Origin of the sequence: Streptomyces sp. A1136 (genome assembly GCF_004795055.1) — a bacterium.
Lineage (GTDB): Bacteria > Actinomycetota > Actinomycetes > Streptomycetales > Streptomycetaceae > Streptomyces.
Genome location: NZ_SSBJ01000029.1, coordinates 1 through 96,886, shown reverse-complemented (window position 1 = coordinate 96,886; position 96,886 = coordinate 1). Strand labels below are relative to the sequence as shown.

Annotated in this window: 82 protein-coding genes and 14 pseudogenes; 46 read left to right on the top strand and 50 right to left on the bottom strand. The window is 69.8% G+C overall.

All coding sequences use genetic code 11. The features are described 5' to 3' along the window. The first annotated feature begins 453 nt into the window (after nucleotides 1-453). Both E6R62_RS26185 and E6R62_RS26175 read left to right on the top strand, forming a co-directional pair. Nucleotides 454-1,266, top strand: a pseudogene (locus tag E6R62_RS26185) (IS5 family transposase). Nucleotides 1,267-1,858: 592 nt separating this feature from the next. After that, entirely contained in the window at nucleotides 1,859-2,956 is a 1,098-nt protein-coding gene (locus E6R62_RS26175; RefSeq protein WP_136215970.1) for a serine hydrolase, read from the top strand. Between the two features lie 74 nt (nucleotides 2,957-3,030). Here the strand turns inward: E6R62_RS26175 and E6R62_RS42230 are convergent. The 3 genes and pseudogenes from E6R62_RS42230 to E6R62_RS41835 all read right to left on the bottom strand — a co-directional run. Next, a pseudogene (locus E6R62_RS42230) lies at nucleotides 3,031-3,171 on the bottom strand (pyruvate kinase alpha/beta domain-containing protein); the annotation flags it as partial. Between the two features lie 443 nt (nucleotides 3,172-3,614). Beyond that, nucleotides 3,615-3,836 carry a hypothetical protein gene (locus tag E6R62_RS26165; RefSeq protein WP_136215969.1) on the bottom strand — a complete coding sequence of 74 codons (222 nt, stop codon included), beginning with the start codon at nucleotides 3,834-3,836 and terminating at the stop codon, nucleotides 3,615-3,617. A gap of 217 nt (nucleotides 3,837-4,053) precedes the next feature. After that, the gene (locus tag E6R62_RS41835; RefSeq protein ID WP_276615656.1) at nucleotides 4,054-4,185 is read right to left on the bottom strand and encodes a hypothetical protein; all 132 of its coding nucleotides are present in this window, start codon (nucleotides 4,183-4,185) and stop codon (nucleotides 4,054-4,056) included. Nucleotides 4,186-5,684: 1,499 nt separating this feature from the next. Between E6R62_RS41835 and E6R62_RS41830 the strand changes: the two genes are divergently transcribed. Continuing rightward, a complete protein-coding gene (locus E6R62_RS41830; RefSeq protein ID WP_276615657.1) occupies nucleotides 5,685-5,816 on the top strand; it encodes a hypothetical protein in 132 nt (43 codons plus the stop codon). On the opposite strand, the pseudogene E6R62_RS41155 reads toward E6R62_RS41830, so the two are convergent. Next, a pseudogene (locus tag E6R62_RS41155) lies at nucleotides 5,816-5,890 on the bottom strand (hypothetical protein); the annotation flags it as partial. The gene E6R62_RS41830 and the pseudogene E6R62_RS41155 sit on opposite strands and share 1 nt — an antisense overlap. A 56-nt stretch (nucleotides 5,891-5,946) precedes the next feature. Here E6R62_RS41155 and E6R62_RS26150 point away from each other — a divergent pair. After that, nucleotides 5,947-6,395: pseudogene (locus E6R62_RS26150) on the top strand (transposase); the annotation flags it as partial. Between the two features lie 84 nt (nucleotides 6,396-6,479). Here the strand turns inward: E6R62_RS26150 and E6R62_RS39785 are convergent. Next, entirely contained in the window at nucleotides 6,480-6,692 is a 213-nt protein-coding gene (locus E6R62_RS39785; RefSeq protein WP_168714180.1) for a hypothetical protein, read from the bottom strand. A gap of 516 nt (nucleotides 6,693-7,208) precedes the next feature. Between E6R62_RS39785 and E6R62_RS26145 the strand changes: the two genes are divergently transcribed. The 5 genes and pseudogenes from E6R62_RS26145 to E6R62_RS42060 all read left to right on the top strand — a co-directional run. After that, on the top strand, nucleotides 7,209-7,619 hold the full coding sequence (locus tag E6R62_RS26145; protein ID WP_136215968.1) for a hypothetical protein: 411 nt from the start codon (nucleotides 7,209-7,211) through the stop codon (nucleotides 7,617-7,619). A 350-nt stretch (nucleotides 7,620-7,969) separates the two neighbouring features. Beyond that, nucleotides 7,970-8,161, top strand: a complete 192-nt coding sequence (locus E6R62_RS26140; RefSeq protein WP_136215967.1) for a hypothetical protein — start codon at nucleotides 7,970-7,972, stop codon at nucleotides 8,159-8,161. A gap of 814 nt (nucleotides 8,162-8,975) precedes the next feature. After that, the gene (locus E6R62_RS26135; protein ID WP_136215966.1) at nucleotides 8,976-10,070 is read left to right on the top strand and encodes a hypothetical protein; all 1,095 of its coding nucleotides are present in this window, start codon (nucleotides 8,976-8,978) and stop codon (nucleotides 10,068-10,070) included. A gap of 165 nt (nucleotides 10,071-10,235) precedes the next feature. After that, nucleotides 10,236-10,433: a hypothetical protein gene (locus tag E6R62_RS26130; protein ID WP_136215965.1), complete on the top strand. Its 198-nt coding sequence runs from the start codon at nucleotides 10,236-10,238 to the stop codon at nucleotides 10,431-10,433. Between the two features lie 429 nt (nucleotides 10,434-10,862). Further along, nucleotides 10,863-11,633 (top strand): annotated as a pseudogene (locus tag E6R62_RS42060) (IS5 family transposase); the annotation flags it as partial. 522 nt (nucleotides 11,634-12,155) lie between these two features. On the opposite strand, the gene E6R62_RS26120 reads toward E6R62_RS42060, so the two are convergent. From E6R62_RS26120 to E6R62_RS26090, 6 genes are all read right to left on the bottom strand, one after another. Continuing rightward, a complete protein-coding gene (locus E6R62_RS26120; protein WP_168714185.1) occupies nucleotides 12,156-14,234 on the bottom strand; it encodes a SpoIIE family protein phosphatase in 2,079 nt (692 codons plus the stop codon). A 604-nt stretch (nucleotides 14,235-14,838) separates the two neighbouring features. Continuing rightward, nucleotides 14,839-16,038 (bottom strand): PP2C family protein-serine/threonine phosphatase, encoded by a 1,200-nt coding sequence (locus tag E6R62_RS26115; RefSeq protein WP_136215963.1) that lies wholly within the window; start codon nucleotides 16,036-16,038, stop codon nucleotides 14,839-14,841. A 352-nt stretch (nucleotides 16,039-16,390) separates the two neighbouring features. Next, nucleotides 16,391-16,675, bottom strand: a complete 285-nt coding sequence (locus tag E6R62_RS26105; protein ID WP_136215962.1) for a hypothetical protein — start codon at nucleotides 16,673-16,675, stop codon at nucleotides 16,391-16,393. A 49-nt stretch (nucleotides 16,676-16,724) separates the two neighbouring features. Next, on the bottom strand, nucleotides 16,725-16,985 hold the full coding sequence (locus E6R62_RS26100; RefSeq protein WP_206308850.1) for a hypothetical protein: 261 nt from the start codon (nucleotides 16,983-16,985) through the stop codon (nucleotides 16,725-16,727). A 96-nt stretch (nucleotides 16,986-17,081) separates the two neighbouring features. Then, nucleotides 17,082-17,270 (bottom strand): hypothetical protein, encoded by a 189-nt coding sequence (locus tag E6R62_RS26095; RefSeq protein ID WP_136215961.1) that lies wholly within the window; start codon nucleotides 17,268-17,270, stop codon nucleotides 17,082-17,084. A gap of 5 nt (nucleotides 17,271-17,275) precedes the next feature. Then, nucleotides 17,276-17,851, bottom strand: coding sequence for a DUF5994 family protein (locus E6R62_RS26090; protein ID WP_136215960.1), 576 nt, complete (start codon nucleotides 17,849-17,851; stop codon nucleotides 17,276-17,278). 157 nt (nucleotides 17,852-18,008) lie between these two features. Between E6R62_RS26090 and E6R62_RS42225 the strand changes: the two are divergent. Continuing rightward, nucleotides 18,009-18,286 (top strand): annotated as a pseudogene (locus tag E6R62_RS42225) (DUF5994 family protein); the annotation flags it as partial. 246 nt (nucleotides 18,287-18,532) lie between these two features. Here E6R62_RS42225 and E6R62_RS26080 read toward each other — a convergent pair. Next, nucleotides 18,533-18,733 (bottom strand): hypothetical protein, encoded by a 201-nt coding sequence (locus E6R62_RS26080; protein ID WP_240801897.1) that lies wholly within the window; start codon nucleotides 18,731-18,733, stop codon nucleotides 18,533-18,535. Next, nucleotides 18,723-18,983 carry a transposase gene (locus E6R62_RS42220; RefSeq protein ID WP_368773874.1) on the bottom strand — a complete coding sequence of 87 codons (261 nt, stop codon included), beginning with the start codon at nucleotides 18,981-18,983 and terminating at the stop codon, nucleotides 18,723-18,725. Before E6R62_RS42220 ends, E6R62_RS26080 begins: the two co-directional genes overlap by 11 nt. 342 nt (nucleotides 18,984-19,325) lie before the next feature. Here E6R62_RS42220 and E6R62_RS26070 point away from each other — a divergent pair, with 342 nt between their 5' ends. Then, the gene (locus E6R62_RS26070; protein WP_136215958.1) at nucleotides 19,326-19,907 is read left to right on the top strand and encodes a hypothetical protein; all 582 of its coding nucleotides are present in this window, start codon (nucleotides 19,326-19,328) and stop codon (nucleotides 19,905-19,907) included. A 662-nt stretch (nucleotides 19,908-20,569) separates the two neighbouring features. Here the strand turns inward: E6R62_RS26070 and uppS are convergent. The 4 genes from uppS to E6R62_RS26050 all read right to left on the bottom strand — a co-directional run bounded on the left by uppS (nucleotide 20,570) and on the right by E6R62_RS26050 (nucleotide 24,495). After that, entirely contained in the window at nucleotides 20,570-22,381 is a 1,812-nt protein-coding gene (uppS, locus tag E6R62_RS26065) for a polyprenyl diphosphate synthase (protein WP_136215957.1), read from the bottom strand. Between the two features lie 16 nt (nucleotides 22,382-22,397). Further along, nucleotides 22,398-23,264: an ABC transporter permease gene (locus tag E6R62_RS26060; protein ID WP_206308848.1), complete on the bottom strand. Its 867-nt coding sequence runs from the start codon at nucleotides 23,262-23,264 to the stop codon at nucleotides 22,398-22,400. Then, nucleotides 23,261-23,869: an ATP-binding cassette domain-containing protein gene (locus E6R62_RS26055; protein WP_206308847.1), complete on the bottom strand. Its 609-nt coding sequence runs from the start codon at nucleotides 23,867-23,869 to the stop codon at nucleotides 23,261-23,263. The genes E6R62_RS26060 and E6R62_RS26055 overlap by 4 nt, the downstream gene beginning before the upstream one ends. Before the next feature lie 206 nt (nucleotides 23,870-24,075). Further along, entirely contained in the window at nucleotides 24,076-24,495 is a 420-nt protein-coding gene (locus E6R62_RS26050; protein ID WP_136215956.1) for a hypothetical protein, read from the bottom strand. Nucleotides 24,496-24,669: 174 nt separating this feature from the next. Here E6R62_RS26050 and E6R62_RS26045 point away from each other — a divergent pair, with 174 nt between their 5' ends. The 3 genes from E6R62_RS26045 (at nucleotide 24,670) to E6R62_RS26035 (ending at nucleotide 29,049) form a co-directional block, all read left to right on the top strand. Beyond that, nucleotides 24,670-26,085, top strand: a complete 1,416-nt coding sequence (locus tag E6R62_RS26045) for an amidase (protein ID WP_136215955.1) — start codon at nucleotides 24,670-24,672, stop codon at nucleotides 26,083-26,085. A 969-nt stretch (nucleotides 26,086-27,054) separates the two neighbouring features. Further along, nucleotides 27,055-28,299 carry a tetratricopeptide repeat protein gene (locus E6R62_RS26040; RefSeq protein WP_136215954.1) on the top strand — a complete coding sequence of 415 codons (1,245 nt, stop codon included), beginning with the start codon at nucleotides 27,055-27,057 and terminating at the stop codon, nucleotides 28,297-28,299. Nucleotides 28,300-28,518: 219 nt separating this feature from the next. Further along, nucleotides 28,519-29,049, top strand: a complete 531-nt coding sequence (locus E6R62_RS26035) for a GNAT family N-acetyltransferase (protein WP_136215953.1) — start codon at nucleotides 28,519-28,521, stop codon at nucleotides 29,047-29,049. A 752-nt stretch (nucleotides 29,050-29,801) separates the two neighbouring features. Here E6R62_RS26035 and E6R62_RS26025 read toward each other — a convergent pair. Beyond that, nucleotides 29,802-31,859 carry a pectinesterase family protein gene (locus E6R62_RS26025; RefSeq protein ID WP_136215952.1) on the bottom strand — a complete coding sequence of 686 codons (2,058 nt, stop codon included), beginning with the start codon at nucleotides 31,857-31,859 and terminating at the stop codon, nucleotides 29,802-29,804. 308 nt (nucleotides 31,860-32,167) lie between these two features. Beyond that, nucleotides 32,168-33,340 carry a PP2C family protein-serine/threonine phosphatase gene (locus tag E6R62_RS26020; RefSeq protein WP_136215951.1) on the bottom strand — a complete coding sequence of 391 codons (1,173 nt, stop codon included), beginning with the start codon at nucleotides 33,338-33,340 and terminating at the stop codon, nucleotides 32,168-32,170. Nucleotides 33,341-33,962: 622 nt separating this feature from the next. On the opposite strand from E6R62_RS26020, the gene E6R62_RS26015 reads away from it, so the two are divergent. The 4 genes from E6R62_RS26015 to E6R62_RS26000 all read left to right on the top strand — a co-directional run bounded on the left by E6R62_RS26015 (nucleotide 33,963) and on the right by E6R62_RS26000 (nucleotide 37,398). Beyond that, entirely contained in the window at nucleotides 33,963-35,078 is a 1,116-nt protein-coding gene (locus tag E6R62_RS26015) for a DUF1360 domain-containing protein (RefSeq protein WP_136215950.1), read from the top strand. A gap of 212 nt (nucleotides 35,079-35,290) precedes the next feature. Further along, a complete protein-coding gene (locus tag E6R62_RS26010) occupies nucleotides 35,291-35,872 on the top strand; it encodes a DUF4142 domain-containing protein (protein WP_240801896.1) in 582 nt (193 codons plus the stop codon). Nucleotides 35,873-36,196: 324 nt separating this feature from the next. Next, on the top strand, nucleotides 36,197-36,922 hold the full coding sequence (locus E6R62_RS26005; protein WP_136215949.1) for a YqjF family protein: 726 nt from the start codon (nucleotides 36,197-36,199) through the stop codon (nucleotides 36,920-36,922). A 269-nt stretch (nucleotides 36,923-37,191) separates the two neighbouring features. Further along, nucleotides 37,192-37,398, top strand: coding sequence for a hypothetical protein (locus E6R62_RS26000; protein WP_136215948.1), 207 nt, complete (start codon nucleotides 37,192-37,194; stop codon nucleotides 37,396-37,398). Nucleotides 37,399-38,062: 664 nt separating this feature from the next. On the opposite strand, the pseudogene E6R62_RS25990 reads toward E6R62_RS26000, so the two are convergent. Both E6R62_RS25990 and E6R62_RS41135 read right to left on the bottom strand, forming a co-directional pair. Further along, nucleotides 38,063-38,462: pseudogene (locus E6R62_RS25990) on the bottom strand (MerR family transcriptional regulator). A 1,020-nt stretch (nucleotides 38,463-39,482) separates the two neighbouring features. Then, nucleotides 39,483-39,641: a hypothetical protein gene (locus E6R62_RS41135; protein ID WP_240801895.1), complete on the bottom strand. Its 159-nt coding sequence runs from the start codon at nucleotides 39,639-39,641 to the stop codon at nucleotides 39,483-39,485. 422 nt (nucleotides 39,642-40,063) lie between these two features. Between E6R62_RS41135 and E6R62_RS25980 the strand changes: the two genes are divergently transcribed. Beyond that, nucleotides 40,064-40,264 carry a hypothetical protein gene (locus E6R62_RS25980; protein WP_206308846.1) on the top strand — a complete coding sequence of 67 codons (201 nt, stop codon included), beginning with the start codon at nucleotides 40,064-40,066 and terminating at the stop codon, nucleotides 40,262-40,264. A gap of 247 nt (nucleotides 40,265-40,511) precedes the next feature. Here the strand turns inward: E6R62_RS25980 and E6R62_RS25975 are convergent, their stop codons facing one another. Then, nucleotides 40,512-41,552, bottom strand: a complete 1,041-nt coding sequence (locus E6R62_RS25975; RefSeq protein WP_136215947.1) for a vWA domain-containing protein — start codon at nucleotides 41,550-41,552, stop codon at nucleotides 40,512-40,514. A gap of 998 nt (nucleotides 41,553-42,550) precedes the next feature. Here E6R62_RS25975 and E6R62_RS25965 point away from each other — a divergent pair. Both E6R62_RS25965 and E6R62_RS25960 read left to right on the top strand, forming a co-directional pair. Continuing rightward, nucleotides 42,551-44,845 carry a cation-translocating P-type ATPase gene (locus tag E6R62_RS25965; protein ID WP_136215945.1) on the top strand — a complete coding sequence of 765 codons (2,295 nt, stop codon included), beginning with the start codon at nucleotides 42,551-42,553 and terminating at the stop codon, nucleotides 44,843-44,845. Beyond that, nucleotides 44,842-45,369 (top strand): copper chaperone PCu(A)C, encoded by a 528-nt coding sequence (locus E6R62_RS25960; RefSeq protein WP_240801894.1) that lies wholly within the window; start codon nucleotides 44,842-44,844, stop codon nucleotides 45,367-45,369. Before E6R62_RS25965 ends, E6R62_RS25960 begins: the two co-directional genes overlap by 4 nt. Before the next feature lie 30 nt (nucleotides 45,370-45,399). Here the strand turns inward: E6R62_RS25960 and E6R62_RS25955 are convergent, their stop codons facing one another. Next, the gene (locus E6R62_RS25955) at nucleotides 45,400-45,615 is read right to left on the bottom strand and encodes a hypothetical protein (RefSeq protein WP_136215944.1); all 216 of its coding nucleotides are present in this window, start codon (nucleotides 45,613-45,615) and stop codon (nucleotides 45,400-45,402) included. A 381-nt stretch (nucleotides 45,616-45,996) separates the two neighbouring features. Here E6R62_RS25955 and E6R62_RS41825 point away from each other — a divergent pair, with 381 nt between their 5' ends. The 5 genes and pseudogenes from E6R62_RS41825 to E6R62_RS41130 all read left to right on the top strand — a co-directional run. Further along, a complete protein-coding gene (locus E6R62_RS41825; protein ID WP_276615655.1) occupies nucleotides 45,997-46,128 on the top strand; it encodes a hypothetical protein in 132 nt (43 codons plus the stop codon). 173 nt (nucleotides 46,129-46,301) lie between these two features. Then, entirely contained in the window at nucleotides 46,302-46,937 is a 636-nt protein-coding gene (locus E6R62_RS25950) for a metal ABC transporter ATP-binding protein (RefSeq protein WP_136215943.1), read from the top strand. A 5-nt stretch (nucleotides 46,938-46,942) separates the two neighbouring features. Next, nucleotides 46,943-47,809: a metal ABC transporter permease gene (locus E6R62_RS25945; protein WP_136215974.1), complete on the top strand. Its 867-nt coding sequence runs from the start codon at nucleotides 46,943-46,945 to the stop codon at nucleotides 47,807-47,809. Then, entirely contained in the window at nucleotides 47,767-48,591 is an 825-nt protein-coding gene (locus E6R62_RS25940) for a metal ABC transporter solute-binding protein, Zn/Mn family (RefSeq protein WP_136215942.1), read from the top strand. The genes E6R62_RS25945 and E6R62_RS25940 overlap by 43 nt, the downstream gene beginning before the upstream one ends. Before the next feature lie 400 nt (nucleotides 48,592-48,991). Then, nucleotides 48,992-49,761 (top strand): annotated as a pseudogene (locus tag E6R62_RS41130) (PepSY domain-containing protein); the annotation flags it as partial. Nucleotides 49,762-49,836: 75 nt separating this feature from the next. On the opposite strand, the gene E6R62_RS25935 reads toward E6R62_RS41130, so the two are convergent. Further along, the gene (locus E6R62_RS25935; protein ID WP_136215941.1) at nucleotides 49,837-51,525 is read right to left on the bottom strand and encodes a class I adenylate-forming enzyme family protein; all 1,689 of its coding nucleotides are present in this window, start codon (nucleotides 51,523-51,525) and stop codon (nucleotides 49,837-49,839) included. Beyond that, nucleotides 51,522-53,306 (bottom strand): CoA transferase, encoded by a 1,785-nt coding sequence (locus E6R62_RS25930; protein WP_136215940.1) that lies wholly within the window; start codon nucleotides 53,304-53,306, stop codon nucleotides 51,522-51,524. The genes E6R62_RS25935 and E6R62_RS25930 overlap by 4 nt, the downstream gene beginning before the upstream one ends. A gap of 212 nt (nucleotides 53,307-53,518) precedes the next feature. On the opposite strand from E6R62_RS25930, the gene E6R62_RS25925 reads away from it, so the two are divergent. Beyond that, the gene (locus E6R62_RS25925) at nucleotides 53,519-54,673 is read left to right on the top strand and encodes an acyl-CoA dehydrogenase family protein (protein WP_306432471.1); all 1,155 of its coding nucleotides are present in this window, start codon (nucleotides 53,519-53,521) and stop codon (nucleotides 54,671-54,673) included. Here E6R62_RS25925 and E6R62_RS25920 read toward each other — a convergent pair. Both E6R62_RS25920 and E6R62_RS25915 read right to left on the bottom strand, forming a co-directional pair. Next, nucleotides 54,660-55,754: a sugar ABC transporter permease gene (locus E6R62_RS25920; protein WP_136215938.1), complete on the bottom strand. Its 1,095-nt coding sequence runs from the start codon at nucleotides 55,752-55,754 to the stop codon at nucleotides 54,660-54,662. The two genes, E6R62_RS25925 and E6R62_RS25920, sit on opposite strands and share 14 nt — an antisense overlap. Next, nucleotides 55,751-56,869 (bottom strand): nitrate/nitrite transporter, encoded by a 1,119-nt coding sequence (locus E6R62_RS25915; RefSeq protein WP_240801893.1) that lies wholly within the window; start codon nucleotides 56,867-56,869, stop codon nucleotides 55,751-55,753. Before E6R62_RS25915 ends, E6R62_RS25920 begins: the two co-directional genes overlap by 4 nt. Nucleotides 56,870-57,182: 313 nt before the next feature. Between E6R62_RS25915 and E6R62_RS25910 the strand changes: the two genes are divergently transcribed. Both E6R62_RS25910 and E6R62_RS25905 read left to right on the top strand, forming a co-directional pair. Further along, nucleotides 57,183-58,010 (top strand): hypothetical protein, encoded by an 828-nt coding sequence (locus E6R62_RS25910; protein WP_136215936.1) that lies wholly within the window; start codon nucleotides 57,183-57,185, stop codon nucleotides 58,008-58,010. 149 nt (nucleotides 58,011-58,159) lie between these two features. After that, the gene (locus tag E6R62_RS25905) at nucleotides 58,160-58,858 is read left to right on the top strand and encodes a sigma-70 family RNA polymerase sigma factor (protein ID WP_136215935.1); all 699 of its coding nucleotides are present in this window, start codon (nucleotides 58,160-58,162) and stop codon (nucleotides 58,856-58,858) included. A gap of 225 nt (nucleotides 58,859-59,083) precedes the next feature. Here E6R62_RS25905 and E6R62_RS40315 read toward each other — a convergent pair whose 3' ends face one another. Continuing rightward, nucleotides 59,084-59,326 carry a hypothetical protein gene (locus tag E6R62_RS40315; protein ID WP_206308845.1) on the bottom strand — a complete coding sequence of 81 codons (243 nt, stop codon included), beginning with the start codon at nucleotides 59,324-59,326 and terminating at the stop codon, nucleotides 59,084-59,086. Nucleotides 59,327-59,924: 598 nt separating this feature from the next. Here E6R62_RS40315 and E6R62_RS25895 point away from each other — a divergent pair. Further along, on the top strand, nucleotides 59,925-60,611 hold the full coding sequence (locus E6R62_RS25895; protein ID WP_136215934.1) for a hypothetical protein: 687 nt from the start codon (nucleotides 59,925-59,927) through the stop codon (nucleotides 60,609-60,611). Between the two features lie 731 nt (nucleotides 60,612-61,342). Here the strand turns inward: E6R62_RS25895 and E6R62_RS25885 are convergent. Both E6R62_RS25885 and E6R62_RS25880 read right to left on the bottom strand, forming a co-directional pair. Then, nucleotides 61,343-61,573 (bottom strand): hypothetical protein, encoded by a 231-nt coding sequence (locus E6R62_RS25885; protein WP_136215932.1) that lies wholly within the window; start codon nucleotides 61,571-61,573, stop codon nucleotides 61,343-61,345. A gap of 559 nt (nucleotides 61,574-62,132) precedes the next feature. Continuing rightward, nucleotides 62,133-62,624, bottom strand: coding sequence for a YbaK/EbsC family protein (locus tag E6R62_RS25880; protein WP_136215931.1), 492 nt, complete (start codon nucleotides 62,622-62,624; stop codon nucleotides 62,133-62,135). 115 nt (nucleotides 62,625-62,739) lie between these two features. Between E6R62_RS25880 and E6R62_RS25875 the strand changes: the two genes are divergently transcribed. After that, on the top strand, nucleotides 62,740-63,258 hold the full coding sequence (locus tag E6R62_RS25875; protein ID WP_136215930.1) for a helix-turn-helix domain-containing protein: 519 nt from the start codon (nucleotides 62,740-62,742) through the stop codon (nucleotides 63,256-63,258). Between the two features lie 235 nt (nucleotides 63,259-63,493). Here E6R62_RS25875 and E6R62_RS25870 read toward each other — a convergent pair whose 3' ends face one another. Both E6R62_RS25870 and E6R62_RS25865 read right to left on the bottom strand, forming a co-directional pair. Next, complete coding sequence (locus tag E6R62_RS25870; protein ID WP_136215929.1) at nucleotides 63,494-64,282, bottom strand: SDR family NAD(P)-dependent oxidoreductase; 789 nt, start codon at nucleotides 64,280-64,282, stop codon at nucleotides 63,494-63,496. Between the two features lie 352 nt (nucleotides 64,283-64,634). Then, nucleotides 64,635-66,155: a serine hydrolase gene (locus tag E6R62_RS25865; protein WP_136215928.1), complete on the bottom strand. Its 1,521-nt coding sequence runs from the start codon at nucleotides 66,153-66,155 to the stop codon at nucleotides 64,635-64,637. Between the two features lie 330 nt (nucleotides 66,156-66,485). Between E6R62_RS25865 and E6R62_RS25860 the strand changes: the two genes are divergently transcribed. The 6 genes and pseudogenes from E6R62_RS25860 to E6R62_RS25830 all read left to right on the top strand — a co-directional run bounded on the left by E6R62_RS25860 (nucleotide 66,486) and on the right by E6R62_RS25830 (nucleotide 71,702). Next, entirely contained in the window at nucleotides 66,486-66,761 is a 276-nt protein-coding gene (locus E6R62_RS25860; RefSeq protein ID WP_136215927.1) for a hypothetical protein, read from the top strand. A 204-nt stretch (nucleotides 66,762-66,965) separates the two neighbouring features. Then, a complete protein-coding gene (locus E6R62_RS25855; protein ID WP_206308834.1) occupies nucleotides 66,966-67,382 on the top strand; it encodes a CBS domain-containing protein in 417 nt (138 codons plus the stop codon). A 1,189-nt stretch (nucleotides 67,383-68,571) separates the two neighbouring features. After that, complete coding sequence (locus tag E6R62_RS25850) at nucleotides 68,572-69,255, top strand: GNAT family N-acetyltransferase (protein WP_136215926.1); 684 nt, start codon at nucleotides 68,572-68,574, stop codon at nucleotides 69,253-69,255. A gap of 468 nt (nucleotides 69,256-69,723) precedes the next feature. Continuing rightward, nucleotides 69,724-70,086: a DUF1330 domain-containing protein gene (locus E6R62_RS25845; RefSeq protein WP_136215973.1), complete on the top strand. Its 363-nt coding sequence runs from the start codon at nucleotides 69,724-69,726 to the stop codon at nucleotides 70,084-70,086. 350 nt (nucleotides 70,087-70,436) lie between these two features. Further along, nucleotides 70,437-70,957, top strand: a pseudogene (locus tag E6R62_RS25835) (SMI1/KNR4 family protein). Between the two features lie 136 nt (nucleotides 70,958-71,093). Next, nucleotides 71,094-71,702, top strand: a complete 609-nt coding sequence (locus E6R62_RS25830) for a cadmium resistance transporter (protein WP_136215925.1) — start codon at nucleotides 71,094-71,096, stop codon at nucleotides 71,700-71,702. Nucleotides 71,703-71,866: 164 nt separating this feature from the next. Here the strand turns inward: E6R62_RS25830 and E6R62_RS25825 are convergent, their stop codons facing one another. Continuing rightward, on the bottom strand, nucleotides 71,867-72,460 hold the full coding sequence (locus tag E6R62_RS25825; RefSeq protein WP_136215924.1) for an MBL fold metallo-hydrolase: 594 nt from the start codon (nucleotides 72,458-72,460) through the stop codon (nucleotides 71,867-71,869). Nucleotides 72,461-72,561: 101 nt separating this feature from the next. Here E6R62_RS25825 and E6R62_RS25820 point away from each other — a divergent pair, with 101 nt between their 5' ends. Continuing rightward, a complete protein-coding gene (locus E6R62_RS25820; RefSeq protein WP_136215923.1) occupies nucleotides 72,562-73,569 on the top strand; it encodes a GlxA family transcriptional regulator in 1,008 nt (335 codons plus the stop codon). On the opposite strand, the gene E6R62_RS25815 is transcribed toward E6R62_RS25820, so the two are convergent. The 4 genes and pseudogenes from E6R62_RS25815 to E6R62_RS25800 all read right to left on the bottom strand — a co-directional run bounded on the left by E6R62_RS25815 (nucleotide 73,488) and on the right by E6R62_RS25800 (nucleotide 76,107). Beyond that, a complete protein-coding gene (locus tag E6R62_RS25815) occupies nucleotides 73,488-73,955 on the bottom strand; it encodes a DUF4267 domain-containing protein (protein WP_136215922.1) in 468 nt (155 codons plus the stop codon). The genes E6R62_RS25820 and E6R62_RS25815 overlap by 82 nt on opposite strands. A gap of 64 nt (nucleotides 73,956-74,019) precedes the next feature. After that, nucleotides 74,020-74,549, bottom strand: a pseudogene (locus E6R62_RS25810) (cupin domain-containing protein). A 27-nt stretch (nucleotides 74,550-74,576) separates the two neighbouring features. Continuing rightward, nucleotides 74,577-75,131, bottom strand: coding sequence for a GNAT family N-acetyltransferase (locus E6R62_RS25805; protein WP_136215921.1), 555 nt, complete (start codon nucleotides 75,129-75,131; stop codon nucleotides 74,577-74,579). 544 nt (nucleotides 75,132-75,675) lie between these two features. Beyond that, nucleotides 75,676-76,107, bottom strand: coding sequence for a CAP domain-containing protein (locus tag E6R62_RS25800; RefSeq protein WP_240801892.1), 432 nt, complete (start codon nucleotides 76,105-76,107; stop codon nucleotides 75,676-75,678). A gap of 710 nt (nucleotides 76,108-76,817) precedes the next feature. Here E6R62_RS25800 and E6R62_RS42215 point away from each other — a divergent pair. Further along, complete coding sequence (locus tag E6R62_RS42215; protein WP_136215920.1) at nucleotides 76,818-77,171, top strand: SpoIIE family protein phosphatase; 354 nt, start codon at nucleotides 76,818-76,820, stop codon at nucleotides 77,169-77,171. A 697-nt stretch (nucleotides 77,172-77,868) separates the two neighbouring features. On the opposite strand, the gene E6R62_RS25790 is transcribed toward E6R62_RS42215, so the two are convergent. From E6R62_RS25790 to E6R62_RS25780, 3 genes are all read right to left on the bottom strand, one after another. After that, entirely contained in the window at nucleotides 77,869-78,870 is a 1,002-nt protein-coding gene (locus E6R62_RS25790) for an NAD-dependent epimerase/dehydratase family protein (protein ID WP_136215919.1), read from the bottom strand. Between the two features lie 271 nt (nucleotides 78,871-79,141). After that, nucleotides 79,142-79,384, bottom strand: coding sequence for an SIS domain-containing protein (locus E6R62_RS41120; RefSeq protein WP_240801891.1), 243 nt, complete (start codon nucleotides 79,382-79,384; stop codon nucleotides 79,142-79,144). 415 nt (nucleotides 79,385-79,799) lie between these two features. Further along, nucleotides 79,800-80,531, bottom strand: coding sequence for an SDR family NAD(P)-dependent oxidoreductase (locus E6R62_RS25780; RefSeq protein ID WP_136215917.1), 732 nt, complete (start codon nucleotides 80,529-80,531; stop codon nucleotides 79,800-79,802). Between the two features lie 95 nt (nucleotides 80,532-80,626). On the opposite strand from E6R62_RS25780, the gene E6R62_RS25775 reads away from it, so the two are divergent. Beyond that, nucleotides 80,627-81,478 (top strand): LysR family transcriptional regulator, encoded by an 852-nt coding sequence (locus E6R62_RS25775; protein ID WP_136215916.1) that lies wholly within the window; start codon nucleotides 80,627-80,629, stop codon nucleotides 81,476-81,478. Nucleotides 81,479-81,768: 290 nt separating this feature from the next. Continuing rightward, nucleotides 81,769-82,629 (top strand): hypothetical protein, encoded by an 861-nt coding sequence (locus E6R62_RS25770; RefSeq protein ID WP_136215915.1) that lies wholly within the window; start codon nucleotides 81,769-81,771, stop codon nucleotides 82,627-82,629. Nucleotides 82,630-83,036: 407 nt separating this feature from the next. Here E6R62_RS25770 and E6R62_RS25765 read toward each other — a convergent pair whose 3' ends face one another. From E6R62_RS25765 to E6R62_RS25755, 3 genes and pseudogenes are all read right to left on the bottom strand, one after another. After that, nucleotides 83,037-83,438, bottom strand: a complete 402-nt coding sequence (locus E6R62_RS25765; RefSeq protein WP_136215914.1) for a hypothetical protein — start codon at nucleotides 83,436-83,438, stop codon at nucleotides 83,037-83,039. A gap of 237 nt (nucleotides 83,439-83,675) precedes the next feature. After that, nucleotides 83,676-84,293 (bottom strand): hypothetical protein, encoded by a 618-nt coding sequence (locus tag E6R62_RS25760; RefSeq protein ID WP_136215913.1) that lies wholly within the window; start codon nucleotides 84,291-84,293, stop codon nucleotides 83,676-83,678. Between the two features lie 502 nt (nucleotides 84,294-84,795). Continuing rightward, nucleotides 84,796-84,981 (bottom strand): annotated as a pseudogene (locus E6R62_RS25755) (nucleoside deaminase); the annotation flags it as partial. Between the two features lie 564 nt (nucleotides 84,982-85,545). Here E6R62_RS25755 and E6R62_RS25750 point away from each other — a divergent pair. Further along, nucleotides 85,546-86,260: pseudogene (locus E6R62_RS25750) on the top strand (alpha/beta fold hydrolase). A gap of 554 nt (nucleotides 86,261-86,814) precedes the next feature. On the opposite strand, the gene E6R62_RS41115 reads toward E6R62_RS25750, so the two are convergent. Then, nucleotides 86,815-86,991, bottom strand: coding sequence for a transposase (locus E6R62_RS41115; protein WP_240801890.1), 177 nt, complete (start codon nucleotides 86,989-86,991; stop codon nucleotides 86,815-86,817). A gap of 90 nt (nucleotides 86,992-87,081) precedes the next feature. On the opposite strand from E6R62_RS41115, the gene E6R62_RS25740 reads away from it, so the two are divergent. Next, a complete protein-coding gene (locus E6R62_RS25740) occupies nucleotides 87,082-87,822 on the top strand; it encodes a class I SAM-dependent methyltransferase (RefSeq protein ID WP_136215912.1) in 741 nt (246 codons plus the stop codon). A gap of 126 nt (nucleotides 87,823-87,948) precedes the next feature. Here E6R62_RS25740 and E6R62_RS25735 read toward each other — a convergent pair whose 3' ends face one another. Continuing rightward, the gene (locus E6R62_RS25735) at nucleotides 87,949-88,653 is read right to left on the bottom strand and encodes a TetR/AcrR family transcriptional regulator (protein WP_136215911.1); all 705 of its coding nucleotides are present in this window, start codon (nucleotides 88,651-88,653) and stop codon (nucleotides 87,949-87,951) included. Nucleotides 88,654-88,793: 140 nt separating this feature from the next. On the opposite strand from E6R62_RS25735, the gene E6R62_RS25730 reads away from it, so the two are divergent. Further along, a complete protein-coding gene (locus E6R62_RS25730) occupies nucleotides 88,794-89,672 on the top strand; it encodes an NAD(P)H-binding protein (protein WP_136215910.1) in 879 nt (292 codons plus the stop codon). A 469-nt stretch (nucleotides 89,673-90,141) separates the two neighbouring features. Continuing rightward, nucleotides 90,142-92,943 (top strand): D-alanyl-D-alanine carboxypeptidase, encoded by a 2,802-nt coding sequence (locus E6R62_RS41110; RefSeq protein WP_240801889.1) that lies wholly within the window; start codon nucleotides 90,142-90,144, stop codon nucleotides 92,941-92,943. 271 nt (nucleotides 92,944-93,214) lie between these two features. Here the strand turns inward: E6R62_RS41110 and E6R62_RS25720 are convergent, their stop codons facing one another. Genes E6R62_RS25720 through E6R62_RS25715 form a run of 3 tightly spaced genes read right to left on the bottom strand, consistent with a single transcriptional unit; the run spans nucleotide 93,215 to nucleotide 94,886 of the window. After that, the gene (locus E6R62_RS25720; protein ID WP_168714183.1) at nucleotides 93,215-93,997 is read right to left on the bottom strand and encodes a DNA alkylation repair protein; all 783 of its coding nucleotides are present in this window, start codon (nucleotides 93,995-93,997) and stop codon (nucleotides 93,215-93,217) included. Next, nucleotides 93,994-94,413, bottom strand: a complete 420-nt coding sequence (locus tag E6R62_RS39775; protein ID WP_168714182.1) for an SRPBCC family protein — start codon at nucleotides 94,411-94,413, stop codon at nucleotides 93,994-93,996. The genes E6R62_RS25720 and E6R62_RS39775 overlap by 4 nt, the downstream gene beginning before the upstream one ends. Before the next feature lie 11 nt (nucleotides 94,414-94,424). Continuing rightward, complete coding sequence (locus E6R62_RS25715; RefSeq protein WP_168714181.1) at nucleotides 94,425-94,886, bottom strand: MarR family winged helix-turn-helix transcriptional regulator; 462 nt, start codon at nucleotides 94,884-94,886, stop codon at nucleotides 94,425-94,427. 321 nt (nucleotides 94,887-95,207) lie between these two features. Here E6R62_RS25715 and E6R62_RS40310 point away from each other — a divergent pair. Next, nucleotides 95,208-95,999, top strand: a pseudogene (locus tag E6R62_RS40310) (serine/threonine-protein kinase); the annotation flags it as partial. A 439-nt stretch (nucleotides 96,000-96,438) separates the two neighbouring features. Here the strand turns inward: E6R62_RS40310 and E6R62_RS25705 are convergent. After that, a pseudogene (locus E6R62_RS25705) lies at nucleotides 96,439-96,552 on the bottom strand (NAD(P)-binding domain-containing protein); the annotation flags it as partial. Between the two features lie 41 nt (nucleotides 96,553-96,593). Continuing rightward, a partial coding sequence (locus E6R62_RS25700; protein ID WP_276615653.1) for an inositol monophosphatase family protein occupies nucleotides 96,594-96,886 on the bottom strand: 293 nt, incomplete at its 5' end.

Below are 96,886 nucleotides of genomic sequence, written 5' to 3'. Positions count from 1 at the left end.
TCAACCAGCTCAAAGGCTTCCGCGGCATCGCCACCCGCTACGAGAAGACCGCCACTTCATACGAAGCGGCGGTCACACTCGCATCACTTCTGCTCTGGGCAAGATCGATTTGAAGACGGACCCTAGTGTCACCCGCCGGTGGCTGGAGTGCGCGACGGCGTAGGCGGATTAGAGCATGCAGCGTTGAACGCAGAACATATGAGGTGCTTCCCCGGCCCCCTCGCAACAGTCGCGCTTGCCTCGGTCGCCGGGAGGCCGTACGCGCGGACCTGTTCGTGGGTGAGCAGCACCCGGGTGACCGAGCTCCAGCAGCCTGTCCGCTCCACCCAGTCCCGCTCGATGTCCTCGCCCGAGCAGTCGAAGTCACCGACCACCACAAGGTGGGCTCCGCGTTGCTCGTGGGCGACGCGGTCGCGGACGACGTCGGCGTAGGACTGGGAGCTGAAGCCGCTGATGCCGGCCGATCCGGCCCGTGGACGACGGTGGGCTGACCACCGCCGCACTCTTGAGGCCGTCGCGTGGAATTACCGCACCTGCTTGCCGTGGCGCGACTTGCCTGACGAGCTCGGACCCTTTCAGACCACTCACAGACGTCTGATCAGGTGGGCCGTGGATGGCACATGGGCACGGATCATCGCAGCTGTCCTTGCAGTAGCCGATGCTGACGATGATGTGGGCTGGACAGTCTCCGTGGACTCCACCAGCTGCCGGGCTCACCAGCACTCTGCCGGAGCGAGGAAAAGGGGGCTCCCGGCCGCTCCGAGCCGGAGGATCACGCGCTCGGACGCTCCCGCGGCGGCTTGAGCACGAAAGTCCACCTGGCCAGTGACAGCCAGGCGCGGCCTCTCTCCATCCATGTCCCGGCGGGCCAGGCCGGTGATGCGCCGGCCTTCGAGGCGGTCGTGGCCGGAATCCGGGTCCCGCGAACGCCGAACGCGACTCGGCAGGCCAAGAACCCGTCCAACGATCGTCCTTGCGGATCACGCCTACTCCTCCCGCGCAATCCGTAGCCATCTCCGTCGACGCGGCGTCCGTGCCGTCATCCCGCAGCCTACGGACCGGATCGGCCACCGACTGCGCCGAGGCCGCGTCGGAGGTCGTCCACCCGGCTTCGACGCTGAGACATACGAGGAGCGCATTGCTGTTGAGCGGTGCATCGCTCGACTCAAGCAGTGGCGCGGCCTGGCAATGCGGACGGACAAACTCGCAGTCGCTTATCAGGCTGCCCTGCACCTTGCGGCCATTCTGATCTGGTCCCGCAGGTGATCGGGTGCCGATGAGCCGACTATTCGAGGTCGGTGCTCGGTTGGCGCCGCCAGTCCCAGTCGGGGTGGCGGTCGACGAGCGTAAGGAACTCGCTCGCCTGCAGGATTTCGTAGTGGTCGATGTAGACGAGCCCGTCGAGTCCAGGGAGGACGTGACGGAGGAAGACCAGGCCGCGTGATCAAGCTCGTCGCTCTCGTAGTCGCTCAGGATCCCGCTTGAGAGGTCGATGGAGTACGAGTACCCGTGCCAGTGCAGCCTGTCGTCACCCGTCACCGGATCCGGCACGAGCTCAAAAGCACGGATTCGCCCTTCGACCAACGGACGTCGATCCACGGGGACAAGGATGATCACGGATGGCCAGGACACTGGCTACCTCCCCGGCGACCGTAGCCGAGCAGCCCCCGCGATGCGCCGGACTTTCCGGCCGGCTGGGCGGCTTCTCCAGCAAAGAGACAGGCTCTAGGGGGGTTTGCCCCACCTGGGGTGGGTGGGTAGCGGGATGCCGTGGGTGGGCGTGGGCGGGGGATGGTGCGTGGAGCACGGTGTTCCTGCGATTGCTGGGGGTTGGCCCATGGGTGTTATGGCGAGGCGGATGGTGGCCGCGGTGGCGGTCGGGGTGGTGGCGTTGGGGGTGGTCGGGCAGCCGGTGGCGTTTGCTGCTGTTCGGCCGGACGGGGTGCAGCGGGGGCTGGACGGGCTGGTGCGGGAGGGTGGGGTGCCGGGGGCGTTGGCGTCCGTGTCGGATGGGGAGGGGCGTACGCGGACGTATACCGCCGGGGTCGGTGATCTGGCTTCGGGGGCGGCGGTGCCTCGGGATGGGCAGGTGCGGATAGGGAGCAATACGAAGGTGTTCACCGCTGTGGTGGTGTTGCAGTTGGTGGGTGAGGGGCGGCTGGGGCTGGACGACACGGTGGAGGAGTATCTGCCGGGTGTGGTGCGAGGCGACGGGTTCGACGGGCGGACCGTCACGGTGCGGCAGCTGCTCCAGCACACGAGTGGGATTCCGGACTATGAGGCGGAGGTGGAGGAGGCGATCACGCAGGGGCGGTACATGGAGCCGCGGGAGTTGCTGGAGATCGCGTTCAAGCATGGGGCGACGTCCCGGGACGGGAAGACGTTCCACTACAGCAATACGAATTACGTGCTGGCCGGGCTGATCGTGGAGAAGGTGGCGCGGCGGCCGTTGGCGGAGGAGATCGGCCGGCGGGTGGTGCAGCGGCTCGGGTTGCGGCACACGTATTTTCCGGCGCCGCGTGATCGCACCATCCGTGAGGCGCATCCGCGCGCCTATCACCAGGAGGGGGCCGGTGGCCGGCTGCGGGATGTGACGGAGATCGATCCGTCGGCGGCGTGGGCGGCGGGTCAGATGGTATCGACGAACTCGGATGTGAACCGGTTCTTCACCGCCTTGCTGGAGGGGCGGCTGCTGCGGGCGGCGCAGCAGGAGGCAATGTTGACGACCGTGCCGATCGGTGATTCGGGGGCGGGGTACGGGTTGGGGCTGATGAGGCGGCCGTTGTCGTGCGGTGGGGTGTATTGGGGGCACGGCGGTGACATCACGGGGTTCGAGACGCGGGGTGGGGTGACGTCGGAGGGTCGTGCGGTGAGTATCGCGGTGACGACCGATCCGGCGGATTACGAGGTGACGCAGCGGTTGGACGGGTTGGTGGATCAGGTGTTGTGCCGGTGAGTTGTTGAGGGGTGGATGTTCGTACGCCGCCGGGGCTTGGCTCCGGCGGCGTACTCGTGTGGGGGGTGTGGGTGTCAGTGGACGGCGTCGCCGATGTGGTGGATGCGGACGAGGTTGGTCTCGCCGGTGACGCCGGGGGGTGAGCCGGCGGTGATGACGACGATGTCGCCGGGGTGGCAGCGTCCCATGCGCAGGAGTTGTTCTTCGACCTGGGCGAAGTTCCGTCGTACACGCGCACCGCGCGTTCCGCGACGGCAACACGGCCGTTGTCCAGGATCATCGTGCGGGTGGCGTCGTCGCGGTAGCGCGGATCGGTGATCGCGACCAGGCGACCACCGGCCAGGACCTGGTCCCCTACCCGTAGTCGGTGGGCGGCACGTCCACCGGAACGCGTCCCGCCGGGACCCCGGTCGGTCTGCTGCACGTCGAGCTGCCCACACATGACGGTGGGGCGATCCGCTGGAACCCCGAGGCGTCCACCAGTCGTACCACCAGCGGGGAGGCGTACCCGCAGAAACCCCTCCCGGAGAGGGTGTTCGCGAGAGCGATGGCCGCCTCGCGCTTGTGGGGGTCAGTCCGCGGAGCGAGCCGTCTTCGTCGGACCCTGTCCGGCGAGGGCGGCGCGAATCGAACAACGGTTTACGGGAGCGAGCGTGCGTCAGCCCTTGGCGATGGCCATGCCGAGAAAGGAACCGACGATCAACGCGGCACTGCCGGCGCCCATCACCGCCCAGGTTCCGCCGTGGGCGGCGGCGAACGTGGAGGTCATCCCCGCCTGCGTGGCAGCCTGTGTCGCCTGCGCACCGGCCATGCAAGCCTCCTGGACGACCAACGCCGTCTCCACCTTCTGCACCTTGCCCTCCAGCTCAGACGTCTCCACCCTCAACTTCCTCTCTCGCCTGCGCCGGCCGATTCCGGCATCAACCCCCATCCCTTCCCCACCCCCGCCAAGGCTGTCGCGGGCACAGAACGCGAGCACCCGATTGCCGAACCGAGCAGACCGGTCCATCCCCTGGGGGCACTTAAAGCCGCCTCGACATCCACTGGGCCCGATACGGGTGTGCGTGGTCGGGGTCAGGAAATCCCGGCGACAACGATCATGGTCCGGTCGGCGCGAGGGTGCTGACGCGGTTCTCGTACACGCGGCGGGCCTTGCGCTGGGCGGGGATCACCGGAGTGCCCGGGCCGCCGTCGAGCGCTTGGCAGCGGGCGAGGAGTTTGTGGTGCACGGCCGGGACGGCGGTGACGCGCAGGGTGTGGCCCTGACCGCGCCGTACGGTTGCCCCTTTGTCGAGCGCGGCCGCTCAGCGGGCTCCAGCTCGGTGGTGCGCAGGAAGTCGGCGGCCTTGCCCGGCATGTCGAGGGTGACCGGCAGCTCCGGCACCGGCCCTCAGCGCGCTTGTGGACTCCGGGACCAGCAGTTCGGGAGACTCAGGGACCTCGGGGGCTGACGGGGCGATGCCGGGCTGGGAGGCGGTGCTGCTCCAGTGCAGCTTCGTCGGAACCGGGATCGCGCTGTCCATCGCGCTTCCCGCCTACCTGTGGCGGCGTTGGCCCCACGCGCTGCGCCGGCCGGAGCGGCCCCGCACACCCTCAGGAGCGGTGTGGCCCGCTGTGACCGGGGCTGTGACCGGCCTGGCCTGGCTCTACTGGGCAGCCGGTGGCCCCTGGGCATCGCGCACCGCGATGAGCGGCCGGCCGGTTGGCATGTGCTGGTCGGGGTCAGCGCATGCTGGGCTCTCCTCGCGTCCGCCGCCGTCCTGGCTCTCTTCCGGCGTCGACCGACCCGGCTGCCGTATCCGCTCCTGCTCGCGTTGGCTTGGTTGGGATCGGGCTCGATGTGTGCGTGGAGCGGCTGGAGGCTGCCGGCCACGGTTTACGCGGCGCTGTCGCACCCGAGCGACTCAGCTACCCGGAGAACCTCGCGGTCGCCGTGGCACTGCACGTCACGGCCGTGCTGACAGGAGCGGGGATCATGCGGACGCTGGTACGCGGCGAACGTAGGCGGGCGAGTGTGGCCGACAGCACCCAGCAGTCTGCCGAGCGGGTGGGCCGTCGCCCGTGAACCCGCCTGCTCAGGAAGGCCTTTACCAAGGAGCACCTCGATGCTCCCGTGGCAAGGCCCGCAGTGACTTCAACACTCATCGTGAACATCACTCGACCGTCGTTCTGGGTGCCTCCCAAAGCCGTGAACAACTGACGGCACCCCTCGGGTTCTGGTTCAACTCTCAACGCAGGTGAGTTCATGTCTGACCAGCGCAAACCCACCGACCACGTCCGGAAAAACAACAGCCGCTGAAGCCGCACCGACTCGCAAGCCCTGTTCGGCCAGTCCTCCCCTTCGTCAGCTCCGCCACGACGTCCTCGCCGAACACGCCGCGCACTTGGTCCGCCGACCCACCCGGTGCCATCTTCCCGACGTCCTTACGAGTTCGCCCTCGCCCGTCAGACGCTTTTGCATGGCCCTGTGGATCGCGTCGGGAACAGAGAGGCCAGGCGGAGTGTCACCGCCGCGCTCTGCGCCGCAACGAGGAGCAGCGGGACGCGCCGAACATCACCAGGGCGGAACCTCGGAACGTCGCTGCGCCGGCTGACCGCCCCTGGACATGCTCGACGAACGGCGGCCGACGGGCCAAGGATCGAGGAAGGCGAAGGAGATCACGGCGGAGCTGGGCGTTGGGACGACATCGGCGAAGGTCGAGGGGGTGCGCTCAAGGCCAGGACGCGGGTGGCTCGTGCAGGAGACATCGGGGATGTTCAGCGCGGGCCGGCGGCCCGGGGCCGTGCCACCCGCCGCCCCATCCGCGTGACCATCGACCACTGGATCATCGCCTCACTGCTGGTCGGCGACCTCTCGTAGTCCCGGGCCAGTCGGCGTGGATGCATCAGCCACGCGAACCTGCGCTCTACCACCCAACGTCTGGGCAGAACCATGAACCCCTCCATATCGTCGGTGCGCTTGACGACCTGAAGGGTGAGCGCGAGTTTACGCCGGCAAGAAGATCGTGAGCCGGAAGCGGAGCATTGTCACCGACACGCTCGGTCTTCTGCTGGCCGTGCTGGTCACCGCGGCCAGCGTGCAGGACTCCGTCACCGGCACCCGACTCCTGGACCAGGTGGCTGCCGAGTGCCCTGGCATCCGCAAGGTGTGGGTCGACGGCGGCTACCGCCAACGCCTCGTCGAACACGCCACAACCCTCGGCATGACATGGAGATCACCACCCGCGAGCCCGGGACCAGGGGTTTCACCCCGATCCCGAAACGGTGGGCAGTCGAGCGGACCTACGGTTGGCTCATGCTCCACCGGCGCCTGACCCGCGACCACGAGACCCGGCCCACCCGCTCCGCCCTGGTCAACCTCGCGATGACCGACCTCATGGCCCGCCGTCTCACCGGTGAGAACACCGTCTCCTGCGGCGACCCAACGAAGACCACCAAACGCCCATCGTGGGGTGAAACATTGGACGAAAACGACCTCTCACACCGAACCGGCGCTGAGGATCTTCAACGAACTGTCAGCGGTTCACCAGTGCGTCTCTCCCGCGAAATACCGGGCCGCCTTGCGCAGGATGTCGCGCTCTTCCTCCAGCTCACGGATCCTCTTCCGTGCTGCGGCAAGCTCCACCTGAACGTCGGCACCACCGGCTTGCGCGGCGGCCGGCTGTGTCGAATGGGCGCCGGGGCGGCGCCCGTCATTGTCCGCCGACCAGGGCGGGGAGCAAGGGGGCGGGGTCATGGACCTCCTTTGGGGAGTAGCCGGCAGGGCAATGCCACGCCAAGATCGTCAACGCTGTAGCTCGCCGACTACACAGGGAGACGCGCCGTGGTCGATGAGCAGGAACGGGCGACCATCGAAATCAACGGGCAGCGAACGGGCAGCGATTTGCGCTCACCCCCATTTACCCGCCCGCGGACACCAGGAGCCTTGGTGCCGGACTGGAGACGCTGGAGTCCATCCTGTGAAGATCTTCGCCGCTCCGGATTTCTGGAGTACATGAGCCGGCGGCAACGGACACCGGGCGCTGCTCTTCACCCCGCCCGCCGCGGGCTCACAGGTTCGGCCAAGTTGTGGGGCGCAGGGGTACAGAAGCGCGCCTCGTTGGCTTGGCCGGTCGGCTCGTGCTTATGGGCTGGGGGCATGGCTCAGACGGTCAAATCCGGTCGCTATGCGCTACTTTCTGTCGTCTCCTTGCGCTCGGATGCAGCTGGATCGACGGTGGGCAGAACGCTTAACGCAGCGCTTGGAGGTTCCATGAGGAAGACTCGACGCACGGCGGCAGTATCCGGGGCGCTGCTCTGCGCACTGCTCACCCTCGGCGCCTGCAGTGGGGGCGGGGGCGGTACGGGTGGCAACGACGGTGGTCGTGATGTGTCGGGCGGCGGCGTCTCCGACGACCGGACCGGGGTCACCGGCATTCCGGACGCATTGGTCGGAAGTTGGAGCGGAGGCAGCTCCGACGGCTTCAAGTCCTCGGTGTACAGCTTCTACCCGGACGGCTCGTGCAGGATGGACATCTGGGGCGCGAGCAACGTCGGCCGCTTTACGGTTCACGGGAACCAGCTCACCACCTACACCCAGGGGGGATCACAGACGTATTTGTGGGAGATCGGCCCCCAGGGGTACCTGTTTCTCAACGGAGAGAGCTACGTCCCGTTCGGCTGACCCGGTCACTTCCGCTATCGAGGAGGCGGCCAGCTACTTCTGGGATTCCCCATGGTGGAACCGGTAGGCGCCGTCGGCCGTCCTCACGGTCGCCTCCCGTGAGGTCATCCGTCAACCGCCGGGGATCCTGCTCCGGCGGCTCTCCTACTTCCCTGGAAGCCTTGCCTTCTGACGGCTGCCCGGGGGCGTGCGCGGGGCGTGGGAGCCGTGGAATGCACCTCACGCGCCCTGTACGGCCCTGGTACGCCACCCGGGTGCTGCGTAGGGTTCGTCGGTCGGAAGGGGAGCTGTCCGGCGCGAGCCGTGCAACCCGGGGGTGGGGCGTGAGCCGATCGCCGGCGGAGCCGTACGTGCCGGAGAAAGACCTCCTCAGGGAGATCGCCCGCGAGGTGGCGGAGCATGTCGCTCCACACGAGCTGGTCCTCTTCCACGCTGAGAGCACGGCCTACTTCCGGGATTCCCGCAAGGCGCTGAAGGCGGCGCGCACGCGGGCGGCCGCGACACGAAGGATGAGCGGTTCGGTTTCGGCGGCGGTGAGCTGATCGCCATAGCGACTCCCATTGTGCTGGCGATGGTCGAAACCGCCCTGGTCACCGTGGGCGCACACCTGGCGTTGACGGCGACGGAGCGGAGCGCGGGCGCGGTACGTGCCCTGGTGCGACGCATGCGGCGGCGACCGGACCCGGCGGAGGGGGAGGGGACGGCCGAGAGAGAGGACTCCGTCGAGGCGAGCGGGACCCCGGCGGTTGGGGCGGCCATCGACTCCGCGGCTGGTCCGGAGACCGATGCGATGGACGGGACCGCCCGCCCCGCCGAGTCGGCTGAGGCACTGCCTCCTGCGGTGAGGGAGGCCATCCGGCAGAAGGTGTACGAGCAGGGCCCTGCGATACGGCATCGACGAGGACGGGGCCCGACTGCTGGCCGACGCGGTGATCGGCGGCCTCACCACATAGCCGAGTCCGCCCACCACCCTTCGGGGGTTCGCATGCCGACGCCTGCCACGCCGACGGTTCCCGCACCGGCGACTCCACCGGAACCGACCGGGCTTCCCGCCGGGACGACGTCCCGGTTCCTCCTGCTGATCACCGCACTGTTGGGTGCGTCAGTCTTCGTCTACAACACCGTGTACCTCGCCCTCGCACCCGGCGCCGACCGGGCGCAGGAGCTCTATGAGCAGTGCTCAGCGGCAGCCGGCCGGAACGGGAGGAACGGTGATTTCCTGGACTCCTTCCTCACCTGTACCGCCGAGTACGAGCGGACGAAGGCTCCCTGGGTGTCGGCCGGGATCGCTCTCCTCCTGGCCCTCGCCGGGCTGTTGTACTGGGCGAACAGGGGGTCCACACCGACCATCGCGCAGTGGGTCAGGTTGCGCCGGTGGGGCCGTACTGGCTCTGGTCGGCCGTTCAGCATCCGCTGCTCCTGCGCTTCGCGGAATGGACGCCTCTGGTCCTGGCGCTCGTCGTGGTGTGGGCGCTGCCGCTTGCCGCGCACCTGCAGCCCGCACCCCGGTCGGCGACGGCGAGGGGGAGCACGGCGGAGACTGCGGCGGGGGCCCGGAGCACCTGGCCCTTCGTGGTCGTCCTGAGCTGCCTGGCCGCCACTGCGGCCTTCCTCGGCGGCACTCTCGTCTCGCGCCTCCTGATCCACTCCGGCATCGCGGAGAGGACCCGTACGATGGACGGCTTCCTGCTCGCCTTTACCCACGGAAACCTCGTCGCCGCCATGTTCCTGCAGGGTCTCGTCGCCGTCTCCACGGCAGCACTGCTCGTACCGCGACACGGGCCCATGGCCGCCCTTCACGGACTCACGGCAGCGTTCCTGGCCGGGTGTCTGGTGACGGCCGTGCTCTTCGGCGGTGTCCTCGCCGCCAGTTGTGTCGACGCGCTCGCTCTGCGCCCCGCCGCGTGCGGCGGGGTCTCGGTGCCTTTCGTACGCAACACCCTGATGCGGATCCTCGTCGGGGGTACGGCCTGCTCGCTGCTCGCAATCACAGCAGGGGGCACTGCCCTGGCCGTACGTCGCCGTGGCCGACCGGATTCCCCTCCTCGGCCCGTCGCCAAGGCGGCGACAGAAGGCAGGCTCACCGCACGCCGGGGCGGCCTGACGGCCCTGCTCCTGGCCGGAAGCGTGACGGTGTTCGCGTGTACCACGGACAAGACCGACCGGACCTTCGGCCCGCCGCCGGGTGGCCTCGAAGAGGTCCGCTCGGCCTGCCAGCACTACGACGAGCTGCTGGGCTCTCTGGACGCGCTCACGACCGCCGAGGTGCACACCCGCCTGGACGAGGCCGGTCAGCTGGCCGTCCGCGGCGGGGAACCAGCGCTCGCCCTCGCCTTCATGGAGCATTTCAAAGCCGCTCCGGAAGGCGATTCAGCAGCGTTCGAAACATACGGAGAGCGAATCCACCAGACCTGCGGTGCTGCCGGGGTCGTTCTGGTGAACCTTCCCTGAAGGGGCGAAACCAGAGAACCGGTCAGGGCCCGGCGATCGCTTCTGCGTCGGCGTTCGAGGTAGTGCACACGTCTGCGCGACAGCCGCAAGTGGTTTTGGGGGCCTTCGCCGAGCGTGCGACGGCTGCGATGCGACCTCCTCGACCAAGGCCAAGAGCGTCCTGCGGTGCTCGACCGGGTCCAGGACGTCGTGGTCGAAGGACCGCTCGGCGCTGACCGACTTCGCGAGCGGTTGGGGCTGGACGGTACGCGGGTCCCGGCCCTGGGCGTGGGAGTGCAGGGCGCGGCCGGTGGTGGCGCCGAACAGTCGCACGAGGGTGGGCAGTGGCGCGTCGGCGATGTCGCCGACAGGGTGCAGACGTAGGTGTGCAGCTTCGCCGCGGTCGCCGGGCCGACCTGGTAGAGGGCCGCGACGGGCCGCGGCCGCAGCCACGCCTGCACGTCTCCCGCTTCGATCACGTGGTGGCGGCCGCCATCGCGGCGAGCATGCGTGTAGGGGCGATCGCGCAGGTCGTCCGCACGCCGTACCAGGCCATGGCGCGCAGCCCGAGGCGGCTGGCGATTCCTGAAGGGTCGCGATCCCAAATAACGCAGGGCTCCGGTGATGTCGAGATGCCCTGCATCCGGCGGCAGGGCCTGGACGCGGGGCGATTCCCTCTGAGAGGGCGTTAAGTCCCGTTCCTGATGGTGTGGTTGTCGCCCGTTCGTGGGTGATGGGACGGTTCCGTCCTCGTGTCATGTCGTGTGCATGATGGGGTCGTGGGCATGGAACGGATGACCGTACGCGACCGACTTGTCCGACGGGCAGTGGGCGTTGATCGAGCCGCAGGTCACCGCGTGGAAGCAGGAGCGGGTGGCGCGGTCGGCGACCGGGGATCCGGGCTCCTGCGATCTGCGCGAGGTCGTGAACGCGCTGCTCTACCAGAACCGGACGGGCTGTCAGTGGCGGCTCCTGCCGCACGACCTCCCGGCCTGGTCGGCGGTGTTCTACTACTTCACCCGTTGGCGCCAGGACGGCCTTGACCAGCGGATCCAGGAGATCCTGCGCTGCCAGGTGCGGGAGCGGGCCAGACGATTAGAGGACCCGTCCCTGGTGATCATCGACACCCGGTCCGTCCGCGTGGCGGCCGGGGTGCCGAAGGAGACGACGGGACTGGACGTGAACAAGAAGATGCCTGGCAGGAAGCGGGGACTCGCCGTCGACGTGCTGGGCCTGCCTGATCATCGGTGTGGTGATCCTCGCTGCGAGCGCGCACGACGACGAGGCCGGCATCGCCCTGCTGGACCAGACGGCCGAACGATGCGGGGTGCGCCCGGAAAAAGTCCTGGTCGACCAGGGCTTCAAAGACGCCGTGGTCATCCATGGGGCGGTCAAGGACATCACCGTCGAGGTGGTCCGCCGCAACCCCGACGACCATGGCAAGGGCTTCGCCCCACAACCGAAACGGTGGGTGGTCGAGCAGGTCAACGGCATCCTCATGCTGAACCGGCGCCTCGCCCGCGACTACGACCACCGACCCTACAACGCGGCCTCCGCGCCTACTGGGCCTCCACCGCCTCCCTGGCGCCCCGCGAGGACGGGACGGGCCCTCCGGTCGTCGGAGACGCCGCCGCCCGACACACAACGACCGTCGTTGCCACCCGTACCACGCCCGCCCCCACTGCAGGCGCCGAGGGTGAGCAGTGCGCAGAGCAGCGCCCCGGATTCTGCCGCCGCGCGTCGAGTCTTCCTCATGGAACCTCCAAGCTCTTCCATGATCGGGAGTTACACCGTTCATTTTCACAGTCCCATAGCGCATGGTTAGGAAAGGTGGTGTCGCGGCGGCTGAGCACGGTGCCGCGCATCATCACCACCCCGTTCGCACCGGATGCCGGTGTGTCGTGCACTCTCCACCGGCCGATGTGAACCGCCCCGGGTTCGACAGGCACTCGATCACCAGCCACGAGCGGCCTCGCCGCATGCGAGCCCGAGAGCCGGCTGGCGGCGGCCGACTTGATCATCGCCCGACCGTGACAGTTAAAGGGAGACGCCGCCCTATGTGCGGCACCCGTGACACGGCTCCTCCAGGGAGGAGGGTCGGAGGTGTCAACATTCGTCGAGGAGCTGCTCGGTCCAGATGGTCTTGCCGTACGAGGTGTACCGGCTGCCCCAGCGGTGGGTGAGCTGTGCGACGAGGAAGAGGCCCCGTCCGCCCTCGTCGGTGAGTTGTGCCCGGCGCAGGTGGGGCTGTGTCTGGCTTGTGTCGGAGACCTCGCAGATCAGTACGCGGTCCTTGATCAGCCTCAGACCGACTGGGCCGCCCGCGTACCGGATGGAGTTCGTGACCAGCTCGCTGACAATCAACTCGGTGGTGAAGATGAGCTCTTCCAGTCCCCAGGCGGTCAGCCGCTCCGTAACGAGTGCGCGCGTCAGCGCTACGACGGTGGGGTCGGCGGTCAGCTTCCATACCGCGGTGGCGTCGCGGGGCACCTCCCGGACCCGTACCACGAGGAAGGCCAAGTCCTCGTCCGGTGACTGGTTCAGCAGTTCACCGAGGATGCCGTGACCCACGTCGGCGACCGGTAGCCCGGTGTCGGCGGCCTCGCGCGCGCCCGCCCGGATCGACTGCAGTCGCCGTTGCCCTTGGGCGGTTTCGTGGACGAGTGCTCCGCTGTAGAAAGCCAGTACGTCACCGGGTTCCAGGGTCAGCTCCACCGTCTCGAACGGTTGTCCGCCCGTCCCCAGGACCGGGCCTGGGCGGTACGACACCGTGTCGCTGCCGCCCTGCGCCTTCGCGGCCAACACGGGCGGGGGGTGTCCCGCGCCGGCTATTACGCACATGCGGGAGACGGGGTCGTAGGTGGCGTAGAGACAGGTGGCTCCCATCAGTGCGCTCGGCGCGTTCGCGTCCGGTTCCCGGTGTGCTTCGTCTTCGACGAAACGTCTCACCAGGTCGTCGAGGTGCGCCAGCAGCTCGTCCGGGCTGAGGTCGAGGTCGGCCAGGGTCTGCACGGCCGACCTCACTCGGCCCATCGCCGCCGTGGCGCTCAGGCCGTGCCCGGCCACCGTGCCCACGGCGAACGCGAGGCGCGTCGAGGGCAGTTGGATGACGTCGAACCAGCTTCCGCCGATGCCCGCAGCTGTGACGGCGGGGACATAAAGGCCGGAGGTCTCCGCCCCGGTGACGTCCATGACCGGCCTGGGCAACAGGCTGCGCTGCAGGGCCTCGGCAGTGCGGCGCTCACGGGTGTACCGGCGGGCGTTGTCGATGCTGAGCGAGGCCCGGGACCCGACCTCCTCGGCGAGGCTTGCATCCGCTTGGTCGAAAGGGCGGTGCCCGGCGGTGCGCCACAGGACGAGAGCGCCCAGGACCATGCCTCGGGCCTGGAGCGGGACCAGCATGAGCGAGGTCGCCGCCGGGGGAAGGATGAGCCGGATGCGATCCTCCTCCCCCGCGAGCACTGTGCGTAGCTCACTCAGGTCCGGGAGGAAGACCGCCGTGCCCCCACGCAGGTGCGCGCTCTCCACGCTGCCGAGCCGGATGATGTCTTCTGGGGCATGGTTCTCGGAGGGCCACCCGCCGTCGGCGGCCCTGACGGCGACACGCCGCATCGGAGCGCCGGTGACAAGATCCCCCGGCTCCTCGCCGAGCAGTACGGGTTCGGTGAGGTCCACGGCCGCCAGATCGGCGAACGCGGGGACCAGCACGCCGGTCAGCTGCTCAGCGTTTCGCACCATGTCGAGGGAGCTGCCGATCTCCGAGGCGGCCGAGTTGATCAACGCCAGCCGTTCGACCGCGCGCGGGTCCGCGGGCGGTGGGGGAAGCTCGCGGCGGACGTCACCCGCCTGGGTGATCGGTGCAGGGTGAGCGGGGTCAGAGGCACTCAGTCGCAGCAGGAAACGGGCGGAGGAACCCTCCATGAGAGCGATGACGTCGACGTGGGCCGACAGGTAGTCGCCCTCTGGCCGCACCAGCCGGGCATGCGCATGGCGCCGGGCGCCTCCCACGGCTCCAGCGACCAGGCGTGCCCACAGCGAGGGGTCCGCGAAGAGCTGCTCGGCGTCCTGGCCCGCCAATGCCTCGGCGGTACCAAAGCCAAGGAGTTTCGACGCCGACCGCGTGCAGGTCAGCACTCTGCCGGCGGTGTCGAGCACCAAAACCGCCGTGGGAAAGTTCGCTGCCACAGCGGGATACTTTCGGCCGTTGTCGCTCACTGTTGACTCACTTCGGCAGCATCGGTGGCGCCCCTGTTCTCATTGAACACCTACCCCACCGGTGGTGCTGGAGCGGCGTCCACCCCGCGAGGGCCCAAATGTGCCGGCTGCGCCGCAGCCGTCGACGGCGGTGGATGAGCGGCGCCGGTCAGGCCGATCACGCCGTGCTCGGAGGCGTGGTAGGAGGTGCGGCGGGCGCAGGTCACTGATCGTCACTGATCCCCACCCGTGTGCTTGAGGTGGAAGACGTGTCTCCGGTGTCCAAAACCCAGGGTCAAGGCCCCCCGTCGCCTCACCCACCAGAACACCCCCAACTGGCGCTTCACCTGACCCCAAATGAAACGGATAATTGAGAATCAAATGAAAATCAAACACTCACTTTATGGCCTGTGAACTTGGCGGCCTCGTGTAGCTGCTCCACGAGCTCGGGGAATTACCCGGCGCTTTGACCGCTTTGAGGCCTCCGACCTGCGAGAACACCCCATTCGAGTCTCTCGGTGCGGGGCACGGGTGTACCAACCCCTCTTGACCGCTGTTTGCCGCTTCTACTGGCGCGTTGTGGCACGACCTTCCGTCATCCGCGCCATTCGATCAGAACGAGCGTCGCGTCGTCCGAGGTGGCTTCGCGACGTGCCCGCATGAGGGTGTGGGACAGTTCCCGGGCCACCGCGCGGATTCCGTGGTCAGCCTGCTCCAGCTGGTTCACCCAGCCGATCAGCTGCTCTTCGCCGAATTGGTCCTGTCCGCTTTCGTGTTCTTCGATCAGGCCGTCGGTGAAGCAGAGGACGCGGTCGCCCGGCTCCAGCGCCACCGTGCTGACCTGCGGCTGGGCCCCTCCGAAACCGACAGGGAGGGTCGGGGGGCTGTCCAGACGGCGTACGACGCGATGCCCGCGGATCAGCATCGGCGCGGGATGTCCCGCGTTGACCCACTGGAGGCGCCCCGTGTCCGTGTCCAGGCGCATCATCTGGGCGGTCACGAAATGGTCCGGGTCGAACTGCTCGGTGATGGCCCGGTCCATGAAGAGGTAGATCTCGGACAGTCCGATGCTGATCCGGCGGGCGTGGCGGTAAGCGCCGATGGCCACCGTGGCCATGGTGGCCGCGTCAAGGCCGTGCCCCATGGCGTCGACCATGGCCAGGTGCAGGACCTCGCCGTTCAGTGCGTAGTCGAAACTGTCCCCCGCCACGGCGTAGGCGGGCTCCAGCACTCCGGCGACCGCGATGCGCGGCATCACCATCGACAGCGGGGGCAGCAAGGACCACTGGATCTCCGCGGCGACGCTCATCGGCTCACTGCGGCGGGTGCGGAAGAAGAGGTCGGTGTAGCCGTTCTTGGTCTGCAGCAGGTCGGCCGCCAGGCCTGAGATCCTGCGCAGGAGGCGGCGGGCGTCGTCGTCGATCCCGTCCAGGGTGACCGAGAGGACCCCGACCTGGTCGCCGCCGTCCAGCAGGGGCAGGTGGACCCGTACGCCGTCGGCCGTCGGGACTTCGACGGGGCGTGACTCCAGGAAGCACAGGCCGGCTTCGGACCGGTCGATGGGCTGCGGATCACCGGCGGCCACACCGTCGGCGGGCAGGGGGACCAGCTGCTGCTGTCCGTAGTCCTGGAGCAGGATCTGTGGTGCGCGGCCCCCCAACCGGGCCACCGTCTCGGCAACGAGCGGTCCGACCATGTGCGGTGGCAGCTCGTGTGCCCGGTCCAGGAGCAACCCGAGCAGTCCCTCCCCGAAGCTCTCCGAGCGGTCCCGGTCCGCGCGCCCTCCGACGGTCATCCTGTTGCCTCCAACCGGCGGCAGGCCGGCGTCCGACTGTACGGGCGCGTGGCCTCCAGGATGCTCCCCGGCGTCGGGGCACGCCACACGGCTTCCGTGCGAGCCGCGCTCACATCGGCCGATGATGGGAGTACGGCCGAGAACACGGAGCTGACCATGACGGGTTGGCGTGTCAGGGACTACGCCCTGGACGATCTCGAAGCGGTGATCCGGGTCGACGCGGAGAGTGGCACGACGGGAAGACCACCTCTCTTTCCGCTCTCGGACGCGGTGGCGGCCCTCCAGGCCCTCCACCCCGCGGTGGTGGCCACGGCTGACGAGAGATTCGCCCGCATCCAGGCCGTCCCTCGGATCAGGCCGTGCCCGTGGCCGTGCCTTCCTCCTCTGCCTCCATGCGCCGGATTCCCTCGTGGGTGAGGGTGACCATCGCGGGAGTGTTGCCGGGCTCCCAGTCGACCGTGATCAGTCCTTCGCCTGCCAGATAGGTGCAGGCGGCGGCCAGGTCCTGTTCCGGTACGTGGAGGTCGCGCCGCAGCTGTGCTCCGGTGATGCCGAGGAGGCGGTTGCCTTCGACGGCTTCGTACAGGACCTGGAGCACCTGATCGCGGTAGGTCTTGCGTTCGCGCAGTGTGGCCATGACCGCGTCCTTTCATGTGTGTGGGGGCTCCGGGGCCGGTCGGGGCTTCTCAGATCTCGTCGGAGTGAGCGCCGCTGCCGGCGGGGCTGGTGGCCAGCCACGAGCGGGCGGGGCCCGCGGGGGTTGCCCGATCCACGGTGAGGGGGAGGCGGGTGTTGCCGTCGAGGGCGGGGTAGCTTCGCTGTTCCGCGCCTGCGAAACAGAGGCGGAGTGCCTCCGCGACCGCTCGGGCGGCTTCCGGAGTGTGCGCGATGATCCGGACCTCGGCGTGCCCGAGCGATAACAGGGTCTGGGTCTCGATGTACTTCACGTGGGCGTGGTTCCCTTCGGGGGTGGGCGCGAGGCCGACGGGTCGGGGCGCCGTGGCGCCCCGACCGCTGCCCCCGGTCGGAGGAAGGTCTCTTCCTCACCGGTCGGCATCCGTGTGGTGGGCTCGACGACCGGTGTCGTCCGGCAGGCCGGGGGGCCTCGGCAGGGGGTCGCTGAAGTGGTAGGCCGCGATCCGCGCGTCATGCTGTGCGTTGAGCAGGTGGATCCACCGCATTCCGATGCCGATGGCGAGGATGATCACCGCGATGAGGACGATGGTCTCCACGGAGCTCACCTCCAGCCGTTTCCGGGCAGCGGCAGAGCGGATCTGCCCGTCGGGTTCCCGAAGGGGGACATACAGGCCCCGCCTTCGCCCTCCCAAGTGGCCTCCCGGCGGCGGGCGTCACGGATGCCGCGCCCGATGACGGTCTCGTTGGCCATCAGGACACCCGCGGTGAGGACGCTGCCCGGGATCGCCGCGGCCGCCATCAGCCGGGCCGCGGCCGCGCGCTCGGTCTCGGGCGGGATGACGAGGAGGTCCCAGCGGCCGACGGTGTAGGAGAGCAGGATCAGCTTGTCGGGGCCCTGTTCGGTGAACCAGCCCACGTGCAGCACGCGCCCGTCCACGGCAACCTTGTGCGGTACGACGGGCCAGCGGGTGGGGTTCACGGTGACGCGGGTGACGCGGCCCCAGGGTTCCTCCAGGGCGGCGACGAGCGGTGGGAGCTCGGCCGCGAGGTCGCGGGAGTAGGGCCACCAGGCCCCGTCCAACTGGCCGGCGAGCGCGGTTCTCGGGGTGAGGGACAAACGGGCCGGGGACTCTGAGGCGAAGTCGCGGGGCTTGGTCCGGTCGAGGGTGGCGGTCATGGTGTGGACCTACCCCCGGGCTGCCCGTCGGCAGCCCGGTTTTTAAGCGATCGCCGGAAACGACACCCACATGAAGGCCGGTGTGCGAAGTACTCCCGGTGCTTTCACTGTACGCCTCTTCGGCCGGCCATGACCGATTCGACCAGGTATTTTCCACATGACTGACTCCAACATCCCCCCACCCTCCCCCGCCGCTCCTGCCTGTGAGACCCACCAGGCGGTCAAATCGGGTGCGGCCTTGCTGCGGCTGGAGACCACGCGGTCCCGGAATGGACTGGACGGTGCGTGGTGGCCGCGCACCCGCGCCATCGCGACCGAGCTGCCGACGCTGATCAATCGACCGGGCACCTCGGGCCGATCGCCCGCGTGGGCGGGGACGCGTCCGCCTGGAACGGCCTCCCATCCCGCCTGGTCATCGACGGCCAGGTCGTGCACCTCGACTCGGCGCCGGTCGGTGATGACACCGTCCTCATCACCCGCGGCCACAACGACCACTTCGCCCCCCCGGGACACCGCCGCCGACGCCGCCCGCCAAGCGATGGCCCGCGCCGTCCGCGCCGACAACATCACGCAGGCCGCTCAGATCCTCATCACCACCACACCCGAACCGGAGTCCGGTCCCGCCGACGCGGCAGGCTGACCCCGAATCCTCAGCGGCCGCGTGGGCGAATGGTGCGCTGGTCAGAGCCCCTCGTTGTGCAGGTCCTCTTCGCGCAGCAGGTCGTCCTCGCGGCGGCGCGAGGTCTCCTTCTGGCCGGGCTTCTGTCCCTTTTCGCGGGACGACTTGCCGGGCTGGGGCTGCGCGGGGTCTCCGGGGCGATGGTGTTCCTGTGCCTCACGGCCCTTGCCCGGCTGCTGACGCTTGTCCTGCCTACCGTCCATGACGGCGACTCCTCTTGATGCGTGGGGGTACGGATTCCTCTTCTCTAAAGCTGACATCCACAGCGACGGTCTGCATCATGTCGGCTGCGAAGCGAAGAACACGGATCAGATCGCGCGGGAGCATCCGCCACTGGCAGCCCGACCGCAGCACGTAGAAGACCGAGTCGAGCACCAGCCGGTCTTTCGTACTTGCGGACCCCGCCGCCTTTTCGCAGGTCACACGGGAAGAGGGCTGAATGATCTCCCCCACCTCGTCGGTCGGGTTGGACGGATGGCACGGGCCGCCGACGGCATCGGAGTTGTCGCACTGGCACACATCACCTGATCATTCCGGGGCCGTCGCCATGCCTGGAGGGCGAATCGCGACCGTCACGCTTCATGGGTGATCAGCCACTGGAGAGGCTCTGTGCGTCGAACACCGCCGACGTCCGTACGCGCCTGGCCCCGAGCCCGGAGTGAACACGGCAAGGAGACCGGGAGCCTCCTCCCGCCAACGCATCATTCCGAAGGCTGACTCAAGGCTCCCCCGTGCAGACGGCGGTACCACCTCGGGGATGACGACCAGCCGGCGGGGACCGAAGAGGCTGATGCCATGACAGCGATCGACGGACCTCGCCCGACCACGACTGCGCACGGCACCGAACTGCCGGTCCCACCATGGGCTTCCATCACCGCCCATGCGATCCCTTTGCTGCTGCCGCCCCAGTGCTTGTGGCGGATACCGTTCGCCTTCGGCTTTGAGATGGGGCTGGACGTGGACGGGGCGACGCCGTCGTCGTTGTGGGTGTCCGTCCCCTACGTCTTCGGGCTCAGCTTGATCACGGAAGGGTTGGCGCTGCTGTCCCTCGGATTGGTGCGCGGATGGGGCGAGGTCGCCCCCGCACGGCTACCGTTCATCGGCGGGAAGCGGATCGCTCCCTGTGCGGCGATCATCCCCGCCACCCTCGGCGGCCTGGGCGCGACCGCGTTCTGGGCACCCGTGCTGCTGAGCTGGTTCGGTGTGGGTGACGCCGCCCGGTTCAGCAGTGGCGGCCGGCAGACACTGGCCCGCCTCTGCGTCACCCCCGGGATGCTGTGGGGTCCGCTCGTACTGGTGCTGACCTACGCCTACTACACACGCCGCTGCCGCCCTGCCAAACATCATGGGCACCCTGGCGGTTCCGTGGCTGCCTGAAAGCACGTCACGAGGGCAGGACAGGCGTCACGGCGACGCCTGTCCGGACCTCGCCGGATGCTGGACCGCGTTGGTGCCACATCGGTGCCGCGGAGTCGGGTGTCAGCGGATCGCGACGCTCAGAGCCTCTCGGGTCGCTGATCAGGCGCGAAGCGCGACGGTCGCGATTCGCCCTCCGGGCATGGCGACGGCCCCGGAATGATCACGTGGCCTGTGCCAGTGCGACAACCCGAGGCCATGATCAGGGTAGCGATGCTCCGCCTGATGCTCGTCCGGCTCGCCGGGCAGCCATCGCGGTGGAGCCATGAATCCCACCGAAAGACCGCCTGAGCCGGGACCGTCGAGGACCTCGTCGCGGCGCAATCAACCGGCCACCCGACAGGCTCTCAGCCGTCACCCGTTCGGTGCCCAGTGCGGCCTCTCCTGCGGCCGTGTCCGGCCTCCGGCGGCGTCGCCGGCAGGAGGTGAGCCAGGTCAAGAGGAAACGTGGTGCGCGGTGTGACGACGCAGGACATTTGGCAGTTCAGAAGGCCCGTTGGCAAACGAACAAGCGTGCTGATTCGCAGTGGATGTGACGACCGATGGATGGCTTGCGGTCTGCCTGTTCCGGTAGCGCGTCTGCTTCGGCGGCCGGATCCGACGTGGCGGAACGGACGGTGGTGTCACGGCAAGACGAGAGGGACAGCACCGTGGCGGCGTTGGCGTCGGCTGTACTCGGTGATGGCCTGCCACAGGTCACGCCGGTCGACGTCGGGCCAGTAGTTGGGGGTGAAGTACAACTCGGCATACGTGGTGTGCCAGGGGAGGAAGTTGGAGGTGCGCTGTTCGTTGCCGGTGCGCCACAGCAGGTCGACGTCCGGCATGTCGGGGTGGGGTAGGTGGCGGGCGAAGTCGTCTTCACCGATGAGGTGGGGGTCGATGTCGCCTGCATGGGCTGCCTGCGCGAGGGCTGCGGCTGTCCGTGTGATCTCGTCGCGGCCGCCGTAGTTGATGCAGACGGTGAGGGTGAGGCCGGTGCGGGTGCGGGTGCGGCGCTCCTCGCGCAGGAGAGCCTGGACGAGTTCCTCGGGCAGTTTGTCGGGGTGGCCCAACCAGCGCTGGCGTACGTCGAGGTCGCGGACGGGTCCCTCGTCGAGGTCGCGTCGGATCGCTTCCAGGATTTTGGTGATCTCCTCGGTGTCGCGTTTCCAGTTCTCGGTGGAGAACGCGTAGAGGGTCAGGTGGCGCAGGCCGATCTCCAGGGCGCCGTAGACCATCTCGCGGGCGGCGGCGGTGCCGGCGCGGTGGCCTTCCGGGCGGGGCAGGCCGTGCTGCTCGGCCCAGCGGCCGTTGCCGTCCATGATGACCGCCACGTGGACGGGCATCCGGTCGACCGCGATCTGCGGGGGCCGGGCGCCGTCGGGGTGCGGTGGCGGCGGCCGAAGGGCGGTGCTTTCGGCTTCAGGGCTCGGACCGCTCACGGTCACCGCGGGTCGTCGGGGTCCGGGCACGGTCAGGGGCGTCAGGCTCCAGGCCAGTTTCGAGCGAATGCGGGCGGGGGCGAGGATGCGGGCGCGGGCTGCGAGAGACGGGCGTGGGGCGCGCTTGAGCAGGGCGTGACCGGCCCCTTCGACGGCATCGAGTTGGGCGCGCATCAGGCAGGCGGCCGTGTCGAGCACGGTGGCGGCGCCCGGGTGCATGCCTCTGGTCATTGCGGGCCTGTTTACCCATTGACGGGCCAGAGTCGTCAGCTCCCGGATCAAAGCCGCTGCGGCCGGGCTCCAGTTCCCTTGCCGTAGGTCGTCCGCGGCTCCGGGGAAGGCATCCAGGGCCTCCTGCGGCAGGAAGAGGTCGCCCTGGGCGAGGTCCGCGCCCAGGTCGGTGAGGATGTCGGTGAGCTGAGCACCGTTGATGAACCGCTTGTAGTCCTGTTGCCGGTCCAGCCGGAGCGTCATCGGTGCTCCGGCCCGTTCGAACAGGTGCCGTACCTGGTCGACCCAGGGTGTGATTCCCCCGTTGGACCAGGACCGCCACGCGGCCCAGTCGGCGAAGTCCCGGCCGCGGGTGTCATCGCGTGTGCTGTTCATGGCGCCTCGCAGAGTGGACAGGTCCAGGCGCCATCGCAGGGCGGTGTCCACCAGGGCGTGCCGGATCGGATCCCCGCTCGTGCCGGCCGCCAGGTCGCATTGCAGTGCGTGGGTCCACGCTTCGACGCGGGCCGCACGCTCGGCCGGCTCCGCATCCTGCCGGTCGGCCAGGTCGTCCAGGACGGTCGCTGCCGCCCACAGGGCCCACCCGGCCGGGCGCAGCACGGCCGGCATCAGCTGGATGAGGACGTAGATCCCGGGATCGTGCTGTCGTGCGATGCGCCGGCACAGCCGGTACGCGGCCCGCAGAGACGGGTCCTCGCCGGTGGGCGGGCGGTGGGTGGGTCGCCGTCGTTGTGCCGGCAGAGCGGCGTCGAGGTCTGCCGTAGTGGAGTTGGTGGCGCGCATGTCGGGAGCCGGGACCTCAGTGTGCTTGCGTGTCGGACGCCGTGGCCGAGGGGCCGGCAGTTTGGCGGGGTGCGGGAACGTCGGCCTTGCCGCTTACCGGCCCGGGCGGCTCAGTGGAGACCCTCGGCAGGCAGTTGCGGGTGCCGTGGCGGAAGCCCAGCAGTGCCACGAGGGCGGCCAGCCCGAACCAGGTGAGCTGGAGGGCCAGATGCCCGGGGACCGGGCTGGTGGAGAATCCGGCCGCCGTACTCGCCTGCATGGCCCCGTACGAGGGCAGGTAGCGCATGACCGGGTTGTCGGCCCCGGAACTCGTGATGGGGTTCTGCAGCGCGAGATCGATGATGCTGGTCATCACGATGGCGAACATCCCCTCGACTTCCCGGCGCAGCAGGGACCCGAAGACGACGCCCAGAGCGCCGTAGGTGAGTCCGGCGCAGAACAGGGAGGCGGCGAGCAGGAGAGGCTGGCGGGGAGTCCAGGCCAGGCAGATGACCGCCGTGGCATAAGCGGCCACCATCGCCGAGACCAGAGCCAGAGCGGTGACTTTCGCCAGGACGAGGTGGGCGCGGGGGTAGCCCGCCATCGCCAGGCGGCGATCGAAGCCGCTGCCGGAGAAGGTGGCGGCGAACATCATGAAACCGGTGATCAGAGTGACGGCGTTGAGCGCTCCGCTGATCGCGGTCAGTTCATTGCCGCGCGGGGTCAATGCTTCCCCGGTGGCGCGAAGCCGCATCCGGGCCGGGGTGTCGGGCATCGCCAGGTACGCCAGGGAAGTCCACACCGGTACGAACAGGATCACCAGGACCATCGCGAACCGGTTGCGGCCGTGTTCGAGGAGCGTGAACCGGGTGGCGACAGCGAAGCGGGTCAGGTGAAACCTCACGCGGCGTCCCCCGCCTTCTCCACGTGGAGCACTCCGCTGTCCAGGCGCCACAGCTCGTCCAGGCGCTCGGTGTCGTACGCGAGGTGGGAGACGACCAGGACCGAGCGTCCCGCGTCCCGCAGCCGCGTGGCCAGATCCCAAAACCGCTGGTAGGTGTCCCAGTCGAAGCCCTGGTACGGCTCGTCCAGCAACAGGACCTGCGGATCGTGCATGAGCGCCAGAGTCACGTTCAACTTCTGCCGCGTGCCGCCGCTGAGGACCCCGGCCCGCTCATCGACGTACCCGGTGAAGCCCAGCACGTCCATGATCTCTTCGGCGTATCGCACGTCGGTGAGGCGGTAGGCCGTCTGGAAGAACGTCAAGTGCTGCCGGACGGTCAGCGCGTCATTGAGGACCACGTGCTGTGGGCAGTAGCCGAACCGGCCGTTATGACGGACCGATCCACGCGTGGGACGCAGCTCGCCGGACAGAATCTTCAGCAGCGTGGACTTGCCGGCGCCGTTCTCCCCGACGATCCCGCACAGAGTTCCGGCCCGAAGCCGCAGGTCAACGCCCCGCAAGACCACACGCCGACGGTAGGCATGATGCACATCCCCGATCTCCACGCCCCTCTCCTCCCCCGTAATCCTGGACCGACCGTGACCCAATGGCCTAACGCTCACGACGCGTCACAGACACGGGGCTCATGCCGCCGGGCGTCGATGCCAGAGCCACAGGCCTGCGGGCCTCTGCGATCACACCGTCTGCGGGCCGCCGATGCCCGTGCCCCAATCGTCGGACAGTGCGACGGCCACCTTGATGCGGCGCTTGCCTACCGGCACCGTGCCGGCCTATTCGATCCGTTCTCCTGGAGGACGTCGAAGGCGATGAAGAACGCGGGCAGCGACGCGGCGAGCTCGCGCGCGGCGCGCCCGCGGGCGGCGGTGCGGCGTTGCAGCCCCTCGAAGGAAAGCCGGCCCGCCGCGGCGTCCCAGACGACCAGTTCACCGTCGAGGACCAGGCCGTCCGTCAGCTGCTCGGCGGCGGTGACGAGGTCGGGGAAGCGGTCCTGGATCAGCATCCCGCGCCGGGTTTGCACCAGCAGCCGGTCCGCGGCCGCCCCCGTCTCCGTGGAGAGCAGCGCCCGGTAAACGTCGAACTTCTGCTCAAACGCCTGCTCGCCCAGCACGCCGGAGCCCGGCACCGACTCCACAGCCTGCGCCGGCATCGGCTCCACCGGCGGCCGCAACATATCCCCGGGCCCTCCTTCGCACGCGCAGGTCGAGAGTCGTCCCAGGCTGAGCCGCGGGGGTGGCGGCGCCACCGCGCGACGGCGTGGCGGCCATGCTGAACCCTGGCGTGTTACTTGCCGGTAAGGAATGATGGTCGCAGACCATCCACTCACAGGGCCGGGGCTGAGGCAGCGGTGTCGACTTTCGAGAAATCAATCACGGTGCACGCCTTCCGGGACGATTCCCTCGGGGAGCACGACGCCGTCGGTCTCGCCGAGGCGATGCGGCGGGGCGAGGTCAGCGCCGCCGAGGTCGCCCGGGACGCGGCGGAGCGGGTCCGTACGGTCGAGGCGCGGCTCCACGCGGTCCAGGTGCACATCGATGCCCCGGCGCACGCCACCAAGGCGGGCGGAGCTTTCACCGGGGTGCCGACCTTCGTCAAGGACAACACCGACTACACCGGACTGCCCACCGGCCACGGCAGTGCGGCCTTCACTCCGCGGCCCGCGCGGCGGCACGCGCCGTTCACCCGGCAGTTCCTCAGCAGCGGAGTCACAGTGCTGGGCAAGACCCGGCTGCCCGAGTTCGGGTTCAGCCCGACGACGGAGTACGAGGGGGCCGAACCGGTCCGCAACCCGTGGAACACGGGCTACTCGGCCGGCGGTTCCTCGGGCGGCAGCGCGGCGCTTGTCGCTTCGGGGGCAGTACCGATCGCCCACGCCAACGACGGCGGCGGTTCGATCCGGATCCCCGCCGCCTGCTGCGGGCTCGTCGGGCTGAAGCCGACCCGCGGCCGGGTCGTGGCGAACGCCCAGAGTCGTCAACTGCCGCTCGATCTCGTTTCCGACGGCATCGTGAGCCGCTCCGTGCGGGACACCGCCGCGTTCCTCGCCGCCGCCGAGAGGTACTGGCGCAACCCGAAACTGCCGCCCCTGGGCTTGGTCCAAGGTCCCTCGGAGCGTCGGCTGCGCATCGGGTTCCTGTTGGACTCGCCGAATGGGGTCCCCTGCGACACGGTCACCCGGGAGGCCGTGACGGACACCGTGGCCAGGCTCGAACGGCTCGGCCACACCGTGGAGCCGGTGGAGTTGGCCATCGACCCCCGGTTCACCCCGGACTTCCTCACTTACTGGGGGATGTTGTCGTTCCTCCTCAGCGTCACCGGGCGGACCTTCGGCGCGGCCTTCGACCGCGACAGCATGGACGCCCTCAGCCGTGGGCTGCGCGAGACGTATCTCGAGAACTGGCGCCGCACGCCTGCCGTGCTGCGGAGGCTCAAGCGCACGAGGGAGGCGTATGCTGCCGCGTTCCGCGGACTCGACGTCGTCCTCTCGCCCGTCCTCGCCCACACCACACCGCCGATCGGCCATCTCAGTCCGGCCGTTCCCTACTCGACACTCATTGAACGGATTCTCGCGTACGTCGCGTTCACACCGCTCAACAACGTCGTCGGTACCCCGTCTGTATCGCTACCCGCCACGAGCGCGACGGAGAACGGCCTGCCCGTCGGCGTCATGTTCTCCGGCCGTCCCGGCAGTGAACGGACCCTGCTGGAACTCGCCTTCGAGCTGGAAGCGGACGGCCCCTTTCGCCGGATCCAGGACGTGTGACGCCGTCCCGGGGGCGGGACCACGCAGCCGGACAGGGGGGCAGTACGGATCTGTGAGCAGGCACCAGAGCGCAGGGCCGGATCTCCTGGGGGTGTCGTGGAACGGGGCGTGCATTCCTGCCCTACTCCTTCGCACGGACGGGCATGGAACGGGGGCGGGCCTGGCCGGCTCGGACCAGGGCGTCGGAAGGGGCGTGAGTGGCTTCGAACAACACCCGCGGGTGCTGAGCGCCGACTCCCTCCGGGATGCCGCGCTCTTCGCAATGCTTGCCGTACCCGCCCGCGTCGCACCGGCCCCCGTATTGCGGCTGGACGGTGGCTAAAGCCTCCACGCGCCGGTCACAAGTGCGGCCGGCTGCTGCGCGTAATGACTCACCATGCACACGAACCAGCCCGTCCTCTCAGAGGTGTCTTGGCTGGACACGCGAGCCGCGTCACCCATCCGCCCTCGAAGAGTCGCCTGTCGGACGGCTCCGTTCGGGCACGCCTCTTCCATGACGCCACGCTGGCTAACCAGTGGGACGCGCTACTGGTCGGTCTTGAGGCCGATTCGGAGCCAGGGGGCGGCGGTCGTCGGGCTGCCCAGGCCGAGAAGGCGCGGTGTTCGCCGAGTTCAAGTGCAGGAGCGTCCCAGCCGCGTCGCGGGCACCGGCGCCGCCGTTCTTGGCGCCCAGACCTACGCCGCAGCGTTCGGCTGCCCGCCCAGGCTGATGGGAGTCACTGCCGCACGGTAGGCGTACGCTGCGCCGGGCCCGGGACGGCGACCGGCCCACCCGGCGACACCGTGGTCGTCCTCGCCCGGGACGCCGGCGCCGGCGAGGAGGCGGGGCGCTTGTGGGAGGCCGCGTCCGCCAGACAGGCGAAAGCGCCATTCGGTTGGATGACACCGGCCCCGGACCGGTTGCGGTCGCCCGCGTTTGGCTGATTGCTGAGGGTGTCGGCATGAACAGCGCGACTCCAGGGAGACACCATGAGCTACCAGCAGGATTTGATAATTTGTCGCGAACTGGGCGAACGTCATGGCGAGAGCCGGGCGCTGAACAGCCTCGGCGTCGCCCTGCAGCAGGTGCAGCGGTTCGACGAGGCCATCGACGCTCACCAGCAGGACCTCGTCACATGCCGCGAGCTGGGCGAGCGCCACGCCGAAGGGCAGGCCCTGAACAACCTCGGCACGGCCCTGCAGCAGGTGCAGCGGTTCGACGAGGCCATCGACGCCCATCAGCAGGCCGCCGCCCGGCTCACCGAGCTGGGCGACCACCACCGCGAGGGGCAGGCCCTGAACAACCTCGGCACGGCCCTGCAGCAGGTACGGCGGTTCGAAGAGGCCATCGACGCACATCAGCAGGCCGCCGCCCGTTTTGCCGAGCTGGGCGACCACCACCGCGAGGGGCAGGCCCTGAACAACCTCGGCACGGCCCTGCAGCAGGTGCGGCGGTTCGAGGAGGCCATCGACGCCCATCAGCAGGCCGCCGCCCGTTTTGCCGAGCTGGGTGACCATGACGGTCAGGGTCGGGCCCTGAACAACCTCGGCACGGCCCTGCAGCAGGTGCGGCGGTTCGAGGAGGCCATCGACGCCCATCAGCAGGCCGCCGCCCGTTTTGCCGAGCTGGGTGACCATGACGGTGAGGGTCGGGCCCTGAACAATCTGGGTACGGCTTTGCAGCAGGTGCGGCGGTTCGAGGAGGCCATCGACGCCCATCAGCAGGCCGCCGCCCGATTCACGGAACTCGGCGACCACGAGGGTGAGGGTCGGGCCCTCAACAATCTGGGCATGGCTTTGCAGCAGGTGCGGCGGTTCGACGAGGCCATCGACGCACATCAGCAGGCCGCCGCCCGATTCAAAGAGATGGGTGACGACGAGAGCCGGGTCCTGAACAACCTCGGCACCGCCCTGCAGTCCCGGGGGCTGTGGCGGGCACGCAAGGGCAAGAGCCAGAGCGAGGCCAAGGGCCCGAGCGATGCCAGGAGTGACGCCAAGGTTCCCGTCGAGCGTCTGGTGCCTCTCATCGTGGATGTCCCTTCGGGATCCTCGGCCGTATCGGCGGCCGTGGCTACCGCTGCCGCCTTGTCCCCGGAGCGGCCCGCGAAGACGGAGGTCCTCGCGCTCGCACCCGCGGACGAGCCGTCGTCGACGCAGGCCGACCTCCAGATGGAGAACAAGCGCTGGGGTCGCCGCCGCAAGGTCCAAGAACCGGTGCTCTCCGACGACCGGTAGTGAGGCGAGGCGTGCGCCGTCAGCAGCCGCGCACGCCGAAGCCGTACACCGTCTGTGAGCGGTGCGCCGGGCGCCCGGCCGCAGTTCCGAACAGGGGAACGGCGGCCGGTTGGGGTAGGACGGTACGGCTTCGTCCTTGGGCGGATGCCTGGCGCCGCGGCTCCGCGTAGGTGAAAGTGGTTTGCCGACTCGGATTCCGCGTGGGTCGCGTCGGCGTCTGTGACCCCGACTCTGCGCACCGAACGGCTACTGCTGGAGCCGTACATCCCTGAGGACGAAGAGGACTTCGTCGCTCTGTTCCAGGACACCAGGGTGTCGCAGTGGATGGGTGACGGCCCTGCTTCCGAAGCAGCAGATCGGGCCCTGTTCGGGCGGATCTTCACGAAGGTCTACGCCCGGGAACTGTTCGACGTCTGGGCTGTCCGTCGGGACGGACTCCTGGTCGGGCATGCCGAGATCAAGCCGACCGACATCGTCGGAGGCCACGAGATCATCTACGCTCTGGCCCCGGCGGCATGGGGGTTTGGCCTGGGGACCGAGGTGGCAGAGGCGATTGTCGCTTATGGCTTCGACACCCTCGGGCTGACCAAGGTTTACGCCACCGTAGCTGCACCGAACATGGCCTCACTTACCCTGCTGGACGGAATCGGTTTCGAGCGTGTCCGGGACATCACAGAGGACAACGGCAGCACCACCCGCGTGTTGGCCCGTCATCTTTATACGAGCGACAAGTCGCCCCTTGCCCGGTAAAGGTGAGCAAGCCGCTGGGCGTGCAAACACCCGAGTGGCCGCTCAGGCAACGCGAGTGGTTACTGGGTCCAGGCTCGGAGGGATGAGTCGGGGGCGAAGGCGATCTTTGGTTCTGAGTGGGAGTTGCGCCGGCGGATGTAGGCGGCGATGGCGGAGTTCTACTCGCCCTGGGTGTGGTGGTCGGTGCCGTTGAGGGCGAAGTAGCGCAGTGCCGCGAACTCCACTCAATCCAGTTCAGCCACGAGCCGTAGGTCGGCAGGAAGACTAGTCCGACGTCATTGTCAGCGCCCAGGTGCGGACTTCGGCGTGCTTGTGCGGGGGTGTTGTCCAGCACCACATACAGCTCCTCCCCGGTCCAGCAGTCCCGCACGGTCTTGAGCAGGCCGAAGAACTCGCGCCACCACTTGCGCCTGCGGATCCGGTAATAGATCTTCCCGGTGGCCAGGTCGAGCGCGGCGAGCATGTGCATCACACCGCCGTAGTCCTCGCCGGCCTGCATCAGCGAGGTGACGTCCTTGACCGCTCTGACCCTGGGCGGACATCAGCACCACGATCGCCCGCCGCAGCCGGACCGGATCGTACGCCGTCCGGCTGATCCGCTGCAGCCTACGGCCCTCGTCCATGCTGACCGGCCGGACGAACACACCTGGTCGACGTCCCACGACCACCCCCAAGATCAGGTCCTGAAGACAGTCTGAGCTGACCACCGGGCGGCAGATCGATTTCCCCGCCAACGATGCGAGCTTGAGCCACTAGGGAGTCCAGTCGCCGAGCCAGTCCGAGACCTCCTGGGAGGCGGCCTGGGGGTCGGTCAGGTGCGGCCGATCGGTGCTCTTCGGACCCGCACCCGGGCCGGTGTTCATGTACTCGGCGAAGCGGTCGTCCTTCCAGGAGAAGCCGCCCATGTTGGTCCAGGGAGTGGTCTTGATCGCGGCGCTGAGGGTGGAGTTGCGGACGGTGGCCTGCGGGTCGGCAGTGTTGTCGCCGCCGGGATGCCAGTTCCGGCCGAGATAGAAGGAGGACGGAGCCACGTCACCGTTGACCGTGGAGCGGTTGATGAGGATGCCCTTGCGGCCCGTCTGGGTACTCGGGGCGGTGATGTATCCGGCCGAGGTGCCGTTCCAGCGCTTCTTGAGGGTGATGACCGACTGGTCGATCACAGCGGTGGCACGGCCGAAGATGAAGTCGACGTTCCCGACGACGTAGGAGTTGGTGAGGTAGACGCGGCCGGGCTTGTCCTTCGCCGCTGTTTCCATCTCCAGGGTGTCCTGGTCACCGGTGACGATGAGGCCGTCCAGCACGACCTTGTCCGCGGTCGTGAGCAGGGCGACTGCCTGGTGGTCGTTCAGGTTCTGGTTCGCGGCCTCGTCGAAGTCGTTGGAGATGGTGAGGTTGCGGAGCTGGGAGTCGTCCGACCGGATGGCGACCGTGGCGCTGCCCGGAGTGCCGTACGTTCCCGTACCGTCGGGCTTGCGCGTGCCGGCCGCGTTGCCGTACACGATCACCGTGTCCTTGCGGCTCGTGCCCGAGCCCTGGATGGTGATGTGCGGCTTGTTCGCCGGAACATCCACCGTCTCGCGGTACGTACCCTGCTTGACCGAAACGAGCACGCGGGAGGGGTTGTTGACGGGCACGGCGTTGACCGCCGCCTGGACCGTCTTGTATTGGCCGGTGCCGTCCTTGGCGACGGTGAGGGTCCTGTCGGCGGCAGCGGTGGGCACGGCCGTGGTACCGAAGGAGCCCCTCGGGCCGGCTCCGGCCCGCACCTTCGAGGGGACATCGGCGGCCGCATCGAGGGTGTAGCGGTAGTAGGTCTTGGGGTCGAATGCCGTGCCGCCGCTCTCGTTGCGGCCGGTGGTGTTCACGAAGACGTTGCCGCGCTGCACGAGGGCCGCCGAGCCGTCCTTGGTGACCGGGTTGTTCAACCCCTCGAAGTAGCTGTTCTCCAACACCATCTTCGTCCCCCCGCGGGCGTAGTTGCCGTAGGAGGAGGTGATGGACGAATCCGGGTCGTCCTGTAGGAAGTTGTTGTAGAGGTGTGCGTGCGCCACATTGTCGGTGGACGGGTTGCGCTGCTCGGTCTCGTGGAACCAGTTGTGGTGGATCGTGATGTCGGCGGTGACGTGGTCGGTCCAGCCGATACCGAAGGCCTTGTTGTCGTTCTTCAGCCGGTTCCAGGACACCGTCAGGTAAGTGGTGTCCTGGCGACTGTCGATCAGTCCGTCCGCCATGTTCCGCAGGTCGTTGTGGTCGATCCACACGTGGTGGGCGCCGTCCATCTGGATGGCGTCCCAGTCGTGGTCCTTGTCGTTCCACGTGCCGGCGTACGAGTCACGGATCGTCAGGTTCCTGATGATCACATTGTGTACGCCCTGCCCCAGGAAGAACCCGCCTCCGACGATCTGCCCCAAGGTGCCCGCCCCGACGATGGTCTTGTTCGAGGCGACCTTGATCTCCTTGCCCTTGGGGGCCATGGTGATCGTCCCGGCGACGACGATGACGTACGGTTTCGAGGCGGTCGCGTACCTCTCCAGGTCCACGAGGGACTTCACGGTGACGAGCGCGCCGTCCCGGCCGCCATAGGTGCCGTTCTGTCCCAGCGCGTCGACCGAGGCGAAGCCGTCCGCGGTTTCACGGGCCCACTGCGGGGCGATGGTGGCCGCCGCGGCCTTCGGCCGGGCATCCTCGCCGAAAGCCCCGAATGCCCCGCCGTAGGACAGGCCCACCGCGGTGACCGTTGCCAACAGGATGCCGACGACCAGGCCGAGTCTGCGCCTGCGGTGCCGTGCCTTGTGCTGAGTGGTGTCCATTGCTCACTGCCCTTGAGGGATGGCCGGTTGAGGTACACCAACCAGTCGCCACCACAGACGAAAAGGTTGCCGCGTTTGTGTGGTGTGAGGATGACCTCTTGCCCGGCACGGCCGAACACCGACCGCGAGGGTCACGCATAGCCGCTCTGGCACCGGATGGCCGGTGGTGGTCGGCCAGCGAGTGTGCTGGCTCCGGCGGCCGGCGACTCCACCGCCGATCCGAGCGCAAGGCCGAACACTTCCTCGCATCCGTCGGCATAGCCGCCGCCCTCAACCGATGCAGGTCCTTCACGTATTGGTGGGGTGGGTCAGGCCAGGGGGCCGTGCCAGTCCAGGCACAGGACGGTGGCGTCGTCCCGCGGCGGACGGCCGTCGTAGGCGTCGCTGACCGCGGCGACCAGGGTGCGCACGACCTCCCGCGAATGCTCAGCCGCCGTCTTGCGGAGCAGGCTCGGCAGGTCGACCGTTTCGGCTTCGCGTTCCTGCATGCCGTCGGTGTACAGCACAAGGCGATCACCGGGGCGCAGATCGAGGTCTTGGATCTGGTAGGCGCCTTGGAGGGCGACGCCGAAGGGCATGTTCACGGCCAGGTGCAGTTCGTCTACGACGCCGTCGCGCAGGCGCAGAGGCCAGGGGTGTCCGGCATTGACGAGCTGGGCGCTCTTGCCGTCGAGGGCGATGCGCAGGAGCTGGCCGGTGGCGAAGGTGCGTCGGCCGTGGTCGAGGAGGGCCTGGTGGGTCTGGCGGGCTTGTTCGGCGAGGCTTTCGCCGGCGCGGCGGGCGCCGCGGGAGGCGTTGACGAGGAGGGTGGCCATCAGGGAGGCGTCGACGTCGTGACCCATGGCGTCGGTGACGGACAGGTGCAAGGTGTTGTTGTCGACGCTGTAGTCGTAGGTGTCGCCGGCGATGTCGGAGGCGGGGACGAGAGCTCCGGCGAGGGTGAACTGGGGTGCTTCGCAGGAGGAGGCGGACGGCAGGAGCTGGCGTTGGATCTCGGCTGCCAGGCTGACCGTGGTCGTGCGGTTGCCCCAGTGGTAGAGGTCGGTGAAACGCCGGTCGGTGACGATGATGTACGCCAGCGCGTGCGCGGCCTCCTCGACCTGTGCGAGTACGTCCGCGCTGACGTGGTCGAGAAAGAGTTCCAGGACACCGATGGTGTCGCCGCGGTTGGTGACGGGCGCGAGCACGCGCCGGCCCTGGCCGCCGTCTGCCGCCACCAGCGCCTTCTGTGTGCGCAGCACCTCGTCGTAGACACCACTGCCGGCGAGTGGAACCTGCTCGGCACGCTCCTCACGGTGGCCGGATTCCGTGTCGTTGACCCGTAGCAGGCGTCGCCCTACGACGTCGACGAACAGGAACGAAACGTAACCCGCTGCGAACCGGTCACGCAGATTGCGCGCCACGACATCGAGGGAGTCCACCGGCGCGGCAGCCTCCGCCGCCCCCAGCACCTCGGCGAGTCCGAACCGATCACGCGCCACATCAGCCTCCAAGAAGTTGGGGAGTCTCCTTCCCGAAAAGCACAGAATCACAACGTCGGCGCCCCCGACCGGGCCGGCCCAGGCGCCGGCGACGCCGGGGCCGGCATCAGCGCCCTCGGCGCGGGACATGGCATCGGGGTGCGGCGAAGCGAGGACAGTGTGCTCTCAGTGATTGTCGTGGTCATGGCCTGATGCGGGGTTTAAGCACGCCGCATTTCGGGCCACTCGTAGGACACAGCGCCGATCTTGACGCCCCGGACCGGACCGAGGACCAGGACATTGCTTCATGACCTCGAACTCGGAGGCCGTCCGCGCGGCTCTTCCAGGAACTCCGCAGGTTCATCAGCCGTTGATCATGTGCCGTCGCCACCGCGGGTGGGGGGTTCCCGGCACCGGGGTCGCCACGCCAGGATCGGGGGACGTCGTCGGGGGTTGCCTGGTGCGTTGACATAGCCATCGCTCACACGGGCATGAGCCCCACATGAACGTCCACCGGCAACCGCCCGAGCATGACGAACTCAGTGCTCGACTCGAACCACGTTCCACCGACCGAGCGCCTGTCTACCGAGCGGTAGGGCTCACCGCGCGGGCGGCCGGGGCCGCGGCGTACGCGATCGCCCGCATGCGGCAAAAGCCGGCCCTGCACCCCGATGGCCTGACGCTCAGCGGCACCGTCAGTATCGAACCAAAGGGGACGAATCCGTGGTCGGTACCGTTCCTGGACGAGCCCGGTAGCCACGAGGCTGTCGTGCGCTGGTCCCGCGCGGTGGGTCTGCCGGGCGCTCTGCCGGACGGCATGGGGCTCGCGGTGCACGTCCCTCGCCCCGGCGGCCAGAACGGCCCCTTCGATCTGTTGATGACCTCCAGCGGCAGCTCCCGGCTGACCCGGCACCTTCCGTTGCCACGAGTTCGGGGCGACGGCCCCTACAGCACTCTCACGAGTTACCGCTTCCCGGACCGCAAGCGGGTCGTCGGCGCGTTCCCGCTGGAGCCCGGACGCCGACTGCCGGCCGCGCTCGGGGAACTCGCCGCGGCGCTCCGTGAACGTCCTGCGGTCTTCCGGCTGTGTGCCGCAGGCCCCGGGGAGGCATGGCGACCGTTCGCCACGTTGACCGTTCGGGCCGAACCTCCGTCGGCATCGCATTCGCCGTCGGGTTTCGACCCCTACGTCGCCTGCCTGCCGAAGTTGCCTCCGGGGCGCCGGCTGGGGCTGATCCGTCATGCGGCATACGCCGGCTCGCGTCGGGGCCGTATCGAAGCCGAGCAGGACGGGGCGGCCGAGAGCCGTGGCCGCGTCCTCGCCTTGGCCACGTTCGGCGCCTACGCCGGCGGTTGGGCGCTCCTGGCGCGGCGCTACCGCCGGGACGGCGCAGACCCCGTAACGCTGTCCGAAGTCCTACTGACGGGAACGGCGACATTCCGGCTCAGCCGACTCATCGGCAAGGCCAAGGTCACCCGTCCTCTGCGGGCACCGTTCACCGATGTAGAGGAAGAGGGGGCTCCGGCCGAGCTCAACGAAGGGCCCAAGCCGGGCCACCGGACGGTCGGGGAACTCCTGAGCTGTCCGTTCTGCCTGAACGTGTGGACCGCCACTACTCTCACCGGGGCCCGGATGCTTTGGCCGCGGATCGCTTCCGCCACTACACGGACGCTGAGCGCGGTCGCCATCGCCGACGCCATGCATCTCGGGTACGCGGCTCTCGTCAAGGCGACAGAAGCAGATGATCCTTCCGACTGATTCCCATCGTCCGGAGATTCCTGGGGTGTAGCCGCTGAGGTTGCGTTGGCTGCCTCCGCAGGACGCGCCGCTGCGCTGTGCGACGGGCCCGGAAGTACCGGCGGGCGCCGTGTGCGCGCTGACGGCCGGACCGCGGGAATGACATACGGCCTCGCGCGCGGCAAAGTGCCCACCGCTCGTTTCACCGACATGGACGGGGTAGGGGCCGGGGGATGGATGCGGCTCGCAAGGTGGCCTTTCGGGACCGGGCCGCGTGGAAGGAGATGAGCGCGATGCGCAATCGTCTACTGATCATCACGGCCGTCGCGGCCGCAGTGACCGGAGTGTGCGGTCCGGCGGCTGTCGCCGCCGCCTCCGCAGGTGACCAGGACACCGCATTCGCACGATCCGCCCACCAGGGCAACCTGGCGGAAATAGCCGCCGGTCAGGACGCTCAGAAGCATGCCATGACCGCGTGTGTGAAGGACGTCGGCGCGATACTGGTCGCCGACCATCAAAAACTGGACACCGACCTCAAAGCGGTCGCCGCGAAAAGCACGATCCCGCTGCCCACCATGCCTTCGGCCGAGCAACAGCAGAAGCTGATGACCGTCCAACAGCAGGCCGGCACGGCCCGCTATGACGCCGCCTGGCTCGCCGACCAGGAGGCCGCCCATACCCAGACCCTGGCTTTGATCGACAAGCAGATCAAGACGGGCACCGACACATCCCTCACCAACGCCGCCCACAAAGCACGTCCCATTGTCGCCATGCACCTCGACATGGTTCGTGGCGGCACCTGCCACGCCAAGTAGCAAGGCCTCTCCCCCGCCGCCCGCCGGCCCTTCGCCAGCGGCTGGCAGGAGTCCGGGGCGGGCCGCTGAGGCGCGTGACCCCCCGTGTGGGCCTACGTCGGTAATACGTCGGTAAGCCCTTCTCGTCAGCAGCCTTCACTGGAACTCCTGACGAAAACGTGGTCGAACGGTAGATCACTCCGGGACCGTCGAGCAGAGTGGTTCGGCCCAGCGGCAGCCCGATGAACGAGCCCGGGCGCTCGGTGGAGCCCTGCGCGGTGATCCGCCGGCGAACCGTCTGGGAGTGGCAATCTGGTCAGCCGCTGCGTAGAGGGGACCGATGATATGGACGGCGTACCGTCACACTGCGATCGACGGCGCGTATCGGCGCCGTTGCTCACGGTCTATTGGCGGCAGCAGACCATGCTGCACTGGCGCTACCCGGCACGGGCCGTGCAACCGCTGCTGCCGCAGGGACTCGTCGTGGATGAATTCGACGGGTCCGCATGGGTGAGCCTGACCCCGTTGGTCATGGCCTGCGCACAGGGCTTGGGCCTGGTGCCACTGCCTCGCCACACATTCCTGGAAACGAATCTGCGCACGTACGTGCGCCTGGACAACGGCGACAGCGGCCTGTGGTTCTTCTCCCTGGACGTCACCACGCCATTGATGCTCACGGCGCGCGCCGTCGGCGTGCCCTACCAACTCGCCGACCTGTCGTTCACCACGGATGGTGTCGATCGCCGCCACACCGGCCGGCGTCGGCACGGCGACGCGACCTACGAACTCACAGTGCGGCAGGGCGGGTTCATCGACCAAGCCCCTCTCGACAAATGGCTCACCTGCCGGTGGGCCGCCTACACGCACCATGCGGGGCGACTCTGGCAGACACGCGTGCAGCACGAGCCGTGGAGATTCAGGCGGGGCGCCATCCTCACGATGAAACAGTCGCTCACGCACGCCGCCGGCCTTGAGCCGCCGCAAACCGAGCCCCTCGTCCACACCTCTCCGGGAGTAGGGCCGGTGCGTATCGGCTGGCCCCATCCCGTCACCGGCCCCAAGGGAGCGTAAGAGGGCACGCGCCGAGAGCGAGAGACGCGCCCCTACTATCCCCGCCGTGTCAGCCGACGCCTCAGCCCACAGCCCGCAGGGGCCCTCCGCGAACCGGGACGCGTCCCGGCCGTGACGTCCCTACGCAGCCCTTCACAGCGGATGGGAGTGAGTCAGGTGTGCAGACGGGAGAAGGTCCCCTTCACCCGGCCGAAGTGCGTACGTGCTGCCGAATGCTCCGCCGCGTGTCAGCGTGGGACGCAAAGCCTCCGAGTGCGAGGAGTCACCTCATGGGCGGTACGCAGGACAAGCGGCCGTGGTCCGGCAAGGGGCCCGACGAGGCACGGCGGGAGTCGGAGATCCCAGCGGGACAGGATCCGGTCCACCCTGGACAACCCGCCCACCCCTCCCACGGTGAGGCCTCGAAAGCGTTGCGCCGCCATGAGGAGGAGATCGTCGGTGAGGACGACCATGCGGGCGGCTACGACGAGCTGTGACCAGAGCTGAACGTCTGCCCTGGGCGGCGGTACAGACTGCGGGCCCGGTTCGAGGCTGCGTCTGGGCATAGGTAGGTGCTGTAGAGCCGGGCTTCGGCGCGGGCATGAGGTGCCGGGGGGGCCAGGCCGGCTTGGGACGACTTGTACTGGGAATGGGACCGCCATGTGTCCCTGACAGACCTGGCGGCCGTAGGCCTCCTGCGGCGCAACGGGCCGACGCCCGCATGCCGACCGGGGCGCAGGGCGGCATGGCGTCGGCCGGGCCCTGGACCGTTGCCGGCGGCGAGGGCGTCAGCGACGGCGCCGGTGGTGAAGGCGTAGCCGGCCCTGGGCAGGAGGCCCACCACGAGTTCCCCACGGGCCAGGTCTGGGGCGGGGCGCCGACTCCGGTGGCGTTCTCCGGGATCTGGTCGTTGGTGAGGCGGACAACGGTGAACTGGGCGGAGCCACCGGTCCGCGCAGGCCGGCGTTGGCCATGGCCGAGCGAACAACGCCCAGGAGGGCGGCCTGGCCGAAGTGCACGGCCCAGTTCACGGCAAGCGGCTGCTTGTCGATGAGATCGGCTGTCACCAACTCCTTCGATGGCAACTGCCAACTCCTCCCCGAGTCGACGCGGGCGCCCTGGGACCTGGCTCGTAGATCGCGCCAGGATAGGCCCGGGGGCCTACGTGCAACGGCCGTGGACGGCAAGTCGCTGCGCCGGTTCCGGCCGGTCTTCAGGCTGCGGCCGGAGGGAACGGCGATTCGGCGGTACGGCGGTACGGCGGTATTCGGCGTTGATGCGCTGGGCCTCTTCCAGCGGTCTTCGAGAATGACGATGCGGCAGGTCGCCTCGATCGGGGTGCCCCGGTCGACGAGCTCGCGCGCGGGCCGCGATACGCAGCAGGTAGCAGGAGTAGCGGCGATGCCCACCTGCGGAACGCAGGGGGTGACGAGGCGGTGTTCGCCGATCACGCGCAGGAATCTGGGCGCTGGGTGGTGCCGAGCATGTCGGCGGCCCGGCCCATGGTGTAGGCGGGGTAATCGTCATCATCGAGACGGCCGAACGGATCGCCTGCGATCATCACGCCTCTCTGTGGAACGCGTGGAGGGGCCCGGGAGCATGTGGCTCCCGGGCCCCGAAGGAACTGCTACACCATCTGCCGGCCCTGGTACTGCGCCGGCCTTCTGTATCCGCCCGCCCGACCTGAGCGTCGTCGGGAGTGCGGGGATCGCGGATGCGTGACCGGAGACCACCTCACTATCGATGTCCTGCGGTACCCGGACTCGCGTGGCGTCCGGGCGATCCTGATGGCGCCCAATCCCTCCGTTCTTTCCCTCTGGATCACTCACTTGTCAAACGGGAACTGCGTACTGCCGATACTGCGAACTGCTGTAACGCGGGTACTGCTGATACTGCGAACTGCGTGTACTGCCGGGTGTTGCGAACTGCTGGTGACCTGTCAGAGCGCCACTTCGGCAGCCAGCCCCGTCGCCCATCCTGCGTCTGCTCTGGCTTAGAACCCCACTGCCGAACCTCCCGATGCGCGCGCCCGCAGCCCGACGCCTTCACCGAGGTACCACTCACACGACTTCACTGCTGGTACTGCCAACTGCGGTACTGCTCACGGCGGCCCCTGATAACCGCGGGCCACCCGGTCCGGTCGTCAGCCCCGTCGCCGTCATACGACTGCTCTGGCTTCGGAACTCCACCACCGCACCGTCCTGCGCACTGCAACTGCTGGTACTGCAACTACGGGTACTGCGGGTACTGCTGCCCGGCAGTTCATCTCTGCCGGGCCCTGCGGCCCTTCTTGGTGACGAGAGAAACCATAACCACCCGACCATCCAATGTCTACTCCAGCCGACACAGATTTCCGCGTGTTCGGGAGAAAGACAGTTGCCCTCGAACGGAGCAAGGACAGAGGGGCCGCACCGCCTCGTCGGTCTGCGCAGCGCGGTCGGGGAGGGTTCGGCGGGTGGGGTGGCGTCGCTGGGATTGTTGACGCGCAGGAGGGCGTGTCATCGAGGGCGGCCCGGCTCGCCCGGGCTCGCCCCTCCCGGCGCCGCCCCCAGGATGGGACCGGGGGATGCGGCATCAGCGGTCAGGCGTCGGGCCGCGCCTCGAGGAATGCGAGGGCCCTGGCCACGAACGCGTCGTGGAACTGGAAGGTGCCGCCGTGCCCGGCGTCCGGGTAGAGGGGGACGAGTTCGCCCCGGGGCAGCCGTGCGGCGAGGTCGAGGGTGTTTTCACTCGGCACCATCCGGTCGCTCTCGCCGTTGGCCACCAAGACTGGCTGGCGGACGCGGAACAGGTCGGCCGGCGGGTGGAGGCCCCATTTACGGATGGCCTTGAGCTGGGCGCGGAACGACGTCAGCGAAATGGCTTTGTCGCGGTGGTCCGTGCGCTCCTTCAGCCGTTCCAGGAACCACCCGGCGCGGGTGATCCCCCGGGCCTTCTCCTCCAGCTCCGCCCGGTCGCCTCATTCCAGGGTCCCTCAACGACCAGGGCGGCGCGAAGATCATGAACCGGTGACGGGATCGCTCATCCCATCCGGCATGGAGTGCGGCGCAGGCCAGGCAAGCCGCCGGCGGCCCAGGATGGGGATTTTTGAGGCAATCACGCAAAAAGGACCATGCACCTTCGGCCTCTGATGGTGCCGCCGCCCGCTTCGAGGCAGCGCACATGTCCGCGTGGAGCGAACCGGCACGCCTCGACCTCGGTATCGTCCTACGCCACCTCACCCGGGACAGCGAAGCCCGTGCGACCCTGACCACCGCCCGCGACGCCCTCGACCGGCTGAACAACCCGCGCAGCGCCGAAGCGGCCGACGAACTCCAACAACTCCACTTGGCGTCTGACCTTGCCGCTCACGCAGGATTTTGAGAACACCGAAACGCAGAGCCGTCGCCCGGGCGGAAGGCCCCGTCCAGGCCCACGGCGGTGTCGGCGCAGACCTCCGCCACCGGCTCCGAGCGGAGTACGGCGACGCGCCTGCGCAGTCACCAGGGTCGCTCGCACGTCCTCGCCCCCCCCCCTGGCCCGAGCCCCGAGCTGGGTCGCCGCCGGCACGCCTGCGTAGTCGCGAGCTGCCACGTCCCGCAATGCACCGCGCACCATGGCCTTCGAGGCATCAGGTCATGATCAGAAGGCGGGTGTTCGGCACCAGCTTCCTGTTCACGCTCGTGCTCTGCACGAAAATCGTGAACTCGTCGTTGTGATCCGGCTTCACGCGCACCTCCGCGTCCGGAAGGCCGAGCAGGGCGCGCGCCTCCGGCCCCGCGTAGAGCTTGTCGGACTTCTTCTCCAGCACCGCGACCTGCTTCCGTGCCTGGATCTTCTCGGACTTGCTCAACTGATAGAAAGCGCATCCGGTGCGGTAGCCGTGGCCGGATTCGACGACCCGCTCCCGGATTGCCGCGTCGCGTTCCACAGGAACGAGCTGGTATTGGGACGGATCCACCGCCTGGAGACCGGCCGCCTTGATGGTGTCGCTGTTCACCGCGTCCCCACCCGCACGGAAGACGGCTCGCGATCCGCGGATTCCCCGGGTTCGCCCCACCATGAACTTCTCGGTTGCATCCTTGATCACCTGCCCGGCTTCCTGCAGGCCCTGGGTGCTCGTGGCGTCCCAGATGGCGATGTTGTCCTTGGGGAAGCCGTACTGCATGGCTTCGCGCTTACCCATCTGGTCCGGGACCAGGACCGCGAGCGTCCAGTTCTCCGCCTGTGTCTCGATCATCGAGGCGACGGCCTGCACCAGGTCGCGGGGGTTCTTGGAGGGGGCATCCGAGCAGCGGTGACTCGCGTTCTCCTGGCCATCGGTCAGGACGAAGGTCAGGAAGCTGTGGTCACCATACAGTTGGGCCGTCTGGGCCAGCTCATGCTGCGACTTCAGCGTGGCGGACAGCAGAGCGGTCATGCCGCCGGGTCGGTAGACCTCCTGAAGGGATGGCATGCGCAGCACGTCCTTGTCGTAGACGACGCACTCCACCTGGCTCGAGAACACGTACACAGTGACGCGGGTTTCCTGGTCGAGCTCCTGCGAGCGGCGGGCCAAGTAGGCAATCTGCTGGTCCGCGACTTCGACGACCTTGCGACTCAGGTGCGACATGGACGAACTGGCGTCCAGGACGAGGGCAACGTGATTGATGTAGTTCTGGTTGCCGGACATGGCGAATCTCCCCGTTTGTGTTCTCCGATTCGGTACTCCGATCCTCGCAGCCACCACTGACAGTCGACCCGGACTTCCATGCGGGCGGCCGCAGCGACCACCCTTGGCATATGGGGGTCCGCACGGCAGTGGCCCCTCCGTTGGTGTCAGCCGCTCTCGCCGGCAGGTCGGCGCCGTTACGCGGCGCGCCGCGCAATGGCCCCGGGGCGCTGGGCGGTCAGAGCATGGGCGACGTGACCCTGAACGCGGTATGCACCGGGCCACGCGGCCCGACGGTCAGCCGGGGATGGAGCCGGTGCCACGCTTGCGCGGTCGCCGTCCCGTACCGGTGGGCGTGGGTGACATTCACCGCGGTGACCTCGCCCCAGGTTTCCAGCGTCGGCGCCGGGGACGAGCTGAGTGCGGGCGGCAGGCAGCGCGGCGTGGGCGGGGACCGGCGGGTGAGACAGGACCACTTGCCTTCGGTCTGTAGCCGGCCCATTTGAACGACACCCGGCCGGCAGGTGCGGTCGTTGCGTGAAGTCCACCAGCGTCAAGAGCGACCTCGGTCCCAGCTCGGTTCAGCGTGCCGGGCCGGAGCCTGCGACAACGGTGGCGATGTCCGGGAACTCGTCGACGCGCCGGACCGACTACTCAGGGGAAGGCATCGGGGGATGACGGGATGCCACCTCGGCTGCGGTCCTCGTACCGCGGTACCGGACGAGCGAGGGGCGCCGGAGAGCGCCCGTTCATGGAGTAGCGATGGCGGAATCCCAGCAGACCCTCGGCGGCGCGTATCCCTCGCTGCGGCGGTGGGTGCCGCCACCGGCGCTCACCGGGTTCCTGACCTTGCTGGTGGTGGTGTTCTGCTTGTCGTACGGGGTCGGTTCCGCAGCGGGCCCGGCCGCACCTGGCATGCACTCAGGCAGGATCGACACCGCCCCCGTGGGCGGCGATGGTGGCAGCTCAGGGCGGCATGGTCACGGCGGCACGAGTGGCACGCAGTCGGGCGGTGGGCGATGACACCGGAGCCGGCGACCGTTTCCGCCACCACGGACCTGACCGTCGGCGGCATGACCTGCGCGGCCTGCGTCAGCCGCGTCGAAAAGCGACTCGGGAAGATCGAGGGAGTCAGCGCCACCGTCAACCTGGCGACCGGCCGGGCGCGGGTGCTCCATCCGCCGGGCGTCACAGCGGACGAGCTGATGGCCGCGGTCGAGCGGGCGGGGTACACGGCCGAACTCCACTTGCCTCCGGAGCCTCGGGGAGAGGCGGAGAGCGAGGCGGCTCCGGAACCGGAAGATGATCGCAGCGAGCGCGATCGGCTCGTGATCACCGTGCTGCTCTGTGCGCCGGTCATGGTCCTTTCGATGGTCCCGGCTCTGCAGTTCCGCAATTGGCAGTGGCTGTGCCTCATGCTCGCCACGCCCGTGGCCGTCTGGAGCGCTTGGCCCTTCCATGTCAGGGCGTTGCGCGGTCTGCGGCACTCGGCAGCCACCATGGACACGCTGGTTTCGCTCGGTGTCGTCGCTTCCTTCCTGTGGTCCGTGTACGCGTTGTTCCTCGGCGGTGCGGGCCGGCCGGGGATGCGGATGCCCTTCACCCTCCTCCCTTCGGCCGGAGGCGAGGTCGCCCACGTCTATCTGGAAGCGGCGGTCGGCGTACCGCTGTTCGTCCTGACCGGCAGGTTTCTTGAGGCGCGGGCCCGGCGTGGTACTGGCGCGGCGTTGCGCTCGCTGTCCGCGTTGGCGGTCAAGGACGTGACCGTGCGCGAGAACGGCAAGGAGCGACGGGTTCCGGTCGAACAGCTCACCGTAGGCCAGGAATTCGTCGTCCGACCCGGGGAACGAGTCGCCACGGACGGCGTCGTGGTCTCCGGGAACTCCGCCTTGGACCTGTCCCTACTGACCGGCGAGAGCGATCCCGTGGAGGTCGGGCCGGACGGGGCGGTGATCGGCGCGGCGGTGAATGCGGGCGGGCTGCTCCTCGTACGGGCAACCGCCGTGGGCGGGGACACCCGGCTCGCCCGGATCACCCGTATGGTCACCGATGCCCAGGCCGGAAAGGCGGCGGCGCAGCGGTTGGCCGATCGCGTGGCAGGCGTGTTCGTCCCTGTCGTCCTGACGCTGGCCGTCACCGTGCTCGGCTTCTGGCTCGGTGCCGGTGCGGATGCGCAACCGGCCATCACCGCGGCTGTGGCCGTCCTCGTCGTCGCCTGCCCGTGCGCACTCGGCCTCGCCACACCCACCGCACTCCTGGCCGCCACCGGCCGCGGCGCCCAACTGGGAATCCTGGTCAGCGGACCGCAGGCCCTGGAGGCGCTGCGGCACGTCGACACGGTCGTACTCGACAAGACCGGCACCCTCACGACCGGAAACATGACCGTCGCCCACCTCACGACGGTCCCCGACGGCCTGGACCGGGAGGAGGTACTTCGACTGGCCGGCGCGGTGGAGCAGGGCTCCGAGCATCCGCTCGGGATGGCCCTGGCCGCGTACGCCCGGCGGAGCCTGTCTGACCGGGCACTTCCGCCGGTAACCGGTTTCCGGGCCACCCCTGGAGTAGGTGTCAGCGGTACGGTCGACGGCCGAGTGGTCGAGGTGTGTGCACCTGGCGATGATCTCCCCGAGCCCCTCGCCAAGGCGATGGCCGCTGCCGAGACCGCCGCGCTCACGCCCGTCCTGCTACGGGTCGACGGTGTCGGCCGGGCACTGATCGGGCTCGGGGACACCGTGCGTCCGGGTAGCTACCGGGCTGTCGACCAGCTCAGGCGACTGGGAGTGGAACCGATCCTTGCCACCGGCGACCGTGAGGCCCCGGCCGAAGCCGTCGCCTCGGCGCTCGGGATCGCCCTCCTCCATCCCCGGTGTACACCGGAGGACAAGGCGTCTCTCGTCGGGCAGTTGAAGGACGGGGGCCGACGTGTGGCCGTCATCGGCGACGGCGTCAACGACGCCATCGCACTGGCGGGTGCGGACCTCGGGATCGCCATGGGCAGCGGCACTGACGTCGCCATCGGCGCGGCGGACGTGACCCTCGTACGCGGCGACATCGAGGCGGTGGCCGACGCCGTCCGCCTGGCCCGGCGCACCCTCGCGACCATCCGCGTCAACCTTGTCTGGGCGTTCGGCTACAACCTGGTCACCGTCCCACTGGCCGCCGTCGGCCTGTTGAACCCCATGGTCGCCGCGGCAGCCATGTCGGCCAGCTCGCTGCTGGTCGTGGGGAACAGCCTGCGACTTCGCGGCTGGGAGCCCGCGGGCCGCCCTGCCGGTGCGCGGGCCCGCGGCGCGCGGAGAGGAAGTGGACAGTGACCGAATCCGATCGACGAGAAATGACGCAGGGCCGGCGGCCGGCGCGCGTGCGCCTGCGCGAGACCTACCTGGCCGCGGCCGTTCCGGTGATCTCGTGTCTGGTCTGCCTGTGCGGGCTGACGGCCTGGGTCGGCACCGGAGCTGCCGGAACCCCGCCGCGCATCGCGGTCGAGGACGGCCGCGTCTTCCTCCCGTACGCCGATGAGGGAAACACTGCGGCGTTCTTCCGGATCTCGAACCTGGGTGGCTCGGAGGACCAGTTGATATCCGTCACCTCCCCGGCCGTGGAGCAGTCCGTGCTGAGCCGGCACCGGAGCACGGGTACCGGGGCCGATTCCATGAAGATGACCGGACCCGTCGACATCCCGGCCGGGGGCACCGTCGACATGTCCCCCTTCGGGGTGGACGTGATGGTGAAGGTGAAGGAACGCTGGCAGGCGGGCCAGGTCATTCCCTTCGTCCTGCACTTTCGCCACCATGGACCGGTCGAGACGATCGCGATCGCGGTCCGGCCCGGAAGCTGAACGCCACCGGGCCGGCGGCGACGGGTCGGCTCAGACGGCGGCGACCACGTCGAGCTTGCCCGCCTTGGCGTCCTCGATGAGGGAGCCGAACTGGTCGGCGCTCATCTCCACCCGCTGTCCGAAGTCGTCGGTGATGACGACCCGCCGTTCGACCGGCGCGGACTCGTCGATGAACAATTGGGGACAGCCGCAGTCGCACTTGCCGCAAAACGTCGCTACGGGTGTCAATGAATTGGTATCCGTCATCACACGTGCCCTTCCCTTTTCACGTCCGCCCACGGAACGGCCTCCCGCCACCGGACGAGAAGGGAATGCCCCTTCGGTAGCGGACGCAAGCTCGCCATCGCGGCCTCGTGGGAGCACAGCGGTCGGAACCTGTGCTCCAACTGCTTCCAGCCGCCCCGAAGTCGCGGAAACCAGAGGCCCCCTCAGTACGACTACGTGGGAGAGGCAGACGACCTCGGGGGTCTCCGAGCGAGAATCGTGCCCGGCCTCCACCGTGTACGGCGGCGTCGAAGGAGAGCGCCGTGCATGGGCGGCGCTACCGCGTGACCGGCATGACCTGAGGCTACTGTGCGGGCCGATGACCTGAGGCTACTGTGCGCGCCGGGAAGCCAAGGGCCGGATGTGGCCGGCCGGCGCGGCCACATCACCGATGAGGTCAAGCAGGTACCCGGGGTGAGCGGCACTCCGCTCGACGACGGTCTGATCCGCGCCGCCATCGCCGAGGCCGGCTGCGAAGTCGCCACGACGATCTGAGCGCAGCGCGACGGACGCGAAGGCTACGGGTCGGCGGGCTGCGGGTCGGTGGCATTCGCGCATGAAAAAGGCGTCCGTCCACGGGAACTTCGGTCATATGCCGTCCGACTACTGGGACGTGGGCGGCGGGCACCCGCCGCTCCACGCAGCGCGGAAGGACGGGAAGGTGTGGGATGGGCGGGCTGGATGTGCGCATGAGGGCGGTCGCCTGCCGGCATGGCCGGGTGGAGGCGGTATCCGGAGTGAATCTGGAGATCGCCGCCGGTGAGCGTGTCGCCTTGACCGGGACCAACGGCTCCGGCAAGACCACCCTCCTGCGTGCGGTGCTCGGGCTGCACCGCCAGGTGACGGGCTCGATCTCGGTCGGCGGCCGCGACACCGGCTCACCCGCCGAGTGGGCCTGGCGGCGCCGGGCCTGCGCGTGGATCCCCCAGAAGCCGGCCGCCGGCCGTTTCCCCCTGCTCGGCGCGGAGCTGCTGGCCAGCAGTACCGCGCCCGAGGACGCGAGTGAAGCCGCTGTCCGCCTGGGGGTCGGGACGCTGGTCGAACGTCCTCTGCACACCCTCTCCGGCGGCCAGTTGCAGCGAATGTACCTGGCTCGCGCGATCGGCTGCGTCGCCGCAGGCGCCCAAGTGCTACTGGCCGACGAGCCCACCGCCGCACTCGACTTCGACGGCCAGGCGGAAGCCGCAGACGTTCTGACGTCGCTCCCGGTGACCCTGATCGTCGTGACGCACGACCGAGCCCTGGCGGACCGTTGCGACCGGGTGCTGGAGATGGCCGCAGGCCGGCTACGGGAGGTCCGGTGACCTCGGTGAACCTCGCCACCGCCGACCTCGGGGCGCTGCTCCAGTTGCTTCCGGTCCAGCGGGCCGGTCTCGCGCTGCTGCTCGCGGCTATCGGCCTGCCCGTGATCGGAGTGGTCATCGTAGGGCTCGACATCATGCCGGTTCGCTTCGCGATGATGCACGTAGCCCTGCTCGGCATCGCGATCGGACTGCTTACCGGCCTCGACCCGATGCTGTGCGCGCTCGTCGCCTGCGCCCTGGCCGGTGCGGGCGTGGCCCCGCTCGCCCGCACGCCGGACGGGCTCTCCGGAGCCATGGGCCTGCTGATGAGCCTCGCCATCGCCGCCGCGCTGCTGCTGCTCGCCGTGTCGGGAGTGAACGCGTCCGGGGCCTTCGCCCTGCTGTGGGGGTCGATCCTCTCCGTCGGCACACCCGACCTCATCGTGCTCGGGGTGCTGGCCGCCGTCGTACCGGGTCTGTTCTGGTGGCGGCGGCACGATGTCGGGCTGCTCCTCTACGACCGCGAGCTCGCCCAGTGCTCCGGCGTCCTGGTCCGCCCCCTGACCGCCGGCCTGCTGGTGCTCGTCGCGATCGCCGTCGCCGGGGCCATCAAGCTCACCGGGGCCCTGCTCGTCGATGCCCTGACCCTGCTGCCCGCCCTCGCCGCGCGCCGCCTGGGCAGCTCGCTGAAGTCGATCACACTCTGGGCGGTTGGCATCGGCGTGACCGTCAACGCGACCGGGTTCCTGCTGGCCCTGTGGCTGGACTGGCCGCCCGGCCCCGTACTCGTCCTGACGGCGGGGGCTCTCGTCCTCGCGGTCCACTTCATACCCGAACGGAGAATCAGCTCATGGCGCGCACCCGCGTCCGTATCTCTTCCCTCCTCGCATTGAGCACGGCACTCGCCCTCACCGCCGGCTGCGGAAACAGCACCGACCCCAAGCCCGCGACCGACAGCTCCGCGAGGGCCGGCGCCGCGGCTGCCGGAAAGGACAAACCCGCGGTGGTGGTGACCACCACCTGGGAGGGCGCGTTCGCCAAGGCCGCGGGAGCCGAGGACATCAAGGTCATCGTGCCGCAGTCCGTCCACCACGCCCCCGACTACGACCCGAAACCCTCGGACCTCGCCGCGGTCGCCAAGGCCGACTTCGTGCTGTACGCGCCTTTCGAGCCGTACGCCGCGAAGATCAAGGAGGCCGCAGGCTCCAAGGCGAAGCTGGTCGAGGTCAACCTCGACAACGATCCCGACAAGGTCAAGGCCGAGGTCGACAAGCTGGCCGGTGTCTTCGGCACGCAGGACGCGGCCACGAAGTGGAAGACCGGCTTCGACGCGGAGTACGGGACGCTCAACAAGGAGCTCCAGGCCGCGTGGCCCGGCGGCAAGAGCCCCTCCGTCGTCGCCCAGGTCTTCACCGGGTGGGCCGCGAAGCTCGCCGGCGCCACCACGGTGGGCACCTACGGCCCGGAGGCCGTGACCCCGGCGCAGTTGGCCGAGCTCTCCGCGAAGAAGCCGTCCCTGGTTCTGGACAACGCCCACATGTCGACCGGGACGGTGCTGCCCGACTCGGGCGCCAAGCAGGTCAAGATCGTCAACTATCCGGGTGAGGATCTCGACCTGCTGCCCGTCTACCGCACCGCGGCGGGCGAACTGAAGAAGGCCATGGGCGGCTCCTGAACCAGGTGGGCCGGCTACCCGCCACATCCCGGGGCGGCCGCCCAAACCGTCCCGGGATGCCCCTTTACACTCCGAACATCCTCCTGGGTTTCGGCTCACCCGGGCCACGCATCCCCGCCTTCCACATATGAGTTGTGCCCGTGCGGACTGGGACGTTGACCGAGGCGGGCCCGGGCCGGTCTGATCGGCGCTTCCGCGTGCCTGCTCCTGGGCTCCGCGAACCATACCTCGGCCGGCGGCCGACTCCCGGGCGCTCCCGGGCGCTCCCGGGCTGGGACTGGGCTCCGCGGCCCTGACCGCACTGTGCACCGTCCTCTTCGGGGCCCGCCGACGCCGTTTCGACGTCACCACGCCGGTTCGACAGTCCGGGCGGTCTCGTCCTCCGGGTCGGCCGCAGCCGGGGCAACGGGCGAAGTCCGCCCGGGGCGTGCTCCTGCCCGACCGTGCGGCGCGCGGTGTGCGCCTCACCCGCGGCCGGCATGCCGCGACCGGGGGTGACTCCCGCTCGGTCTGTTCTTCCTCAACTCCACCCGCTCTCGCCCTGTGCGCGGCCGACGGCCGAGGAAGGCAGTGACCAACACCCGGGCACTCCGACACCGCACGGCAGAGGAGTCCCCGAAGGCGGATCCGGCCGACTCAGTCGCAGCGCTCGCGGTGGCCCGTGACGCCCGGCTCGGCGGCACCGTCACGCTGACCCCGCCCGCCGATGCCCCCAGCGCCCGTTCGGGGCGCAGAGCGACAACGGGTGGCCTGTCCACTGCGACGAAGTCGCCGTGGACAGGCCAAGGGCGAGGTCACCTCGCACCGCCGGTGGGACGACTACCCGCTCCTGGCCGAACTGAGCAAGCTCAATGTGCAGGGCGAGATGTGCATGCTGTTCGGCGTCGTCGACCGACCGCGCCGGCCGTCTGTCGCCGTCGGCCTGATCCTCGTCACGTTGTGGGGCCATCGGGTGTGGTGGCTGCGCCGCCCCACTCGTGAGGACCGCAAGGGCCTTCGGCAAGGCGCCGTCCGCGGTACCTGGCGACGGCTGCCGTTGTCGGTGATCGTCGTCGGTGTCCCGGTGTGCCCGCACTCGGCTGGGCCCTGCCGGTTCTGGGGGCCACCCTGGCCTGCTTCATCGTCGTGGACGTGGCCGTCGACCTGGTACGACGTGGCTCGGCGGGCTGACCGACGGGGAGGGTACCGGCGCGTGCTCTCCCCAGGTGGGCCCGGCAGCCCTCCCGCGGCTGCCGGGCCCACCGGTCATCCGGCCTGGGCGAGGGGTGCCGTCTCGGGCAGGCCGTGTCGTGCCTGCGGCAGGCTCTGCGTGAGGCGTTCCCGCAGAGCCGCCCGATCCGGCTTGCCCGCCGCCGTCAGGGGAATCTCCGCCACCACGAGGAGCCGCTCGGGGTGCTTGCGCCGTTCCAGCCCCCGCTCGGTCAGGTGCTCCCCGAGTGAGTGCAGCGTCGGGGCCAGCGGGCCCCGCGTCACCACGCAGGCCGCCAGCCGCTCACCCATCAGCGGATCGGGAACACCGATGCAGACGACATCCCGGACCTGCTGGTGGGAACGGAGTTCCCGTTCGACCTCGGCAGGGCTGATGTTGGCGCCCCCTCGGATCACGATGTCCTTCAGGCGTCCGACGACGTGCAGGACGCTGTCGGCGTCGAGGTAGCCGAGGTCGCCGGTGCGGACCCAGCCGTCGGGGGTGCGGTAGCGGGTGTTCAGGTCGGGGGCGCCCACATAGCACAGGGGCGTCATGGGCCCCCGCGAGATGATCTCGCCAATGGCGCCGTCGGGGAGCGGTGCATGGGTCTCGGGGTCGGCGATGCGGATCTCGGCGACCCGGGGGTCGGGGTGGCCCGCGACGACGCCCGAGGCGTCGGTCGGAGGCACGGTGTTCGCCAGCCCCGTGTGGCAGTTGACGCCGTCGGCGGAGCCGTAGAGGTTGACCACCGGGCAGCCGAACGCCTTCGCCGCGGCGGCAGCGGTGGTCTCGTCGAGCGGGGCACCACCCAGGACCAGCGCGGTGGGAGCCGGCAACCGCTCGCCCGTCGCGTCGAGGCGTTCGAGCATCATGCGGACCATGGTGGGCACGCCGAGGACGTGGGTCGGTTCGTACTCGCGCATCGCCGCGATGGCGGCATCGGGTGAGAAGTGGTCGAGCAGGACCAGGGTGCCGCCGTGCCGGGCGAGGGTGACGGCGGTGCCGTTGGACCCGAAGGCAGAAGCCAGCGGTACGAGGAAGAGGCAGCGTGGCGGGGTCCCGTCGGGGATCAGGGAGGCGAGGAAGTTCCCGCGCCCGCCGGCCAGTGCGTTGTGCGAGTAAGCGATCATCTTCGGCTCGGCTTCGGAACCCGAGGAGACCAGGATTCGGGCCGCGCTGTCGGGATCCGGGCGGGCGGGGACGAAGCCGGCCGGGTCGCAGCGCATGAGGTCCGACCACGACGTCGTGCCCTCGGGAGCGGTGCCGGGGCCCACCGCGACGACGTGGCGGAGGGCGGGCAAAGCCCGCGAGAGCGTGTGCAGGTCGGCGGCGTGGTGGAAGTCGCGGTGTGTGATCGCGGCGATGACGGCGACGGCCTCGGCCCTGCGGAGCAGGCACTCGGCCTCAAGGGTGCCGCGGCCGACGGGGAAGGGGAGGGCCACCGCGCCGAGCGCGGCCAGGGCCAGGTCGGCGATGACGGCGCCCCGGTTGTTGGGGAGTTGCACGCCGACCACGTCGCCCTCGCGTATGCCGAGGTTTCTGAGGCCGGTGGCCAGACATCGCACCTTGCGGTCCAGGGCGGTGTAACAGAGTTTGCCCTTGGCATCCAGGAGGGCCGTGTGGTGCAGGTCGGCGATCTGGCGGGCCCTGAAAAGGCTGTAGAGGTCGAGGTCGGGGCAGGTGCCGTCGACCACCCAGGAGCGACGGAGTTCGGCGGGCAGCAGGTCGTGCAGTTCGACAGTCACGCGAAGCTCCAGGGGTCGGGAACGGCGGGGGCACCGTGCGCGTCACGGCCGATCGAACCGGCGAAGCGCGCGTCGTGGTGCAGGTCGGAGAGGTGGGTGGTGACGGCGGTGGCGGCGACGCCGTGAGCACTCAGTTGCGCCAGGGCATCGCTGGTGGAGAGGTCGCGCAGGTCGTACGCGGCCGCCGCCCCGGCGCTCGCGTCGGCCGGGGCGATCCAGCCGTCGGCTGTCGGCAGCGGGTGCCGGAAGCCGGCCGGCCGTCTGGGGTCCTCCCCGCGCGCCACCCGGCGCAGGGCGGGGCCGGTCAGGGTGTCGGCGGCGCCGAGGAGCGAGGAGTCCACCCGTACCCCGCGGCCGGTGCGTTCCCGTAGCAGCAGCCCCGCCAGCACGGCTTCGGCGCCGTGCAGACCGCCCAGTACGTCGAGCAGGGTCATCAGCGAGGGGGCCGGGGCTTCGCCATGGGGACGTACGGCCTCGCCCACCCCCGTGCGGGCCTGCACCATGAAGTCGGTGCCCATGGGGGCGTCCTGGAGCCGGTCGGCCCAGCCGCTCGTGTAGGCGTAGACCAGGCCGGGATTGGCGGAGGCGAGGTCGTCGGCGTCGAGGCCGAGCTCGGCGGCCTTGCCCGGTGCCCAGTTGTGCAGGAAGACATCGGCCTCCGCGGCCATCTCCCGCAGTCGGCGGCGGTCGGCCGCGGCCTTGATGTCTATCTCGACGGCCTTCTTGCCCCGATTGAGGGCGAGCCATCGGGCGGAGATGCCGGAGCAGGCGGGTGGCATGCCCCGCAGGGGGTCGCCGCCCGGCGGCTCGATCCGGATGATCTCGGCGCCCAGCAGGCCGAGCAGGTGCGCGGCGAGGGGTGCCTGGATGCGGCGGCCCGCCTCCAGCACCGTCAGCCCGGCCAGCGGTCGTCCGGGAGAAGGGACGACTGCCGTACGGGGGCTCGCGGAGGCGAGGCCACCGGTCAGCGGCTGCAACGACCAGGGCGCGCCGCCGTCTGTCTCCAGGACACGTTCGGCCAGTGTGCGCAACACGCAGATCTCGGCGCCCGAAAGCACGGCGGCCTGCCGGATCCGCGGCAGGGGGTGCGACCGGGTCACGGTGTGGAGGGCCTGGGGGATGGCGGCGCAGGCGGTGGCGTAGCGGAACTGGAACGGCTGCCACCCGGCGCGTATCACGTCGGCCGGGGCGTCCAGGGCTCGCCAGAACGCGGCCCAGGCTCCCGCGTCGAGGGACTCCAGCTCGAACAGCACGCCTTCGGCCGAGGTGAAGGGCGGTCCTCCTGGGGCGAGTTCGACCGCTTCGGCCTCGTCGGCCCCGGCGGCGGCGAGGTACTGGGAGACGGCGAGCAGTCCGGCCCGGTCGGCGCGCACGGTCACGTGGGAGGGCGCTGCTCCGCGGGCCTGGCCGACCAGTCCGGCGAGCAGTCCTTGGACGGTCAGGACGGCGGTGGCCGTCGCCGCGTAATCGGCGGCCAGGCCTCGCGGGCTGCCGTCACGTCGGCCGTGGACCGCCATCATGCCGGTCGCGGCCTGCACGGTCGCCTCGTCGACGAGCCCGCTCCCCGGGCTCCCCCAGGCGGCGGCCGCGTGACCGGGCTCGAAGCCGCCTCCGGAGAGCGTGATGCGGCCCGAAGAGCTTCCGTCGGCAAGCTCGTCGGATCGCGCGCCGAGCAGCCGCAGGTGTTCGGCGACGACATCGGTGACCTCCGGTGGCCCCGAGGTATCGAAGCGCAGTGTGTCGAGCGGCCGGACCGTCTGCGTGGTTGCGGGGGACGCCATGCCTCTCCTCTCCCGGCGCGGCGGTGGCCGTCGCCCAGGTCGAACGGAACGCGGGAACTCGCGGGGGTGCACACCCGACCAGTTCCTCGGACAGAGAGTCGGACAACAGTTCCCATGGGTTCCCGGGGATGAGGAGGAACGCAGTGACGGATTCAGGCACCACGTACGCCACGTACGACGGACGGACTCAACCCGGCTCGCGAGTCGCCGAGTTGCGAGAGAAGGTCGACCACTTCGTGCGTACCGAGGTGATCCCGTACGAGGCGGTGCTGGACGTGGGCGGAGCAGAGGCGTCCGCCGCCCTGGCCAAGTTGCGGGCCGAGGCGCGTGCCGCCGGGCTGTGGGCCCTTCCCCTCCCTGCGGACCTTGGCGGCGGCGGCCTGACCTTCCTTGAGTACGCGGCACTCGCCGAGGCCGAGGGCGCCAGCGATCACGGGCCCGCCGCACTGGGCTCCGCCCCGCTGCTCGATGTCACCATGCTGAACCGCCACGGCAGCACCCGGGTGCGCGAGGCGCACCTGAAGCAGCTGGTCGCAGGCGAAATCCGTACCTGCTACGCCATGACCGAACCGGACGTACCTGGCACTGACCCGCTCCTCACGGGTACCCGGGCCGAGGCCCAGCCTGATGGCAGTTGGTGCGTCAGCGGCCGCAAGTGGTTCACCTCCGGCGCCGCGGGCGCCGACCTCGTCACCGTCATGGCCCGTACCAGTGGGACCGCAGGCGATCGGGAGGGGCTCTCACTGCTGCTCATACCGACCGGCGCGCCCGGATTCCGCGTCGTACGGGAACTCCCCGTACTCGGGGCGGCCGGCCAGTACGAGATCGAACTCGACCGGGTGCTCGTGCCCGCCGACCACCTGCTCGGCGCGGGCGGCGACGCCCTGGCCATCGCGGGCGAACGCCTCGCACTCGGGCGGACGTTGCGGTGCCTGCGGTGGCTCGGCCAAGCCCAGCGCGCCTTCGACCTCATGTGCGAACGCGCCGCCACTCGCAGCGGATCACGCGGCCCACTCGCCGACCACCAGCTCATTCAGCAGCACGTCTTCGACGCCCTCCTCGCGCTGCGCACCACCCGCCCCCTGGTCCACGAGGCGGTGGCGTTGCTCGCGGCCGGACAGGACGCCCGCATCGAAGTGGGGCTGGCCAAGGTAGCCGCCGCCCGCATGCTCCAGCAGGTCACCGACTCCGCCATCCAGGTCCACGGCGCCGCCGGCCTCGGCCCCGACACCCCGCTGCCGTCCCTGTTCCGCGGCGGACGTGCGGCCCGCATCCTCGACGGCCCGGACGAGCTGCACATCACCTCGGTGGCCCGCCGGGTGCTGCGCGACTACGGCCAAGGGCAGCCGTCCGTTACACACGGGTGATGTCGACGAGGTCGTCGAGTGCAGCCAGTCCGAGCGCCAGGAAGAAGTCACCCCAGATCAGTTCGTGGCGCACCGCCAGGCCCTTGGCCGCGTCGTAGCAACCGTCCAGCAACATCCCCGCGGGGCGGCTCGAGCCCGGGCCGGTGAGGTGGGCCTCGGCCAGCCGGCTCAGAATCGCCACGGCCCGGTAGGAACACACCGCGGCTCGGGGCGCCCACACACGCGACAGTTTGAGCAGGGCGACGGCGGTGATCGCCGCGGCCGAGGTGTCGACCGGCCCCCGCGGCCGGGCCGCCTCGTTGGGCGGGATGATCCGCCCGGTCAGCGCCTGCGCCTGCACCAGTAGCTGCTCGGCGGCGAAGGCGAGCCGCTCCGGCCGATGTTCGGCGATTTCGGGATGCAGCAGTGCATCGGCCACGGCCAGGAGCAGCCACGCCTCGCCACGGCTCCAGCCCGGTGCCGGGTCCTCGCAGGGGTGCCACCCCGTTGCCGCGTCGAACTGCCATGCGGGCCGCGGCCGGCTGCCGCTCCCCGCCCCCTCCGCGCCGAGGCAGAGGTCGAGGTGCCGGTGCAGATGTGCCGCCGCCACTGCCGGCCCTTCGTCACCGGCCACGGCCAGGAGGGGCACCAGCCCCGGTACGGCGTCCGCGCGGGCCAGGAGCCGGGGTCCGCCGAGCGCCGCACCCCAGGGCACGATGCCTGCCTCGGGATCGAAGGAGTCCAGGCAGGCCCGGGCCGCCTCCGCCCGCAGCGCATCGGCTTCGGCCGTGTCCAGGGCCGGAGCCGTCGCGTACCAGAAAATCAGTCCCCGCGTCGCGGTGTCGGCTTCCGCCCACGGCGCAAGACGGCTCGTGCATTCCGCGGCAGCCCGCCGATGTGCCTCATCCCCGGTGTAGCGGGCTCGCAGCCACAGCAGCCCGGCCCAGAAGCCGCCGGTCCACGAGCCGCGGCCGGTCGTCTTCCACCGCCCGTCGGCAGGCTCGGCGTACAGCGGAAAGCGTGTGCCCACTTCGGCCTCGGTCACCGTCACCCGGTCGGTGACGGCGGTCAAGGCCCGGCCGGCCCAGTCGCCGAAGGTCATGCCGCTTCCCCCGTCCTCAGTCGCCGGTCCCGTGCGGCCCAGAGGAACGCGACAGCTCCCGCCGCCGCGAACTCCACCGCCACCAGCATCCAGCCCGCCCCGTACCGGCCGCTCTGTGCGAGGAGGCCGAACAGGGGCGGCCCGACCGCGAATCCGGCGAAGAACCCCGCCGCGACGAGCGCCGAGTCCTGTCCTGCGCGGCCGGGGGCGGCGCGCTGCATGACCAGCACCATCGAGACGGCGTTGCCCGACACGGCGAATACCCCGACGGCGACGGCGCCGGCCCACACCAGCGGACCGGCCAGCAGCCCGCCGGCCAGGAGGGCAGCCGCGCCCACGGCACCGCAGGCCAGCAGGCCCGGCAGCCACTCGGCCCGGCCCGGGCGGGCCGCCTTCGACCATCCGACCCGACCGAAGACGCCCGCGACCCCGAGGACGGCGACGAGTCCACCGGCCATGGTGGGGCCCATCCCCAGGCGCTGCACGCCGTATAGGGCGAGATAGGTGTTCACGGAGGCGATTCCGGCTCCCAGGAACAGCGAGAAGCCCGCCAGCCAGGCCACCATTCCCCGTGGAACGAACGACGCATGAGCAGGCGAAGCCGATGTGATGGGCGGGTCGGCGGGCAACGCGCGCAGCGCCCATGCCCCGGCGAGGAGCGCCGCCCCGGAGGCCGTCCACACCGCGCCCCGCCAACCGAGACCGCCCGCGAGGGCGGTGAGCGGCAGTCCGGCGGCGAACGCCCCCAACTGCACGCCGGACTGTTTGAGGCCGGTCACCGCACCCCGCCGGGCGGGCGGGACCGTGGCCAGGATCGCCTTGTTGGTGGCGGGGTTGGCCAAAGCCTGCGGTATACCGCCCAGCGCGACCGCACCCAGCAGCAGACCTGCGCCGGGGGCGGCCCCGATCAGCGCGAGCGCAAGGGCGGAGACGGCGAGCAGGAGCACCAGCGAGCGCCGGGGCCCGATCCGGTCCACCAGCCGGCCGCCGCTCGGGGACAACGCGGCGGCCGTCCCGAATCCGACGGTGGTCGTCAGCCCCAACACCATGGGCGACATGTGCAATTGGCCCACCAGCCGCGGCCCCAGCGCACCGAGCAGGAACAACTGCAGCATCGAGAAAGCCATGGCGCAGGTCAGCAGCGCGGTCAGGCCCCGGGCACCACCTTCTTGCGCAGCTGGCGCCGACGCCGTCGCTGAAGCCGTCCCCTCTGCCGCCACAGATGTCTCCATTCCCCAGACGTTGAACAACCCGACCGACTGGGAAGGCAGTCGGATGAACCGGCATCCAAGTTCCCCCTCCCCTCTGTGCCTTGCACCACACCGGGCGAACGAACGTCACGGCGCACCACAGGCTCGGTCGAGAACTTGTCAGGAAGTGCGCACCCCCCTGCGCGGTCCGGAAGGCTGGTGCGAGGATGAACCCGCCATGACACCAGGCCTGTGTTTCCGAGCCGTACGGGCTGCGATGTTCGCGGCCGTGTGCGTGCTGCTCGCGTGCATCGGCCACGTTCTCATGTCCGGTATGACCGTGCCCTGGTGGGCCATGTCCGGCGCGTTCGTGGGCACGGCCGCGGGGGCCTGGTCCCTCGCAGGCCGCGAACGCGGGCCGCTCACCGTCTTAGCGGCGACGGTCGCCGTCCAGGCCGCGCTCCATTCGGGCCTCTCCCTGGCGCAGGCGGTCGCGCACCCTTCCCTGCCGTCCGGCACATCGTTCGCCCGCCAATGGGCCGCGTACCTGACGTGCGGAGAAGGCACGGCCTCGGCCCTGTCCACCCGCGAGGCCCTGAAGGTCGGCAACGACGCGGGACTCGTCGGCATCGTGTCCCAGCCAGGACCCGGCACCGTCATCCCGGACTCCGGCTCCCACGCCCACCACGCCATGCACGCCATGGGCGGCATGGGTGGCATGGGTGGCATGGGTGGCACCCTGCCCGAAGGCACCGGCACCCTCATGCCGACGGGCGGTCACGACATGGCCGGCATGTCACCGACCGGAATGCTGGCCGCCCACCTGCTGGCCGCACTCCTCTGCGGCCTGTGGTTGGCCTACGGAGAACAGGGCGCCTTCCGCGTCCTGCGCGCCGTCGCCGGCTGGCTCTGGACTCCGCTGCGCCTGTTCTTCGACCTCGCCCCGGCACCTCTACCGCCGCGCATCCGCGTGCGCCGGATACGGCACAGCCGGCCACTCCCGCAGCTGTTCCTCGTCCACTCCATCACCTCACGGGGTCCGCCGACGGGAACCGCTGTCCTGTGACAGCTGGTTCCCCGAGTACGCGCTGACGGCTCCTCTCCTGCCTGCCGCGGCTCGGGCAACGGCCATGCCCACCGGCCGGCCGTACTCCCTTCACCGGCGCCGCCCTCCGTGGCGCGCGCCGGACACCTTGCCCTTAAGGACCCGTGGCGATGACTCCTGCCCTGACCACCCAGCGCTGTCCCGCCGGCGAAAAGCCGGCCCGGCACACCCCGGACTCCGACGCGGTGGTGACCCAACTGGCCCTCGCCGCGCGCGACGGCGACCCCGCGAAGACTGACCGGTTCGTCCGCGCCCTGCACCGCGACGTATGGCGCTACGTGGCCTACCTCAGCGCGGATCCGCAAGCGGCCGAAGACCTCACCCAGGACGTGTTCCTGCGGGCCCTCGCCGCGCTCCCCCGATTCGAAGGCCGCTCCTCCGCCCGCACCTGGCTCCTGTCCATCGCACGCCGCACCGTCGTGGACAGCGTGCGCCACGCCGCTGCCCGCCCCCGACTGTCGGACCGCTACGACTGGCAGAGTGCCGCCGAGCAGAACCAGCCGTACGACCTCCCCGGCTTCGAGGACGGCATCGCCTTGGCGGAACTCCTCGCCACGATTCCGGCCGAACGTCGGGAGGCCTTCGTCCTGACCCAGCTCCTCGGCCTCCCCTACGCCGAAGCCGCCGTCGCAGTCGGCTGCCCCATCGGCACGGTCCGCTCCCGCGTGGCCCGCGCCCGCACCGCGCTCATCGCGATGCTGACGGACACCGAACCGTCGGCGACGCTGCCGAAGCAGCGAACCATGTGTGATGCCCGGTACACAGCCCCGACGACCCCCGCCACCGAACTCAAGGCGTCACTCGTCTGATTGCGGGAAGTCCCCCTGTGGGAGGGGCTGCGATACAGCGGCGCCTCCCACAGCCGGCTCCCGATGAGGCATGGCGGCTGACGAAGACCAGGGACCACGGTTCCCTGGCCAACTGCACGTCGCGGCACGGCCTCGACCGAGCCACCCCCGCCCCCAGGAACGCTCTCGGGTGATCCATCCCCCCCGGAGGACCTCCGAGCAGCGGGGCACCGCGCACGGCGGCGGTCAGATCGCCCGATCCGGCCCGGGGCCGACGAGCTCTGCCGTCGGGTCGCGCTGCTTGGTGTCGTAGAAGGCGGCGACGCGCCACTGCCCGTCGCCATCGCGGACGAGGGTGCACGTCTGAACCTGAGCCTTGCCGAGCTTCTTCGGTGTGCCTTTTCCTGTACGTCGCCTCGACCGGTGACTCTCATCGGCCGGCCGGGGGCTCTTGAGGGAACCCGCGAAGAGCGCGCGGTGGCTCGCCACGATGTCACGTCGCCCGTGGTGCACGGGGCCGATGTATGTCGTGTAGGCGTCCTCGGTGCCGAGCGCGCCCTACGCCTCCGCGTCGTGCAGCTCCCGGGCGCCCGACAAGCCCCGCCAGGACGGCTCGTACCGCGGCATGTTCCCCGTAGGGACGTGCTCCCCGTTGACGGGACGGAGGTTGCTCGTGGTCCGAATCCGAAGGCTGCATGACGGACCCTTCCAGTTGCCTGGACGGTGGCTACCGCATCCGCCGTTCACCCGGAGGGAAGCTGGTGGCCGATGTCAGACGAGTCCGGCCCCGTGCCCGCCGGCCGATGGTCTAGGTTCGGGCCATGAGCTCCTTGCACCACCGCTCTGACCAGAACGCTGCTCTTCTCGTGCTGCCGTCCTCGGACGGAGAGCCTGGCGCCGGCAGGTTCGCGACGGCTGCACCCGTGCTGCCGTACCGGTAGGGCTCCGTGGCCACGGTGCCCGGTTCGCCATCGCCGACGGCCGAGCACCCGACGAACCGGCGCCCGGCCCAGGGGCGGTTGGCCCGTCCGCCAAATGATCAATGCGGCCCACGTCTGCATCTGACCCGACCACGAAAGCCCTCCTCATGAGCGGACAGCAAACCCCCGGGCCGACCGAGGCCCCCGAGCGGCAATCGTCCTTCGGTGAGCCGCGGTGGCCGATGGCCGGGGCCGTCGTAGTCTCGATGCTGCTGACCGCGTTCCTTCCCGACGATCTGCGGCTGGCGCCTCGCTGGGTGTTCCCGGCAGTCGAGGGGCTCCTTCTGCTGGCGCTGATCGCGGGAGACCCGGGCCGGATCAGCAGGCGGTCGAACGCCCTGCGAGGCGTGTCGATCGCCCTGGTCAGCGGCCTGGCGACAAGCACCGTCTGGTCGACCGTCCGCCTGGTTGACGACATCATCCACGGCGGAAAGGAGACCAACTCGGCGTCCAGCCTGCTACAGAGCGGTGGCACGGTCTGGGTGTGCACCGTCCTGACCTTCTCCCTGCTGTACTTCGAGCTCGACAGTGGTGGACCCGCCGCCCGGGCCCACCACATGCCGCCCACTCCCGCCCTCGCCTTCCCCCAGCAACTCACCCATCCGGACGGCACCGATTGGCGCCCCCGCTACGTCGACTACCTCTACCTCGGACTCACCAACGCCACCGCCTTCAGCCCTACCGACGTCATGCCATTGGCACCGTGGGCCAAAATCACCATGAGCATCCAGTCCCTCCTGTCCCTCCTCATCCTCGGGCTGGTGATCGCCCGCGCGGTCAACGTCCTCGCGTAGCGGCCGCGACATCCACCTCGATCCGAACCGAAGCCGGGCGGCCCGGCCCGGCCCCTTGTCGGTCTCGACTCCGCCGGTCGGAGCAGGGGAAGCCTGAGCGTTGCGACGTAGGCGACCCCGACGGTCGATCAGCAACGGCATGACGGCCAGGCTCTGTTTCCGCAGCAGCAACCTGGCCGGCAGGACCGAGGTCGGCGAAAGCCTGAGCATGGCGACCGACATGGCCCCCACGCCCGTCGGAACACGGAAGTCACATGGAACCCTGGAAGACGCCAGAGGCCGATCCCGCCGCCGCACCGGGGAACATCGCCGGGAAGATCGGGCCTCCGCGGAAGGCGCCCAGTGAGGCGCAATAGGCCGGTCCCTTGCAGACGACGAGCGGTGCACGGCGGCGACCGTGTAGTCGGTGCTGTGTGCGAACAGCGGGCGTGTCGTCGTCGGCGCCGCGCTGTTCATCATCCTCACCTACGGCCGCCTGCTGTGGTGGCGCGGAGCCGAGAGGCGACGCTCCCCCAAACGCCCACATCGCCGACTGGGGCACCCTAACCGGCACCGTCTGCTTCTCCGTCGGCGGTCTCCTCCAGCTCTTCGAACGGCCCTAGCTCTGCAGGCTCATCGGGCAGCCGTTGACTCCATCCATCCTTGGGGATCAACAGTCGACATCGAGGCTGATAGCGGTCGAGGCGGTCCCGCTTACGGTAGATCTTCAAGAAACACCTCCGGCGGCCGGCTCATCCTCCACGTCGTCGCCGCACGCGGAGTTCATCCGCGAACTCATCGTCTTCGGCACCAACGAGGCCCGGCCGCCGCCCGCGCCCGCAGACGCCCGGCACGCGCGTCAGCCAGTCGTCGGCCGGTTCGAGCAGCCCGAGGTCCAGCGCGCCGGCGACGCGGGCGGCCGCACGCGGGCCTCCGTACCAGTGCACCCCGCGCCCTTTGGCGTGCGCCGCGCGGTCGTTCACGTCGTGGCCGCGCCATGCGGCTGCCCGGCCGAGGAGTTCAGCGGTCGAGGTACGGTGCGGGCAGGAGCAGTACGGGCGGGGTAGGGGCTTCCATTCCGGTGACCCTACGGGGCTGGCAGCGCCAGCCCCCGCGCGGGCTTCTGCCGCCGGAGCGGGGCGGGCAAGCGGCACCGGTTCGCGCACCGTCGAGCTCGCCAAGCACCCTCGGCTGTCTACCGACCCGCTGCCGTCCCGCCGGCCAGAGCGGCCCTGGGCCCGTGCCCGGGGTTCCACCGATCCGATCGAGTCGAGGACCTCTCGGGCATGCGTCCCGGGGCCACCCGGCACGGCGACGACATCGGCCGGTGGTTCGCTTTCTTCGATGCGGCTGGGTCCGGTGGAACGAGGAACAGCACGGCCGTCTCGGCAAGTCAGGTATCACCGCACGCCCGTACGGCTCGCAAGACGCCCCGGAGGTACCCGTTGCCACACCACGTCTGGGCGGGGCGACTCTGACGCCCTTCACAGCATGCGGTCGACAGGCCCCCTCTGGACCAAACGAGTCCGGCCCGGGTACCGGTCACGGGCAGACGGGGAGCAGGAGCCCTCCGGTGATCCGGAGGAGTTCATCGGCGGTGGTGGGAAAGACAGTCCGCGGGGTTCCGGCGGCAGCCCAGAGGCGGGGGTACTCGGTAAGGGCTGTGTCGACCACGGTGGGCAGTGTTTGCGGATGGCCGACGGGTGAGACGCCTCCGATCGCCTGCCCGGTGGCCTGACGTACCTGTTCCGGGGTGGCGCGCCGGAGCCTGCCGCGTCCCCAACGTGCGGCGAGTGCCGCTGTGTCGACCTTGTGTCGGCCGCTGGCCAGTACCAGGACCGGCTCATCGTCGGAAATGAAGATGAGACTGTTGGCGATCGCGCCGACATCGCATCCCAGAGCGGCGGCGGCCTCGGCGGCTGTCCGCGTCGATTCCCCCAGCTCCCGCACTTGGCCCGGGACATCAGCCGCAGCCAGCGCCTGGGCGACCTGCACACTGCGGGCAGGCAAGGGCATGCTCTGGTCTGATGACATGGGCGCTCCTTCGTCGTGCGGCGATCGCCTATCGTTCCACATACAGAACGTTCTGTATGTGGAACGATGTACCCCGGGCCGGGTTGAAGCAACCGGAATACAGGGAGGAGAGCCCATGGAGCTGGCCGCTCGCGTCGGCTCGCGACTGCGACAACTGCGCAAGGTCCGGGGATGGTCACTGTCCGAACTGGCGCGCAGATCCGGGATTGGCAAAGGAACGCTTTCAGAGCTTGAGAGCGGAGGGCGAAACCCCACCCTCGAAACGCTCTACTGCCTCACGACGGCGCTGGAAGTGCCCCTTAGCACGGTGCTGTACGGCCTCACGCCCAACGCCGAAATCTCCGGCCGGGCCGTGGACGCCATCCTCACCGACCGGTTCGAAAGCGATGCCGCAGTCAGTGAGACCTATCGGATCCGGATCCGCGCCGGAATCACACAGGAGTCAGCCGCGCACACACCTGGCACAACGGAGCACATCATTGTGCTCGCCGGTACCGCGCGCGTGGGCGACCGATCGGCTCCGATGACCGTCGGCCCCGGAAGGCATGGCAGCTGGCCGGCCGATGTGCCACACCTATATCAGGCACCTTCAATGGATGCCGAAGCACTACTGATCGTGCGATACCCCAAGTGACGGACAGCAAGACCGACCAGACCGCAGACCGCTCCGAACATCCGAGAGTGGGGAGCGCCTGACAACAGCGGCGGCACACCGTTCGGCATCCGGCGAGCCAGGACGCGCACGGTGCCCGTGACCCGAGCGGCCGCCGTGTGCGTGACCGACACCCTGTCCGCGTCGAATTCACTGGCGTAGACGTCCGCCACCGAGCAGGGGGTTGCCGGAGCTTCGTGTCCGGGGGAGCTCCGGATCAGAGTGTCGTGATCAGGCCGCCGTCAATGGTGTGGTCGGAACCCGTGGAGTTGCCCGCCCGGTCGGAGGCCAGCAGCAGGACGAGGTCGGCGACCTCCTCGGCGCGCGTGAAGCGCCCGGTGACGGTCTGGGCGGCGGTCCTCGCGACGACATCGTCCGGGGTGTTTCCCGACTCGGCCGCGAGCGTGGCGGCGACGCCCCGGTCGCCGAGCCAAAGGTCCGTCTCGACCGGGCCGGGGCTGACGGTGTTGACGCGTACGCCGCGCGGGCCGAATTCCTTCGACAGCGCCTTCGAGAGGTTGGTGAGCGCCGCCTTCGCAGCGCAGTAGTCGATCACCCCGGGGTCGGGCAGGAAAGCGTTGACCGAGCTGACATTGACGATGGACGCCGCTCCGCGCTCGATGAGGTATGGGAGGGCAGCCCGGGCGGCCCGGACCGCGGTGAGGAAGTTGATGGTCAGGCCCCAGGTCCATTCCTCGTCACTGACCGAGAGGAAGCCGTCCAGCCGCGGGCTGACAGCACCGACGTTGTTCACGAGGATGTCGAGCCCGCCGAACGCCTCGACCGCTTCCCGTACCGCGCGTGCCGGCCCGTCCGGGTCGGTCAGGTCGACCGCGACGGGCCGGACCCGCCCGCCGGCCGCCAGTTCGGCCAGCGGGCCGCCCACCGTACGGGCGGCGGCGACCACCCGGACGCCCTCCTCGGCCATCGCCCGGGTGATCGCCAGGCCGATGCCCTTGCTCGCTCCGGTGACCACCGCCACCTTGCCCTCCAGATGCAGATCCACGCGGTCCTCCTAGCCGAGGTCAAGACCGGACCAGGCCGCCCGGCCGACGAGCACCGAGTGTGCGGGAGCACTGGCCGCCTACCGGCCTGACAGGGCCACCGCGTCAGGCAGGTGGCCCAGCGGGTCGGTGACCCGATCGCGCGTGCTGAGCGAAGGCGATCCCAACACCCCGACACCCCAGTCGCCTGCAACAAGGGCCGAGCCGTCTTCCTCCACCAGCAGACCCTCACGGTCTGCGAGCGCTTGCTGGGCCACGACCACTCGCTGATGGCCGCGTAAGAGATCTCGCTCACGCCATGGCCACATTGCTGCCGCCCACGTCCGGTCGGCCGGACGTTCCGAAGGAAACACGTCAGCCGGTCTTCTCGAAGGTACCCAGCCCGTTGGTGTCCAGGTACTCCACACGCATCCGGCCGTCGGTGAAGGTCACCCCGGTGCGTCCGACCGCGTTCTCGCCGGCGGTCTCGAAGCTGAAGGTGTTCCCGTCGTAGTGGGTGAGCGGGTAGTTCTGCGGCTTCGGTCCCAGGTGCAGGACCAGTCCGCCGTCCGGGCCGGTGGTGACGGCAGCCCGCCCGTAGAACGGGTTGGTGTACGTACCGGTGTACGCGCTGTCCGATCGGGCCGGCTTCGGGTGGGCGGGCGGCTTGGCATAGTCCGTGTCCGAGCCGCCCTCGTTGAGTTGCTCTTCGTAGGACTTGGCCACCACGGGCAGCCAGTCCCGGGTGGGCTTGCCGTGCTCGGCGGTGTCGAAGAAGTCGAGGGCGATGGTGTCGGGCAGGCCCGAGGGCGCGCCGTTGGTCAGCACCACGATGGCGAGCTTCTCGGCGGGCACCAGGGTGACATTGGTGTTGGTGCCGAGTGCGAAGGCGCCGGAGTGGCTCAGGCGCAGTCGGCCGTGGTCGTCGTAGCGCACGTTCCAGCCCAGGCCGTAGTAGCCGGGCTGGGCGTTCGGTTCGGCGGCGGGTTGGCTGATGCTGTGCGGGAAGTGGGTCTCGGCCAGGCCGGCGCTGTTGATGACCTGCTTGCCGTCGATCTTTCCGCCGCCCATCTGGAGGCGCAGCCAGCGGGCCATGTCCCGGGCGTTCGAGCTGACGCCGCCGGCCGCGGTCTGCGCGTCGGCGTCGCGGACGTAGAGGGGCTTCCAGGTGCCGTCGTCGGTCTTGACGTGGGTGAGGGCGCGGTCGGCCGCCTTCTCGTAGTCGCTGAAGCGGGAGCTGGTGTGTGTCATCCCGGCGGGCTTGTACAGCAGGTCGTCGGAGAGCTTGTCCCAGGGCACACCCTTGGCCTTGGCAACCGCCTCGGCGGCCGCGGTGAAGCCGAAGTTGGTGTACGCGTAGCTGGTGCGAAACGGGCTGAGGGGCTCGTAGCGCAGGTGGGACAGGATGTACGACTGGTCGTAGCCGAGATCCTCGAGGAGGTCTCCGGAGTGGTCGGGCAGACCCGAGCGGTGCGAGAGCAGGTCGGCCGCCGTCACGTGCGAGCTGACCCAGGGGTCCTTGAGAGCGATGCCCTTGAGCGGGTCGTCGAAGCCGTCGGCGCCGAGGGCCTGGGCCAGGACGGTCGTGGCCACCGGTTTGGAGACCGAGGCGAGCTGGAAGACCGTGTCCGGGCTGACCTTCTCGCCAGGGGCTTCGGTGCTGCGGACACCGAAGCCCTTGAGGTAGACGACCTTGTCGTCGTGGACCACGGCCACCGAGACGCCGGGCACCCCGGTGCGGCGTATGCCGTCCTGCACCTGCGTGTCCAGGGTGTCCAGGGCCCTCGCCACGTCGAAGCCGCCGGGGCTTGGCGACGGTGCGGCGGCACCGGTCCCGGCCGCCAGGGCGAGGCTGGCGGCCACTGTCAGCGCCCTGCGCTTGCTGTGACGTCGCATGCGTCCATTGAACGCCAACCCAGCACGGGGCGCCTGGGCAGAGCCCGGGGTACTAAATGCAGGTGGGGCGACGCTCGCATCAACGGTTGTCTGGCAGCCCTGTCCAGTGGCACGCTCTGGTCAATGTGCACCGCCACGTCTGAGAGGAGACGGCGCCGGTGCGCGTGTACGGGGCGGGTTGTCAGAGCGGCGGCACGGTGGACGTTTGGTAGGTCGGCGTACTCGGCGCCCACCGAGCGGGTGAAGACTGCGCGTGAGCGTGGCCGCCTCCGTCACATCCGGCTGCCACTGTCGGATGGTAGGACAAACACCCCTCATGAAGGAGTCCCTGTGCTCGAACTCAAGAAGTTCAAGGACCGCACCGAGGTTACTTTCGTCCTGCCGACCGCCACCCCACCCGGCCCGGTCAGCGTCGTCGGCGACTTCAACAACTGGCAGCCGTGTTTCGACACCCTCTTTCCCCGTGACGATGGCATGCGCGCGGTCACTGTCACACTGCCGGTCGACAGTGTCCACTCCTTCCGCTACCTGGCGGCGGAAGGCCACTGGTTCGACGACGAACGCCCCGACGGCCACGACGGCCGCAACAGCCTGGTCCACACCTGACTTTTTTGGGCGGGCCGCACGTGGTGCGGGCAGCCAGTTGCAGGCAGCCAGTTGGTTCGTTGGTCAATGGGTGAGGAAGACGCACTTCGGGGTGGTTGGTGGGCGGTGTGTCATTACGCGTCTGCCAGTCGGGGCACATGTGGTGCGTCCTGGTGGCGCCGCTCGGAGGGCGGGGCCGCATCCGCTGGTGGAAGGAGTGCTGTGATGACGACGGCTCGCGAGATCATGACCGGGAGCGCCGAATGCATCGGCGCGGAGGAGACGGTGCTGGAAGCGGCGAAGAAGATGACGCAATTGGGCGTCGGCGCACTGCCCATCTGCGGCACCGACGACAAGCTCAAAGGAATGCTCACCGACCGCGACATCGTGGTCAAGGTGCTGGGCGTCGGCAAGGACCCGGCCCAGGTGAAGGCCGGCGAGCTCGTGCAGGGCGAGGCCGTCACGATCGGCGCCGACGACGACGCCGAGGAGATCCTGCGCACGATGACCTCCCACAAGGTGCGCCGGCTCCCGGTGATCGACGGGCACCGCCTGGTGGGCATCGTCGCCCAAGCCGACGTCGCCCGCGCCCTTCCCGACCCCAAGGTCGGCGAACTCCTCCAGGCACTGTCCAGCGACTGACCACGACCGACCCTCTTTGGTTCGAGTCCCGCTTCGCGCGTGATGCTCCGGCCGGCGATGACGCTGCTGCGGTGCCGGAGCCGGCGGCACGCCCTGGTCCCGGTCGAGTGCGCCGACCCGTCATGGGAGCCAGGGAGTGTGCCAATTGTCGGCGCTACCCTTCCACGCGTCCTCGGTGTTTTCCATGGGGACGATGGCGCGGGCTGGCGACCGGCCGGCGGCGAGGGCGGCAAGGATTCTCTGCACAAGCGTTCGGCGCAGCGGTGCCACGGACCGTAGCGGGTGGGGGTCGTGCCACCGGCGGCCACCATGTTGCTGCCACAGGATGCCGTTGACGATGGCCCGGTAGTCAGGCGGCCGGGGGGGTCGGCTGCGAGGCGGCCGGCTTCGGCGATGACCTCGGCATCGACCTCGGCGACGGTTCTGTCGCCGTATTCGAGGATGGCATATTCGTCGTCGAGCTCGGCAAGCCGCTCGGTCAGGGGGAGCTGTTTCCGAACGGTTGGGACGCGCTCCAGATCCGCTCGAAGCTCCGCCGCCGGCGACCCGTCCACGGCCACGGCATGCCGGGCTGGATCCCAGGCCAGCCGTATCTCCGTTCCCCGGTCCTCCGGTTCACTCAGGTGACCGACGCTGTCGGTGTCGCCGAGGGCCTCGCGGCCGACCATCTTCCGCAGCAGGAACCCGCGCCGCAGGGGCGCACGGTACCGGGGCAGCGCGCCGGCCATGTGCCTGCCAGTCAGCGCGTCGCGGGGCTGCTCAGTCTGCCGTCCTGCTTGCGTGCGCCGGGCAGCAAGAGCATCAGGGACCCCAGCGTGGCGAGAGGGGCGCCGACCCGCCAGAGAGCGCCCGTGAACGCGGCCCACCAGCCAGCCCGCCTCACCCTCGCCAGTTCACGGCAGCCTGTTGTTGACGGATATCGGCCGCCTTCGGAAAGCCGTGAGCCCCGACCAGTCGTCGGGGCTCCCGGCTTGTTCGGGGTGCGGCTACGCGGTCTTTGAAGGAGCACATCCGTCGGCTACTGGATAAGCGGAGTGATCTTCGAGACGAGGACGCTTCTTTTGCCCGCTGCCACCTACGCCGGTCTCTGCCCGACCTGCGAATAGAGGGCGGCGTCGCCTGGCAGCGGCGAACGACGGGGCTCGGATATTCGCCCGTTCACCGGTTGTGGTCATGCTCTAATCACCGGATGACGAAGATCGAAGCAGAGCTGATACGACGTTGGCTGAACGGCTGGATCGTCGCTCGCCGCCTGCCCGAAGCCGAGCCGGTCGAGCCCGCCGGGGACGGCCTGCGATCCGAGTGCGACCAACCCGGCCGCGAGGTCGAGGTGTTCGCGCTGCGTGCGGACGAAGAGCCCGAGTCCTTGGCACGGCTGGCGGCATCCGTCGCCGCCGCCAGGCAGAGCACGTGGCTCACTGTACCTACGCTGCGCCCAGGCACAGTCGAAGCCGTCGTCGGCGCCGTCGGACTGGAGTTGCTCCACCGGTCCGAGTGGTTCATGACGACCGATCTGACCGAGCACCCGCAACACGCGCCGGCCGCGCCGTACGAGCGCGAGGTCCGCACAGAGGGACCAATTACGGTCGTTTCCCTCCATCACTCCTCCGGAGAGGTGGCGGCGCGGGGCACCATCGCCGTGGTCGGCGCTGATGCGATCGCCGATCGCATCGAGACGGACACGGCGCACCGGCGTCGCGGCCTGGGCCGCGCCGTGATGAGCGCTCTGGCGGAGGCCGCCGTGGCCCAGGGCGCCCGCACCGGTCTTCTCATCGCCAGTGAGGAAGGCCAGCGCCTCTACTCCTCCCTCGGCTGGCGCCACGAAGCCGACGTCGTGATCGCCCGGCGGCCGATGGTGCCCTCCAACCGGTAGGACTGGCTCGCACGGCATGGCAGTCGTCGATCCACCGGCCCGTGAATATCGGATGGCGGTCAGGCGCGCCACGACGGCTTCGCCATCAAGGAACGCTTCGAAACCCGTGGCGTACGCGAAGTCCCATGCATGTACGTGCGGGACTGGGCCGAATACACCTTCGCGGTAGCAGGACCTTCGGCATCTGAACCAGCGGAAGGCGGAACCCGCGAGGCCTGCCCAGGCGGCGGTCGTGCGGCATCGGCAGCGGGAACGCGGTCACTGCGTCTCACCCAGACTTCGTGCATGACCGCGACGAGCTCCGGCGAGCGCTGGTCAGGGTGCCCGTAGACCCCATCGACCGTCCGGCTTTGTTGACGAGAACAGGTGTCCTGCTGTCGCGGCAATTACCTCCGGAGTAATCGCACCGCCCAACCTCCCACAGCCGCGATCGTGGTCATCGCCCCCCCGGAACGAAGGAGCCCCGTGGTGCCCGCTTACGGCTTCGCTCATCTCCGCAGCCGCCGGAATCACTCCGACATCATCGAGTACCTGGAGCGCATCCAGGAAACCCTCGGCCCCTTCGCAGGCCGCTTCGTCATCCACGGTCCGCCGGCCGAAGTCGTGGAGGGAATGTGGCCTGGCAGCATGGTGCTGATTGAGTTCCCCAGCCTGGCCGAAGCCCGTGCCTGGTACGACTCTCCGGCCTACCGGTCCATCCTGCGTTTGCGTTCCGACCACGTCGACGGCGACTTGCTGCTGATCGAGGGCGTCGGGCCAAACTATGACCCGGCCGAGCGAGCTCGCAAGCTGCAAACAGAAGCCGGCCAAGACGGCCAGTCGACCACGTGATCCCCCGCCCCTCGGCTCCCGTTGACGGAAGAGCGGAAGTCTGGCGCGACCGAACGTCTGGCGACAAAACACCGTTGATCGGCCTCACGAAATGTGTGCCCGAGCCGAGAACGGACGGCAGATATGCGCAACTTCGGGAGCCCCCCGACGCCGTCATGTTCGATCTACGGGGTGGCTGCGTGGGCTCACCCTGCCCTGGAACTCCGGCGTCGTCGGACACGTCAACCGGATCAAGATGCTCAAACGCCAGATGTTCGGCCGTGCCAGCTTCGCTCTCCCGCGAAAGAGGGTCCTCCTGGCCAGCTGAGCACCGCCACCCATAGGGTGACGGGGACGAGAGAAGATGCACCATGGATCTCCGTATACCCCGCCTGCGTCGCAAGCCGGCCGCGATCCTCGCCCAACCACTGCGTAGCCACTCCGTCCGAAGCCAGCTGAAGCACGCGTCGCCGCGTTCGAGGCCGAGCACGACATCGTCCTGCCCGACGCCTATCGGCAGTTCCTCACGCGCATCGGCGGCTCAGGCGTGGCACCGTTCTACGGCCTCATGCCGCTGGAGCAGTGTTCCCTGCTGGTCATGAATCCGCCCGGAGAACCGGGGACACCCCGCGGCTTCGACGGCACAGACCCCAGGGCCCACGGACACGATCTCTTCCTCCACATCATCGAGAGACCGGTCCCCTCACCGGCCGCGTCCTGATTGGTAACAGCGACGACTTTTGGGGGCCCGATGTCTCCTCCGCCACCGACTTCCTCGACTGGTACGAAACGCTGGCTCAACCACGTGAGCGCCGGCCGTGACAACCGGGCCCTCACCTCACCGCGGCTTCGTGCCCATCCAAGCCGCCATCGCATGGCTCCGAAGATCTGACTCTCCGTAACAGCTACACGGAATGTGAGCCAGAACCCGAGAATGGACAGCACCGGCCCTTGACCCCTTGGTCGCGAAGGTTGGGCCTCCCGGTACCGTCACCGGGACATCCGACTCAAAAGGGGAACGGCTGAACGTGGAGCTGGGCATCATCGGGCAGGCGGCCGGGCTGTTCGCCGTCACCAACATCGACGACATCCTGATCTTGGCGTTGTTCTTCGCCCAGGGAGTCGGGCACCCCCGCTCCACCCGCCGAATCGTGTTGGGCCAGTACCTGGGCTTCACCGCGATCCTTGCCGTGGCGGTGGCCGTCGCGTTCGGCGCCACCTTCCTGCCCGAGGCCGCCATTCCCTACCTCGGTCTGCTGCCGCTGGCCTTGGGTCTCAAGGCAGCCTGGCAGGCTTGGAAGGATCGCCGGGACGGCAGCGAGGGCGCGGAGGAGGAGGAACAGGTCGAGCGGGGCGGGCCGAGCCCGCTGGAGGTCGCGGCCGTCACCTTCGCCAACGGAGGCGACAACATCGGCGTCTACGTGCCCGTCTTCGCCACTGCCGGCGTCGGCCGGATGACCGTGTACGCCGCGGTGTTCCTCGTGCTCGTGGCCGTGTGGTGCTTCGCAGGCAGGTTCTTTGCGACCCGGCCTGTCATCGCCAAGGGCCTCGCCCGCTGGGGTCACATCCTGCTGCCCCTGGCCCTGATCACCATCGGCCTGCTCATCCTCATCGAGGGCGGCGCCTTCGGCTTGTAACCCCATCAGCCGGCACCGGACCAGTTCGGATTCTCCGCGCTGCACGGGTGCCTCCCAAACCGGTGAAACAGGTGCTGTCCTTGCTCGTGCCCAGAGTCAACCGTCTGGCAGAGACCCAGTTTCCGGCTTCCCCCGCCACCCGCAGGTCGTTGCCGGAGGCACTACTAGACGGGGGTGGCTTCGGTCGGGATGAACGGGCTGCCGTGGCCGGGCACGATCAGGTCCGCCGCGGCCAGCACCCGTCGGCGGGAGGCCCGGAGGACCGCGCGGTCCGGGGCCACCGGGTCGTCCGCCGGGCCGTTCGCGTGCCACCACAGGTCGCCGGCGAAGGCCACCACGCCCTCGTCCGTGCCCGCCAGCAGCGTGATGTCCTCGGGGCTGTGGCCCGGGGTGCGGATCAGGCGCAGTGACGGGGTGAGTTCGTAGCCCTCGGCATCCCGGTTCGTCCACTTGTCGTCCAGGTACTCCACCTTGTGGTCGTGCACCCGGGCACGGCCGAAGAGGCCCGCGTTCATGGTGTTGTCGGGGTGGTGGTGGCTGAGGACGACGTCGGTGACGTCCTCGGGGGCGAGGCCCAGTTCCGCGAGCGGCGCGAGGATGTCGTCGCGGCTCGCCACCATGCCCGGGTCGAAGATCACGTGCCGTCCCGCATCCGAGACGTAGGAAACGGTCGCGGCGACCCCGGGGCCGGTGGAGCCCACGTAACCGATGGTCAGAACCTTGAATGCGGCGCTGCGGCCGAGCGGTGCGTCTGTCATGGCCACAATCCTGCTGGCCGTGGCGGAGGTTGACGAGTGGCACTCCTGCCGCTGTTCGCAGGATTCGTGCCAACGTGCCAACCGTCTGCCACACTGCGCTCATGCCGCCTTTCAAGACCGTCGCCGCTTACGTCCCCACCGGCGTCGGCATGCTCGCCGTCGGCATCGTCACCGAGGTGTTCGGCCCTCACGGGGCGGCCCTGCCCGGCTTCGACTTCGCCCTGTGCGCCGACCGGCCCGGAGCGGTGGCCGCGGACTGCGGAGTACCCCTGACCGTCGCGCACGGGTTGGACCGGCTCGCCGAAGCCGACCTCGTCATCGCCCTGCCCGGGGCCGGCTTCCGCACACCGCCCGCCCCGCCCGTACTCGACGCGTTGCGGACCGCGCACGCGCGCGGAGCCGTGGTCGCGGCCCACTGCGTCGGTACGTTCGCGCTCGCCGCCGCCGGACTGCTCGACCGGCGGCGGGCGACCACCCACTGGCGGTTCGCCGAACTCCTCTCCGGTCGGTACCCGGAGGTCACCGTCGAACCCGACGCCCTCTACATCGACGAGGGGAGCACCGTCACCGGAGCGGGAGCCGCCGCGGGTTTCGATCTGTGCCTGCACCTGTTGCGGCGGGAGTACGGCGCCACGCAGGCCAACGCCATCGCCCGGGACATGGTGCTGCCCGCCCACCGGGACGGCGGGCAGGCCCAGTACCTCGCCGCGCCCGTGCCGGAGGACGGCGGTGACACACGGCTCTCAGAGGTCCTCGCATGGGCCCGCGAGAACCTTCACGAGCCGCACCCCGTAACGGAGTTGGCCCGCCGCGCCATGATGAGCAAACGCACCTTCGCCCGTCGCTTCGCCGCCGCGACCGGCACCACCCCACACGCCTGGCTACGGCACCTGAGGCTGAGCCGTGCGGAGGAGTTGCTGGAGACCACGGACCTCGCGATAGAGGAGGTCGCCCGCCAGGTCGGTTACGGCAGCGCGGCCGTACTGCGCGAGCAGTTCGTACGCCGCCGGGGAGTACCGCCCCGCTCCTACCGCCGGGCGTTCACCGGCGCGGCCCCGCTGACCGCCGCGTCGCATCGCCCCGGTCGGTTCGTTACCTCGACGACGTGAAGAGCGCCGGGGGGCGTGGACGGGTGGGAGGTTTCGCGGACGGCGGCGGCCGGGCGTTCGGAGAGCAGCAGGAGGGCGGTCAGCAGGACGAGGGCCGCAGCCGAGACGTGTACGCTCAGGGCCGTCGCGAGCGTGCTGCCGTGGGTGAGTGCGGCGAGGGCGTCACCGAGGGGAATGACGGCGTTGGCGAGCAACACCCAGCCCCAGCCCCGTGCCCGTCGCTGTCCCAGAGCGAGGAGGACGAAGACGAGCGTCGCCGTGACGATGTCGCGTACGCCCTTGACCATGAAGTAGCCCGAGGCGTTGCCGGTGGGCCGGGGTTCGATATCACTCCGATCCGCACCGTGCCGTTCACTCAGCGCGCGAAACCTCTCTGCTCCGCGCATGCGCCGCGAAGGCGCGTGCCCGCGGCACCCGGCGGCTCGTGTCGGATGCCGGGGGCGGGGGACGCTACGTGAGCCGTATGCCGCTCAGGTGGGGGACGGGGCCGTCCAGGGCCGCGCGCCAGACGGGGCTCTCCACGTAGTGGTTGTCGAACCGGTCCGCGGACCCGGCGATTTCCTTCGGGTCGGCTTCGCCCCGCATCACCCGGCCGAGCAGGCGCAGGTAGTCGAAACGACCCATGCCCGGGGTGAACACGAACAGGACGTCCGCCTCGGCGTCTGGCGCCGCGCGAAGGCGCGCGGGGTGTGCGGCGAAACCACCACGAAGTCGCCCTCGTTCAGGATGACGACCTCCTCCCCCACCAGCACCCGCAACGATGCGCTGATCACGAAGAAGAGCTCCGTCGCCCCCTTGGTGGCGAAGTGGGCCGGTGCGCCCACGGCTCCCTTGGCGAACCGGGACCGGTAGCTCGTAAATCCGCCGGGGGTGCCGTCCGCCTCGCCGAGCAGCGTCGTCACGCTGCTCGGGTCGGCGCAGGGTTCGGCGCATGCCCAATCACGACCATGCGGTGTGAAGTGGCCGCCGGATTGAGCTATTTCGCCGAGATGCTGATTGCCCGGACCTCACCGGCCGTCGGACTCGGCGGTGGGCCGGTCGACGCGGTAGACGAAGTGGGTGCGGTCGTCTTCCGGGTTGTCGGGCGTCAGTTCGACGGTGGCCACCCTCCACAGTCCGGCCTTCTCCAGGGCCCGCCATGACGCACGATTGGTCGCGTGGACCGGGACGACGACTGCGGACGCCGCCGGATGGTCGACCCATGTGGCCGCGATGATCGCCCTGATGACGCGGGGCCCGAGCCCCTGGCCCGCACGTGCGGGGTCACCGATCAGGTAGTCGATCGTCACCGCACCGTCGGGGACTTCGATCTGGCCGGCCAGATCCGCGAGGTAGTCGGAGTAGTCCGCGAACCGGCACCGTTGTACCAAGGCGACCGCCGTGCCGTCCAGCAGGACCAGAAAATCTTCGGACGGTTCCTCGCCGCGCGCCGCCGGGCCGAAGTCCCTCGCGACCGCCTCCACGGAAGTGTCGTGGTTCCACCAGCGCGCCACGTGCGGTTGCATGAGCCACTCCCGCAGCAACCCGAAGTCCCCCTCGGTCACCCTCCGCCACGCGAGCACCGCGCCTCCTCACCGCCGCCGGATCACGCGCCGACCCTAACCGGTGCCCGTCCCCCCGGCCACGGCAATTTGGCTCGGTGCGGGCCCGCGCCCCCACCCGCACGCAAGCTTCCCCCGCGACCTGCACCGGCGGACGACGGCTGCGCCTCGGGGAGGCAGTCATCGAGTGTCTCCTTCCAGGCGGCCGCGAGGCGGTTCGCTTGGTGAGGAGCACTCCGTCTGTGGCGAAGACGACCGCGGAGACCGTACATGAGTCGTCACGGAGACCGTTCATGAGTCGTACACCAGGCGACGGCCGGTGATCCGGGCGGCACGCTCCCCCAGTGGCGGTCGCGTCCGTCGATGTTGTCGATCTCGAAGGCGACCTCCGTACCTGCCGCTCTGGCTCTGACGGCTTCCGCGGAGGTGCGGAAGGCGATGTCGGCATGCAGACGGGTCGTTGACGGGAAGCACGGCCGGGCCCTCGGGAGTGAAGACGGCGATGCGGCCGACGCCGCGCGTGTTCACAACCGGATTGGTCAGAGGACTGCCGTGGGAGCAGGACTCACCGCTGGCACCGCCCGAACGTCACCACGTAGGTCGCGGCGCCGCTCGCGCCGGCTCCGGCCCGGTCCGCGGAGCCGGCCAACGCCGCGCTGCCGATTTCGCGCAGCGTCCCGCTGAGGATGTTCGCGCGGTGTCCCGGGCTGTTCATCCACCATCTGACGGCGGCGCTGGGTGTGCCCGAGGTGCCCCAGCCTGTGTACGTGATCTCAGCGACCTGCCACGACCGGGGGTTCGGGCAGTAGCCGGCCCCCATGATGCGGCTCTGCGGTGTTGAGCCCGTCTGTGGGTTGGTGTGCGAATCCTGGCCCGGCCCCCACCACTTCAGCTGCACGGCCGCAGCGGCGTGCTGTTGGGCCGCGGTGTTCAGGGCGGAGTTGACGGTTAGCGCCGGAAGCCCGCGCTGCGTACGCTGCGCGTTGATCAAGCCCACGACATCCCCGGGCTGGGCAGAAGCGTCCGTGGACGCTACAGCGGGTACCAGCGTCGCCGCCAGGATGGCGGCAATGGCCGGACCGATGAGCCTCCGGGTCCGTGAAGCAGTGCATTTCATGAGGTACACCTCCCGCAACGACGAACAGTGGATTCGAGTGCTTGGGTGAGGCGACCAGTCGCTTTCGCTTCGACGTCATTTCCAGCCTCCCATCCGGATCACCCGGTCGCCATCGGAGACCGGGTCCGGCCGCTGCGGGGCACGGCTTTCGGGAATACGAATGGCCGGCGCCCCGGAACGCTTCGCGGAGAATCCCCACCGCGCGGGTCCACTACGAGCAACAGCCGGGACCCGGCCACGCTGCGGCACGCGACTGCCCCGGGCCGGGCGAGGCAGTGACCGGCTCACCAATGATCCGGGCTGCGGCGGGTCCAGGCCGGTCGGTCTCGTGCTCGGGGTACTCGGCCGCCGGGACGGACTTGCTCCGGGCCGCCAGGACGTCGTATGCGAGTGCCGGCGTGGAGTCGGTGCCCGGGGTGGGGTGGACGGTGATCCGGCGTGCAGTCGGTGCCCGGGGTGGGGTGGACGGTGATCCGGCCTGCGAGCGGGTCGTGTGCGGCCAGGGCAGCTCGGGTTTGGACCAGGTCGTCGCCCAACTCGACGATCACGATCACCGGGGCTGGTCGTGACAGGTCAGCCGGCCTGCTGCCGTGCGCCCTGCCCCGCGTCCCGCGCCTCCAAGCGGCCGCCCGCTACCTACCGGCGGCGCACGGGCTCGACATCAGTGGCGGCTTCCGGCACTTGATCCGGATCGACGACGCCACCGCCGCGGCCGTCATGGGCGACGTCCAGGGCCACAACGTGAATGTCGCCGCCCTCATGTGCCGGGTCCGCACAACCGTCCTCGCAGGCGCCGGCGCACCCCCGAAGAGGGACCCCGAACCCGGCGGTTCACCAGCTGCGTGTACGCCCATATCGACCTCGCCGGCCACACCGTCCGCCTGGCCTCCGCAGGTCATCCGCCCCGCTGCCGCGCCATGCCGCCGGCCCGGCAAAGAAGCTGAACCTGCCGCCCGGGCTCTCCTCTGCTCGACCCGGACGCCTCGGGCACGGCCGTCGAGGTCTCGTTCGAGCCGGGCACCCTGCTCACCCCGTACACCTATGGGTTGGTCGATGTTCCCGGAGAGAATTTGGAGGGGCGTATCGCGGCCTTCGCCGGCCGCATCCCCGCGACCCACGAACGTCACCTGTTGGCCCGCGCCGGCGAACGACCTCATCGGCCAAGCCCGGGCCGAAACTTCCCGTACCGACGACCTCGCCGTGCTCCTGCCGTGTTTCGCCCCACCCAGCCCCGGAGGCGGCACACGTAACCGTGCCCGGAGGTCGTTGCTGTCGGCGTCGCGCCCGACCATTACGCACCCCTTGACTCTCACCTCCACGCTCAACTGCGCGCGTGCGGTCTATGCTTCCCTGCTCCGCCTTCGGACCGCTTGTGGAGGAGGACCAGTTTCGCGGGCCGGGGCCCAGCGCGCACCGCGGTCCTCGGCCCACCGATCCCCGCCCGTACCACCCCACCCCCACCCCCACCGGACCGCGACCGCCGGTCGGGGAACTCGCGCGCCCGGTTGCCGCCGACGCTCCGCCCGGATCCGAGCAGGCCGCCGCCCCGCTCCGGGTGCACCGGGCCGACTCCGTGAGCACGCGCCTTGGTTGCTTCCGATACAGCCGCTACTCCGCCATGGCAGCACGCACCGCGAGCGACTACTCCCGTACCGCCTTGCTCCATGCCTCCAGCAGTTCTCGCTCGCGCTCACCGCTGAGACCGGCCCGGCGGGGCCGGTCCAAGCCCTGATCCCGCTCCCAGCGCAGGGCGTCCGCCAGCAACTCCGCTCGGGGGCGGTGCCGAAGGCCCGCCGCGCCGGCCGCGGAACCGTTGCGGGCGCTGAAACCGACCCAGTCCGGGTCGGCCATCCACATCGCGAGCGATTCCGGGCCCATGAACTGCCCCACCTCCTGCCCGAGCAGCCAGTCCGCGCCGACCTTCACCACCGGCCCGGTGTGCCCGCCGACCTCCCGAGACAGTGCGACCCACTCACCGAACGGCACGATCGGGCCGACCGCGTCGTACGTTCCCGTCGTCCCCTTTTCCGCACAGTCGAGCAACCACGCCGCGAGGTCCCTCGCGTCCACCGCTTGCGTCGCGATGTCGGGCGACGCGGGTACCAGCAGTGGCGCCAGCGGCTCGCGCGCCGCGCGGCCGACCCAGTACCCGGTGCGGCCGCTGTGGTCACCGGGGCCGCCGATCAGTCCGGCCCGCGCGATGAGGAGCCGATCGCCCACCGCAGCCGCCGAGGCCTCCTCACACGCCACCTTGGCCTCCCCGTACTCCTCGCGGTCGGCCTCGTCACGCTTGGCCGCCGGGAGCAGCCACGCCGACTCGTCCGCACCCACCCGCGCGTGCGAGGCGTACGCACTGATCGAAGACACATACGTCCAATGCGCCGCCCTCGCGCCGAGCGCAGCCAGCGCCCGGCGGACGAAGCCCGGCTGCCACGAGACCTCGACCACGGCGTCCCAGTCCCGGCCCGCCAGGCCTTCGTACGCCGACGGGTCACGCCTGTCCGCGGCGACCAGCTCCGCACCCTCGGCCACGGCGCCACTCTCCCCGCGGGCCAGGCAAGTCACCTGATGCCCACGGTCCAGTGCCTGCCGCGAGACCTCGCGGCCAACCCACGCCGTTCCACCCAACACCAAGATGTTCATCGCATCACTCAAACACGAACCACGAGCCTGGGCCCTCTGCTTCGCCCAGGGCATAGTGATCCGCCGCATAGACATGACCGGCCCCCGGCGGCGGCTCCCATGACGCTCAGACCAGGCAGTGCGCCGCGGCGGCCAAGCGCGCGTGCCCTGTCGATCGACGGCAGTACGACGCCTGATCTGCCGAGTCACCCGGCCCCGCCCAAGCACCGCCCACATCCTGCCCTGGCCACACTGGCGGCGGCGACGCCAATCCCGTTGCCCGCATCAGCCACTACGAACGGCGTGGCCACACACCACCAGAAGCCGAGCGCACACCCGACGGCCGGCAGCCCGCAGGCGAAAGCCAGGCGTCGGTGAAGACGACGACTTTGCCTCCCGCGTCTCGGACGATTTGTGCGATCGCGGCCTTGTCGTCCTTGTAGCGGCGGTGGTCGAAGAGGATGACTGCGTCGCGGCGGGACAGCTGGACCAGGTGGGCGGTGCGTTCCACGGTCCGGTCGGGCAGGATGCACACGTCAGAAGAAGCACGGCTACGGCCTTGGAACGCTGTTGACACGGGTGGAAGAGCGCGACGACGATCTGTTCGCACGGACGACGACCGGCGCCTGACCGTCGAGTTCACCCGGTCCTGCACAGCCGTGATCCCAAGGGTGATGAGCACCGCTACCCGACCACGAACAGCGGTGACCCGTTGCCAGCCGCTGTGTACTGCGCGAACCCTGAGCGTTCCGGCAGTACGTCGAGGCCAGGCGGCTGGGGGGAGGATCGTTACCTCTCGGCTGGTGAATCGTTCCTCCAGGTGTCGCGATGGAGGGTGTGACCTTCCGATTGGGACCCTGTAGGTCACGTTTGTTGGAACCACATGCTCACGCTGCTTGCAACCTGCCGTGAGTTGCCATTCATCCGGCGGGCGATGACCGCCGTGCACGTCACCAGGGCACTACGCCGGCGTCTTCGAAGAACTTGCCGGTCGGGCCGTCGTCGGGCAGGGTCGCGAGCTTGATGGCGATCGCCGCGCCCTGTTCGGGGGTACGCACGCCGCGGAAGCCGTTGAGGTCGGTCGCGACGTATCCGGGACAGCCGGCGTTGATCAGGATGTTCGTGTCGCTCAGCTCCAAGGCGTACTGGAGGGTGACGGCGTTCAGGAAGGTCTTCGACGGCGCGTACGCCACGGCAACCAGACCCGTCGTCCGTTCAGCGGCGGTTCCTGACTGACGGGCGAGGGAGCCGACGCTGCTGGACATGTTCACGATCCGCGGTGAGGCGGAGCGGCGCAGCAGTGGCAACATCGCGTTGGTGACGCGGATGACGCCGATCACGTTGGTCTCCACGACCGTCCGGATGGTGGCGGGATCGACCCTGGTGGGCTCCTGCGGCATGCCGCCGGTGATGGCGGCGTTGTTGACGAGCACGTCGAGGCGCCCGGCCTTCCCCTCGATCAACCGTGCGGCGGCGGTCGCGCTCGCGTCGTCGGTCACGTCGAGCGGTACACCGAACGCGTCGACGCCGCCCGCTCGCAGCCTCTCCACCGCGCCCGCACGGCGCTCATCGTCGCGGGCGCCGACGCCGACGCTCCAGCCGAGGGCGCCCAGGCCCACGGCGATCTCGTAGCCGATTCCCTTGTTGGCGCCGGTGACCAGCGCAATCGTTCGTTCGCTCATGGGGACCATGCTGCCCTCGGGCCCCGGCGGGGGTCCAAGACCGATCGGGTGGTCGACGATACCGTCAGGGTATTGATCCGGGATAGCGTGGCGCCATGGAGACTCGGGAACTGCGATACTTCGTCGCCGTCGCTGAAGAACTGCACTTCGGGCGCGCCGCGCAGCGGCTCGGGATCGCGCAGCCGCCCTTGTCACGGGCGATCCAGCAGCTCGAACGCCGGCTCGGGGCGGCGCTGTTGGATCGGACCAGCCGCACCGTCACATTGACCGAGGCGGGCGCGGTGCTGTTGGTCGAGGGCCGGGCGGCCCTCGACGCGGTCGACGCCGCCGAACGTCGGACCCGCCGCGCCGCCCTTTCCACGACCGGCCGCCCCGGCCTGGTCCTGGTCACGAAAGCCAGTGCGTCCAGCGAACTGCTGGCGAAACTCCTCGACGCCTACGCCACCGAACCCGGCGCGGTCTCCGTCGAAGTCATCCTGTGCGGCCCGACCGAGCAGGCACGGCTCCTGCGCGAAGGCCGGGCCGACGTGGCGCTGCTGCACCGACCGTTCGACTCGACGGCCGGGTTCCACACCGAAGAGCTCAGCACGGAGGGCCAGGTCGCGGTCCTGCCGGCCGGGCATCCGCTCACCGCCCGGACCCATGTACACATGGCGGACATCACCGAGCTGCCGGGCCTGCCCCTGCCACGCTGGCCCGACCCCGACGGCACCTACCCGCCCGGCCCGGGCCCGCGGGTCCGCGATCACGCGCAGCTGTTGCAGCTCGTCGCGCTCGGCCGTGCTTGCGCAGTCTCACCGGAGTCGTGCCGGGCCCAGTTGCACGGTGACCTCGCCGCCGTGCCCGTACTGGACGCGCCGACAGTCACCACCGTGATCGCCTGGCCACCACACAGCCGGTCAAGAGCCGTCGCCCACCTTGTCCGGACGGCTACACGTCTTCAGTAGTTCCGACATCTGACGTAGCAGTTGGCTTGCTGAGTCACACGGACCCGCCAACTGCGATGGGCGGCGCGACAAGATCCAGTGCTGATTGGGCAGGTATCGCGTTCAGTCTCAGCCGGTGGGCTGAGCGTCGTAGTTGGCCGGTCCGGCCATCACAGCGCTCCCGGTCGCGGGATTCCTGGACCGGGCCGACGTCGACGGGTGGTCGGCCGCGGAAGGGCCGCCCCGCTGACCGGCATGATTGAGGCGTGCGGACCGGGCAGCAGCGTCCGGTGAGTTCTCGGGGGTGGGCAGTGATCGAGGTCAGGCAGCAGGGCGCGTTCAGCGTGAACAGTGTCGGCGTGGAGCGCCGACCGTTCCCATTGAGCTTCAGCGTCCGCGAGACCGAGGGGCTGCGACGGGTTACCGCCGGTGCGGCCCAGGCGGCCGAGCTGGTCGACTTGCTCGTGGACGTGGCGAACGACGCGGTGGCGCTGGTGTCGCTGGAGACCAACTCCTACCTGGATGAGGACTGGCATTCGCTGCGGCCCGCGCTGATCGCGGCCGATCTCGGCGTGCCGTGCACGGTTCACCCCCTCGGGCCCTGGGCGGCCGGCACGAACGGACTCGCGGAGGAGTTCCTGGTGCTGGACCGCCACCTCCTGCCCCGTCTCCTGGACGGCACCTGGTCGCCGTACGAGCTGACTCTGATCGACGTGCCCGCCGATGTGACCACGGAACAACTCGACGAACTTGCCCTCGTGATAGGCACGACCGGCATCGATGAGCCGCTCCTGAGCCGCCTGGCAGATTCACGGGTCTGGTTCTCGGGCCACGACGACTGTTACGTGCTGCTGGAGACCCGCGACCCTGCCCTCCCGGCCGCTGTCCTGGCACGACTGCTGGCCCTGCTCGCCGGCTCCGCCCTCACCGAACGGGTGCGGGAGCCCTTCTCACACGTTCCCGAGCCCGGGCTCTGGCTTCCCGAGCAACTGATCGCCACCGCCCCCCACTGGATCGGAGCCCTGAGCGACGTCACCGGGGATCTGGTCACCATCGGGCTGGCTGCCAGGCCAGACCCGTGGCGGCTGGGCGACTCGTTCCCACAGCAGGCCGACCTCACCGCGACGCTCGACGTACGCCACGGCACCTGGCAGATCACTCCCGGGCGGTAACACGAGGAGCCAGATCTGCGCGGCGCCGTCGAGTTGCCGGACGGACGGGAGATGCGGCCGCCCCCACCCGGGGACCGCCTCCCACTACCCTCAACTAGGCATGTTCCGGTTTCGGCCCCGGGTGCGACTCGTTCGGCGCCGCCCCGTATACACGCCGCGGACGCGGCGGACTACAAAGGAAACACGGTGACGCCGCGGGGGCCCTTGTCGTCGATCTACACCGAGCCTTGGCCGGGGACAGCCGCCCGAGGCGGCCGGCGACATGGTCTAAGTCGACTCGGTAGAGACCCAGCTGCCGGGCGGTCAGGTCCGGGCCCCGGGGGCCCGTGCCGGTCCAGCCGACCCGACAGGTCCCGACGGCGGGCGACGGTGGCCACCTTGACCCGTCACCGGACATCGGCCCCCTCTCACGGGCCCGCGTTCCCCTCGAAGTCGCCCACGTTGATCAGAATCGCCCGGTTGCCGGAAGCGTCCCACTTCACATGCTTACGCGCACCCCAGTAATACAAGCCGTAGCCGGTGAAGTCACCGTAGGCTCCCCCCTCCTCCCGCACCCGGTCCGGCGTGCCGAACGCAGACAGCAACTTTTCGTACGAGGTCAGATGGGCGAAGTGGGAAAGATGCGGCCCGTAGATCGCGAAGCCGACGACCAGCCCGGCAGTGACCTTGTAGGTGAGTTCGTCGGCGCAGTACAGGAATCCGTCCGACCGCACGGTGTGGTCAATGACCTCGTCGGGTGTCAGCGGCTGCCGGTCGGCGTCGTGGTATTCGCTGTCGCTGTCGTCCCCGCCGCGGTACCGGGCGACCACGGAGGACTGGGCCTGGAGGATCCTGCTATGCCGCCCATCCGGATCGTCGTGAGGTCGAGCCGCGGCAGGAACAGGACGTCCAGGTTCTCCAGGATCTCAATCACCGTCGGAGTGGACGTTCGCGACGTGCCCTCAGCGGCATGGTCTTTGCCCTCCCCCCACCCTCTCCCTCCCGCTTTCCGGCGCCGCGCCGCAGCACTTCCGCCCGACCCGTTCACCCCTGCCATGCCACTGGCGCTACGGCACCCCCACCAAGCCCCAACCGCGCCCGGCAGCCTCCGTAACCACGTCACCCCACTCACGTAGCAGGGCGACGAAGCCCTCGAAGGTACCCGGACGGCCCGCCCAGCCCTCGCACTCGGCGGCGAACGGAGCACGCATTACGTCGAGATACGGCTCCACCCCCTTCCAGGCGGGAACCTTCCTCTCCACTGCCTCCGGAGAGCAGACCAGCAGAAGGTGCGGACGCCGAGGGTCGGCGACCGGCGGGAAGAGCCCCTCCCCACCGGTCAGCGCCGGATCCTCGATGGGATCCGCATCCCAGATCAGCCCCCCGAGGAAGGCGTCCATCGCCTCGCGCACAGGCGCGTCGACCAAGGGCCGCATGTCCGCCCACCCGTCGCCCGCGCGGTAGTGCGGGCGGTAGGAACCGGTCGTGGTGAAGAACTCGTACGCGGCGCACCACCTGGCCCCCTGGTCCGGCGGCCACCGCCATCCGCCGCCCCGTCCCCACCGCAGGCTCTGGTCGCCGCCGGACGGCCAGACGGTGTCGTCGAGCGCGTCGATCCGGCGTTGGACGGGGAAGGCAACCAACCGCTCCCAGTCCGCCATGAACAGCGTGAGGTCCACTCCCATGCGCCGCAGCATAAGCGGCGGCCCCGCACACCCGCCGACGGCCACCCCACGATGACGAGCGAGCCCGCCGGCTACATAAAGACCGCTTCACGATCGGCGGCCTCCAGGACACCGTGTTCTCCGACCACACCGTGGAAGTCGTCCACCTCAGCCGCCGCGGCTTGCACCGCTCCCCCAACGACATCGCCTGGCGGTCCTTCGTCGCTGCCGTGACCGAGGAGACGGACATCGTCGACGAGTCATCCACTCGCGCCGCGATCACCGAGACCCGCGCGACAGAGCGGCCACGAAGCCGACACCGTGTTCACGACGACCCGGCGGACTTGATGGCCGCCGGGGTCGTTTCATCCCGTCCCATCGACAACCAGCACGGCACCTTGAGGCACATCACCAGCGTCGCTCAACGGCCGGCCCGTACGAGCCGGCCCCCCATGCGATCGGGGGGACGCCTCCGAACCTGCATGTCGGCCAATCCGCAAGGGTGAGGGCCGGTGGGCGGCCTTCACCGTTGCGGCCGGTAGTAGTCGTCGATGGGGATGCGCGCCTCGTCGAACAGGGCAGGGCCGTCCTGGGCCACCGTCGGCCACGCGCCTGACTCCGGGTTGAGTCGCACGAGTTGCTCGGAGGAGAGCGCGTAGACGACACGTCCGAGTCCGGAGCGGACGATGCCACCGGCGCATATGCCGCATGACGCTGCCGTATCGCGGACCTGACCGGTTCTGTCGTAAGACTCAGACTTCCTGACGAAAGATCGAGCGGCCCTTGCGTTGCGGTACGTCGGCGGAGGCACATGGCACGCAGACTCGGTGCGGGCGCCGCAGGCCCGACGGGGGCCTGCGCCGTGAGCGCGATGCCGACGGCCCCCGCCGGCTCCCCCGAGTCCTCCGTCAACTTCCACGTCGCCCACCCCGCGTCCCGCCGGCCCCGCAGGGCCGCACGCGTCGAGGAGCGGGGCGAGAGCCACCCCCGACCGGTCGTGCCACTTCCGACGCGGCCGGCGCGTCGCGCCTGTAGCCACGCCATGCCGGGCTCGACGCTTGGGGCCCCAACGGTGCTTACCACGCGGATGGCCAAGCTCTCCGGCCGGGCGCCGCCAACTGCGCGCCTGCCTGGCCGAAGGGGCCAACCGGACTCGGCCTGCGGATCATGGGACAAGGCAGGGCCGGACCGAGGCGAGGGCCGACCAGAGCCCAAGGGCGCGTATCGAAAGTATTTTCCAGGGAGCGTTAGGCTGCTCGGCTACGGTACGAGCATGGTGAATTTCGTGCTGGTTGCAGGTGCACGGCTCGGGGCGTGGGCGTGGGACGAGGTGGCGCCGTATCTGCGTGCGGCTGGCCACGGCGTTTACCCGTTGACACTGTCCGGCCTTGCTGACAAGCGGGGCGTCCCGGCGGGGCAAGCGACTCACGTCCAGGACATCGTTTCCGAGGTGGAACGCCGGGGCCTGCGGGACGTAGTCCTGGTAGGTCACAGCTACTCGGGCATTCCAGTCGGTCAGGCCGCGGAGCGGATCGGGGACCGGCTGACCCGCGCGGTATTCGTGGACTCCAATGTTCCAACTGACGGCGAGTCGTTTGTCTCCGCCTGGCCGGACGGCGGAGCGGCGGTAAAGGCAAAGATCGCCGAAAATGGGGGGGTTCTGGCCGCTCGCGCCGGCTTCTCACTACGATGGCGAGGGTCTCACTGATGAGCAGATCGCACGCCTCGTCCGCGGCTCGACGCCTCACCCAGGCGCCACGCTGACCGAGCCCGCCGTGCTGGCGAGGCCGCTCAGTGAACTTCCCGCGACTTACATCCTGTGTGTGCCCGCGGGGACCGAGCCCGAAAACGCCGAGCCCGACAAAGACGTAGCCGTGCTGTTGGACAGCAAGCACTGGCGGCTGATCAAGATGGACACCGGGCATTGGCCGATGTTCTCCCAGCCGCGCGAGCTGGCACGGATTCTCCTCGATGATGCCGTGGAGTGACAGATCTTCCGCGCTCCGGGTTCCTTCTGGACGCGCCTCATGTGCGCTGGTCACCGCCATTCGTCGATAGCCGTTATGAGGCGGTCGCCCCATAGCGGACCGCTGGTTTGACGGGACGCCTGGCGATGGCACGGTGCCTCTTGAGGCGGTTGATCGCGCGCTCGACCGCGCGGCGCTCGCGGTAGTCGACCAGATCGAACTTCGGCGGCCGACCGCCGCGAGACCGCGCTGCTTGCGGTGACGCGCTTGGTCGGCTTTGTCCGGGATGGTGCAGCAGATCCCCCGGCGACGCAGGTAAGCGCGGTTCTTGCCGGGGGGTATACGCCTCATCAGCACGCACCCGATCGGGACGGACACGCGGCCGGCCCGCCCCAATGCGGGGCACGCCGATCTTCCTGAGCACGGGTTCGAACTGCGGCGAGTCGCCGCGCCGCCCGGCCGTCACCACGATCGACATGCGCTTCCGGCCCTGCTCGAATGGACTGGAGCCGGATGAAGATCCTGTGCCAGGTACCGTTCCGCCGCCATAGGCGGAACAGGTCGTGGATCCGGCCTCAGGGCCCGTACGCAGTGGGCACATCCCGCCACGGAACGCCCGTGCGGACCCGGAACCGTATACCGTTGATCAACTTCCGCCGGGGCCAGGCAGGCGGCCGTCCCGCCTTCGCTCCCTTCGGTGGCAACGGTGCCAACGCCGACCACTGTTCGTCAGTAAGATCACCCCGCCCCACGGATGAAGATCATTCATTGCGACGGATCCACTTCCGATACAGGCCCAAATCGGGTTGACCGCCCCCGGCAGGCAGTGCTGGAGTCGGCGCGTGGACAGCATCCCCGCCAACCGGCGGCTCTGGAACCGGATCAGCAACGCCTACCAGCACAAGCACGACCCGCGAATCGGCGCCGCACCCCGATTGTGGGGCATGTACTCCATCCCCGACGCGCACCTGCACGCCCTGGGCGACGTCACCGGCAAGCGCGTCCTCGAACTCGGCTGCGGCGCCGGCCAGTGGTCCAGGGTGCTCGCCGCCGAGGGCGCAACCGTGGTCGGGCTCGACCTGTCCGAAGCCCAACTCGCTGCCGCGGCACTCACGATGGGCGCGGCGCGCTACCCGCTAGTGCAAGGGGCCGCCGAACAACTCCCCTTCGTCGCCGAGAGCTTCGACCTGGTCTTCTGCGACTTCGGTGGGCTCAGCTGGGCGCCCCCTCACCTGGCCGTCCCAGAGGCCGCACGCGTCTTGGGCCGAGGCGGGCGCTTGGTGTTCAACGTCGCCAGCCCATGGTTCGAAGCTTGCTACGACGAAGCCACCGGCCGCGTGACCACGACGCTGCAGCAGGACTACTTCGGGCTGAACACCATCGCCGAAGACGACGGCGCGACCAGCTATCAGCTCACCTACGGCGACTGGGTCAAGGCTCTGCGCGGCGCGGGTCTGATCATCGACGACCTCATCGAGCCGCGGCCCGGACTCGGAACACCCAACGGTTACAACGAAACCGACCCACCCGACTGGGCACACCGCTGGCCGGCAGAACTACTCTGGGTAGCCCACAAACCGTAAGGTCCGCCGCGCCGCGACGTGAAGGCACATCAACATGATCGGCCGGTCCTCGTTCCGGCCTCGCACTGCCCGGCCCTGCGGCCGCTGTGTGATTTGGACGCTACCGACGGCGAGTGAGGAGGGGCATCAGCATCTGGCAATGCGGTCGAGCCATTCCGTAAGCAGGCTGCGCTCGCTGGCACTCAGTGCGGAAGTCTGCGGGAGGACTGCGCGGAGGGCGACCGCAGCGCCGGCCGGCCCGGGCGGGGCCGGGGCGGGGGCGTCCGCGGTGATCGCGGCGATGACCGCCTCCCGCGCCAGGTCGGACACGGTGAGGTCTCGCCGGTCTTCTGGAGTGGCGAGCAACATGAGGACCGTGCCGCCGCCGACCGCGTGGACGAGTTGCGCGGCGCGTTCCTCATCGACCCGAAGCCTGCCCGCCTCGGCGATCCGGTGGATGTGGGCGGCGAGGACTTCGGCCGCGGCGAGTGCTGCCGGCGGAGTCGCGTCGGGGCGGGGCTCGCCGTACATGAGGGCGTACAGGGCCGGGTTGGCGAGGCCGAAGCCGATGTTGAGATCCCATCCGGCGCGCAGGTCCTCGACCGGGTCGCCACTGGGCTTGAGGTCGGTCTTTTCGTCCAGGTACGAGGCGAACCCGTGGGCGGCCACCGCGTCGAGCAGGCCCCGCTTGTCGCCGAAGAGCCGGTAGATGGTCGGAGCCTGGACGCCGGCCGCAGCGCTCACGGCCCGGGTCGACACCGCCTCGCGGCCGCTTTCGGCGAGGAGTCGGGCTGCGGCCGTGATGATTCGGGCACGGTGGCTGTCCGCAGAGGCAGAGCGATCGGTCTCCATGTTTCCAATGTTAACGGTATCTCGTTAGCGATTTTCGGTTCGGTGATAACGTATTTTCGTTATCAGTGGAAACGTCGTCGACGGGCAGCTTTCCGAAGGCGCACGTCACATCCTCGAAGCGATCCCTCCCGGAGGTTTCCGTGATCGTCATCACCGCCCCCACCGGCCAGATCGGCCACCAGACCCTTACCGGGCTCCTCGACAGCGGTCAGCCGATCCGCGTGATCGCCCGCGACCCCGCCCGGCTTTCCCCGCAGGTCCGCGGGCGAGTCGAGATCGTCCAGGGGTCACACGGCGACGGCGACGCTGTGGCCGAGGCGTTCGCAGGGGCCGACAGCGTGCTGTGGCTGGTGCCCCCGAACCCCCAGGCCGACAACATCGAGGACTACTACCTGGACCTCACCCGGCCGGCGTGCGACGCGATCAAGAGCCAAGGAGTCAAACGCGTCGTCGGGGTCTCCAGCTTGGGCCGTGCGTACGGCAAGCCCGCCGGGCTTCTGTCGCCCGCGTTCGCGGTGGACGAGCTGTTCGAGAGCACCGGCGTGAACTACCGTTCGCTGGTCATGCCGTTCTTCATGGAGAACCTGCTCGGCCAGATCGAGGCGATCAAGAGCCAGGGGATGTTCCTCCTGGCAAACTCCGCGGACCGCCCCCTCGCGACCGTCGCCACCCGCGACATCGCCGCAGCGGCTGCCGACCTGCTGCTCGACGACTCCTGGAGTGGACAGGGCAGCGTCCCGGTGATCGGCCCCGACGCGTTGTCCCCCAACGGCATGGCCGACATCTTGTCCGAGGTCCTGGAACGACCGGTCCGCTTCCAGCAGGTCAGCGGCGAGGCATACAAGACGACGATGCTGCGGTACGGGATGACCGACGGATTCGCCCAGGGACTGGTCGACATGGCCACAGCCCAGAACGACGGCATCTACGACGCCGAACAGCGCACCCTGCAGACCGCCGGTCCTACCGGCTTCCGCCAGTGGTGCCAGGAAGTACTCAAGCCGGCCCTGACGGCCTGACTCCGGCTGCCGGGTGACGTAGACGTCATCCCATTTGGTGAGTCTTCGGTAGCAGTTGAGGGTGCAGGCGATGCTGGCGCCGGCCTCCTGCTCGCGCAGGAACTGCGGAGGATGCGACGCTTGTAGGTTCTACTGGCCTGTGTCATCTGCCGAGCTCTGATTCGGGTGTTCCTCGGACGTCTCACGCCATGTCATCTGCTGGAGACTCAGCTCCGTTCCATTGCCTCGCTGCTTCGGGTGGTTCCCTCGAAGCTGCGAGCCGCCTCCGACGCGTAGATAGAGACCGGGCGGACGGTCGCTCCAGGGCGATCTTCGCCCCAGGATTGTCCACCTTTCCGGCGGCCGTACTGGCGAAGATGGAACGCGGGAGCCGGGTCGAACATCTACTTGATCAACGAGCCCGGGACGGGCGCGCGCGACGTGACGGTGAGACCGGCGGAGCCGGGCGTGAACAGCAAGGTGGACGTGGATGAAGGCGGAAACGGTGGCGGGCGACGGAACGGGCGACACGCTTGCCCTGGCCTGGCGGGAGGGGGCCGACAGCGATGCCGAAGCCCTGGCCGGGCCGGAGGGGGACGACGCCGTCGAACCGGTCACCGCGCGGAAGCCGACCGGGGCGGAGCCGAGCTCCGGCACGGCTTCCGAGAGCGAGCCGGCCGCCGGGGAAGGGAAGGCCGAGTCTTCGTCCGCGGCTGCGGACGAGGACTCCGCAGTACGCAAGACCCCGGACGACAGGGGACCGCTGGACGCTGACACCGCTTCTGGGGCGCGCACCCCCGAGCGGGAGGCCCCGGCCAAGGCCGAAGCCGTGGACGCGGACACCGACGCCGACGCCGACACCGACACCGAAGAGGGCACCACTGCGGACGGGCACACGCGCCCGGCGCGGGCCGGCTCCCCCGGCCGGGAAGCCGTAGGCAAGACCGGGCCCGTAACCGCGGAGGCCCCCACGGGGGCACCCGCCCCCGGGAACGACGGGTCTCCTACCGCGCGGGCCGACGCCCGCGACGAGGAGATCCCGGCCGGTGTGGGCTCCGGTCCAGGGGCGGACGGCCGTGTGGAGGAGGAGGGCCGCGTCGCCCAGGCCGATGTGCCCGACCCTCAGGATGCCGACGCGGGAGCGCGGGGCGCCGATGGCGATACGTCCGCCACGGCCGATGGCGGCGCGAAGCGCGCGGATGCCCCGGAGGACACCGCGCCGGCGCGGCGCCCTTCGTGGGCGAAGGGGGACGGTCAGCCGGGGGAGGACGACACCTCGGCGCGCGCCGAGGCCAGGACCCGTGCGTCGGCCCTGGGCCGGAGCGCGCAGGACGGTCCGGCACAGGAGCAGGCCGATGAAGCGGAGGCAAGCACGGCCGCCGGCAAGGAGACCCCGGACCCGGCATCCGCCGGTGCGACCGGACCGCGGCGTAAGAGCGACGCACCGGCACGGCGCCCCTCGTGGGCGAAGGACGGCAGCAAGCCGGAGGAGGACGACACCCCGGCACACGTTGAAGCCGACGGAACAGCCGCCCCGGCGGGCGCGCGAGCCCCGGGCGACGAGGAGGCGGGCACCCCGCGTACCGACGGCGGCCGGGCCGGTATATCCGGGCCCGAGGGCGAGCCCCGGAAGGAGGGGGCCGACAAGAGGGCGGACGCCCGGCAGGCCTCCAGGGAATCTCGGGACAAAGCCGAGGCCGGCTCCCCATCCCCCGACCCTGAGGAGGTGGCCGAGCAGCCCGAGGACGGCCCCGCCGACCGGCAGGCGACGGACGGGGACGAGGCGCCCGCGCTGCGGAAGCGGAACGACGGGGGCGCCGACCTCGCCGCCGAGAAGCCGACCGGTGCCCGCGCGGCGGCGGCGCAGCCTCACGACCCCGAGCGCACCTGCGACTTCGGCGTGCGGAAGGCCCCCGACGCCGCCAAGCCCGCATCGCCGCCGGAGCCCGCGCCCGAACCGCCGGTCCTCGAACCCACCCGCGAGACCCCCCGCCCGCCCCTCGAACTGCTCGCCGAGCTCACCAACACCGCTCCCTCGCCGGAGACCCCGCGCCGCACCCTCGTGCGCCGCGTCAAGGTGTGGACCCCGATCGTGCTGCTGCTCGGCGCCGCCGTCGCGGGCGGTCAGATTCTGCGCCCGCTCCCCACCCCGCAACTCGTCGCCACGCAGGACTCGGTCACCCTGGACGGCACGACCGCCATCCCCTGGCCGGCCGAGGGCCAGGCGGCCGTCCGCATCCCGGGCTCCGGTGACATCGGCACGTTCGGCGAACAGAAGCCCGTGCCGACGGCCAGCGTGGCGAAGGTGATGACGGCGTACGTCATCCTCAGGAACCACCCGCTGCGCAAGAACCAACCCGGCCCCCGCATCGAGGTCGACGCCAAGGCGGTCGCCGAGGGCAACGCCGAACACGAGTCGAAGATCGAATGGCTCACCGCCGGGCAGAAGTTCAGCGAGCAGGACATGCTCGAGATGTTGATGCTCAAGTCCGCCAACAACATCGCCCGTCTGCTGGCCCGTTGGGACACCGGGAACGACGAGGCGGCCTTCGTCGCGAAGATGAACGCCGTCGCGAAGGAACTCGGGATGCGGGACACCACGTACACGGACCCCAGCGGTCTGAACTCCGGCACCGTCAGCACCGCCGTCGACCAGCTCAAGCTCGCCGAGGCGGTGATGCAGGAGGAGGCGTTCCGCGCGATCGTGGCGACGGCCCACGCCAAGATCGAGGGGCTGCCCGAGCAGATCGACAACAGCAACGACCTGCTCTCGGTCAAAGGTCTGCGCAACATCGGCATCAAGACGGGGTCCAGCACCCCGGCCGGCGGCACCCTGATGTGGGCCGCGGACCAGCCGGTCGGCGGCGACACCCCGCTGATCCTCGGCACGATGATGGACCAGCACGTGGACGGCCCGGACGAAGACGCCGGCGAAAGCCTGAAGCTGGTACTGAAGAACAGCCGCAAGGTCATCGAGGCGGTCCGCAAGGCCCTCGCCGCCGCTCCCGTGATCCACAAGGGTCAGACGGTCGGCTACGTCTCCGACGGGCTGGGCGGCCGGACCCCGCTCGTGGCGACGAAGGACCTCGCCGTGATCGGTGTTCCGGGCCAGCGGCTGCGTTTCACGCTCGGCACAACCGGCGGCAAGTCCGTACCGCACGAGGCCAAGGCGGGCACCGAGGTGGCCGTGCTGACGGTGGGCGACGGCCCCGGCTCGAAGACCGTCCCGGTGGCGGTCGGCACCCGGCTCGCCGAACCGTCGTTCGGCACCCGGGTGATCCGTCTCTCCTGACCGCGGTCCCCCGAGGTCCACAGTTGCGGAGCGCTGTGCTCCGCGACTGTGGACGGCAACGGCATAGGGCCGCGGCAGGATGCCCAGGTCACGGGCGGGGTCCGGAGGACCACCGGCCGGGTGGTGGAGAAGGGCGAGTTCCACGAGGCCTTCAAGGCGGTGGCGCTGCTCCGGCAGATGCGGTGGCTGGTCACCGTCGGGGCGCTCGGCAGCGCGCTGCCGGGAGTGCGCGTCACCGCCGACGGCGGCCACCACCCCACCGGTAACCGACCTATGCGAGACCCCCGCGGTGCACACCCAGGGCCGGGCGGCGGGCGCGGTTGTAGGCGGCCAGCAGGCGGGTCCGGTCCGCGTCGCCGAGGCGGCGGACCGCTTCGCGCAGGGTAACGCCGGAGATGCGGTCGACGCGGGATTCCACCCATGCCGTCACGAAGCCGCTGTGGCGGCGACCGGTCTCGCGCAGCACCCAGCCGATGGCCTTTCGAATGAAGAATTCGGGTTCCTCCAGCATGGCGTCCGCGTACCGGCCCAGGCGCCGCAGGTCGGGCTCGTCGGCGCGGATGCCGGGTAGCAAGGCGAGGAGAGCGGAACGGCGGAGCCAGAAGTCCGCGTCGACGGCCCAGCGGTCGAGGACGGTTCCGGCCGCTTCCTCGTTCCAGAGGGCGATCGCGCCGGCCGCGTGGACGGCGAGGGTGTCGACCAGGGCCCATGTGTGGGCCGTTCGCAGCATCGCTTCCACCGTCGCGAGGTCGGCGGGGGTCAGGAGGGGCGCGTGGTGGGTGAGGAGGTGGACGGACGCTTGCCGGCGTTCGTAGACGCTGCCGGTCCACAGTAGATCGGCCAGGATCAGAACGTCCGCTCGGGTGAGCGGTGGCAGGCTGCGGCCCGTGGCGTGGACGGCGCGCCGCAGGTCCGGGATGGGGACGCCGAGGTGGACGAGGTCGCTGTGGAGATAGTCGCGGTCCCGGGCGGCGCGCTGTGAGGTGCCGAGGCGGGCGAGCTGCTCGGTGAGCTGGTCGGCCGCCTCTGTGAGTCGGTGGCGGGGCAGACTCACGTGCGGGTTTCCAGGATGTGCTTGAGGGTGGCGAGTTCGGTGTCGACCAGTGCGACCTGTTGGTCGAAGTACGCATCGGTGAAGGCCGGCGGCTGGAAGAAGGTCATCATGAATTCGGAGCCGGCGCCGTTGGCCACGACACGGGCGGGGACCTGCCATGACGCCTGGTCCTCGACGTAGTCGTGGTCGAGGATCGAGAGTTCGGCATTGCCGCGGATACGCAGACGGGCGGGGCCGTGCGGGGTGGTCATCAGCCACCAGTCCGGCTCGTCGGTGGGCTCGATCGCCTTGACGTTGACGATCGCCCAAGCGGGCCAGTTGGCCGCGTCGGCGAGGAAGGCGAAGACGTCGGCGACGGGGCGCTCGATGGTGACGGTCTTGGTGACCGAGCGCGCGGTCGCGAGGGTGGTGCTCATGGTGGTGCCTCTCAGGAGGTTGGCGGTGTGGGGGGCTCCGGGTGGGCCTCGCCCGTCAGGTGGCGTATCCAGTCCTCCAGCTGTCGGCGCTGGACCGGGTCGAGGCCGGCGAAGAAGTGCGCGTCGTTGCGGTCTGCGATCTCGGCCAGCCGGGGGGCCAGGTCGCGGCCGGTCTCGGTGAGTGCCAGCCGTAGCGTTCGCCTGGACGCGGGGTCCGGTTCGCGGGTCATCAGCTCCTTGGCGACCAGTCGGTCGACCAGGCGGGAGACCGCTCCGGCGTCGATGCCGAGGTAGCGGGCCACCTCTCGGGTGGTGGTGGCGTCGCCCCGGTGCACTGTGATCAGCACCGACCACTGGGAGACGGTCACGTCGTGCTCGGCGAGTTCGCGTTCGAACCGGCCGTGGACTTCGTCGGAGAGTCGACGGAGCCAGTAGCCGAGGTGGTCGCGCAAGCCGCTGGTGGAAGTGGTCACACCTCCATCCTGAATGACCAGACAACTGTTGTCAAGACAACAATACTGCTCCGGGCGCACGACGACCACCAACCGCTTCGGACCGGCATCGCCCCAGCTTCCGCCCCTCCGTGATCGCCGGCGCGGGCTGAGACGTGACCAGCCCTGCGGCCCGGCGGCCTCGGGCCCGGACGCCCGCCTTGATCTCCTCGCTGCGCCACCGGACCGCGACCGAGGTCGCGACGGTGCTCGGACACGCCTCCCCCGCCGCCTTCCGCTACGCGTTCCCGCGCTTTCACGCTTCGACCCACATCGGCCCGTACCGTCTGATCGCCCGGGGGCCGTTCCGAGGGCGGGCGCACCGTTGCGGTGAAGGTCGTCCGGGCCGAGCACGCCGGGCATCCCGAGTTCCGCAGGCGCTTTGCCCGCGAAGTGGCCGCCGCCCGACGAGTGGGCGAGGAGTGGACGGCGGCGGTGCTCGACGCCGACCCGGACGCCGCCGTGCCGTGGGTGGCGACGCAGTACATCCCGGGACCGGACCTGCGCACAGTGGTCGCCGATGGCTTCAGGCCGCTGCCCGAGTATTCGGTGCGCACCCTCGCCAGCCGGCTCGCCGTCGCCCTGCGAGCCGTGCACGAGGCGGGCCTGATCCACCGTGACCTGAAGCCCTCCAACGTACTCGTCACCGTCGACGGCCCCCGCGTCATCGACTTCGGCATCGCCCGGGCGATGAACAGCCTCATCGGGGACAGCCTGCACACCCGCACCGGCATGCTCATCGGCTCCCCCGGCTTCATGTCTCCCGAGCAGGTCCGCGGCCGCGAACTCACCCCCGCCGGCGACGTCTTCTGCCTCGCTGCCGTCCTAGTCGGCGCCTCCACCGGACGGCTCCTGTTCGGCGCCGCCGACTCCGGACTGAACGCCCACCTCTTCCGGGTCGCCGAGGAGGAACCGGACCTCACCGGCGTTCCGCAGCCGCTGACCGGCCTCGTACGCGCCTGCCTGGAGAAGGATCCGGTCGCCCGTCCGACACCCCGGGAGATCGCCGACCGGACGTCGGTCGAACAGCCCGGGGAGTGGCTGCCGGGCACGGTACTGGCGCAACTGGGCCGCCGCGCAGCCAGGTTGCTGGACTGGGCCCCCGAGACACCCGCTGCGGAGCCCGGGGCGCAGCCGGACCCCCGCGTCCCCTCCGTGCCGCGCCGCCGCGGGCCGGTGGCCTCCCCGTCGCCCTCGCACGCGCCCGCGGCCCCGGCCGCGGCGCGGTCCGTCCCCGCGCAAAGCTTCGGACCGCCCCCGGCCAGCCTCCCCGACCCGGCGGCCCCGCACCCCAGGCGCTGGTGGGGCCTGGGCGTGATCGCCCTGACGCAACTGCTGGTACTGCTCGACGTGATGGGTTTCAACACCGCCCTGCCGACCATCCAGGCCGATATCGGCTTCGCCGACGGCGCTCTTCGTCAAGATTCGCTGCTGTTCCTGACGCTGCGGAAGTACTGGCGGCCAGGCTGCCGGACGTCGAGGACTCGGCGGTATCCCGGCAGACGGCAGGGGCCCTGGCCCGGATGGGTCCGGTGGCGGCGGCGCCCTGCGTGCGGTCCGCCACGGTGACCTGATGCCCTGCTCGGGTGAGGGCGGCGGCCAGGTTGCCGCCCACGCGGCCGTTTCCGAGAACTGCGATCGTGGTCAGGATGATCGGGTCTTTCCGCTCGTGCGGGTCGTGGTAGGCGATCAGCGGGAGAGCGTGGCGACGGCGTCGGTGTGGACGCCGGGGGCGGCGGCCAGGAAGCTGTCGCTCTGAGGGGTCCAGGGCCGGCCCTGGGCGTCGGAGATCCGTCCGCCGGCCTCGGTGACGAGCAGCGCCCCGGGCAGCAGGTCCGCGCGGGCGCCGGCGTACTGCCAGAAGGCGTCGATCCGGCCGGCGGCCACGTTCAACAGGTGCAGGGTCGCGGGCACGGCGACGCGGACGACGAGTGCGTCCAAGAGCATCGCGGTGATCGAGGAGCCGACGCGCCGCACGACTT

Excerpts from the sequence above, each read along its gene's own strand:
- E6R62_RS26175 (WP_136215970.1), top strand. The coding sequence starts at position 1,859 with ATGGTGGCCGCGGTGGCGGTCGGGGTGGTGGCGTTGGGGGTGGTCGGG.
- E6R62_RS39785 (WP_168714180.1), bottom strand. The coding sequence starts at position 6,692 with ATGACCCCGCCCCCTTGCTCCCCGCCCTGGTCGGCGGACAATGACGGG.
- E6R62_RS26145 (WP_136215968.1), top strand. The coding sequence starts at position 7,209 with ATGAGGAAGACTCGACGCACGGCGGCAGTATCCGGGGCGCTGCTCTGC.
- E6R62_RS26115 (WP_136215963.1), bottom strand. The coding sequence starts at position 16,038 with ATGACCGTCGGAGGGCGCGCGGACCGGGACCGCTCGGAGAGCTTCGGG.
- E6R62_RS26105 (WP_136215962.1), bottom strand. The coding sequence starts at position 16,675 with ATGGCCACACTGCGCGAACGCAAGACCTACCGCGATCAGGTGCTCCAG.
- E6R62_RS26090 (WP_136215960.1), bottom strand. The coding sequence starts at position 17,851 with ATGACCGCCACCCTCGACCGGACCAAGCCCCGCGACTTCGCCTCAGAG.
- E6R62_RS26080 (WP_240801897.1), bottom strand. The coding sequence starts at position 18,733 with ATGGACGGTAGGCAGGACAAGCGTCAGCAGCCGGGCAAGGGCCGTGAG.
- E6R62_RS26070 (WP_136215958.1), top strand. The coding sequence starts at position 19,326 with ATGACAGCGATCGACGGACCTCGCCCGACCACGACTGCGCACGGCACC.
- uppS (WP_136215957.1), bottom strand. The coding sequence starts at position 22,381 with ATGCGCGCCACCAACTCCACTACGGCAGACCTCGACGCCGCTCTGCCG.
- E6R62_RS26050 (WP_136215956.1), bottom strand. The coding sequence starts at position 24,495 with ATGTTGCGGCCGCCGGTGGAGCCGATGCCGGCGCAGGCTGTGGAGTCG.
- E6R62_RS26040 (WP_136215954.1), top strand. The coding sequence starts at position 27,055 with ATGAGCTACCAGCAGGATTTGATAATTTGTCGCGAACTGGGCGAACGT.
- E6R62_RS26025 (WP_136215952.1), bottom strand. The coding sequence starts at position 31,859 with ATGGACACCACTCAGCACAAGGCACGGCACCGCAGGCGCAGACTCGGC.
- E6R62_RS26015 (WP_136215950.1), top strand. The coding sequence starts at position 33,963 with ATGCGGCAAAAGCCGGCCCTGCACCCCGATGGCCTGACGCTCAGCGGC.
- E6R62_RS26010 (WP_240801896.1), top strand. The coding sequence starts at position 35,291 with ATGGATGCGGCTCGCAAGGTGGCCTTTCGGGACCGGGCCGCGTGGAAG.
- E6R62_RS26005 (WP_136215949.1), top strand. The coding sequence starts at position 36,197 with ATGGACGGCGTACCGTCACACTGCGATCGACGGCGCGTATCGGCGCCG.
- E6R62_RS26000 (WP_136215948.1), top strand. The coding sequence starts at position 37,192 with ATGGGCGGTACGCAGGACAAGCGGCCGTGGTCCGGCAAGGGGCCCGAC.
- E6R62_RS41135 (WP_240801895.1), bottom strand. The coding sequence starts at position 39,641 with ATGGTGCCGAGTGAAAACACCCTCGACCTCGCCGCACGGCTGCCCCGG.
- E6R62_RS25980 (WP_206308846.1), top strand. The coding sequence starts at position 40,064 with ATGTCCGCGTGGAGCGAACCGGCACGCCTCGACCTCGGTATCGTCCTA.
- E6R62_RS25975 (WP_136215947.1), bottom strand. The coding sequence starts at position 41,552 with ATGTCCGGCAACCAGAACTACATCAATCACGTTGCCCTCGTCCTGGAC.
- E6R62_RS25965 (WP_136215945.1), top strand. The coding sequence starts at position 42,551 with ATGACACCGGAGCCGGCGACCGTTTCCGCCACCACGGACCTGACCGTC.
- E6R62_RS25955 (WP_136215944.1), bottom strand. The coding sequence starts at position 45,615 with ATGACGGATACCAATTCATTGACACCCGTAGCGACGTTTTGCGGCAAG.
- E6R62_RS25950 (WP_136215943.1), top strand. The coding sequence starts at position 46,302 with ATGGGCGGGCTGGATGTGCGCATGAGGGCGGTCGCCTGCCGGCATGGC.
- E6R62_RS25940 (WP_136215942.1), top strand. The coding sequence starts at position 47,767 with ATGGCGCGCACCCGCGTCCGTATCTCTTCCCTCCTCGCATTGAGCACG.
- E6R62_RS25930 (WP_136215940.1), bottom strand. The coding sequence starts at position 53,306 with ATGGCGTCCCCCGCAACCACGCAGACGGTCCGGCCGCTCGACACACTG.
- E6R62_RS25920 (WP_136215938.1), bottom strand. The coding sequence starts at position 55,754 with ATGACCTTCGGCGACTGGGCCGGCCGGGCCTTGACCGCCGTCACCGAC.
- E6R62_RS25915 (WP_240801893.1), bottom strand. The coding sequence starts at position 56,869 with ATGCTGCAGTTGTTCCTGCTCGGTGCGCTGGGGCCGCGGCTGGTGGGC.
- E6R62_RS25910 (WP_136215936.1), top strand. The coding sequence starts at position 57,183 with ATGACACCAGGCCTGTGTTTCCGAGCCGTACGGGCTGCGATGTTCGCG.
- E6R62_RS25905 (WP_136215935.1), top strand. The coding sequence starts at position 58,160 with ATGACTCCTGCCCTGACCACCCAGCGCTGTCCCGCCGGCGAAAAGCCG.
- E6R62_RS25895 (WP_136215934.1), top strand. The coding sequence starts at position 59,925 with ATGAGCGGACAGCAAACCCCCGGGCCGACCGAGGCCCCCGAGCGGCAA.
- E6R62_RS25880 (WP_136215931.1), bottom strand. The coding sequence starts at position 62,624 with ATGTCATCAGACCAGAGCATGCCCTTGCCTGCCCGCAGTGTGCAGGTC.
- E6R62_RS25875 (WP_136215930.1), top strand. The coding sequence starts at position 62,740 with ATGGAGCTGGCCGCTCGCGTCGGCTCGCGACTGCGACAACTGCGCAAG.
- E6R62_RS25865 (WP_136215928.1), bottom strand. The coding sequence starts at position 66,155 with ATGCGACGTCACAGCAAGCGCAGGGCGCTGACAGTGGCCGCCAGCCTC.
- E6R62_RS25855 (WP_206308834.1), top strand. The coding sequence starts at position 66,966 with ATGACGACGGCTCGCGAGATCATGACCGGGAGCGCCGAATGCATCGGC.
- E6R62_RS25850 (WP_136215926.1), top strand. The coding sequence starts at position 68,572 with ATGACGAAGATCGAAGCAGAGCTGATACGACGTTGGCTGAACGGCTGG.
- E6R62_RS25825 (WP_136215924.1), bottom strand. The coding sequence starts at position 72,460 with ATGACAGACGCACCGCTCGGCCGCAGCGCCGCATTCAAGGTTCTGACC.
- E6R62_RS25820 (WP_136215923.1), top strand. The coding sequence starts at position 72,562 with ATGCCGCCTTTCAAGACCGTCGCCGCTTACGTCCCCACCGGCGTCGGC.
- E6R62_RS25815 (WP_136215922.1), bottom strand. The coding sequence starts at position 73,955 with ATGCGCGGAGCAGAGAGGTTTCGCGCGCTGAGTGAACGGCACGGTGCG.
- E6R62_RS25790 (WP_136215919.1), bottom strand. The coding sequence starts at position 78,870 with ATGAACATCTTGGTGTTGGGTGGAACGGCGTGGGTTGGCCGCGAGGTC.
- E6R62_RS25780 (WP_136215917.1), bottom strand. The coding sequence starts at position 80,531 with ATGAGCGAACGAACGATTGCGCTGGTCACCGGCGCCAACAAGGGAATC.
- E6R62_RS25775 (WP_136215916.1), top strand. The coding sequence starts at position 80,627 with ATGGAGACTCGGGAACTGCGATACTTCGTCGCCGTCGCTGAAGAACTG.
- E6R62_RS25760 (WP_136215913.1), bottom strand. The coding sequence starts at position 84,293 with ATGGGAGTGGACCTCACGCTGTTCATGGCGGACTGGGAGCGGTTGGTT.
- E6R62_RS25735 (WP_136215911.1), bottom strand. The coding sequence starts at position 88,653 with ATGGAGACCGATCGCTCTGCCTCTGCGGACAGCCACCGTGCCCGAATC.
- E6R62_RS41110 (WP_240801889.1), top strand. The coding sequence starts at position 90,142 with ATGAAGGCGGAAACGGTGGCGGGCGACGGAACGGGCGACACGCTTGCC.
- E6R62_RS39775 (WP_168714182.1), bottom strand. The coding sequence starts at position 94,413 with ATGAGCACCACCCTCGCGACCGCGCGCTCGGTCACCAAGACCGTCACC.